Here is a 110,692-nt window from a genome sequence, read left to right as displayed (position 1 = left end):
TCCTCCCGCTCGACGGGAAAGAGCATGATCAGCGTGCGCAGCAGCGCATAGATGCCGACCTTGGTGAGGAGGCCCGCGAACAGCGCCGACACCACGATGCGCGGCGTATGGTAGGAGGCCGGCAGCCAGAAATTCACCGGAAAGGCCGCGGCCTTCATGCCGAAGGCGGTGAGGTAGAGCATGGCGAGCGTCATCAGCGGCAGCTCGGCGCGGCCCGCTGCCGCCTTCGCGGCGATGTCGGCCATGTTGAGCGTGCCGAAGATGCCGTAGAGATAGCCGGTCGTGATCAGGAACAGCGTCGTGGCGATGAGGTTGAGGAAGGCATACTTGATCGCGCCGTCGATCTGCCGCGGCTCCGAGCCGAGCGTGATGAGGCCGAAGGACGAGATCAGCAGCACCTCGAACCAGACATAGAGGTTGAAGATGTCGCCCGTCAGGAAGGCGCCGGAAACGCCGGCCATCAGCAGCAGCAGGAACGGATAGAAGCCGTAGCGCCGGCCGCTGCCGTCGATATCGGTCAGCGCGTGCACGGCGCCGGCAAGCGCCACGACGGCGCCCGCAAGCGCGAAGAGCACGCCCGTCAGGTCCGCCGTGAACGCGATGCCGAAGGGCGGCAGCCAGCGGCCCATGACCATGGTGACCGGGCCGTTCGCCGCGACATGGGCGAGCAGCAGCGCATCGAGCAGCACCAGTACGGCCAGCGCGGGAACCGCGAGGAAGCCCTGCAGGTGCAGCGACTTGCGGGCCATCAGGAGCACCGCGCCGGCCAGGATGCACCAGGCGGGCGGCAGCACGACCAGCCAGTCGGCGGTGGCGACCGGGGTCATGACGAGGGCTGCGGAAAGATCGGTCGGCGTGGCGGCCATTGGCGGGTCGGTTCCTGTCAGTAGCCGGTCGGCGGAAGGGGATCGTTTTCCGGCTCCGCCAGGCGCATCTCGTTGCCGTTGTCGGTGCCGAGGTCCTGGTAGGCGCGGTAGACGAGCACCAGCAGGAAGGCGAAGAAGGAGAAGGAAATGACGATCGCCGTCAGGATGAGCGCCTGCGGCAGCGGATTGGCGGTGAGCGCCTGCGGCACGTCATGGCCGGCCGGAATGATCGGCGGGACCTCGCGCAAGATGCGGCCATTGGTGAAGATGAGGAGGTTCACCGCATTGCCGAGCAGCACGACGCCGAGCAGAACGCGCACCAGGAACTTCGACAGCATCAGATAGACGGCGGCGGAAAAGAACAGGCCGATGAGGAGGACGAAGGGCACTTCCATCAGGCGTCCTCCTCCGCTTCCAGCGCCAGGGCGATCGAGGTGATCGCGCCCACCACCACGAGATAGACGCCGGTATCGAACAGCATGACGCTGGAAAGCGGGATCTCGACGCCGAGGATGACCGGATAGACCCAGAGCCCCGTCATGAAGGGCACGGCGAAAAAGATCGACATCAGGCCGGCAATCGCCGCGATGAAGAGGCCGAAGGCGGAGATCGTCATCGGATGGAACCACAGCGCCTTGCGCACGGCGGCAATGCCGTTGGCGATGCCGTAGATCGCGAAGGCCGAGACGGCGATCAGCCCGCCGATGAAACCGCCGCCCGGCTCGTTGTGGCCGCGCAGCAGCACGAAGAGCGAGAACAGCACCATGAGCGCGGTGAGGAACGGGGCGACGGTGCGGAAGATGAGCGTGTTCATGGGTGAAGCCCTTCAACGAAGGCGGCTGAGCAACAGAACGGCTGCTCATGAACGGAAAAGCATGCCCCCTGCCCCTTCTCCCCGCCTGCGGGGAGAAGGTCGCGGCAGCGGGATGAGGGGCAATGCCGGCCAATCGAACCCGGCGTCAAAAGGGTCCCAGCGCCCTGCCCGCCCCTCATCCGCCTGCCGGCACCTTCTCCCCGCAGGCGGGGAGAAGGGGGATGCGGCGACACCGTGCCACTGGCCGATCTTCCCCCTTGAGGGGACGATGGCCGGCAAGGCGAAGGGGGGTGGCTGCAAGCCCAGACCATCATGCCTTGCCTCCCGCCTTGCCCTTGCGGATGCGGATGATCGAGAGGATCGCCAGGCCCGTCACCATGACGACGGCGATCTCGCCCAGCGTGTCCGTGCCGCGGAAATCGACGATGATGACGTTCACGACATTGGCGCCATGCGCGATCGTCTTGGAATAGAGATTGAAGAAATCGGTGAGCGCCGTGTCGAAGCGGCCCTGCGTGACCTTCAGGAGATAGAGCGAGAAGCCGAGGCCGCAGGCGATGGCGATGACCGCATCCGGGACCTTCTCGCGCAAGGGACGGTGGTCGCGCGGCGTCAGCTTCAGCCGCGTCATGACGAGGGCGAGGATGACGACCGACAGCGTCTCGATCATGAACTGCGTGAAGGCGAGGTCCGGCGCGCCGAACAGCAGGAAGAGCATGGCGACGCAGAAGCCCTGGATGCCGAGCGCGACGATGGCCGTCAGGCGGTTGCTCGCCGTCAGCACCGCGCCGATGCCGAGGACGGCGAGCGCCATGACCGCCAGCTCGTGGAACGGCATGTCGGCCGGCCAGACCGGCAGGCGCGGCCATTCGCCATAGACGGCGGGCGGCACGAGCAGCGCCAGCGCGATCACCGCGAAGGTCGCCGTCATGTAGATTTCCATGCGGCCGGGCTGGACGCGGCGGTTGATCGCCGCGGCGGCGCGCACGAGGCCCGTCATCACCTGGTCGAAGCCGCGGTCCGGTCCCCAGCCAATATCCTCGACCAGCCGGTTCGCCGTCGCGCGCGCCTTGTCGATGAAGAGGAAGACGGCGGCACCGAAAACAATGGTGACGACGGACAGCGCCAGCGCGAGGCCGAGATGCGGCACGGCCGAAATGGTGACCGTCTCCGGCTTGCCGGCGATGGCGGAGGCGAGCGGCGACGTCAGCAGGGCATGGGCGACGGCGGAAAAGAGGCCGATGACAAGCCCCTTGACGGCGAGCAGCATGGGGCCGATCCACAGGAGGGCCGGCCCCTCATGCGCATGTTTCGGCGTCTCGACCGGCGCGCCGAGGAACGGTTTCAGCGCCACCGCGAAGGCGACGGCGAACATCAGCCCGTTGCCGATGACGGCCGCGGCGGTGAAGGCGATGGCGCGCAGGCTGCCGCCGGCAAGCGCCGCATAGATCTCCTCCTTGGCGAGGAAGCCGAAGAAGGGCGGCAGGCCGGCCATGGAGAGCGCGGCAAGCAGCGCGGCAAGGAAGGTGACGGGCATCGCCCGCTTGAGCCCGCCGAGCCTGGTGATGTCGCGCGTGCCCGTCTCGTGGTCGATGAGGCCGGCGACCATGAAGAGCGCGCCCTTGAAGAGCGAGTGGGCGACGAGATAGAGCGCGGCGGCGGCCACCGCGTGCTGCGAGCCGAAGCCGGTCAGCATCACGAGAAGGCCGAGCGAGGCGACCGTCGTATAGGCGAGCATCAGCTTCAGGTCCGTCTGGCGGATGGCGAGCACCGCGCCGACGAGCAGCGTCAGCCCGCCGAAGGCCGGCAGGATCGTCTCCCAGGCGGGCGTGTCGCCCATCACGGGATTGAGCCGCATCAGGAGGTAGACGCCGGCCTTCACCATGGTGGCCGAATGGAGATAGGCCGAGACGGGCGTCGGCGCCTCCATCGCGTTCGGCAGCCAGAAATGGAACGGGAACTGCGCCGACTTGGTGAAGGCGCCGCCGAGGATGAGGAAGAGCAGCGGCAGGTAGAACGGGCTTGCCCGCACCTCCGCGCCGAAGGACATCAGGAGCGACAGTTGCGTGACGTCGGTGACGTTCCACAGGAGCAGCAGGCCGGCCAGCAGGAAGAGCCCGCCGCCGCCGGTGACGACCAGCGCCTGCAGCGCGGCGCGGCGCGCGGCCTCGCGCGCATGGTCGAAGCCGATCAGCAGGAAGGAGGTGATCGAGGTCAGCTCCCAGAAGACGAAGAGCATCAGGAAGCTGTCGGAGGCGACGAGGCCGAGCATCGCGCCCATGAACATCAGGATGAAGGAGAAGAACCGCCCCTGGTGCGGATGTCCCTTCAGGTAGCCGCCGGCATAGAGCACGATGAGCGTGCCGATGCCGGAGATCAGGAGCAGGAAGGCGAGCGACAGGCCGTCGATCAGCCAGGAGAAGCTGACATTGTAGGACGGCACCCAGGCATAGCCGCCCGTGACGATCTCGCCGCGCGAGACCTCCGCATTGAAGCCGAGGAAGTGGAGGAAGATCGCGGCCGGCACCAGCGCCAGCGGCCAGGCCGCATGGTGACCGAGGAGCCGCGTGAGCGCGGGCGCGACCAGCGCGCCGAGAAACGGCAGACAGAAGGCAAGGAAGGTCAAGCCCATCGTGTCTGGTATCATCCCCTCTCCCTCGTGCGCGGGCTTCGCCCGTCGTGCCGTGTTTTTTTCAGATCGCCGGTTCTACGTCGCCAGAAGGAAAACCGCCACCCTCGAACGGCAAACCTGCGACGTTTTACCCACCTTCACGCGCATCGGGCGTGCGTACGGCAAGGTTCGGGAAATAGGTACGGTATCGCGCGGCATCGCGCGTGATCAGGGTCAGGCCCGCGACCGCGGCATGGGCGCCGATGAAGAAATCCGGAAGCACGCCCGTCCGGCTGCCGCCGGTCCTGCGGTAGGCCTGGAAGGCCTTTCCGGCAAGAAAAAGCGCCTGCCGCGGGATGGGCAGATGGTCCAGTTGCGCAAGCGCGATCATCGCATCGAGATCGGCAATATCCCGGTAGCGTACCGAAAGCTCGGCATAGACGACATCGTTGATCCCGAGAGGACCGAGCAGCGCGGCGGCTTCCAGCTCCGCCTGCGACCATGCGGCCCAGACCGGGTCTTCCGTCACGAGGTCGAGCAGGACGTTCGTATCGACCAGAAACATGGTCAATCGTCGCCGCGCGTCAGCGCCATGATCTCGTCCGTCGTCATCCCTTTGCCGGCCTGGCCCCGCAGGCGGGCGAACCGGCTTTCCGGCCGGGCGTCGTCCAGCGGCACCACGACAATGCTGCCGTCCCCGACCCGGCGGAACTCGACCCTGCTGCCGGGGCCGATGCCGAGAAAATCCCGCACGGCCTTGGGGATCGTCACCTGCCCCTTGCTCGTCACCGTCGTGCTCATGAGACCTCGGTAATACCTTGTTGAAAACTGGTATTACTCTACGCCACAAACCGCACGATTGCCAATCCCGCAATGGAACACAGCCGACGATTGTCTTGCCGCCACCGGCACCCTATCTATGCACCGACAGGAGGACGCGATGAGCGACACGAAGACATTGAAGGTCAACAAGACGAAGGACGAGTGGCGGGAGATCCTGACGCCGGAGCAGTTCCGCATCACACGCGAGCACGGCACGGAACGCGCCTTTTCCAGCCCCGACTTCGATCTCTCCAAGAAGGGCACCTATCACTGCATCTGCTGCGACAGGCCGCTCTACCGGTCGGAGGCGAAGTTCAATTCCGGCACCGGCTGGCCGAGCTTCTACGAGCCGATCGAAGCCGGCGCGGTGACGGACCATACCGACTATTCCTACGGCATGACGCGCACGGAGATCCGCTGCGCCGACTGCGACGCCCATCTCGGCCACGTCTTCCCGGACGGCCCGCCGCCGACGGGCCTGCGCTTCTGCATGAACGGCGTGGCGCTCAGCTTCGATCCGGATTGAGGCGCGCGGAAAGGCGGTCTCGGGCCGACCGGTCCTACCGCTTGGGGACCTTGAGCTCCATGCAGGTCAGGTCCAGCCAGCGGCCGAACTTGATGCCGACCTCGCTGAACCGGCCGACCACCCGGAAGCCGAGATTCTCGTGCAGCTTGATCGAGGCGGTGTTCTCCGCCTCGATGCCGGCGATCATCACATGGATGCCGTTGAAGCTCGCCCGGTCGATCAGCGCCTTGAGCAGGCGCTTGCCCGTGCCGCTGCCGCGGGCATCGCCGCGCACATAGACGGAATGCTCGACCGTGTGGCGGTAGCCGTCGAAGGCCCGCCAGTCGCCATAGGAAGCGTAACCGATCACCTGCTTGCCGCGCACGGCGACGAGCACCGGGAAGCCGCGCTCGCGGCGGGCGGAGAACCAGGCCCTGCGGTTGTCCAGGTCGACGACCGCCTCGTTCCAGATCGCCGTCGTGTTGGCGACGGCGTCGTTGTAGATCTCCATGATGCCGGGAAGATCCGCCTCCACGGCGTCGCGTATCGTGATGTCCATGGTTTCCCCCGGTTTTGCCTCGTGCCATACAGGAGGAGCAGGAAAGCTGTCCAGCCTGCTTTAGGCAAACTTGACGCGCAAAGGTTGCTGCAACAGTTTAAAAAACGCTGCTCAATTCCTTGAAACGGAATCGCTTCGCGATTTCGGCAGCGATTGCCGGGCGAAGAAACACCCCTCTTTGTCCGTTCCCCCGGGACGCCATCAACGAGGAGCCGATCGTGCAACGCTTTCTCCTTCTCCTTTTCCTCGCCCTCCCCGTCGCCGCCGTCGCGCAGGGCTGGGAGCCCTATGTCAACGCCCGCTTCGGCTTCACGATGGAGATCCCGCCCGGGTTCTCGCTCGTGCAGGAAGCCGGCAATGGCGACGGGCGGACCTATGCCAAGGGCGAAGCGAAACTCTCCGTCTGGGCGAACCACCTGGCGACCGGACCGTTCGAGGAGGAGGTCGCCGGCCGGCGCGAGACCTATCTGCAGGAGGGCTGGGACCTCAGCTATGACCGGCAGACGGCCGGTTGGGCGAGCCTTTCCGGCACGCTCGTCGATTCCATCCTCTATCACCGGATCATCGCGCTGTGCGAGGACGCCGCCGCCTCCTTCGTGCTGGAATATCCACAGTCGATGAAGGCGCAGATGTCGCCGCTCGTCGGGCGACTGGTGAAATCGCTGCGGCCGGCCGAAGGCTGCACGAGCGCGCAGGGCGCCGCCCCGCCGGCGCAATAGAGCAATTCCGGCGGTGCGGTCTTGCAGCGGAACACGCCGTCAGGCGCCCGAGACGACGCTGGTCAGCACCGCCGAATAATGCACGGCGGCCGCGGCGACGACGAAGCCGTGCCAGATGGCGTTCTGGAAGCGCAGCTTCTCCCAGACATGGAAGATGACGCCGACCGAATAGAGCACGCCGCCGGCGACGATCAGCGTCAGCGTGGCGGCGGAAAGATGCGTCGTCAGCGGCCCGGCGGCAAGGGCACCGCTCCAGCCCATGGCGAGATAGATGAGGATCGCCAGCCGGTCGTAGCGGCCGGGAAAGAGGAACTTCAGCGCGACGCCCCCCGCCGCCATCAGCCAGATGCCAACGAGCATGCCGGCCAGCAGCGGATCGTCGATGCCGCGCTGCAGGAAGGGCGTGTAGGTGGCGGCGATCAGCACGAAGATCGCCGCATGGTCGAAGCGGCGCAGGTGCCACTTGACCTTCGAGACCGGCCAGAGATTGTAGGCGAAGGACGTGGCGAGCGCGACGACGAGCCCGATGCCGTAGACCCAGGCGGCCGCCAGTTGTCCGCTCGTCGCCCAGACGGTGGCATAGAAGATCAGCGCCGTCACGCCGATCAGCGCGAAGACCACGCCGACGCCATGCACGATGCCGTCGGCGATCACCTCGACCCGATCATAGTTCCATTTGACGCCCTTGATCTCCACGACCGATCCTGCCTTGTCCTTTCGACCATGGTGGCGCGTTTGGAGGCAGGGGGCAAGGGTGTGCCCGGATCACAAAAGTTTGCCGTGTGAGACGGATCCTCGGGTCGAGCCCGCGGATCCCACCAACGGCGGGCGGCGCTTCATTGCTGCGCGATGCATTCCTCGCAGAGCGCGGCATGCGGCACGGCGGCGAGCCGGGCCTCGGAGATCGGCGCGCCGCACTTGGCGCAGAGCCCGAACGTGCCGGCGGCGATGCGGTCGAGCGCGGCGTCGATGGCGCCCAGTTCCTTGAGGCCGGTCGTGCCGAATTCCTCCAGCACCTCGTCGTTCTCCCGCTCGATGGCGCGGTCGGCGCTGTCGCCGCTCTTCAGCGTGTCGAGATCCTTCTCGATCTTGTTGAGGCGGCGGTAGAGCTCGCGCTTGCGGGTCTCCAGAATGTCCTTGTACTGCGCCAGGTCCGTCACGATACCGGTCTCCCTTCGTTGTCGATCATGCGCCGAAAATGGCATCGTACCCGAGAAACGACATTGATCGGAATCAAGTTTCCGAGCCGGCATCGTCAACACTGCATTGACAGTAAATCGCCGAAATCCCACCTTTCGTGAACGCCGCCGCTCCGCCATATTCCCTTCCGACAGAACGGTTTCCAGGGGAAACCGAGACAGGGATCAAACCATGACGGACCTCGACAGACGGACATTCCTCGGCGCCGCCGCCGCGGGCATCGCCGCCACCAGGGCCGGCCCCAGCCGCGCGGAGACCGCCCCGATGAACGATACGACCACCACGACCAGCCACGCCGTCGACATGCCGGCCTTCGTCGACCATTCGCACCTGACGGTGATCGACCTGCCGATGCTCTCGGCCTTCTACCAGCAGGTGATGGGCCTTTCGGTGCTCGAAAAGTCGGCCTCGGGCGAAACGCTCGGCGTTGCCGGCCGGCCGCTTCTGACGCTGACGACGGGCAGCAATGCCGCCCGCGCGCCGCGCAATGCGCCGGGCCTGTTCCACACCGCCTTCCTCGTGCCGGATCGCAGGGAGCTCGGCCGCTGGCTCGCCCATGTCGCGCACAACAACGTGCCGCTCACCGGCGCCTCCGACCACCTCGTCAGCGAGGCGATCTATCTCGACGACCCGGAGGGCAACGGCATCGAGGTCTATCGCGACCGCGACCGCTCCGAGTGGACCTATGTGCCTGATGGCACGGTGAAGATGGCGACGCACCGGCTCGACCTGCAGGCGCTCTACGACGAGGCGCCGAAGGACGGCTGGACCGGCCAGGAAAACGGCACCGCCATCGGCCACATCCACCTCCAGGTCTCCGACATCGCGGAAGCGGACGCCTTCTTCCGCGACGTGCTCGGCCTCGACATCATGGCGACCTATCCGGGCGCCAGCTTCTTCGCGACGGGGAAATACCACCACCATGTCGCCGCCAATGTCTGGAACTCGCACGGCCAGCCGAAGCGCCAGCCCGGCATGACCGGCCTTGCCGACTACACGATCCGCTTCAACGAACCGGCCAGGCTGGAAACGGCACTGGACAAGCTGGACGCATTGGCGATCCCCACGACGCGCAGCGGCGACACCGTCTCGCTCGTCGATCCCTGGGGCATCGGCCTCAGGCTCTCGGCCTGAAGGCCTTGCCAAGAAGCGGTGCGAGATAATACCCCCGCACCCTCAATCGTAGAGATAGTGCTCGGCCCAGTCCTCGCGCGGCACCATGTCGCCGATGCGGTACTTGAAGGCGTTGACCTCCAGCCGGTCGGCGCTCGCCTCGCATTTGTAGGAAAGGCGATACCATTCGCCGCCGCTGCGGAAGACGGCGCCCTTCGTCCTGATCGTCGTGCCGTCGAGCTTGGGATCGCCGAAGGCATAGGCGATCACCTTGTCCGGGCGGAAGCCGCCCTTGCCGCCGCTGATCTTGTCCATCGCCTCGATGTCGCAGCGCTGTTCCAGCCGCTCTTCCGGCGTCAGCTTCTGGAGCTGGCTGCGGACGCGGGCATCGATCGCCAGCGCGGGCGATGAACAGAGCGGCGCGAGCGCCAGGGTGCAAAGGGCGATGGAAAGCCCGCCTGCCTGTCGTTTCAACTGTCGGCCTCCTCTTCGTGGCGCCATTTCCGACACCTTAATTCGGGGTTAACGGGCAATATGTCGATTTCGCGACGGTGGCAACCCACCGCAGGTTTCACCCCACAGGGCGGAACTTCCGTACGCCTCGCGCGTTTCCGGCGCCAAAGAGGGGCTACATCATGCACGACATCTCTGGAAAACCGGCCGAACGGCGGCTCTTGCGGGGCAGCATCGACATCGAAAAGGACCTTTCGGAAGACGCGCCACGCCGCTACGCGCTCGACATCGCCGCCGCCTGGGCGGCGATCGGCATCTTCGCCATCATGGCGATGGCCGTCGTCTATCTCATGGCGCCGATCCTCATTCCGCTGTCGCTGGCGGTCGTCACCGGCCTCATCTTCGGCGTGGCGGCGGAAAAGCTCACCGAACTCGGCATTCCGCCGCTGCCGACGGCACTGCTTTTGGCCGGCGCCTTCGGGGCCGGCGTCTTCTTCATCGCCGGCCTGCTTGCCGAGCCGGTCACCCAGCTCGCCGCCAACGCGCCCGACCTGGTGCGCGGGGCCTATGACCGCATCACGCCGCTCTTCTCCCGTTTCGGCTGGCTGAGCATCAGCCCGCAGACCTTCGAGAGCGGCCAGATGTCGATGGAGAAGGTGCTGGAGAACACCGGCAGCATCCTCGGCATCCTCTCGGCCAGCCTTACCCCCGCCCTGCTGCAGGCCATGATCTTCTTCGCCGCGCTGGTGCTCTTCCTCTCCGCGCGGCTGAAGCTGCGCCAGATGCTCATCATGGCCTTTCCGCGCCGCGGCCAGCGGCTCGCCGCCATCCGCGTCATGAACGCCATCGACAGCGCGCTCGGCTATTATTTCGCCACCGCGGCGCTGGTCTACGGTGCGCTCGGCATCGTCACCGCCCTCATCACCTGGGGCGGCGGGCTGGCCATGCCCGTGCTGTGGGGGCTGTTCGCCTTCCTCTCCTCGTTCGTTCCCTTCCTCGGCGTGACGCTGATGACCATCGCGCTCGGCACCGCCGGCCTTCTCACGCACGAGACGCTGATGATGGGCCTCCTGCCGGCGCTCGCCTTCTTCCTCGTGCACCTCGCCATGGAAAACCTCGTCATGCCGGCCGTGATGGGCAAGCGGCTGGAGGTCAACGCCTTCATCATCTTCACCGCCATCATCTTCTGGACCTGGATGTGGGGCGCGGCCGGCGCCATGCTCGCCCTGCCCCTCTCCATCATCGGCATGACCATCGCCGACGAGCTGCGCCCCGCCAAGCGCAAGGCCCGCCGCAGCCTGCCCGGCTGACAAACCGCCGCCCCCTCGCCAGCCCGCTTGCGCATGAACATTATACATTATATGAAAATGTATAATGTTTTGGCGATGACTGGAAGGATACCCCGCGTGAGTACGACCAACCCGCCCGGCGGCGCCGGGACCATGCCGCCGCAGGCCATGGAAGCGCGGGCGGCGGAGGTCGCAGGCCTGCTGAAGACGCTCGCCCATCCGGCCCGGCTGATGCTGGTCTGCACCCTCATCGAGGGCGAGTTCTGCGTCGGCGACCTCGAACGGCGGCTCGGCATCCACCAGCCGACGCTCTCCCAGCAGCTCAACGTGCTGCGCGAGGCCGGCATCGTCGAGACGCGCCGCGAGGGCAAGCAGATCTTCTACCGCCTCACCGCCGAAAAGGCCGCAAGGCTCGTCGGCGCGCTCTACACGATCTTCTGCACGGACGGGGACAGCCCATGACCGCCTATCTTCCCGCCCTTCTCGGCGGCATGCTGATCGGCCTTGCCGCCGCGCTGCTGCTCGTCCTCAACGGCCGCGTCGCCGGCATCAGCGGTATTGTCGGCCGGCTCGCGGAGGGCAGCAATGTCGCCGTCAACGCCGCCTTCGTCGCCGGCCTCCTTCTCGGCCCCGTCCTCTACCGCGGCCTTGCCGGCGGCTGGCCGGCCGTCACCATTACCGCGCCGCTGCCGCTCATCGCCGCCGCCGGCCTCCTCGTCGGCTTCGGCACGCGCATGGGTTCCGGCTGCACCAGCGGCCACGGCGTCGTCGGCCTTGCCCGGCTTTCGCCGCGCTCCTTCGCCGCCGTCGCCAGCTTCCTCGTTGCCGGCGTGCTCGCCGTCGCGCTCCTGCGGAGTTCCGGCCTGTGACCCGCTTTCTCCCGCAAATCCTGTCGGCGCTCGCCTGCGGCGCGCTCTTCGGCCTCGGCCTTGCCCTTTCCGGCATGCTGGACCCGGCACGCGTGCAGGGCTTCCTCGACCTTGCCGGCGCCTGGGATCCAAGCCTTGCCTTCGTGCTCGGCGGCGCCGTCGCCGTCATGGCGCTCGGCCTCGTCCTTGTCCGCCGCCTGGCCCGCCCGGCCTTCGCCGAGGGCTTCCACCTGCCCGACACCCGCCCCGTCGACCGCAGACTGATCCTCGGCTCGGCGCTGTTCGGCCTCGGCTGGGGGCTTGGCGGCTTCTGCCCCGGCCCGGCGCTGGCCGCCCTTTCGCTCGGCCGGGCAGAACCTCTCGTCTTTGTTACCTGCATGGTGGCGGGCATGGTGCTGCACGACCGGCTTTTCGCCCGCCGCGCGGGCTGAGCGCTTGATGCGGGCCGCCGGGCTCTCTATCTCTCTGGTCCCGCCTACCGATTTGCCGGAGTGATCCCTTGCCCGTCTTCAAAAACCTGCCCGCCGCCCCCGTCGCCGCCAAGAAGCCGGTCTCCGATACCCGCCACGGCATCACCCGCACCGACGACTATGCCTGGTTCCGCGACGAGAACTGGCAGGCGATGTTCAAGGACCCCTCGATCCTGCAGCCGGAGATCCGCGCGCATCTGGAGGCGGAGAACGCCTACATGACGGCCGCGATGGCCGATACGGAGGCGCTGCAGAAGACGCTGTTTGCCGAGATGCGCGGCCGCATCAAGGAGGACGACAGCTCCGTGCCCATGAAGGACGGTCCCTTCGCCTACGGCACCGCCTATGTCACCGGCGGCGAGCAGCCGCGCTATTTCCGCGAGCCGCGCGAGGGCGGCGAACGGACCATCCTGCTCGACGGCGACAAGGAGGCGGCGGGCAAGGACTATTTCCGTCTGTCCGGCATCGACCATTCCACCGACCATTCGCTCGGCATCTGGGGCTATGACGACAGGGGCTCGGAATATTTCACGCTGAAGGTGCGCGACCTTGCGACCGGCGAGGACCGCAGCGACGAGCTCGCCAATACCGGCGGCGACGGCGTCTGGGCGCCGGATGCCAAGAGCTTCTTCTACACCGCGCTTGACGAGAACCACCGCCCGTCGAAGATCTTCCATCACATCCTCGGCGAGCGTCAGGAGAACGACCGCCTCGTCTACGAGGAGAAGGATGCCGGCTTCTTCATGTCGGTCGGCGGCTCGCTGATCGACGACTTCATCTATATCGACATCCACGACCACGAGACGAGCGAATACCGCCTGCTCTCCACCAAGGACCTTCTCGCCAACCCGGTCGTCGTCGCGCCGCGCCAGACCGGCCTCGAATATTCGATGACCGAGGGCGGCGACGTCTTCTACATCCTCACCAATGCCGACGGCGCCAAGGACTTCAAGATCATGCAGACGCCGGTGACGGCGCCGGGCCGGGAGAACTGGACGGAGGTCGTGCCGCACCGCCCGGGCACGCTGATCCTCAACCACATGGCGTTTGCCCGCCACCTCGTCTGGCTGGAGCGCCACGAGGGCCTGCCGCGCATCGTCGTGCGCGAGCGGGAAAGCGGCGAGGAACACGCCATCGCCTTTGCGGAGGAGGCCTATTCGCTCGGCCTTTCCGGCGCGGCGGAATACGACACCGACGTCATCCGCTTCTCCTACTCCTCGATGACGACGCCCTCGCAGCTCTTCGACTACGACATGGCGACGCGCGAGCGCACGCTCCTGAAGACGCAGGAAGTGCCCTCCGGCCACACGATCGACGACTACGTCACCCGCCGCGTCTTCGCGCCGGCCCCGGACGGCGAGAGCGTGCCGGTCACCCTGCTCTACCGGAAGGATACGCCGCTCGACGGTTCCGCGCCGTGCCTGCTCTACGGCTACGGCGCCTACGGCATCACCATCCCCGCCTCCTTCAACACCAATTGCCTGTCGCTGGTCGACCGCGGCTTCGTCTATGCCATCGCCCATATCCGCGGCGGCAAGGACAAGGGCTTTGCCTGGTACGAAAACGGCAAGATGGACAGAAAGACCAATACCTTCAAGGACTTCATCGCCGCCGCTGATTATCTGAATCAGGAGAAGTTCACGTCCTACGCGAAGATCGTCGCCGAGGGCGGCTCGGCCGGCGGCATGCTGATGGGTGCGGTCGCCAACATGGCGCCGGAAAAGTTCGGCGGCATCATCGCCGCCGTGCCCTTCGTCGACGTGCTCAACACCATGCTGGACGACACGCTGCCGCTGACCCCGCCGGAATGGCCGGAATGGGGCAACCCGATCGAGAGCAGGGATTTCTACCAGCTCATGGCAAGCTACTCGCCCTACGACAATGTGGAGGCGAAGCCCTATCCCGCCATCCTCGCGCTTTCCGGCCTCACCGACCCGCGCGTCACCTACTGGGAGCCCACCAAATGGGTGGCCCGGCTGCGCGAAAAGACGACCGGCTCCGAACCGATCCTCCTCAAGACCAACATGGGCGCCGGCCACGGCGGCGCCTCGGGCCGCTTCCAGCGCCTGGAGGAAATCGCCTTCGAATATGCCTTCGCGATCAAGGTGGCGGGGAAGATGTGATGGCGGTCCGGGAAAGGGCTTAGCCCCTCATCCCGCTGCCGCGACCTTCTCCCCGCAAGCGGGGAGAAGGAAGCAAGCCGTGAGGCTTTCCTGCATTCGACCATCTCCTCCTGGTGGGAAACCAGTGCAGCAAATCCCTTCTCCCCGCCTGCGGGCAGAAGGTGCCGGCAGGCGGATGAGGGGCGGTTGCAGCTTCGCCCCTACCGGAACGCCGCCACGCAGGCCTGCAGATCGCTCAGCATGGCGCTGGACCCTTTCAGGCTCGTGCGCACGTCGCCGATGCGGATGTGGTTGCCCCGCTTCAGCGCGTCGATCACCGAGCGATCGCGGCCGAGGTCGTAGGCGATCTCGCTGCGGCCGTAGGCCTTGCCCTTGATGTCGTAGCCCTCGCCGTCGTCGATCCAGTATCGCGCATCGCTCGTATAGTCGTCGCGGTAGTCGTAGGCCGTGTCCTGGAAGCCGAAGGTGACGTGGCCGTCGTCGTACCAGCGGAAGGCGGCGTGGCGCCCGCCCTCGCCGCGGCGCGTGGCGCGGCAGTTCAGGAAGCGGTCGCCGGAGAAGTCGGCGACGACCTCCCAGCCGCCGACCGTGCGCACGGCGCGGTAGGGGTCGGCGTCCTTGCCGTAGCCGTCGTCATGGCCGGAGGCGGCGGTTTCGCCATAGGCGTTCGTCTCGTGGCTCACGGCGCCGCCCGCCGCCGCATAGTCGTCCGCCTTCACACCCAGGGCGACATCACTGCTCCCCGCATGCTCGTCCTCCGGGAAGTCGCGCAGCGCGGCGCGGTACTTGTCGTAGAGGCCGAGGCGGCGCACGTCGACGAAGTCGAACTCGTAGTCCTCCAGCGCGCGCACGCTGTTGTCGCGCAGGCGCACGAGGCCGCGCACGCGCAGGCACCCGTCGCCGCATTCCACCTCGTCGACATATTCGCGGGCCCTGTCGTCCGGTGTCTTGATCGCGATGCCGAGGCTGTGGCGGCGTTCCTCGTTGATCGCGCGGAACATCAGGGATTGCGCGTAGCCGCGGCGATCCTCGTCGAAATAGTCGTAGATCGCGCGTTCCTCGCTGGGACTGAGATCGTCCCGGCTCGCGACATAGATGCGCCGCTCGGGGATGCTCGCCGCGGTGATGACGTTGCGCAGCCGCTCGTGCGAATAGACGGTCGTGAAGTAGGAGAGATAGTCGCAGCCTTCCGGCGGATACCAGAAGCGCACGTCGATCAGCACAAGCTGGCCGTCCTTGTAGACGTCGGAGAGCCGGCGGTCCTGCGCGTAATCGCCGAAGGTGATGCGCCCGCAGGGATCGCGCCGGTCGTTGGAGACCGTCAGATAGGGCATCTCGCCGCCATCCTCGTGGTCGCGGGAAAAGCGGCCGGCGAGAAGGTCGATCTTGCGCTTGGCGACATAGGCGAAGACGCCCTCGGGGTAGCGGCCGAGATAGCGGTCGTAGGCCTCGCGGTTGTCGGCGAGCGCGGCGAATTCGTAGAAGGCGATCTCGGCCTCGTCGACCTTGTCGTCCTTCGGGCTCAGGGCGAACTTGCCGTAGTCGGCATCGCTCTGCCAGGTCTCCTGCCGGCCCTTGCTGCGCTCCTTGACGATCTCGCCGACCTTGCGGAAGGCCTCCTCCAGCACGATGCCGGGAATGCTGATCGCATCGACGAAGGCCGAGGCGAAGGGGCTGATCGGCGTTCCCTCGTAGTCGTAGGCGGTGCCGGGCGCGGCGGCATAGGCATAGTGCACGCCCTCGGCGTCCTTCGGCTCGGCAAGCCCGTCCGGGATGTCGCGCAGCGTGAGGAACGGGTTTTCATGCGCCGCGTCGAAGAGCACGACCTTGAGGCCCTTGCCGAGCCCGCGCAGCGTCTTCGTGATCTCGGAGACGGGCAGCGAGCGGTTGCGCAGGCCCGTCACGGTGCGGCCGGAGGCATCGACCGGCAGCAGGAAATTGTCGCCGTTGATCTGCACCGCATAGCCGGAGAAATAGACGAAGAGCACCGGGTCCTCCGCCTTCTCCGCCAGCCGCGTGAAATTGTTGAGCGCGGAGAGCATGCCGAGATGGTCGGCATCGGTGACGCGCGTCACGTCGAACTCCACCCGCTCCAGCGCCTCGCCGACGAGGTCGATGTCGTTGAGCGGGTTCTCCAGCGGTTCGGCATCCTCGTATTCGGCATTGCCGATGAGGAGCGCGTAGCGTTCGGCGGCGATGGCGGCCGGCGCGGCGAGGAGAAGAAGACAGGCGGCAAGCGCCGCGATCCACCGATGGACATTCCGCTGCACGATACCCTCCCGAGACACGGTCCCGGCTCGCCGGCAACCGGACATTCGCTCACCCAATGCATGCCTGAAGAAGGGGACGGACGGCGCCGCCCGCTTATTCAGAAGGCCGTGAAATTCCATGCCGGCCGGCAACGGGCGTCAGGAGCCGGCGCAGGCCGCCGCCAGCGTGCTGATCGCCGCCTTCGACCCTGTGAGGGGGAAGGCGAGCGGCTCGAATGCCGTTGCCGGATAGGCGATCGTCAGCGCCCTGCCGGCCTTGAGGCGCTCGGCCAGCGGGCCGGTTATCGGGAATTCGCTGACCATCGCGCCGTCCATCGCCTCGTGATGCGCGGGCCGGTCGAAGGCCTCGCCATCGATGGAAAGGCGCAGCGGGCTGGAGAAGTCCCCGCCGTCGCCCGGCGGGAAATCCAGCGCCGCGGCAGCGAGGAACCGCAGGCTGAGCCGGCCTTCGGGGCCGCATTTCAGGAGGAGGTTGCTTTCCCGCGCCCCGGCCCCCACGCAGACCGAGGCCACCATGACCGGCCCCTCCTCCTCCTCGGAAATGCCGGCGCTCCAGGCGCCGCAGGTTTCCGCGAAGGCGACGGACGGCAACAGCAAAAGGACGGCGAGCGCACGCATCTGACAGGACCCCGACTGTTGAACCGGCATGGCTTTTCGCCGGACGCTAGCACCGCACCACGGGCCCGGCAAGCGAGCGCCCCGCCGCCGGCCCTTTCAATCCGGCCGCTTGTCGCTACCTATAGGGAGACGAGACGAGAACGCCGCAAGAGGATGCCATGAGCAACGCCACCAACCCGCAGCACGGCGACGACGGCAGGCCCGTTGCCTTCGACAACAGCTATGCGCGCCTGCCGGACGTCTTCTTCGCCCCGGTCGATCCGAGCCCGGTGGAGGCGCCGCGGCTCATCGCGTTCAACCGGGCGCTTGCCGGGGAGCTCGGCCTCGATGCGGATGCGCTGGAGCGGCACGGCGCGGGTTACTTCTCCGGCAACGTGCCGCTGCCCGGTTCGCTGCCGCTCGCCATGGCCTATGCCGGCCACCAGTTCGGCCAGTTCGTGCCGCAGCTCGGCGACGGGCGGGCGATCCTTCTCGGCGAGGTGATAGACCGCAACGGCCGGCGGCGCGACATCCAGCTGAAGGGCGCCGGCCAGACGCCCTATTCGCGCCGCGGCGACGGGCGGGCGGCGCTCGGGCCGGTGCTGCGCGAATATATCGTCAGCGAGGCCATGCATGCGCTCGGCATTCCGACGACGCGGGCGCTGGCGGCCGTCGCCACCGGCCAGCCGGTCTATCGCGACCGGGTGCTGCCGGGCGCCGTCTTCACCCGCGTCGCCGCCAGCCATGTCCGCGTCGGCACCTTCCAGTTCTTCGCCGCCCGCGGCGACACGGAGAACGTGCGCGTGCTCGCCGACCACGTCATCGACCGGCACTATCCGGCGCTGAAGGGCGCGGAGCAGCCCTATCTCGCGCTGCTGGACGCCGTCGCCGACCGGCAGGCCTCGCTCATCGCCCGATGGCTCGGCGTCGGCTTCATCCATGGCGTGATGAACACCGACAACATGACGATCTCGGGCGAGACGATCGATTTCGGCCCCTGCGCCTTCATGGACCGCTACGATCCGCGCACCGTCTATTCCTCCATCGACCGCAACGGGCGCTATGCCTTCGGCAACCAGCCGATGATCGGCCAGTGGAACATCGCGCGGCTCGCCGAGGCGCTGCTTGCCCTTCTTTGCGACGACCAGGACAAGGCGGTGGAGATGGCGAATGCGGCGGTCGGCCGCTTCATGGAGCGCTTCCAGGCGCATTGGAAGGCGGTGATCCGGGCGAAGATCGGCCTTGGCGCGGATGAGGAGGACGACGACCAGGGCCTGATCCGCGACCTGCTCGTGACGCTCTACGAGCAGAAGGCCGACTATACGCTCGCCTTCCGGCGCCTTGTCGACGCGGCCGAAGGCGATGCGGCGGACGACGCGCTGCAAGACCTCCTCGAAACGCCCGGCGCGCTCACGCCCTGGCTTGCCCTCTGGCGCGCCCGGCTGGCGCGGGAGGCCGTGACGCCGCAGGCGCGCGCAGCGGCGATGCGCCGCGTCAACCCCGCCTTCATCCCGCGCAACCACAAGGTCGAGGAGGCGCTGACGGCGGCGGTCGACCATGGCGATTTCTCGCTGTTTTCGGCGCTGACCGACGTGCTGGCGCGGCCCTACGAGGACCAGCCGGCCTTCGCCGCCTATGCCGTGCCGCCGAAGCCCGGCGAGGAGATCACCGCGACCTTCTGCGGGACGTGAGGGGCGGAGGAGGAAAGCCTTTCCGGACTTCTCCCTCCTTTGCAGGCAAGGTCACCACCTGGGGAACGTGCCCCTCACCCTAACCCTCTCCCCGCAAGCGGGGAGAGGGGACTTGCCCTACGAAGCGGTGATGATCGAGGAAGCCGGTACGGCATATCTCCTTCTCCCCGCTTGCGGGGAGAAGGTGGCCGGCAGGCCGGATGAGGGGCAAGCGCCTTCCAAGGCGGCCTCGCCTCCAAAAAACATGAGTAGAAAAGTATAATTTCCTTCTCCTCCTTTTCCGGCATTGAAGCGCCACGGTTCTGCCCTAATTTCTCCAGCGTCCCTCCTTGAGCCGGACGTCTTGTCGGCCTCCTCCCCGGCCGGCAGCACCAACGGAGATCCCCATGTTGCTCACGCTGACCGCCGCCCTCATCGCCATCATCGGATTGGTGCTGACGGGCGGAGGCGGGTGGCTGCTATCGCTCGGCGGCAGCCCCTATTATCTCGTCACCGGCCTCGCCTTCCTCGTCACGGCCGTGCTGCTCCTGCGCCGCTCCGGCGCGGCGCTCTGGCTTTACGCCCTCGTCATCCTCGGTTCGCTCGGCTGGGCGATCTGGGAGGTCGGTTTCGACTGGTGGCAGCTCGGCCCGCGCGGCGGCGTCATCGTGCTCATCGGCCTGTGGCTGATGCTGCCGGCCATCCGCCGTCCGCTCGGCTTTTCCAGCCCCACCGGCACGCCCTACCCGGCCTCGGCCCTGCCACTTGCCGTTGCCGTCCTCGTCTCCATCGGCGTTGCCGGCTTTGCGATGACGCAGGACCCGCACGACGTGGCCGGCAACCTGCCGACCGACGTCGTCAACGCCACCCCCGCCCTCGGCGGCAACGTGCCGGCCGGCGAATGGCACCAGTACGGCCGCACGCCATACGGCCAGCGCTATTCGCCGCTCGACCAGATCAACACGGACAATGTCGGCACGCTCAAGGTCGCCTGGCAATACCAGACCGGCGACGTGAAGCTGCCGGACGATGTCGGCGAGACCACCTACCAGGTGACGCCGCTCAAGATCGGCGACACGCTCTACATGTGCACGCCGCACAACTGGGCGATCGCGCTCGACGCGGCGACCGGCAAGGAGAAATGGAAATACGATTCCAACTCCGGCATGAACCCCGACCGCCAGCACCAGACCTGCCGCGGCGTGACCTACTATGCCGATCCGGCCGCGACCGCCGGCACGACCTGCGCCACCCGCGTCTACCTGCCGACCTCGGACGCCCGGCTGATCGCGCTCGACGCGGCCACCGGCGACGTCTGCACCGGCTTTGCCGAGAACGGCGTGCTGCAGCTCGAACAGGGCATGCCCTACAACCCGGCCGGCTACTACTATTCCACCTCGCCGCCCGTCATCACCGACGGCAAGATCATCATCGGCGGCGCGGTGAACGACAACTACTCGACCCAGTCGCAGTCGGGCGTCATCCGCGCCTTCGACGTCAATACCGGCGCCCTCGTCTGGAACTGGGATTCCGGCAATCCCGACGTCACGACGCCGCTGCCCGAGGGGCAGGTCTATACGGTCAACTCGCCGAATTCCTGGTCCGTCTTCAGCTATGACGACGCCCTCGGCCTCGTCTATATCCCGCTCGGCAACCGCGTGCCCGACCAGCTCGGCATGGGCCGCAGCGAGCATGTGGAGAAATACGCCTCCTCCATCGTCGCGCTCGACATCGGGACGGGCGCGGTGCGCTGGGTGCGCCAGACGGTGCACCACGACCTGTGGGACATGGACGTGCCGGCCCAGCCGGCGCTGATCGACATCACGAAGGACGGCGCGACCGTTCCCGCCCTCGTCGGCCCGACCAAGCAGGGCGACATCTACGTGCTCGACCGGCGCACCGGCGAGCCGATCATCCCCTTCGAGGAGGTGGCGGCGCCGACGGGCGCGATCCCGGAGGATTTCACCGCGCCGACCCAGCCGGTCTCCGGCCTCACCTTCATGCCGCCGCCGCTGCAGGAAAAGGACATGTGGGGCATCAGCATGTTCGACCAGCTCGCCTGCCGCATCGATTTCCTGTCGTTGAAATACGAGGGCCGCTACACGCCACCCTCGCTGCAGGGCACGCTCGTCTATCCCGGCAATTTCGGCACCTTCAACTGGGGCTCCGTCGCGGTCGATCCGGAGCGGCAGGTGATGTTCGGCATGCCGACCTACCTCGCCTTCACCTCCCGCCTCGTGCCGCGTGACCAGATCCCGCCGAAGGGCCAGGACGAGAAGGGCTCCGAACAGGGTCTCAACCGCAACGAGGGCGCGCCCTACGGCGTCTTCATGGGCCCGTTCCTCGGCCCGCTCGGCATTCCCTGCCAGGCGCCGCCATGGGGCTATGTCGCCGGCGCGAACCTTGCCACCGGCGAGATCGCCTACAAGCACAAGAACGGCACGGTCATGGACATGACGCCGCTGCCGCTGCCCTTCAAGGTCGGCGTGCCCGGCATCGGCGGCCCGATGATTACCAAGGGCGGCATCGCCTTCCTCGGCGCCGCCGTGGACGATTATCTGCGCGCCTACGACCTGACGAGCGGCCGCCAGCTCTGGGAAGCCCGCCTTCCCGCCGGCGGCCAGGCCACGCCGATGACCTACACCGTTGGCGACAAGCAGTACGTGCTGATCGTCGCCGGCGGCCACGGCTCGGTCGGCACCAAGCCGGGCGACTACGTCATCGCCTATACGCTGCCGTAGCGAAGCAGGGCAACCGCACAGGGGCCGGAGGGGGCTTTCGGAGGCGGTTGCCCTTCCATGCGGAGCGCACCAAAGGCGAGTCCCGGGGGCGCAAGTCTCGCAAAAGCTGTGACGGATAGGGTTCCCGAAAATCGTTTCAGGGAGCCCTCTTCATGAAGATCGACGGTAGCCTCTACACCGCCTACGCCTTCAGCAAGCCACGCGCGGCGAGCGAGGACAGCCTCTATAACGAGACCGGCGGCAACGGGGCGGGCGGCAACGCCTCGGCCCGCAACGTGCCGACCGTCGCCCCCACCACCTCCCTCTCCTCCAGCTTTGCCAACGCGCTCTGGCTGACCCAGGCGAAACTCGACAGAACGGAGGTCGAAGGCGACGGGCTCGTCGCCGAGTTCATGGAGCTTTCCAGGATGACGGCCGTGGAACGGCTGCGCAAGGAACTGCTGGAGACGATGGGCCTCACAGAGGAAAGCCTTGCGCAGCTTCCGCCGGAGACGCGGTCGGCGATCGAGGAGGAGATCCGCCGCGCCATCAAGGAACAGCTCGGCGTCGACGAGACCGCCGACGGGGCGGAAGGGCAAGCCGCCGGCGCCGGCCGGGAGGAAGCGGAGGGCTGACCACCTCCGCTTTCGTCCGTCTTTTTCTTGCGAGGCCCGATTGACAACGGGCGGAATTTCGAGAATATCGCGTCCATGATCACGAACGCACCCATCGCCGCGACGTATTTTTGGCTGTTCCGATAAGGAGCGGCTGTTCGATCATGTCAACAAGCCGCCATCAGGCGGCTTTGTTGTTTCTGGCACCTGATGGCACAAAACCCAGGAGCCCGAAATGCAGAATACCGTCATCAAACTCGACCCCGCCGCCCTCGAACGCCCGCCGATGCTGACCATCCGCGCCGCGCGCCGGGGCGACCTGCAGCAGATCCTCGACATGATCGCCCTGCATGCCGAATGCCACGGCGACACGGCGAAGGTTTCCGCCGCCGACCTCGACCGCGACCTCTTCGGCACCCATCCCTGGATCACCGCGCTCGTCGCCGAAGCCGGCGGCCGGCTGATCGGCTACGCCCTGCTGGTGCCGATGTACCGCGCGCTGGAAGGTCTGCGCGGCATGGAGCTGCACCAGATCTTCGTGCGCAAGGACCATCGCGGCCACGGCATCGGCCGCCACCTCGTCTCCCGCGCCCGCGAGCACGCCCGCATCGCCGGCTGCGGCTACCTCTCGGTGAGCGCGGCGACCGGCAATTTCGGCGCCCACCGCTTCTACGAGCAGATGAACTTCCGGGCTGGCCCGGTCACCGGGATGCGCTATGTCCAGTCCCTGGGCTGACAATACGCTGGGGGAGGACATCGACATGGCAAAGCGACTGGCCATCGTGCTGACCGAGGGTTACGCCGACTGGGAATGCGGGCTGCTGATGGCGACGGCGCGGGGCGACTGCGGGGCCGAGACCGTGGTCCTGACGCCCGGCGGCGCGGAGGTGACCTCGCTTGGCGGCGTCTCCATCCGATCCGCCGGCAGGGCGGAGGACGCCGCGCCCGGCGATTTCGACGTGCTGGTGCTGTGCGGCGGCACGATCTGGCAATCCGGCGAGGCGCCTGACCTTTCGGCTCCGGTCGCGCGCTTCGTTTCGGCGGGCAAGCCGGTCGCCGCGATCTGCGATGCGACACTGGCGCTCGGCCGCCTCGGCCTGCTCGACGACCGGGCGCATACCGGCAACTATCGCGGACAGTTGCCGCAGGTCGTGCCCGGCTATCGCGGGGCGGCGCTCTATCGCGACCAGCCGCAGGCCGTCAGCGACCGCGCCGTCATCACCGCCTCGGGCACGGCCCCCGTCTCCTTCACGCGGGAAATCCTCGACGCCATCGGCCTCGGCTCCGCCGACCTGTTCGACTATCTCGCGCTGTATGGCGACGAGCACCGCAAGGCGCCGGGCGTGACGGCATGATCGCCCCTCCTCCGTCATGCGCGGCGCCTTGAGCCGCGCATCCACGCTCCGGGTGAGGCCTGGATCCTCGGCTCAAGGCCGAGGATGACGACAGAGGGTGGGGCAAGGTGGGCTGACACTGCGGAACTGGGCATTGCCCCCGCACCCCGCCTCAATGCGCCGGGATCGCCTTCAGATAGGCCGCGATCGCCTCGCGGTCCTCCTTCGGCAGCAGCGCCATGTTCTTCTGCACCGGCACCATGGCGCCGCCGACGCTGTCGAATTCCGGCGTGAAGCCGGTTTCGAGATAGCTGGCGATGTCGCCCGCGCTCCAACTGCCGAAGCCGCCCTCGGCCGGCGTGATGTTGGGCACGCGCCCCTCGCCTTCCGGGTTCGGCCCGCCGGCCAGCCAGAGGTCCGTCTTGAGCCCGCCGAGGACGTCGCGCGGCGTGTGGCACTCGCCGCAATGGCCCGGCCCTTCCACGAGATACTGGCCGCGCCTGATGGTCTCGTCGGCGCTCGCAAGCGCCACCCGCGGTGCCTCGTCGAGATAGAGGAACTTCCAGCCGCCGAGCGCCAGGCGCATGTTGAACGGGAACGGCAGATCATGGCCGGGCGCGACATTGCCGCTCTTCGGCAGGGTCTTCAGGTAGCCGTAGAGGTCGGCGATGTCCTGCACCGTCATGCGCGCATAGGAAGCGTAAGGGAAGGACGGGTAGAGGTGCTCGCCGTCGCGGCCGGTGCCGCGCTTCATCGCGTCGCCGAACTGCGCCAGCGTCCAGGCGCCGATGCCGGCCGTCTCGTCGGGAGAGATGTTCGGCGCGTGGAAGGTGCCGAACGGGCTCTTCAGCGCAAGGCCGCCCGCCAGCACCAGCTTCTGGTCATCGGCCGCGCCCGGCGCGGCATGACAGCTCGTGCAGCCCCCGGCATGGAAGATGCGCTCGCCGTTCGCCAGGTCCGGCGCGCCCGCCGCGGCCCAGGTCTCGGCCGGCAGCCGCTCCGGCGCGGTGATGAAGAGGAAGGCGCCGGCGCCGATCGCGCCGAGCACGACGATCCCGCCGAGAAGCTTCTTGAGTGCCATGAGAATTCCCTCTCGCCAGCCGCGCGAGCCCCGTCATCGCGGCATCCGGAAAGCCCTGTTCTTCGGCATTCCCGGCCGAGGCGATTTCGCCCCGGCCGGGAATGCCACGGATCGCGGCCACGGCGGTGCGCCGAGGCGATCTGCATCGGTTTCGGTTGGAAGGGTCTACCGCGGTCACTTCTTGACGCGGTAGACCTCATGACAGCCTGCGCAATTGGGCCCGATCGTGCCGAGCGCAGCCCCGACCGCCGCCTGGTCCGCCGGCAGGCTGGCGAGCACCGTGTCGGCATCCGCGCCGAGCTTGGCGGCCTTGGCCTTGAAGTCGTCCATCGCCTCCCAGATCTTCGGGCTGGCTTCGGTCTCACTGCCCGCCTCCGAACCGGCCGGGAACTGGTCCGGGAAGGCCTTCGCCGCTTCGCTCATGGTGGTCAGGGACGCCTTGACGACGTCCGCATCATAGGGCTTTTCGCCTTTTGCGATGCCGGCAAGCGCGCCCATGGCCCCGCCGACCTTCTTCATTATCTCCTGGCGCACGACCTGCGGCTCGTCCGCCGCCACGACGGCCCCTGCGCCGATGACCGCAAGAGCGGCCGCGGCCGCCAAAGTCCTGAACTTCATCGGGTTCTCCCGGTTGCTGGCGGGCGGTTTCCTCCGCGCCGCCGGTTTACGATGCGCGGGCATCTTTGCATTTTGAACGATTCCAGACAGTAAAATCTTTTTGATGGCCCGCCATACAGCCGCATACCGGCCGTTCTTCACTCTTCCTTGACGCTTTGCGTGCAGACCAGAGGGATCGTCGAGGATTGGGCAGCGCCGGGTCAGCAATGCGTGCGTTCACAACCGCCTTTTGTGCCAATGTCAAAGCCATGGCGCCGTTCCATGGTGTCGTCATCGCCTATACCGCGGCGGTGCTTCTTATCGCAGCATCGCAGGGGGCGCTCGTTGCGGCATCCTACCAGCAATACCTGGCGAATTTCGGCCCCCTCTACTTCATCGGCCTGCCGCTGGTCACCACCATCACGCATGTGCTCCTGTGGTGCCTGCGATCGGACAGGCCCGGCCTGCGGACGATGGTTTCGGCCTTGCCCACCCTGTCGGGCAACATCGCCTCGGCCGTGGTGACGCTGGCGATGCTGATCCTGTTCATGGGATCGTTCACCACGTTCAAGACCCTCATGCCGGTTCTGATGGACGGGTTTCCCCATGACCGTGCGCAAGCCGATATCGATGCATGGCTTCATGGCGGCATGGATCCCGGGCCTGCCTTGCTGCAGGCTCTCGACTATCCGTTCCTCCTGAACATCCTGCAGTGGAATTACATGGTCGGCTGGATGGCCCTGGCCTTCATCCCGGCCTTCTTCATTGCTACCCGCAAGGATGCGAGCGCCATCCGGCTGCGCTACTTCCTGACCTTCGCCTCCGTATGGGTGGTGCTCGGCAGCCTGCTGGCCTGCCTGTTCCTTTCGGCCGGGCCCGTCTTCTATGCGGATGTCACCGGGGATGCCACGCGCTTCGGCGGCCAGATGCAGGTCCTGCTCGAGCGGATAGGACCGACACACCGGCCCTATCTCTGGCAAAGCTACGTGAACGGAACCATCGGGATCGGAACCGGCATTTCGGCCTTTCCAAGCGTCCATGTGGGCGTTGCGGCGATGAATGCGTTCCTGCTCTGGGACATCAACCGCAAGGCCGGCACCATCGGGTTTATCTATCTGGGCATCGTTGCCCTCAGCTCCGTCCTCTTCGGTTGGCACTATGCCATCGATGGCTACGTCTCCATCGTCGTCGTCGGGCTCCTGCATGTCGGCTTGAAACGGCTTTTTGCGAACCGCCTGCCGATGCCCGCCGCCGCCGCGATCACGTCTCCCAACCCCGCCACACCGTAACCACCGCGATCGCCACAAGCAGCACGCCGGCGGCGCGGCCAACGAGGCGCGTGGCGGCAGGGCTGCCGGTCAGCGCATCGCGGCTGCGGGCGGCGGCGAGCGCAAGGCCGCCATAGACGGCAAGCTGCGTCGCCCAGATCATGGCCAGCATGACGAGCGTCTGGCGCCACAGCGGGCCGAATTCCGGGCGCAGGAACTGCGGGAAGACGGCGAGCATGAAGAGATAGGCCTTCGGGTTCATCAGGCTCGTCAGCGCGCCCTGGCGAAAGCGGGCCACAAGGCCGCGCCGGTCGAGGCTGCCGACGGCATCGACGACGATCGAGGAGCGGAAGAGCTGCCAGCCGATGAAGGCGACATAGGCGGCGCCGAGGAGCAGCAGGCCGTTGAAGAGGCCCGGCGCGAAATGCAGCAGCATGCCGACGCCGAGCGCGGCATAGAGCGTGTGCACGAGGCCGCCCGCCATGATGCCGAAGGTCGCCGAGAGCCCCGCCCTGCGCCCGCCGGAGAGGGAACTCGCCAGCACGAAGACCATGTCCATGCCCGGCACGATGATGATGCCGGAGACGAGCAGGAAGAAGAGCCAGAGGTTTTCGCTGTAGGTCATGTCAGTTGTCCATTGCCGATATGCGCCCGGAAGCCCGCTGCCTCCTTGTGTTTCAAGCGCTTGAAGCGTGCTATAATGGAGACCAACTGACAGGGTTGTGTCAGTTGTGAGGGGAACGACCATGCGCAAGGCTTCGCGGCTGTTCGAGATCATCCAGATCCTGCGCCTCGCCCGCCACCCGATAACGGCGGCCGAGATCGCCGGGCGGCTGGAGGTGACGGTGCGCTCGATCTACCGCGACATCGCCGCCCTGCAGGCGATGCGCGTGCCGGTGGAGGGCGAGCGGGGCATCGGCTATATCCTGCGCCCCGGCTTCGACCTGCCGCCGCTGATGTTCTCGATCGAGGAGACCGAGGCCGTGGTGCTGGCGCTGGCGCTCCTGGAGCGAACCGGTGACGCGGAGCTGAAGGCCGCCGCCCGGCGGGTCGGCGACAAGATCGCCGGCGCCGTGCCGCCGCCGCTGCGCCAGACGCTCTCCGCCCGCGCCCTGCACGCCTGGGGCACGACGCCGCGCCAGCCCGAGGGCATCGACCTTGCCACGGTGCGCCGAGCGATCCGCGACGAGGAGACGCTGATGATCGACTACCGCGACGAATATGGCCGCGGCAGCGAGCGCACCATCCGCCCCATCGCCCTCATCTACTATTCCGAGACCGCCAATATCGTCGCCTGGTGCGAGCTGCGCGAAGCCATCCGCAATTTCCGCGCCGACCGGGTGGAGGCCTGCGAAACGACCGGCAGGCATTTCCGCGGCGAGGGCGACAGGCTGCGGCAGCTCTGGATTTCCGGCTGGGCGGAGAGCCGGCGGGATGCGGGGTGAGCGGGAACCTATGCGACCGCGCGCAAATCGAAATCGGCGTGGATGACGTCGAAGGGCACTTCGACCTTTCCGTCAGCGGTGCGCTCGATGATGCCCCATTCGGCGAGTGCCGTCACATCATCATGCACCCGCTTCACATCGCGGCCGAGCGCGCGCGCCAGCGCCCGGATGCTGCTCGGGCCGATCTTCTGCAAATGCTCGATCAATGCCCAGCGCTTCGGGCTGATCACGGAGAAAAGCTGCCCGGGCGAACTGAAGGTAAAGGTCGCGACCGGATCGGACGGCACCCCCGTCCGTGCTGCTTCGGCGGCACGCGCGAGGTTTTCGGACAGGACAGCGTCGGTATCGCTGCGGATCTGAATGCGGGCGCGCTTCATTCACGGCCTCCGTTTTGCAATCTCCGCCCGAAAATCCTCGAGCAGTGCGGCAATGGTGGAGAAGGCATAGGGACGCTCCTCCCCGTCGAGATGGCAATGATCGCCCTTGCCGCGCTCATTGTCGAAGCCGACGACACGCCGGCCGTTCCGCCCATAGAACAGGCGGTATTTGTAAAGATGGCTGCTTCCCGCAACGGGTTCGGGAACCCGCCAGAGCACGATCTCGATGATCGCGCCATCCGGCAGAACCGTTTTCGACCGCTCGAGAAGCACGGCATCCATGTTGGCATTTATGCCATCATCATGTCTTTTTGTCGACGAAAGAAAAAACCCGGCCGTTTCCAGCCGGGGTTTCCTGAACTCGAACGGGAAAAACGCCTTACTTCGTGGCGGCTTCGTAGCGCTCCAGGACGTAGTCCCAGTTGATCAGGCTGTCGACGAAGGCCTCGAGGTATTTCGGGCGGGCGTTGCGGTAGTCGATGTAGTAGGAGTGCTCCCAGACGTCGACGCCGAGGATCGGGCTTGCGCCGTGCACCAGCGGGTTCTCGCCGTTCGGGGTCTTGGAGATGGCGAGCTTGCCGTCCTTGACGGAGAGCCAGGCCCAGCCGGAGCCGAACTGCGTGGTACCGGCGGCGACGAAATCGGCCTTGAACTTGTCATAGCCGCCGAGATCGCTGTCGATCGCCTTTTGCAGGGCGCCCGGCAGGCTCTTGCCGCCGCCGCCCTTCTTCATCCACTTCCAGAAGTGCACGTGGTTGTAGTGCTGGCCGGCATTGTTGAAGAGGCCCTGGTTGGTGCCGTAGGACTTCTTGACGATCTCTTCCAGCGAGAGGTCCTGAAGGCCCGCTTCCTCGGCCAGCTTGTTGCCGTTGTCGACATAGGCCTTGTGGTGCTTGTCATGGTGATATTCGAGCGTTTCGCGCGACATGAAGGGCGCGAGCGCATCGTAATCGTAGGGAAGCGGCGGAAGTTCGAAAGCCATCGTGGTGTCTCCTCTTGGCGACGGAATTTTTTCAATGAAATCCGTGAGCGGAACATAGGAGCGGCAACCGGAAGAGGCAACCGCCCGGGTTCCAATTTTTCCTGACATGCGACAAAATCCTTCCCGTTTTCCATGTCGGATCAATGACAAATGGAACCGGATTCGATCTGAAACATTTTGTCCGACACCCCCGACACGGAGCCTGTCCATGCGTCTTCGCCTGCTTTGCGCCCTTCCGCTCCTGCTTGCCGCCCCGCTCGCCCATGCCTCCTCGCCCGATGCCTGGGAGGAATTCCGCGCCGATGTGGAGAAGAGTTGCCTGGCGAGCCTGCCGGAAGCGCTCGGCACGCCGAACGTCTTCGTCGAGCCGACGGGCACGCAGTCCTTCGGCCTTGCCGCGATCGAGGGGCTTTCACCGGAATCGAAGAGCCAGATCACCTATCTCTGCGTCTACGACAAGCAGAAGAAGACGGTGGAGGTCTCCCCGCCCATTGCGGCCGAATTCCTGCATGTGGTGCGCGAAAGCGAGCGCGAGGCGGCGGCGGCGGAACGGGCCAAGACGGGCGACAACAAGACGGTGGACGAGGCCGGGCAGGAATAGTCCGCCGTCAGATATTCCCGGCAAGGAAATCGATGAAGGCCCGGATGCGGGCCGCCAGGTGCTCGTGGCCGGCAAAGACGGCATGCACGACCTCGACCTCGCCGGGATTGTAGTCCTCCAGCAGCGGCACCAGCGTTCCGGCCGCAATGTCCTCCTCGACATGGAAGCGGCCGATGCGGCCGATGCCGAGGCCGTCGAGGCAGAGCTGGCGCAGGATGGCGCCGCTGGAGACCAGCATGTTGCCGGAGACCTCGCGCACCGCGACCGCCTTGCCGTCGCCGGACAGGAACGGCCAACCCTCCATGCTGCGGCGGAAGTTGAAGCGCAGGCAATTGTGGGCGACAAGCTCGTCCGGGTGCCGCGGCGTGCCGGCGCGGTCGAGATAGGCGGGCGCTGCGACGACGACCTCGCGGCTTTCCAGCAGCTTGCGCGCCTTCAGCGACGAATCGCGCAAGGGGCCGGAGCGGATGGCGACGTCGGCGCGCTCGCCGATCACGTCGATCACGCCGTCGGTCAGCGTCAGGTCCAGCTCGATTTCCGGATAGAGCGACAGGAAGGCCGGCGCCAGCGGCAGGATGTAGCGCTCGCCAAAGCCGACGGAGGCATTGACCCTCAGCGGCCCGCGCGGCACGACGCGCGCGCCCGCCGCCACGATGCGCTCCGTCTCGGCAATCTCGGCCAGGATGCGCCGCGCCCGGCCGAGATAGACCTCCCCTTCCGGCGTCAGCTCCAGCCGGCGCGTGGTGCGCACGAGAAGGCGCGCGCCCAGCCGGTCCTCGATGCGGGTGACGAGCTTGCTGACCGCCGAGGGCGACAGGCCGAGCTTGCGGCCGGCGGCCGAAAAGCTCTTCAGCTCCGCCGCCAGCACGAAGACATCCATTTCGCCGGCCCGGTTGTCCATGCGCCACCTTTGAATTCAATTCACATATTCTTATCCACTTGACCGGATTAACACGCAAGTGGCCCGGCGCCATATTCCGCGGCGAACCAGAAACGCAACCCAGCCAAGCCGTCCGCCTCAAGCCGGACGCGGGGATATGCCATGCCACTTGCCCTCTTCGCCCTGACGGTCGCCGCCTATGCGATCGGCACCACCGAATTCGTGATCGTCGGCCTGCTGCCGACCGTCGCGACAGATCTTGCCATCACCCTGCCGCTCGCCGGCCTCATCGTTTCCGTCTACGCGCTCGGCGTCACCTTCGGCGCGCCCGTGCTCACCGCCCTCACCGGCCGGCTCGGCCGCAAGCCGCTGCTCCTTTGCCTGATGGCGCTCTTCGTTGCCGGCAATGCGCTGGCGGCACTGGCGCCGGGCTACGGCGTGCTTCTGGCCGGCCGCGTGCTCTCGGCCTTCGCGCACGGCGTCTTCTTTTCCGTCGGCGCCACCATCGCGGCCGACCTCGTTTCGCCCGACCGGCGCGCCTCGGCCATCGCCATGATGTTCATGGGCCTCACTGTCGCCATCGTCACCGGCGTGCCGCTCGGCACCGTCATCGGCCAGAGTTTCGGCTGGCGCGCCACCTTCTGGGCCGTCGCCGGGCTCGGCCTTGTCGCCTTCGCCGCCATCGCCGTCCTGCTGCCGTCGAACCTGCGGCGGGAAAAGCCGGCGGGCCTTGTGGAGCAGGTGCGCGTGCTCGGCTCCGGCCGCCTCATCATCGTCTTCGCCATGACGGCGCTCGGCTATGGCGGCACCTTCGTGACCTTCACCTTCCTCTCGCCGCTGCTGCAGGAGGTCACCGGCCTTTCGGCGGGCACGGTCAGCCTCGTGCTCGTGCTCTATGGCGCGGCCATCGCCCTCGGCAACATCGTCGGCGGCAAGGTGGCGGACCGCGATCCGGTGAAGGCGCTCGTCGTGCTCTTCGCGCTACAGGCCGCCGTGCTGGTGCTCTTCACCTTCACGGCGCCCGCCCCGGCCTTCGCGCTCGTCACCCTCGCCGCGCTCGGCTTCCTGTCCTTCGCCAACGTGCCCGGCCTCCAGCTCTATGTCGTCGACATGGCGCGGCGCCATCGCCCGGCCGGCGTGGACGTCGCCTCGGCGCTCAACATCGCCGCCTTCAACCTCGGCATCGCGGCCGGCGCCTGGATCGGCGGGCTGGTCGTCGCCTCGCCGCTCGGCCTCGGCGCGACGCCCGCAGTCGGCGCCGTCCTCGTCGCCGCCGCGCTCGGCCTGACGCTTCTCAGCGGCGCCCTCGACCGGCGCGAGCGCGCCCGGCCGGGCGCCGCCTGCCAGCCGGCCTGAAACCCTTGCCCCCGCCGGGGCGTTACCAACCCATTCCCGGCAGTTCCGAACGCAAAACCGCCACGCAGATTTGCTGGAATTGCCTGCGCTCCGGCGGGCCATCAACCTGAAAGGAGAATTCCAATGAAAACCGTCAACGCCAATGGCGCCCACATCCCTGAGCTCGGCTTCGGCACCTTCCGCATGCCGGAACCCGAAGTCCTCGCCATCCTGCCGAAGGCACTCGCCGAGGGCTTCACCCATGTCGATACCGCCCAGATCTACGACAACGAGGCCGCCGTCGGCGCGGCCATCGAGAAATCCGGCATCGCGCGCGACAGCCTCTTCCTCACCACCAAGGTCTGGGTCGACAATTACGGCCGGGACAGGTTCGCCGCCTCGGTGGAGGAGAGCCTGAAGAAACTGGGGACCGACCATGTCGACCTCCTGCTCCTGCACTGGCCGAACGAGGCGGTGCCGCTGGAGGCGCAGATCGGCGAACTCAACGCCGTGCGCGAGCGCGGCCTTGCCAGGAATATCGGCGTCAGCAACTTCAACAGTGCCCTGATGGCCGAGGCCGTGCGCCTCAGCACGGCGCCGCTCGCCACCAACCAGGTCGAATACCATCCCTATCTCGACCAGATGAAGGTGCTGGAAGCGGCCGAGACCTACGGCATGGCGCTCACCGCCTATTACGCGATGGCCGACGGCAAGGTGCCGAACGATCCGGTGCTGAAGGAGATCGGCGCGGCGCATGGGAAATCGGCGGCGCAGGTCGTGCTGCGCTGGCTGATCCAGCAGCCCGACGTCGTGGCGCTCACCAAGACGGCGACCGAAAGCCGGATTGCCGAGAACCTCGCCGTGTTCGACTTCGTGCTGTCACCGGACGAGATGATGCGCATCCACCGGCTCGCCCGCCCGGACGGCCGCATCGTCAGCCCCGACGGCCTCGCCCCGGCCTGGGACCGCGCCGCCTGACATTGTCCAGGCCCCTCCCGCGGGCAACCGCGGGAGGCAGGAACAACCTGATGCAGCGATGATCCGACCGATCCGTGTTGCAGACCGTATGCGGCCATCTCGAGTACAATCTAAAATTTCATCAAGTTGCACAAATGTAACTTATACTTGCAATTTCTTCAGGAAACATTACGCTCCGAACGCTGCCACCAAGGCGCGGGATGGAGGAAAAAATGTCGATTACCTTGAATGAGGCAATGAAGAGCCGTTTCGCCATAAAGGTATACGGGCTCGAAATTTCGGACGGAGACGCAGTTGTAAAGGCACTGGGCGTGGAGACGGTGAAAGCCCCCGTACTCGCGATGGTGTATTCCTTTTCCATGGGGCAATTTTGCCGGAGGCTGACGATCCCGATGCCTCTCCTGCTTGTGGGCCCCGGCAAGATCGTCTCCAAGGACGACGATTGCGCGAACAGGCTTGAAAACGAGAAGGTCTGGAGCCTGTCGCCGGACGACAGCATCACGGCCCTTTCGATTGAAGAGGGCAAAGCATCCGAGATCCTCGATGAAATCAGCACCAGGGGCGTCGACGGGGGATTGAATATCGAAAATCCGCGTTTCGAGAACGGAAGGCTTTGCGCGACGATCCATGCCTGGGCGAAGATCGAGATATTTGGCGCGAAAGTGGGTTTTAACGAGCGGGTTCCGCTCTGCATCCCCCTGCAGGGGTGCTATCCGATCTGGTCGATAGAAATTGCGAAAATCGAAGCCTGTTTCCGCGCGCCGTCCGAGCTTTGCGTGCGGCTTTGCGTGGGCAAATGGGGGATCGAGAAGTGCTGGGATGCCTGCGTCCACATCCCCTTGGTCGCGAGCCAGGCCGCGTCGCTTCCGGAAGCCGCATGCGGCTGCAAACACTAGATCCTTACGCAAGCCTGCTGCGATAGACGCCCGGGACGGCCAGAGCCGAGCGAGTGCGAATGCGCCCGCTCGGCAACCGCCCGGGCGCGGCTTGCCTGCCCGCGCCTCATCATGCACCCGGTTCGCCCGCCCCTTCCCAAACAGGGTCCCGATCCGATATGGAGGGTGCGCGCCCGGTGCGGCGCCGGGAGCCCTTCATGCAGTCCTCATCCTCAACCGTCTTCTCGCCGGACTGGCCGGCCATTGCCGCCGTCATTCTCGGCGTCACCGCCTTTTCCGTGGCGCAGGGGCTCACCTATCCGCTGATCTCGCTGACGCTGGAGGCGCGCGGCTTCTCCCCGGCGCTGATCGGCGTCAACGCGCTCGCCTTCGCCGCCGGCCTTGCCGCCTCGACGCTGCTCCTCGGCAGCCTGACGGCGCGCTGGCGGGCCGACCGGCTGATCATCGCCAGCCTCGTCGGCTGCTCGCTGTGCCTTGCCACCTTCGCGGCGTCGTCCTCCTTCGCCGTCTGGTTCGTCGCCCGCTTCCTGCTCGGCTTCTTCGCCAGCCTCATCTTCATGCTGGGCGAGGCCTGGCTCAACGCCGCCTGCCCGGACCGGCTGCGCGGCCGGGTCTCCGGCATCTACGGCGCCGGCATGTGCGCCGGCTTTGCCGCCGGGCCGCTCGCCATTCCGCTCCTCGGCAGCGAGGGCGGGCTCGGTTTCGCACTGACCGCCGTCTACCTCGCCATCGTCGCCTTTGCGACCGCCATGCTGATGTTCTCGACCAGGACGGTGCCGGAGCCCTCCTCCACGGGCGACGTCTTCCGCTTCTTCAAGGCCGCGCCGCTGCTCGTCGGCATGGTCTTCGTCTTCGGTTTCGCCGATATCGCGGCCATCTCGGCCATGCCGGTCTATTTCGTGAAGATGGGGCATACGGAGGCCTTCGCGGCGATCAGCGTGACCGTGCTGGCCCTGCCGACGGCGATCGCCCAGCCCTTCATCGGCCTCCTGCTCGACAAGCTGCCGCGCGAGCGCGTCGCCCTTGCGGCCGTCAGCACCGCGGCGGCGAGCTATCTCGCCCTGCCGTCGATGCAGTCGGAAATCGCCATCCTCTCGGTCTTCGCGCTGATGGGCACGGCCACCTTCTCGCTCTATACCTGCGCGCTGACCATGCTCGGCGAGCGCTACAGCAGCGCCATGCTGGTGGCCGGTTCGGCCGCCTTCGCGCTCGCCTATGCGGCCGGCAGCGGCGCGGGCTCGGCCCTGACGGGCGCGATCATGGAGGCCGGCGGGCCGAAGGCCGGGCCGCTCTCCGTCGGCATCGGGCTGACGGTCTTCACCGCGGCGCTGATGATCGCGCGGCGGCGGTAGGGTGGCCTGCAGGGCCGCTTTGTCTGTGCTTATCGCCTGTGGAAGGAAACCGTCGCCCCATTCCCTTCTCCCCGCGGGGGAGAAGGAGAGAGGCTTGCTCCCAAGGCAAATTTTCCGGCCGGGAGTGCTGCACGGCAAGGCCCTTGTGTGGAGGAGGCTTCACCGCATAGGCGACGGCCGCGCCGCCCGATCAGACGAACTGGCTGAGACCCGGTACGGAGGCGACGACTTCGTCGACCACCTCGGCACCGGCATGCTCGCGGGCGACCGCCATGGTTTCCCTGGCAAGGCCGGTGATCTCGCCCATGCCGAGACCCTGGCTCATCAGCTGCTGGCCGAGGCCCATGACGCCGCCGCCGCCGATCGCGCTCATCAGCCCGCCGAGCAGGCCTTCGCCCGCGCCTTCGCCATTATACTTGGCGACCAGTTCGGAGGCGCCCGGAATGGCCTCGATCATGCGGGCGACCGGGCCGTCGGCGGCCTCGCGCTGCAGGAAGCCGAGCATCATGCCGATGGCCTTTTCCGCCAGGGCGGCATCGATACCGACGGCATCGGCAACGCGGGTGACGAGTTCGTTCATGGAAAACCCTCCGAAAGGAATTGACGTTAACGTCAAGGTAAATGAAATCTCCGGCAAACTCAAGCCGGCCGCGCGAGGCTTTCATGGCCGGTTGGCCGCCCCTTGAAAGCGTGTTGTTCCCGTGCCGGACTATCCTTATAACCTGCCTGAGACGATTCAATGAAAACCTGCCCGGCGCGGCGATCCGCCCGCCGGCAGCGATCGGGTCAGAACGGCGCCAGGGAGTTTCAACGTGACGGAATCCATTCTTCAGGACGGAAAACTCTATATCGGCACCAGCCGCAAGCCGGACGATACCAACAACAAGCCGGAATATCTGGAGCTGAAGTTCGGCAACCGCCACGGCCTCGTGACGGGGGCCACCGGCACAGGCAAGACGGTGACGCTGCAGATCCTCGCCGAGGGCTTTTCCAATGCCGGCGTGCCGGTCTTCTGCGCCGACGTGAAGGGCGACCTCTCGGGCATCGGCGCCATCGGCGAGGCCAAGGATTTCCTGCAGAAGCGCGCCGACCAGATCGGCCTTGCGCCTTACGAATTCCAGCAGTTCCCGGTGATCTTCTGGGACCTCTACGGCGAGAAGGGCCATCGCGTCCGCACCACCATTTCCGAGATGGGGCCGCTCTTGCTCTCGCGCCTGATGAACGCGACGGACGCGCAGGAAGGCGTCATCAACATCGCCTTCAAGATCGCCGACCAGGGCGGCCTGCCGCTGCTCGACCTGAAGGATTTCCAGGCGCTGCTCAACTATATGGGCGAGAACGCCTCGACGCTCTCCAGCCAGTTCGGCTTCATCTCCAAGGCCTCGGTCGGCTCGATCCAGCGCGAGCTGCTGATCCTCGAACAGCAGGGCGCCGAGCAGTTCTTCGGCGAGCCGGCGCTGAAGATCTCCGACATCATGCGCACGACCAATGACGGGCGCGGCGCGATCTCGGTGCTCGCCGCCGACAAGCTGATGATGAACCCGCGCCTCTACGGCACGTTCCTGCTCTGGATGCTCTCGGAACTGTTCGAGGTGCTGCCGGAAGTGGGCGATCCCGACAAGCCGAAGCTCGTCTTCTTCTTCGACGAGGCGCATCTTCTGTTCAACGACGCGCCGAAGGTGCTCACCGAGCGTGTCGAGCAGGTCGTGCGCCTCATCCGCTCCAAGGGCGTCGGCGTCTATTTCGTCACGCAGAACCCGCTCGACGTGCCGGAAACGGTGCTCGCCCAGCTCGGCAACCGCGTGCAGCACGCGCTGCGCGCCTATACGCCGCGCGAGCAGAAGGCGGTGAAGACCGCCGCCGACACCTTCCGGCCGAACCCGGACTTCAACTGCGCCGAGGTCATCACCCAGCTCGGCACCGGCGAGGCGCTCGTCTCGACGCTCGAAGGCAAGGGCGCGCCCTCCATGGTGGAGCGCACGCTGGTCCGCCCGCCGGCCTCGCGCCTCGGCCCGGTCACCGAGGCCGAACGCAGGGAGATCATGAATGTCAGCCCCGTCGCGGGTCTCTATGACGAGGATTTCGACCGCGAATCCGCCTACGAGATCCTGACCGCGCGCGCCAAGAAGGCCGCCGAGGCGGCGCAGAAACAGGCGGAGGCCCAGGAGGCGAGCCCGCAATCCTCCGGCGGCAGCCGCTGGACCCTGCCCGGCTTCGGCGACGACGAACCCGCCGCCCAGCCCGCCCCCAAGCAGCCGAAAGCCCGCTCCGGCTACCAGCGCGAGACCGTGGCGGAAGCCGCGATGAAGTCCGTCGCCCGCACCGTCGCCTCCTCGCTCGGCCGGGCGCTGGTGCGCGGCATCCTGGGGAGCTTGCGGCGGTAGAGGGCGTTGCGGGCGGGGCGGCCCCTCATCCGGCTGCCGCCACCTTCTCCCCGCAAGCGGGGAGAAGGGATTTGTGGCAAGGTCCCGTCTTGTTTCCGCCGGTCCCTCTTGCAGGAAACCGGATCGGCATCCCCTTCTCCCCGCTTGCGGGGAGAAGGTGGCGGCAGCCGGATGAGGGGCCATTCGCCCCGCTTGCCAAACCCCGCAAGCCGATGGTATCCCTTCCCCGTTCGCAACACGTAACAGAGGGCTGCGCGTGAAGACCGACTTCCTGCCGAACCGCACGCATGGTCCTGATCTTGCCCTGCAGATGCGTTTGCAGGGCTGATCGGAACGAACACACTCTTCTTCTGGTCCGCCTTACCGGCGGGTGCGGCTTCAGCCGCATCCATCTTTCCTGAGTCATTTCGCGTGATCGACGGCCGATGCCGCGCCGCGGGGCTCCGAAGACCAGAGATCGTTCCATGTCGCTCATCACTATCCGCGCCCTCGGCGTCACCCTTTCCACCCCGCTTTTCGCCAATCTCAACCTCTCCGTCGCCGCCGGCGACCGGATCGGCCTCGTGGCGGCCAACGGGCGGGGGAAATCCACCCTGCTCAAATGCATCACCGGCGCATTCGAGCCGACGACGGGCGAGATCTTTCGCGCCCGCGGCCTCACCGTCGGGCATATGGAGCAGGACCTTCCCGCCGGCCTTGAGGCGCTCACCTTCCGCGAGGCGGTGCTCGGCGCGCTTTCTTTCGAACAGCAGGACAGCGAAAGCTGGCGGGCCGATGTGACGCTGGAGGAGCTGGAGGTGCCCGAGGCGCTGCGCGAGCGGCCGCTCGGCCAGCTCAGCGGCGGCTGGCAGCGCATCGCGCTGATCGCCCGCGTGCGTGTCGGCGAGCCAGACGTGCTGCTGCTCGACGAGCCGACCAACCATCTCGACCTTTCGAAGATCGCCCGGCTGGAGGGGTGGCTCGCGAGCCTGCCGCGCGACATGCCGGTCGTCATCTCCAGCCACGACCGCGCCTTCCTCGACGCCGTGACCAACCGCACGCTGTTCCTGCGCCCCGAGCGATCGCAGCTCTTCGCGCTGCCCTATTCGCGCGCCCGCGCGGCGCTCGACGCGGCGGACGCGGCCGAGGAGCGGCGCTTCGAGAAGGACATGAAGGCGGCCCAGCAACTGCGCCAGCAGGCGGCAAAGCTCAACAATATCGGCATCAATTCCGGCAGCGACCTCCTGGTGGTCAAGACCAGGCAGCTCAAGGAACGGGCCGAACGGATCGAGGACGCCGCGTGGCCCGCCCATCAGGAGCGCCCGGCCGGCGCCATCCGCCTTGCCAACCGCGGCACCCATGCCAAGGTGCTGGTGACGCTGGAGGACGCCGCCGTCAGGACGCCCGACGGCACGCTCCTCTTCCGCACCGGCCGGAAATTCATCTGCCAGGGCGACCGCATCGTGCTGCTCGGCCTCAACGGGACCGGCAAGACGCGCCTCGTCCGGCTGCTGCGCGACGCGATCGCGGCAGCGGGCGCCGGCCATGAGGGCATCAAGGCGACACCCTCGCTGGTGCTCGGCTATGGCGACCAGGCGCTGTCGGACCTTTCGGACGCCGAGACGCCGCACGGCACGATCATCCACCGCTTCGACATCGGCGACCAGCGGGCGCGCAGCCTCCTGGCGGGCGCCGGGCTTTCCATCGAGATGCAGGGGCGGCCGGTGGGGCAGCTCTCCGGCGGGCAGAAGGCGCGGCTCGGCATGCTGGTGCTGCGGCTGACCAACCCGAACGTCTACCTGCTCGACGAGCCGACCAACCATCTCGACATCGAGGGCCAGGAGGCGCTGGAGCGGGAGCTGACGGCAAACGAGGCGAGCTGCCTCATCGTCTCGCACGACCGCGCCTTCGTGCGGGCGGTGGCCAACCGCTTCTGGCTGATCGAGAAGCGCCGGCTCATCGAGGTGGACGGGCCCGAGGCCTTCTTCGCCGAGGCGGCCTTGCCGGGGTGAGCCGTCCGCTGACTGCCGGGCATCCCCTTGAGAACAAGACTATCGCTTGTGAAAGGAACCCGTCGCCTCCTCCCCTTCTCCCCCGCGGGGAGAAGGGGAGAACGGCACCGGCGAACTCCATATGCGATCGCCCGCCTCGCCCGGAAATGGCGGCCGTCAGCCGATGCGCGGGTCGCCGCGAAAATCCTCGCGGGAAAAGCCGATCCGGCGCGCCGGGTGATCGCACAGCGCCTGCACGCCGAGCGGCGAGAGGCGGATGCGCCAGGTCTGACGCTCCACCGGCCTTGGCGCGGCAAAGGCGGAGGCGGTGAGGAGCGCCATGTTGGCGCCGCCGGCCGGATCGCGCACCGAGCGGTAGATTATGGCGGCAAGGCCGGCCGCCCGCGCGCCGTCGGCCAGCGATTGGCAGGCGGCGTAGTCGGTCGGGTGCGTCCAGAGGGCGGCGTCCCGGTCGAGCGGCGGGACGGTGAGGTCGATCGCCGCGCCGGTGTCGATGAGGGCGGAAAAGGCGGTGTAGTCGGCGGCATTGGCCGGGAGCGGCGTTGCGGGCGATTCGGCGAAGAACAGCAGCCGGTAGAAGGCCATTTCGCAAAGCGCCGTCTCGACGGAAAGCCCGGCATAGTAGACGCCGAGCGTGCGCCCGGCGCGGCGGAAGCGCGAGCCGTGCGGATAGACCGCACCGTAGCGGAAGGGGGTGGCGAGCAGATAGTCGAGGCCGGCGCATTCCGGCGGCAGCACCGGCTTGCTCTCCTCCAGAAGCTCCTCCAGCAGCGCCTGCTCGTCCAGCGTATCGACGAGCTTCAGCGTCGAGACGCGGTGCTGCGCCTCGACGAAACGCCAGACGGGCCCCGAAAAGGACCGCGCCTCAGACGAGAGCGCGGCGGGCGTCCAGATAGGCAAGGACATCGACAAGGCCGGAAATGGAGACGATGCGATCGACGGGGCGCGCGCCGAGCACGCTGTTGTCCGCCGTCATCCAGGCGCGGGCGACACCCTCGTCGCCGCCGGTGATGGCATCGAGCGAGCGGAAGAGGCGCACGAGCAGCACCGCCAGCTCGAACGGCTTGGTGCCGCGCTCCAGGAGCACGTCCTGCCGCTTCAGCCGCGACACGGTCGCCTCCGAGACCCCGATGACCGCCGAGAGGATGCGCGCCGTCAGCCCCAGCCGCTCCGCCGCCGTGACGGCCGCCTTGGTGAGCACGGCGCCTTCGGCATTGGCATTGATGACGGGCTTGCGCTGCATGGCACGATCTCCTTTCAGGAGAAAGAATATAGCAAATCTTTTTCTTAAGACAAGGGGTGATCATCTCGGGCCGGGACGGCCGAGGTTGGCGGGCAGCCGGGGCGGGCTGTCCTCGCGCATGACAAAAGGCCCGGAGGCTGGGGCTCCGGGCCTTTCGCTCAAAGGTCTGTGCCGGGGACGCTTACTTGCAGACCTTGATCGTCTTGAAGATCACATTGCCGTAGTAGTCGTAGGCCTTGACCTTCTTGATGAAGCAGTGCGGCTTGTAGCCGTAGCTGTAGTAGCCGGCCTGCGAGGGGGCGGCAAAGGAGACGGCGGCGATGGCGGCGGAAACGATGATCTTGCGCATGGGGTCTCTCCTGATCTCTTGTTGGGGATGAGCCTCTCTCATCCGGTGATCAGAAGGTCTCACATCCCCTCGCCCCGCGCTGTTCCGGATGGAACAGGAAAAGGCCGCCCGGAGCTTTTTCCGGACGGCCTTGTTTTTCGATCGGCGGGGACCGGTCAGGCGACGGTGGTCTTGACGTCGAGATTGCCGCGGGTGGCGTGGCTGTAGGGGCAGACGACGTGGGCCTTCTTGACGAGGTCCTCGACCACGGCCTTGTCGACGCCGGGCACGGAGACTTCGAGCGAGGCTTCGAGGCCGAAGCCGCCGCCATCCTCGCGCGGGCCGATGCCGACGGTCGCCGTGACCTTGGCGTCATCGGGGATCTTCACCTTCTCCTTGCCGGCGACGAATTTCAGCGCGCCGAGGAAGCAGGCCGAATAGCCGACGGCAAACAGCTTTTCCGGGTTGGCGCCGGCCGCGCCGTCGCCGCCGAGTTCCTTCGGCACGGTGAGCGTGACGTCGACGGTGCCGTCCTCGGTTGCGCCATGGCCGGCGCGGCCGCCGGTTGCGGATGCCTTGGTTCTGTAGAGAATGGGCATGGACTGTCTCCTTCCTGGTTTCGTTGGTGATGGAACCTAGATAGCGCAAAATTAGATTGCGCGCAATATGATTTTGCAAATTGCAATTTCGGCCATTTGTGCGACAATGCCAGCATGACCGACAAACGTGACGAAGCTGAGACGGACGACATTCCGGCGGGCATGCTGGCGCTGGACCAGCAGCTCTGTTTCGCCGTCTATTCCGCCGCCCATGCGCTGAACCGCACCTACAAGCCCCTGCTCGATCCCTACGGCCTCACCTATCCGCAATATATCGTGCTGATGACGCTGTGGGAGGAGGACGGGCGCACGGTGAAGGGGCTCGGCACGACGCTGGGCCTCGATTCCGGCACGCTCTCCCCTCTCCTCAAGCGGCTGGAGGCGGCCGGCTACATCCACCGCGCCCGCGACAGGAGCGACGAACGGCAGGTCCTCGTCACCCTCACCGACAAGGGCCATGCGATGAGGCGCGAGGCGGTGGGCATCCGCCTGCAGATCGGCAAGGCGACCGGCTGCTCGATCGAGACCCTGCAGGCCCTGACCGCCGATCTGCAGGCCCTCACCGGACGGCTCGACAGCGGCACGACGCGGGACGACGACACCTGAAAAGGTGGATTTTACCGTATCCTCCCCTTACGGCACCTGTTCGCGATTCAACCTTCGCGCTAGAGTGCGCGCGGCGGTCGAACCGCGAAGGGGGCATTCTTGGTTTCTGCATGGTCCTGGCAAAGGGCGAACGTCGCGGCGAGCCTCTGGTGCATCGCCGTGGGCCTCGCCATGATGGCGCTCTGGCTGGCCGAGCCCGCCGGCCTTGCGGCGCGCCATCCCTGGCTGTTCGGCATGAAGTTCAATGCGGCGCTCGCCTTCGTCGTCATCGGCACGGCGCTCGGCCTTGCCGCGCGCGGCCACAAGCGCCTGCCGGCGCTGATGACGGTGCCGGTCTTCCTCTACGGCGCGCTCGCGCTGTCCCAGCATCTCTTCGGCATCGATGCCGGCATCGACACGTTGCTGCACAGGCCCTTCGTCGACATCGGCACCAGCCTGCCGGGGCGGATCGCTCCCAACACGGCGCTCTGCCTGATGCTCGTCAGCCTGGCGCTGGCGCTGCGCGCGCACAGCGGCAGGAGCGGCATGCTGCAGGTGGCGCTCGGCTTCATCGCCTTCATCATCGCCGCCGCCGCCCTGATCGGCTATGCGATCGCGCTGGATTTCGCCCATGACTGGATCCGCTTCACGCGCATGTCCTTCCAGAGCGCAAGCTGTTTCGTCGCGGTCAGCATCGCGCTCATCTTCGCCGGGACGGAGACGGCCGGTTATCAACGGGTGACGCTTGCCGGCATGCTCGGCCTTGCCACCTACCTCCTGCTGCTCGCGATGAGCTATTACGAGCTGGGGCGCTACGAAGCCTCGTTCGGCATCACCTTCTCGCGGGACGGCGCGAACGCCCGCTCGACGCTCTCCTCGCTGGTGCTGATCTCCGGCGCGCTCTATGGCGGCCTCGTCGCCCATCTCTACGTCTCGTCCCGCCGCGCGCGGCGCATGGCGGCGGATCTCGCCGAAAGCCGCGCCCGGCTCACCGCCATCATCGACAATGCCGTGGACGGCGTCATCACCATCGACGACCGCGGCATCATCCTGTCGGCCAATGCCGCCTGCAGGCGCATCTTCGGCTTTTCGCCGGAGGAGATGACGGGGCGCAACGTCAACATGCTGATGCCGGAGCCCTATCACAGCGAGCACGACCGCTACATTTCCAACTACAACCACAGCGGCGAGGCGAAGATCATCGGCATCGGCCGCGAGGTGGAGGGCCGGCGCAAGGACGGCACCGTCTTCCCGCTCGACCTTGCCGTCGCCAAGCTGGAGCTCGACGGCACGGTCATCTACAGCGGCGTCGTGCGCGACATTTCCGAGCGCAAGGCGAGCGAACAGGCGCTGATCGAGGCCAATGCCGAGCTGGAGGAATTCGCCTACCGCACCTCGCACGACCTGCGCTCGCCGATCGCCTCCTCGCTCGGCCTGCTCACCATCTCCAAGGACATGCTGGCGGACGGCGAGCTTACCGCGCTCGGCCAGACGCTGGGGCGCATGGAGCAGAATTTCCGCCGGCTCGACCACCTCATCCAGAACATCATCACCATCACCCGCAACCGGCTGATGGAGGAGGAGGAGCGGCCGATCGCGCTGCGGACGCTCGTTTCCGAAGCGATCGACGCGCTGTCGCATCTGGAGGATTCCAAGCGGATCCGCATCGAAAATCATGTGCCGGCGGAATTGACAATCGTCAGCAAGCCGTCGAAATTCCAGGTCATCGTCGGCAACATGCTCTCCAACGCGGTCAAATATCACGACCCGAAGGAAGCCGAGCCGGCGATCGACATCCGCGCCTTCCGCTATGCCGGCAAGCTGCGGCTGTCGGTGGAAGACAACGGCCTGGGCGTTCCGCCCGCAAGCCGCCATTTGTTGTTCAAGATGTTCAAACGGCTGCACCCGAACCGGTCCTTCGGCAGCGGGCTCGGCCTCTACATATTGAGAAAGAGCGCGGAAGCCCTCGGCGGCACGGCGCTCTATGAAGCTAGAGATAAGGGCAGCCGGTTCATCATAGAACTGCCCGACGGGGACCGAGCATGAATATCCAATCGATCCTGGTCGTCGACGACGACGAGAACGACCAGTTCATCTGTGAATACACCATCCGCAAATACGATCCGTCGATCCGCATCCTGAAGGCGTTCGACGGTTCGGAGGCGCTCGACATCCTGCACCGCGAGACGCCCGACGCCATCATCCTCGACATCAACATGCCCGTGATGAACGGCTTCGAGTTCCTCGACCGCTATGCCGAGGAGTTCGAGGTGCACGCCCCCGTCGTCGCCATGCTGACCAGCTCCCATCTCGGCAAGGACCGCGAGCGGGCGATGCAGTACAGCTTCGTGAAGAGCTATTTCGAAAAACCCCTGCAGGCCGATCACCTGCGCATCATGGCGGAACTGCTCGACGAATAGTCGTGAGGCGCGGTGATGGCATCCGGCGCCCCCTCTGGCCTGCGCGGCGCTCCCCCACAGGGGACAGGGCCATCGCGTATGGAATGAAACCGTTGCCCCCATCCCCTTCTCCCCCGCGGGGAGAAGGTGCCGGCAGGCGGATGAGGGGGATGGCGAAGGCGCAAAGGCTCTATCCGAGCCACCCCCTCATCCGACCCTTCGGGCCACCTTCTCCCCGCGGGGGAGAAGGGAAGAACGGGACCGTTGAACCCCATATGCGATGGCCCTGTCCCCTGTGGGGGAGCGCCGCGCAGGCCAGAGGAGAGCCGCGGAGGAAGCGCCGCAACCACCACACTCCCCTACAATTTAGCCCCCCCTCCCGCTTTCCCCCTCCCTTTCGGAAAATCCTTCGCCATAGTGGCCGCATGTCCACGATTCGCCCCCTGATTCCCCTCCTCGTCACCGCTGGCATCCTGATCGGAGGAAACGGGCTGCAGGGCACGTTCATCGCGCTGCGCGCCTCGCAGGAGGGGTTCTCCACCGCGGTGATCGGCTTCGTCGGCGCGGGCTATTCCATCGGCTTTGCCATCGGCTGCATCTATGTGACGCGGGTCCTGCGCGCCATCGGGCATATCCGCACCTTCTCCGCCATGGCGGCCATCGCCTCGGCCTCGGCGATCGCCATGGTGCTGATCATCGACCCGATCTTCTGGTTCGCCATGCGGCTCGTCGCCGGCATCTGCTTCGCCAGCCTGTTCGCCACCGTCGAGAGCTGGCTGAACGCCGCCGTCACCAATGCCAACCGGGCGCGCACCCTCTCCGTCTACCGCGTCGTCGACCTCGGCTCGGTCACGGCGGCGCAGTATCTCATCCCCGGCATCGGCATCGGCGGCTTCGAGCTCTTCGCCATCGTCGCCATGGCGCTGTCGCTGTCGCTGGTGCCGATCTCGCTCGCCGACCGCTCCAGCCCGACGGTGCCGGAGGCGATCCGCTTCGACGTGAAGAAGCTCTGGAACATCTCGCCGCTGGCGACCGTCGGCTGCATCGTCGTCGGCCTCACCAATGCCGCCTTCCGCAATCTCGGGCCGATCTATGCCCATGACATCGGCCTCTCGGTAACGGCGATCGCCAGCTTCATGAGCGCCGGCATCGTCGGCGGCGTGGTGCTGCAATATCCGCTCGGCCTCTATTCCGACCGGCTCGACCGGCGGCTGATCATCCTCGTGGCCACGCTCGGCTCGGCGCTCGCCGCGCTCTACCTCGCCTTCTTCGCCGGCGGCGACGAGGTGAGGAACCTCGTCGGCATCTTCGTCTTCGGCGCCTTCGCCATGCCGCTCTATTCGCTCTGCTCGGCCCATGCCAACGACCATGCGGGCGAAGGCGAACATGCGCTGGTCTCCGCCGGCATGCTGTTCTTCTGGTCCTGCGGGGCGATCATCGGCCCGCTCTTCGCCTCGGTGCTGCTGCAGTTCTTCGGCCCGCAGGCGCTTTTCCTCTACACCGCCGTCATCCTCGTCGCCTTCATGGCCTATACGGCGCTGCGCATGAGCGCCCGTCCCGCCGTGCCCGCCGGGAAACGGCGCAGCCGCTTCCGCAACCTCCTGCGCACCTCCTTCTTCTTCAACAAGCTCGCCGACAAGGACCGCAACGGCGATCCGTGAGCCTGCGGCAATCTGGTCGGGCGGGGCTTATTGCTGAGCCATGTGCTCAGGTTTAGAAGCAAGGGGACGCACCGGAGGGACCGCCATGCTGACACGCCGCACGCTGATGAAGGGCGCACTCGTCGCCGGGGCCTATGCCGGCGGCGTCGGCCTTGCGGGGCGCTTTGGCGGGCTGGCGAAGGCCGAAGCGGCGGCAACGCTCGTAGCCCGCCCCGGCGAGGCGATGATCACCGACAAGGGCCCGACAAAGGGCGTCATGACCTATGGCGACGCCGAGATCCCGCCGGTGCTGCGCATGCGGCGCGGCGAGGCTTTTGCGCTGCGCCTCGACAACAGGCTCGACGAGCCGACGACGATCCACTGGCACGGGCTTCGCATCGACAACAGGATGGACGGCGTGCCCTTCCTGACGCAGCCCTATGTCTATGGCGGCGACGGGTTCGACTATGCCTTCACCCCGCCCGATGCTGGCACCTTCTGGTATCACCCCCATTGCAACACGCTCACCCAGATCGGCCGCGGCCTCGCCGGCCTCGTCGTCGTGGAGGACCCGGCGGATCCCGTCTTCGACGCCGAGATCGTGCTCAACCTGCGCGACTGGCGGCTCGGCGGCGACGGCCAGTTCATCGCCCAGTTCAAGCCGCGCGACGCCGCCCGCGCCGGCACCTTCGGCACGGTGCGCACCGCCAACTGGCGGCAATCGCCGCAATATGACGCGCCGGCCGGCGGCCTCGTGCGCCTGCGCCTTGCCGCAACCGACGTCACCCGCATCCTCGCCCTCCAGATGGAGGGCGCCGAAGCCACGGTCATCGCCCTCGACGGCAACCCGGCGGCGACGCGCTTTGCGCTCGACCACCTGATGATCGGCCCCGGCCAGCGGCTCGACCTCGTGCTGCGCATGCCCGACACGGAGGGCGCCGTCGCGGCGCTGAAGGACCTGCGCGGCACGAAGCCGGCGACGCTCGCCACCTTCCGCGCTACCGGCGCCTCGCTGAAGCGCGATGCGCGCGACCTGCCGCCGCTTGCGCGAAATCCCCTGCCCGAGCCGGACCTTGCCGCCGCCACAGAAATCCCCTTCATCCTCAGCGCCTCGGCGGAGGAGCGGCCGAAGGACGGCATCTGCGGCTCGCTCGGCTACAATTTCTGGGCCATCAACAAGGTGCCGTGGGCAGACGACACGGGCGACCCGACCGCCCCGCTCGCCGAAATGAAGGCGGGCAAAACCTACATCTTCAACGTCGAGAACCCGACGCCGCAGGTCCACCCCCTCCACCTGCACGGCCTCGTCTTCCGGCCGATGAACTCCAACAAGCAGGCGATCCGCCCGCATTTCTCCGACACCTACCTCATCCTGCCGGACGAAAAGGTACAACTCGCCCTCGTCGCCGACAATCCGGGCGACTGGGTGTTCCATTGCCACATCATCGAGCACCAGAAGACCGGCATGACGAGCTATGTGCGGGTCGTCTAGAGGCGGCCGCGCGGTCTTGCCGTGCGGCTCGTGGATCCTCGGGTCAAGCCCGAGGATGACGCAAGAAGAGACACAGGACGAACATAAGGAACGGTGCAGCATGCCGTGCCGTTTGACGGGCTAGAAAACTTTGCCTCCCCCGTCATCCTCGGGCTTGACCCGAGGATCCAAGCCGCGGGTGGGGCGTGGATGCTCGGGTCAAGCCCGAGCATGACGGAGGAGAGTGCGTGCCCTGCCTTTGCCATATCCCTCCCGCTCAAGTTTTCGATTGTGGCAAAACCGTGGACCGTCTAAAGCTGCCCGATCAAAAAACCAGAAAGTCCGCCCGAGCCATCATGCAGATCATCGAGACCACCGCAGCCCTTGCCGAAGCCTGTGAGACACTCGCCCGTTCCGAGTATCTGACCATCGACACGGAGTTCCTGCGGGAAACCACCTTCTGGCCGGAACTCTGCCTGATCCAGCTCGCAGGCCCCGAGACCGAGGTGATCGTCGATCCGCTCGCCAAGGGCCTCGACCTTGCCCCCTTCTTCGCCCTGATGGCGAACCCGGCGGTGCTGAAGGTATTCCATGCCGCCCGGCAGGACATCGAGATCATCGTCAACCGCGGCGACCTCATCCCGCATCCGATCTTCGACACGCAGGTCGCCGCCATGGTCTGCGGCTTCGGCGACAGCGTCTCCTACGACCAGCTCGTGCAGAAGATCAAGGGCGTGCACATCGACAAGTCCTCGCGCTTCACCGACTGGAGCCGCCGGCCGCTCACCGAAAAGCAGCTCGAATATGCGCTGGCCGACGTGACGCACCTGCGCGACGTCTATCTCGCGCTCAAGGAGAAGCTGGAAGCCGCCGGCCGCTCGCTGTGGCTGACCGAGGAAATGGCGGTCCTGGAAGCGCGCGAGACCTACGACCTGCATCCGGACGACGCCTGGCGGCGGCTGAAGATGCGCGTCAAGAAGCCGATCGAGCTGGCCGTGCTGCAGAAGGTCGCGGCCTGGCGCGAGCGGGAGGCGCGCGGCCGCAACGTGCCGCGCTCGCGCATCCTCAAGGACGACACGATCTACGAGATCGCCCAGCAGCAGCCGGCCGATGCCGAGGCGCTGGCGCGCCTGCGCACCATTCCCAAGGGCTGGGAGCGCTCGCAATCCGGCGCAGCCCTGCTGGAGGCGATCAACGAGGCGCTCGCCATTCCGAAGGCCGACCTGCCGCGCCTGCCCCGCCAGGCCCATGTGCCGGAGGGCGCCGCGGCCGCCAGCGAGATGCTGAAGGTGCTCCTGAAGATCGTCTCGGAGAAGGAAGGCGTCGCCGCCAAGATCATCGCCAACAGCGACGATCTGGAAAAGATCGCCGTCGACGGCGAGGCGGCCGATGTCGCCGCGCTCTCCGGCTGGCGCCGCGAGCTCTTCGGCGAAACGGCCCTCAACCTCATCGGCGGCAAGGTGGCGCTGCGCTTCGTCGACAGGAAGATCGAGGCGGTCGCGCTTTAATCAGGCGTGCAGCTTCGCCCCCTTGGTGATGCGGTCGACCGTCTTCCTGTCGGCATGCAGCGCGATGCCGACGACCTTGGCGTCATCGGGCCCGAATTCGGCGAAGACGGCGCGGTTGGCCGCGTCATGGCCGGTCGCGAACATCTCCTCGATATAGACGGAGGCCGGGACGTCGCGCTCGAGGGCGCGGGCATGGATCTTCGACAGCGTCGCGCCGTCCGTCGAAAGCACGATGACCGGCTGGACGCTCAGCGCATTGTAGACATTGCCGGCCGCATCGCGATAAGCTTCGCCGATCAGCTCCGGTTTCCGGCCGATGATGCCGTCGGACAGGAAGGCGGTCACGTTCAGCTTCTGCCAGACCTCCAGGTCCTCGCGCAGGACGATGGCGAACTTGGTATCGAACATGCAGGTATACTCCCGGGAAAAGGCTGCGGACCATTCCGCGGCCAATGCGATAGCAGGCGCGGTCGAGGGCCCGCTTGAACGTTCGTGCACCGAAAGGGACCGCATCGTCGTGGCGCCGGAACTCGCCGGCATCGAGCGCATCGAGGCACGCTTCCACGGCAAGGGCTTCGAGCCGCACCGGCACGACACCTATGCGCTCGGCGTCACCATGGCCGGCATCCAGACCTTCTCCTATCGCGGCGAGACCCGCTTCAGCCCGCCCGGCAACGTGATCGTGCTGCATCCCGACGAGATGCACGACGGCGGCGCCGCCACCGAGGACGGCCTCACCTACCGCATGATCTACATCCCGCCGGAGCGCTTCCTGCCGGCGACCGCCGCGCGCGGGCGCACGCTGCCCTTCGTCGCCGCGCCCGTCCTCGACGATCCCAGGCTGGCAGGCCTGCTGCTGGACGCCATCGGCAGCATGGATGCGGCGATCGAGCCGCTGAAGCTCGACGAGCTGGTGGGGGAGATCGCCGCCGCCCTGCTCGACCATGCGGGCGCGCCGCAGGCGGGAATGGGCCGGCTCGCCCATGCCGAGGTGCGCCGGGCCTGCGATTTCCTCAGGGAAAACCTCTCCCGGCAGGTCAGCTCGGCCGACCTCGAAGAGGTGACGGGGCTCGACCGCTTCGCGCTTTCCCGGCAGTTCCGCCAGCTTCTCGGCACCAGCCCGCACCGCTACCTCGTCATGCGCCGGCTGGAGCGGGCCAAAACCCTGATCGCGGCGGGGGAGCGCATCGCGGAAGCCGCCGTCGCCAGCGGCTTTGCCGACCAGGCGCATCTCAACCGCCATTTCAAGAAGGCGCTCGGGATGACGCCCGGGCGCTTCGCGGTGCTCGCCGTCTAATCCCCAAATCCCTCAGCCCCGTCATGAAAGCGACAAGCAACTGTCAAGCGGCGGTCATGTGCGCCGCCTATCAACGGCCTCGCTTTGCCAACCCGATGGGGACATTCATGACCAAACATCTTTTCACCACCGCCGCTCTTACGGTTCTGCTGGCGACCGCCGCCCAGGCCGACGACAAGGAATTTCCGGCCACGCTGAAGGCCCATGCGATCCTGCCGGCGAACACGATCATCGCCGCCCCGGCCGACGCCGCCGCCTACCTGAAGACGTCGGGCAAGTTCACCACCGCCGACCGCAAGCGCACCGAGGCGCTCGGCACCGTCATGGGCAAGGACGGCGTGCGCGAGACCGGGCTGGCGCTGCCCTTCGACGGCCAGCCGATGCAGGGTTTCTCCGGCATCAAGACCATGGAGGACGGCTCGTTCTGGACGCTTTCCGACAACGGCTTCGGCAACAAGCTGAACTCCACCGACGCCATGCTGATGATCCACAATGTGCGCTTCGACTGGGACAAGGGCACGATGGAGCCGGTCAGGACCGTCTTCCTCTCCGACCCGGACCGGAAGGCGCCCTTCCCGATCGTCATGGAAGGCGCGGAGACGCGCTACCTGACCGGCGGTGACTTCGACGTCGAATCCATCCAGCCGGTCGAGGACGGCTTCTGGATCGGCGAGGAGTTCGGCCCCTACATCCTGAAATTCGACCGCGACGGCAAGCTCACCGACGTCATCGCCACCGAGGTGGACGGCAAGCCGGTCACCTCGCCGGACAACCCGACGCTCGCCGTGCAGGCCGATCCCTCCAAGAAGATGCCGGCCTTCAACCTCAAGCGCTCCGGCGGCTATGAGGGCCTGGCGCTCTCGAAGGACGGCACCAAGCTCTACGGCCTCTTGGAAGGCCCGCTCTGGGTCGACAGCGAGAGCGTCGAGCAGGCGGACGGCCATCCGGCGCTGCGCATCATCGAGCTCGACACCGCCTCCAAGGCCTGGACGGGCCGAAGCTGGCTCTACCCGCTCGCCGAGGGCGGCGAGGCGATCGGCGACTTCAACATGCTGGACGAGACGACCGCGCTGGTGATCGAGCGCGACAACGGCGCCGGCACCGCCGACAAGGCCTGCGCCGACGCCAAGGACGCAAAGCCCGACTGCTTCGCCACCGCCTCGAAGGTCAAGCGCATCTACAAGATCGCCATGACCGACGAGAATGCCGGCAAGGCCGTGCGCAAGATCGGCTATATCGATCTCCTGAAGATCGCCGACCCCGACAACCGGAAGCGCCAGGGCGGCGGCGACGGCTTCTACGACATGCCGTTCGTGACGATCGAGAACGTCGACCGCGTCGACGAGACCCACATCATCGTCGGCAACGACAACAACCTGCCCTTCTCCGCCGGCCGCGCGCTGGACAAGGCCGACGACAATGAGTTCGTGCTCCTTGAGGTCGGCGAGCTGCTGAAGGCCGAGTGATCGGTGACGGTTGGGCGTGAGAGACGGCAGCGGCTGCGGGCGCTGCCGTTTTGGTTTTGGCGGCATTGCTCTTTGGGTGTCTGCCTTCCCCGTCGTCATCCTCGGGCTTGACCCGAGGATGACGGAGGAGAAGTGAACGGACTTGATAGCGGCTTATGGTGGCGGGTCGTCAAGACGGCTTGCACGGATATGAGGCCGGCGCCGTCTCCACCCTAACTTGGATCGACCAGCTGCAGGATGAGCTGGTGCACGTTGCCGCCGTCGCTCAGCTCGACCTGGTCGAAATCGCGGCTGCGGGCGCGCTGGGCCTGGGAAAGCTCGCCGAGCTTGGCCTGGAGCTGCGGGCGGATCTTCTGGCAGTCGGGGTCGTTCTCGACCGTCATGCCGACGCTTGCCGCCTCGATCTCCTTCACCATGTCCTTGATGAAGTCGCCATGCACCTTCTCATGCGCGGTCACGCCGGCGAGGAAGGTGTCCCAGCGGCTTTTCAGCGGCTCGGAGAGCTTGGTCTTCAGCTTGGGCAGCGTGTAGGTGATGATCAGCTTCGGCTTGTTGACCGTGATGGTGCAGGCATTGCCCTGGCGCTCGTATTTGCGCGTCCAGGTGAGCTTGAAGCCGGTATGGGCGATGACGCGGGCGACGCCGAGCTTCGGACCGCGGGCGCCGATCGACTGGTAGATTTCGAGGCCCGTCGAACCTGCGACGCTGTAGGGCTCGACACGCTCGACCGCCTGCCAGTCCTGCGCCGCCGCGCTTCCGGCAAGGAACAGGGCTGCGAGAAGGAGCGCGGCTCTCATCCCGGGCCTCACAGGAACCGGAAGGCGAGTTTCTTGCCCGTCAGCCTGGTAAGCTGCTGGAGGCGGCCGTCGAGCCGTTCGCCGGCAAGTTCGGCAAAATCGGCGGGCACGACGAATTCGAGATCGGTATCCGGCGCACTAGATTTGCGGATGGAAAGATGCGGCACGACACCGGGCATCGAGGCCGAGAACGGATAGACGACGCGCAGCAGCGCACCGACAAGTTTTGCCAGCTCGCGCAACCGGGGTGTGGCGATGCCGGCCAGCGAACTGCTGACGGCGTCGTCGTTGAGGCCTTCGAAGCGGTAGTAGTTGGTGAGCGCGATGAAGGCGCGGCCGGGATGGGTGATGCCGATGAAGGTGCCGTGGGCGATGAGGTTCAGTGCCTGCAGGCCGCGGTAATCGGGATGGGCGCGCCAGCTTATGTCGGCCAGAAGGCAGGCGGCCTCGCGGTAGCGACGCTCCTCCTCCGTCTCGGTGATGCCGAAGAGCGGCATCATGCGGCCGGTCCATTCGGCAAGCTCGCGCGCATGCTCGGGCGAGCGGGCGCGCAGGATGGCGAGTTCGCCGGCGGCGGCAATCAGCGGGTCGCGCGCCTTTTCCCGGTCGGGCAGAAGCGAATAGAGATAGCCTTCGCGCACGCCCTGGGCGGAGAAGAAGATCCGCGAGGGCTTCATGATGGCGATCGTCTCCTGCAGCGCGACGGCGCCGAAGGGAAGCAGGTTGCGGCGGCCCTTGGAGATCGCCGCATAGGCGGGATCCTTCTGGTCCTTGGCCGTCACGATGTCCGTCAGGAAATCCATGGCGTCGGAGAAGCCGAGCTCGTAGCCCTGGATCATGTGCAGCGGGTAGTTCTGCACCTCCATGTGCAGCGCCCCGATGGCGCGCCAGGTGCCGCCGACGGCGTAGAAGGCGCGGCCGGCGCCGTTCTTCAGGAGGTTTGCGGTGCGCAGGTATTTTCGCGCGACGATGCGGGCCTGGGCGGGCGAACCGCCGGAGGCTTCCGACAGGCGGATGCCGCCGAGCGGCAGCGTGATGCCGCGGCTGATCACGGCGCCCGTCACGTCGATCAGCTCCAGCGAGCCGCCGCCGAGGTCGCCGACGATGCCGTCCGTATCGTGAAAGCCGCTGACGACGCCGAGCGCGGAGAAATAGGCTTCCTCCTCACCGGTCAGCACGCGGACCTTCTGGCCGAGGATCATTTCCGCCTGGTGGATGAAATCGGGGCCGTTCTCCGCCTCGCGCGCGGCGGCGGTCGCCAGCGCGAACATGGTGGAGGCACGGGCCTGCCGGGAGAGCGCCTTGAAACGATGAAGGGCGGAGAGCGCCCGCTCGACGCTTGCCGGGTCCATGCGGCCGGTCTTGGCAAGCCCCTTGCCGAGGCCGCACATGACCTTCTCGTTGAACAGGATGGCCGGCGAACGGTTCATGCCCTCGTAGATAACGAGGCGAATCGAGTTCGAACCGATATCCACGACTGACACCGGGGCAATTCCAGGCAAACGCCCCTGGGCTTCAGACTCAACCATGCATATCCAGTTTACTTCTTCCGGCGGCCTTGCCAGCCCGCGATCGCCTTCGGTGCGCTGGACTTCAGGGCTTCGCCCCGGCCGGACAAGCTGGGGTTGGTCATGAAGTAGTGCTGAGCGTTGAACGGCTCGGTACCGGGCTGCACTTCCATGCGCCGGGACGTTCCGTCCGCAAGGATCTCGTAGCTCTGCTGGTTATCGATGAGATTGCCCAGCATGATCTGCGAGAGAACCTGCTCATGCACCGTCCGGTTGATCAAAGGCACCAGTGTCTCGACTCGCCGGTCCAGGTTGCGCGGCATCATGTCCGCGGAGCTTATATAGACCAGCGCCTTGTCGGAGGGAAGCCCGTGGCCGTTGCCAAAGCAGAAGATGCGGGAATGTTCGAGGAAGCGGCCGACGATGGATTTGACATGGATATTGTCGGAAAGGCCGGGGACCTGCGGGCGCAGGCAGCAGATGCCGCGCACGACGAGGTCGACCTCCACGCCCGCCTGGCTGGCACGGTAGAGCGCGTCGATGATATCAGGGTCGACCAGCGAGTTCATCTTCATCCAGATCGCCGCCGGCGCGCCGTTCTTGGCATGGGCGATCTCCTCCTCGATGTGGCGGAGAATGCGCGGGCGCAGCGTATAGGGCGAGAAGGCGAGCTTCATGCCGGCTTCGGGCTCGCCGTAACCCGTGATGAAGTTGAAGATGTTCGCCATGTCGCTGGCGATCGTCGGGTTGCAGGTGAAGAAGGAAAGGTCCGTGTAGATCTTCGCCGTGACCGGGTGGTAGTTGCCGGTGCCGAGGTGGCAATAGGTCCGCAGCTTGCCCTCTTCGCGGCGCACCACCATCGACATCTTGGCATGGGTCTTCAGTTCGATGAAGCCGAAGACGACCTGCACGCCGGCGCGTTCGAGGTCGCGCGCCCAGCGGATGTTCGCCTCCTCGTCGAAGCGGGCCTTGAGTTCCACCAGCGCCGTCACCGACTTGCCGGCCTCGGCCGCGTCGATCAGCGCACGCACGATCGGGCTGTCGTTGGAGGTGCGGTAGAGCGTCTGCTTTATCGCCAGAACGTCAGGATCGCGCGCAGCCTGGAGAAGGAACTGGACCACCACGTCGAAGCTTTCGTAGGGGTGGTGGACGACCATGTCCTTTTCGCGGATGGCGGCGAAACAGTCTCCGGCGTGCTCGCGGACGCGTTCGGGAAATCGGGCATTGTAGGGCTCGAACCGAAGATCGTCGCGCGGCGCCTTGGCGATTTCCGACAGCGTGTTGAGGGCGAGAAGGCCGGGCAGGACGGCGACGCGGTTGTCCGGCACGCCGAGTTCGCCGACGACGAAGCGGCGCAGCGATTCGGGCATTTCCGAATCGGTCTCGATGCGGATCACCGAACCGCGGCGGCGGCGCTTCAGCGCCGTCTCGAAGAAGCGCACGAGGTCTTCGGCCTCTTCCTCCACTTCGATATCGCTGTCGCGGATGATGCGGAAGGTGCCCGAGCCGCGCACGATATAGCCGGGGAAGAGCTTTCCGATGAAGAGGCCGACGGCATCCTCCAGCGTGATGTAGCGGATCGCGCCCTTGGCGTCGGGCAGGCGGATGAAACGGTCGAGCGCCACCGGCAGGCGCAGCAGCGCCGTCATCGGCTCCTTGCCGGTCGTGCTTTCGAGCTGCAGGCCGATCGAGAAGCCGAGATTGGGGATGAACGGGAACGGATGCGCCGGATCGATGGAGAGCGGCGTCAGGACCGGGAAGATCGACTGGATGAATTCCTGCTGCAGCCAGACCTTGTCGTCGCTGGTGAGCGCCGTCGGGCGGACGATCAGGATATCCTCCTTGGCGAGATACTGCTGGAGCACGGCGAGCGAGGCCTGCTGCTCCATCTGGAGATTGTCGATCTCCTTGAGGATGCCGTCGAGCTGCTCGGCCGAGGTCTTGCCGTCGGGGCTGCGGATGCCGACGCCCTGGCGCACCTGGCCCTCGAGGCCGGCGACGCGCACCATGAAGAATTCGTCGAGGTTGCCGGCCGAAATGGACAGGAAACGCACGCGCTCCAGGAGCGGATGGGCGGTGTTCAGCGTCTCCTCGAGCACGCGGCGATTGAACTGCAGCCAGGAGAATTCGCGGTTGATGAAGCGTTCGGGGCTTGCCATCAGGGCCGCGACATCGACGCTCGCCCCTTCCGGCGACGGCACCTGCTCGACGGGCTTTTCCTGCGCATGTTCCGAAGTCGCTGTATCCATTGGAGAGTCCGCCCCACTTTGCCGCCGGATCGGCCGCATGCTTTCCACGCGGCCCGGACGGAAACCGATTTCCACTTTTCCCCGAACCGCTTAGCGCAGTTTGACGACGGAACTGTGACAGTCAATCCGGGGTCGGTGGAATTCGCCGAGCAATCGCCGGGTGTTCCTCCTGGCAGGCAGGCCATCCCGCCCTGCGGACAAGGCGATCACCTGTGGTGGAATATAGGCGATAGCCCTTGGGGGATCACCGGATGCCGGCTTGAAATCTCCGGCTCACTCCTCGCCGCCGACCATGTCGCCGAGCACTTCCTGCGCCAGCATGCGGGTGATCCGGCTGCCGCGGGCGAGCGCCAGCCGGTCGAGGCGCTCGACCAGCGTCTGGGCGGCCTCCAGCGAGCGCTCCATGCGCGCGACGATATAGGCGACGAGCCTTTCGTCGACGAAGAGCTGGCGGTCGGCGAAGAGCTTTATGATGACCTGCGAGAGCAGTTCGTCGTCCGGCTCGCCGATCTCCACCACCGTGGCGGCCTTCAGGCGCGAGCGCAGGTCCGCCAGTTCGACCGGCCAGGACATCGGCCAGAGCCGGCTGGTGATCAGCAGCGTGTGGCCGTGCTGGCGCACATTGTTGATGATGTGGAAGAGCGTGCGGTCGTCGAAACCGGCACGGTCGGCGTCCTCGATGAGCACGGGCCCGCGCTCGGCGGCCGCCTCGGCGCCCCTGCCCGCCTTCGCCACGATGGCCTCGGCCCCCGCCTTCTCGCGCCAGATGGCGGCAAGGTGCGATTTTCCCGAGCCGACGGGGCCCGCGATGACGACGACGGGCGACGGCCAGTGCGGCCAGGCGTCGATCATCGCCACGGCGGCATTGACCGGCTCGGCGACCAGAAGGTCGTCACGCCCCGTCGCGGGGTCGTGCCCGAAGGCCAGCGGCAACTGTTCGGCGGTCTTGCGCGATGTCATGGTGCTACTCGGATACTATGGACTGCCCGTTATTCTTCCGGCGTGCTCTCTTCGAGCAGGATGGGCTTGCTCGCCCCGTAATAAAGGTCGCTGTCAAGGTAACGCTGGAGGCCGAAGCGGACAAGCACGCCGACGGCGGCGGCGGCCGGCACGGCGACCAGCAGGCCGACGAAGCCGAAGAGCGCGCCGAAGGCGACGAGCGCGAACATCAGCCAGACCGGATGCAGGCCGACGCGCGAGCCGACGAGCTTGGGCTGCAGGATGTTGCCCTCGACGAACTGGCCGGCGAAGAAGATGGCGGCGATGAGGACGACCATCCAGTAATCCGGCCAGAACTGCACGACGGCGACGCCGACCGCCAGCACCAGGCCGACCAGCGAGCCGACATAGGGGATGAAGCTGATGAGGCCGGCGAAGAGGCCGATCAGCAGGCCGAAATTGAGGCCGGCGAAGGACAGCCCGACGCCGTAGAACAGGCCGAGGATGATGCAGATGGAGCCCTGCCCGCGCACGAAGCCGGCAATCGCCGCGTCCATTTCGCTCGCGATCCGGCGCACGTTGGCGACATGGTCGCGCGGCACCCAGCTATCCACCTTGGCGATCATGCGGTCCCAGTCGAGCAGCAGATAGAAGGCGACGACGGGCGTGATGACGAGCAGCGAGACGATGTTGACCAGCGCCATGCCGGAGTTCCAAAGCTGCTTGAACACCGTGCCGAGGAAGCCCGCGCCTTCGGCGAGGATGGAGGAGAAGCTCTGCTTGATCGTGCCCATCTGGCTGCTGATCCAGGTGGGCAGCAGGTCGGGATTGAAGCTCGCCACCAGCTCCTGCAACTGGGTGACGTAGCCCGGCAGCTTCTGCAGAAAATCCGCCGCCTGCGTGGCGAGCAGCGGGATGACGATCATCAGCGACAGCGCGAAGAGGATGACGAAGGCGATGAGGATGACCACCGTCGCCATCAGGCGGCTGAGGCCCCAGCGCTCCAGCCGGTCGGCGACCGGATCGAGGAAATAGGCGAGCGCCATGCCGGCGATGAAGGGCAGCAGGATGTCGCTGAACACCAGGAGGAAGATGAGGAAGAAGCCGAGCGCGATGAGCCAGAAGACCACCTGCCGCTTCAGTCCCGCGCCGCTGATATGGGCTGCCATCGCGCTCTTTCCTCGTGTTTCGCCGTATTGCATGAGGAGATAGGATGCGGGGATGAGAAAGGTCAAGGCTCGGCGGGGCGGTGGGGGAAACGCCGTTCTCCGTGGATTTGCCCCTCATCCGGCCTGCCGGCCACCTTCTCCCCGCAAGCGGGGCGAAGGAAACGGGCCGCGCCGTTTTCCCCTATTTCCACATCATGCGGGGGCACGTCCCCTCACCCTGGCCCTTTCCCCGCCTGCGGGGAGAGGGCCAGGGTGAGGGGCAGGCAGCGCCGCCATCCCCGCAAACCGGTGAAAAAATCCCCGCATTCCCGGCATTCCGCTTGCACTTCATCCCCCGCCATGCCAATCGGGCGCGACAAGCCCCAAGCAGGCCTCCAGAGGCCTCAAGCCGGAGACGAGAGCCATGAGCCAGTCGGGAAAGAACGGTCTGACCTATAGCGATGCGGGCGTCGACATCGACGCGGGCAACCTGATGGTCGAGAAGATCAAGCCGGCCGTGCGCTCGACGCGCCGCCCGGGCGCGGACGGCGAGATCGGCGGCTTCGGCGGGCTGTTCGACCTGAAGGCCGCCGGCTTCACCGATCCGGTGCTCGTTGCCGCCAATGACGGCGTCGGCACCAAGCTGAAGATCGCCATCGACGCGAACCGCCACGACACGGTCGGCATCGACCTCGTCGCCATGTGCGTCAACGACCTCGTGGTGCAGGGCGCCGAACCCCTCTTCTTCCTCGACTATTTCGCCACCGGCAAGCTCGACCCCGACCAGGGCGCGACGATCGTCGAAGGCATCGCCGAAGGCTGCCGCCAGGCCGGCTGCGCGCTCATCGGCGGCGAGACGGCGGAAATGCCGGGCATGTATTCGCATGGCGACTATGACCTTGCCGGCTTTGCCGTCGGCGCCGCCGAGCGCGGCAGGCTGCTGCCCTCGGGCGATATCGCCGAGGGCGACGTCATCCTCGGCCTTGCCTCCTCGGGCGTGCATTCCAACGGCTATTCGCTGGTGCGCAAGATCGTGACGCTCTCGGGCTTCGCCTGGGACGCGCCCGCGCCGTTCGACGCCGAAAAGAGCCTCGGCGAGGCGCTGCTGACGCCGACGAAGATCTATGTGAAGCCGCTGCTGAAGGCGATCCGCGAGACCGGCTCGATCAAGGCGCTGGCGCATATCACCGGTGGCGGCTTTCCGGAGAACATTCCGCGCGTGCTGCCGAAGCATCTCGCCGCCGAGATCGACCTTGCCGCCGTCAAGGCGCCGGCCGTCTTCTCCTGGCTCGCCGGGACGGGCGGCGTCGCCGCCACGGAAATGCTGCGCACCTTCAACTGCGGCGTCGGCATGATCGCCGTCGTTCCGGCCGACAAGGCCGACGAGGTCGCCGCCGTGCTTTCCCGCGAAGGTGAAACCGTCTTCCGCCTCGGCCGCATGGTCGCGCGCGAAGAGGGCGTGGCCGGCACGATCTACAAGGGCACGCTCGCCCTATGAGCGGATCGCGCAAGCGCGTCGTCGCCTTCATCTCCGGCGGCGGCTCCAACATGCTGGCCCTGGCGAAGGCCGCGGCGGACCCGGATTTTCCGGCGGAGATCGTCGCCGTCTTCTCCGACAAGGCGGGGGCCGGCGGGCTGGCCAGGGCGGAAGCGCTCGGCATTGCGACCCGCACCTTCCTGCGCAAGGATTTCACCAGCAAGGACGCCCATGAGGCGGCCATCATCGAGGCGCTCGACGCGCTCTCGCCCGACCTCATCTGCCTTGCCGGCTACATGCGCCTGATCTCCGGCGCCTTCGTCAGCCGCTATGAGGGCCGCATCCTCAACATCCACCCGTCCCTCCTGCCGCTCTTCCCCGGCCTTAACACGCACCAGCGCGCCATCGACGCGGGCATGCGCATCGCCGGCTGCACGGTGCATTTCGTGACCGAGGGCATGGATGAAGGTCCGGCCATCGTGCAGGCCGCGGTTCCCGTCCTGCCAGACGATACGGCGGGCACGCTGGCCGCGCGCGTGCTGACGGTCGAGCACCGCAGCTATCCGCTGGCCCTGCGGCTCGTTGCCGAAGGCAAGGTGCGCATGGAGGGCGGCAAGGCCGTCGCCACCGGCGACCTGCCGCGAATCGACGGCGCCCACCTGATCTCGCCGGCGGCGGATTAGACCCGACCTGTAAAGGCCCGCAAACCTCTCCTCCGTCATGGTCGGGCCTGACCCGACCATCCACGCACGGGGTGCGGCGGTGGATCCTCGGGTCAAGCCCGAGGATGACGTTGGTGGGTGGGGTGAAGGTCTGCCCGAAGGCGCGGGCAGGCGAAGGCGTTAACCGCCGCCAGCAGGATCAGGTACGCGCCGTCGATCCGCGCAGGTCGCCGGTGGCGACGGCCGTCTCCCGCCAACCTCTCTTCCGCAAACCTCTCCTTTATGGCCGGGCCTGGCCCGACCATCCACGCGCGGGGTGCTGCGGTGGATCCTCGGGTCAAGCCCGAGGATGACGAAAGAGAGGTTTGCGGAAGACAGGTTGGCGGGAGACGGCTTGCGCTCAGATCACCAGGATCGGCGCCTTGCCCTTCACGCGATCGTAGAGATCGATGACATCCTGGTTCAGCATGCGCACGCAGCCGGAGGACACGGCCTTGCCGATGGACTTCCATTCCGGCGAGCCGTGCAGGCGGTAGAGCGTGTCCTCGCCGTTCTGGAAGATGTAGAGCGCGCGCGCGCCGAGCGGGTTGTTGAGGCCGCCGGGCATGCCGCCATTGGCGGCGGAATATTTGACGAGCTCCGGCTGGCGCGCCACCATCTCGTCCGGCGGCGTCCATTTCGGCCAGGCCTGCTTCCACTGGATGACGCCGCGGCCCGACCAGGAAAAGCCCTGCCGGCCGATGCCGACGCCGTAGCGCATGGCGCGGCCGTTCGGCAGGATGAGGTAGAGGAAGCGGTTGCCCGTGTCGACGATGATCGTGCCCGGCCGCTCGCCGAACGGGCTTTCGACCTCCTGGCGATAGTAGCGCGCGTCGATCTGCTGGTAGGGCACCGCCGGCACCTGATAGCCGCCGTCGGACACCGGGCCGTAGATCGAGGCGTAATAGGACGATTCCGGCAGAAGCCCGCTCGGCGACCGGCCGCCGAGGCCATCGCTGCGCGCGCCGTCGATATATTCCGGCCGGCCCTCCAGCGCGGGATTGCGGAAATAGGGCCGGGTCTCGTAGCGGAACCGGTCCGTGTTCATCGAGGAGGTGCAGCCGGCCAGGCCGCTTGCCATAGCAAGCCCGGTAAACTGCAGGAAGCGGCGGCGGGAGAGCGCGGTGTCGGTCATGGAGATCGTCAAAATCCGTTATGCGGAAACGTAGAATGGGGCGAGAGGCTGAATCACTAACTAACGAGCGGCAAATTAGGTCCATAACCCTGCCGCAATTGTGGCAATTGCGGCTGGCCTCAGGCTTGCGCGACGGCTTTTCACCGTCCTGTCACCGCCGGGCCACTTTGTGAACGCTGTGTCAATCGCCGGGAGAATTGCCGTTTTCGCGCGCGCGGATTATCCCGGACGGTAACTTCAACCGAAACGGGGATAGCGCGATGCTCGTCAATGGCAAATGGACGGAAGACTGGCAGCCTGTCCAGGCGAAGGATGCCAAGGGCGGCTTCGTGCGGCAGGTTTCGAGCTTCCGCAACTGGGTGACGCCCGACGGCAGCGCCGGCCCGACGGGCGAAGGCGGCTTTGCGGCCGAGGCCGGGCGCTACCAGCTCTATGTCGCGCTGATCTGCCCCTGGGCCTCGCGCACGCTGATCGCCCGCCGGCTGAAGAAGCTCGACGGCGTGATCTCCGTCTCGGTCGTCGAGCCGGCGCTGACCGACCAGGGCTGGCGCTTCGGCGACTATCCGGGCGCAAACCGCGACGACCTCAACGGCGCGACCTACATGCACGAGCTCTACACCCGCGCCGCACCCACCTTCACCGGCCGCGCCACCGTGCCGGTGCTCTGGGACAAAGCGCTGAAGACGATCGTCAACAACGAATCCGCCGACATCATACGCATGCTGAACAGCGGCTTCGGCGCGCTGGCGGACGAGAGCGTCGACCTCTATCCCGAGGCCCTGCGCGGCGAGATCGACGCGCTCAACGAGCGCATCTATCCCGCGCTCAACAACGGCGTCTACCGCGCCGGCTTCGCCACCACGCAGGTCGCCTACGAGGAGGCCTTCCATGGCGTCTTCGCCATGCTGGACGAACTGGAGGCGCGCCTTGCCGCCGGCGGGCCGTTCCTCACCGGCGGGGCCTTCACCGAGGCCGACATCCGCCTCTTCGTCACCCTCATCCGCTTCGACGCCGCCTATCACGGCCTCTTCAAGTGCAACCGCCGGCAGCTTGCCGACTATGCGGCGCTCTCGGCCTATACGAAGCGCGTGCTCGACTTGCCGGGCGTGCGCGAGACGGTCAGCATCGACCATATCAAGCACGGCTATTATTCGATCAGGTCGCTGAACCCGAACGGCATCGTGCCGCTCGGACCGGACCTTTCGGCGCTGGGGCTTTGAGCGGCAACCGCTACCCTACCCTTCCTTCGCTTCCACCATCGCCATCAGCGTCTCCAGCCGGTCGGCGTCGGCGGGCAGCTTGTCCTGCCTCAGGCGGGCGATGCGGGGGAAGCGCATGGCGACGCCGGATTTGTGGCGGGTGGAGCGGTTGATGCCCTCGAAGGCGACCTCCAGCACGAAGCCGTAGCCGGGTTCGGCCCTGACGGCGCGCACGGGGCCGAAACGGTCGGTCGTATTGTTGCGCACATAGCGGTCGAGCACTTCGAGCTCGGCATCGGTGAAGCCGAAATAGGCCTTTCCGACGGGCACCAGCAGGGGACCGTCCGGGCCGTCGGTCCACACGCCGAAGGTGAAGTCGGAATAGTAGCTCGAGCGCTTGCCGTGGCCGCGCTGGGCATACATCATGACGGCGTCGATGTTGAAGGGATCGCGCTTCCACTTGAACCACGGGCCCTTCATGCGGCCGGCCTGGTAGGGGCTGTCCAGCCGCTTGATCATCACCCCCTCGATGACCGGATCGGGCGGATCGCGGCGGATCGTCTCCAGCTCGGCCCAGGAGCCGAAGGGCACCAGCGGCGACAGGTCGAAACGATCGTGCGGCGCCTTCTCGATCATTTCGCCGAGGCGGGCGCGGCGATCGGAAAAGCTCTGCGGGCGGACATCCGCCTCGCCCTCGAAGAGCACGTCATAGGCGCGCACGAAGGCGGGATAGTCCTCCAGCATGCGCGGGGTGACGGTCTTGCGGTTGAGGCGCTGCTGGAGATCGGAGAAGGTGCGCGTCGGGCTGTTCATGCGCGCCGTGCCGCCGACGAGCAGCTCGCCGTCAACCACCCCCTCGAAGCTGATCGCCTCCAGCACATCCGGAAAGGCCGCGGAGATGTCGTCGCCGGAGCGGGAATAGAGGCGGCGCGTGCTGCCGGCCGCCGACAGTTGCACGCGAATGCCGTCCCACTTCCATTCGGCGGCGAAATCGGCCGGGTCGAGCGCGTCGAGATCCCCCTCGCCCACCGGATTGGCGAGCATGACGGAATGGAAGATGGCGGGTGTGGCGAGCACCGGGCGGTCCGCCCGGCCCTCCAGCCAGGCGAAGAGCGGTTCGTAGGGCGGCGACAGCCCGTGCCACAGCGTCTCGATCTCGGTGACGTCCCTGCCGGAGAAATCGGCGAGCGCCTGCTTGGCAAGGCGCGCGGAAACGCCGATGCGCAGGCCGCCGGTCGCAAGCTTGAGGAAGGCGAAGCGGGCGGAGGGATCGAGCCGGTCGAGGAGATCGCGCACCGCGCCGCGCACCTCCGTGCGGCCGAGCGCGTTCATGCGGGAAACGACGGCGCCGAGCCGGGGCTGCGCTTCATCCGGCACGCGCTCCTTGCGCTCCTCGTCCCAGACGAGCGCGATGGTTTCCGCGAGATCGCCGACATAATCGTAGGAATAGCGGAACAGCACCTCGTCCATGCGCTCCAGCACGAGCTCGCGCAGCAGCGCCGGCTTGACGCTCTTCAAGTCCAGCGTGCCGGCAATGGCGGCAAGGCCGTAGCCGCGGTCGGGATCGGGCGTGTCGCGGAAATAATCGGCGAGCAGCGTCAGCTTGCCGTTGCGCGAGGGGGTGAGGACGAGGCGGTCGAGCAGCGTGGCGAAGGCTCTCATGGGGTGTGCCTTCCGCCTGCGTGCGATGGGCCCGTGGTTGGGGCGTACGCTGCGGCACCCCCCTCTGCCCTGCCGGGCATCTCCCCCTCAAGGGGGGAGATCGGCAAGAAGCAGGAACCTTGCTCGATCAGCAGCGCCAGCGATAGGCGAAACGTTGCTCCATCCAATCTCCCCCCTTGAGGGGGAGATGGCCGGCAGGGCAGAGGGGGGTGTTGCAGCCCCGAAGACGGAGCCGGCGAAGGACAAGCAGGCTGCATCCTCAATCCCCCTCATCCTCATAGCCCACGAGATGCAGCGGCCTGGCCGGGATGCCGGCGAGTTCGCACCAGCGCACCAGCGCCTCCTCGCGGCCATGCGTCACCCAGACCTCGCGCGGCGCGAGCTCGCGGATCGTCCCGGTCAGTTCCGGCCAGTCGCAATGGTCGGAGATGACGAGCGGCAGCTCGACGCCGCCCTGCTTGGCACGCTGGCGCACCATCATCCAGCCGGAGGCGAAGGCGACGAGCGGTTCGTTGAAGCGGCGCGCCCAGCGGTCGGCGAAGGCCGAGGGCGGGCCGACGACGACGGCGCCGCGGAAATCGGCGGGGCTGCTTCTCTCCGTCGTGGCGGGGCGCAGGTCGCCGAGTGCAATGCCGCGGCTGACATAATAGTCGCAGAGACGGGCGAGCGAGCCGTGGATGTAGATCGGCGCATCATAGCCGCAATCGCGCAGCAGGCGGATGACGCGCTGCGCCTTGCCGAGCGAATAGGCGCCGAGCAGATGGCTGCGCTCCGGGAACTGGCGGAGCGAGGTCAGCAGCTTGCCCATCTCGCCCTTCGGCTCGGGATGATGGAAGACCGGCAGGCCGAAGGTCGCCTCGGTGATGAAGATGTCGCAGGGCACCGGCTCGTAGGGGGTTGCGGTCGGGTCGGCGCCGCGCTTGTAGTCGCCGGAGGCGACGATGGTGAGGCCCGCCTTCTCCACCGCGATCTGCGCCGAGCCGAGCACATGGCCGGCGGGATGGAAGGAGACGGTGACGCCGGAAAGATCGATGCGCTCGCCGAAGGCGGCCGCCTGCATCGCGCCGCAGAAATCCGCGCCGTAGCGGATGGCCATGATGTCGAGCGTCTCGCGCGTCGCCAGCACCGCGCCGTGCCCGGCCCTTGCATGGTCGGAATGGCCATGGGTGATCAGCGCCCTTGCCACGGGACGGACAGGATCGATGTAGAAATCGCCGGCAGGGCAATAGAGGCCGGCGGGCGCCGGATGGAGGAGCTGGTCGGGCTTCATGCGGGGGAAGATAGAGGGTTTTGTGCGCGGTGCCAGTGGCAGCCGTCGGCGGCGTGCCGTGCGGGTGGCAACTGTGTTCATGCGAAGTGAGTTTTGTCGCGCTGCATTGCATTTAGGATTGTGAGGAGCTTCCTTGCGACGGCGATGATGCCGGCCTTTGCCGATCCTGTCCTGGCCGAGACGGCTTGATGGAAGGCACGCAGGCGCGCTGAGGCCTTGATGGCGCCGAGGGCCGCCATGTAGAGGGCCTTTCGCACGCGTGGCCTGCCGCCCTTGATACGGCGTCGGCCGGATCTCTTGCCGGAATCGTCATTGAAGGGAGCAAGGCCCGCAAGGCTTGCCGCCGCCTTGGGCGAGAGGGCGCCGAGTTCGGGCATATGGGCCAGCAGGGTCAAGGCCGTCACCTTGCCGACGCCGGGGGCGGAGGTGAGGCGATGGGCGTGTTCGGTGAGGGCCTGGCTCTTCATGTGGTCGTCGATCTCGGCCTGGATCGAGGCGATCTTCTCGCCGAGGATGGCGATCATGGTCTCGATGTCGGCGCGGATGGCGGGATCGAAGGCATCGCAAAGATGCCTGCGCTCGGTTGCGCGGGCATCGACGAGCTGATCCCGGCGGCGGGCAAGGGCCGCCAGCCGCTCGCGGACCGGGCAAGGCGGCGCCTCGGCCGTCAGGCCGAACATGGCGCCCATCTCGCAAAGCGAGCGGGCATCGATGCGATCGGTCTTGGCCAGCCGTCCCCGCGCTTCGGCAAAGCGCCGGGCCGTCTTCGGGTTGACGCGGGCAAAGGCGATGCCGGCCTGCGAAAGACACAGGCGCAACAGCCGGTCGCAATGGCCTGTCGCCCCGAAGACGACCAGGTCGGTGGCCGGGTCGAGACGGTGCGCGAAGGTCGACAGCGCCGCTTCGTCATTGGGGATGCGGCAGAACCTGGCCGTTCGCGGATCGAAGATGTCGATCATGTCCTTGCCGATGTCGCAGCCGATGAAGGTATGGTGTATCGTCATGGCGCCTGCTCCTGTGTGCGGGGTCTGTGGCGACAGCCCCGTGCAACTGTTCAGGTTGATGGGCGAAGCGGGAAGGGACCAAGCCACGTCGCGGCCTGCCGTCACAAACGGCGGCCTGGATCCTCTCGGCCTCCTTCCCGCAACCATCTTACATCAGCGCAAACACACAGGATCCTCGGGTCGAGCCCGAGGATGACGCAAGAAGGGGAGTGAAGGCGAACCGACGCGACGGCTCCCTTGCCGCACCGGTCAATGCGCTTGGAAGCCCCTCCTCCCCACCGTCATCCTCGGGCTCGACCCGAGGATCCACCCGCACGGCACGCTTTAAACGGGGGCTGCCGCGCCGGGCGTCCGCTCAGGCGATCGCCAGCATGCCGGCGCGCAGCGCGGCCATGTCGACGGCGGCGAGCTGGCGGTCGATCTTCTCGTGCGTCTCCTTCCAGACCGGGAAGGCCCGCGTCAGCAGGCGGCGCCCCTCGACCGTCAGGCGCAGGAGCCGGCCGCGCCGGTCGCGCGGGTCGGCCTCGACGGCGACGAGGCCGCGGCGTTCCAGCGGCTTCAGCGCGGCCGTCAGCGTCGTGCGATCCATGGCGAGCACGGTGGCGACCGGGCCCATCGGCGGCGGCTCCGGGCGGTTCAGCGCCATCAGCAGCGAGAACTGGCCGTTGGTGAGGCCGAGGGGACGCAGCGCATCGTCGAAACGCCGGGCGAGCGCCCGCGCCGCGCGCTGCGCATGCAGGCACAGGCAGGTGTCGCGCACGAAGAGGGTCGTCTCATAGGGAATCAAGGGTTCATCGCTCATGCCCCTTACTGTTGATATCAACATAGTATTGTCAAGAGCGGAAAGGCCCGGACGGCAAGGATTATTAGAGATTGGGAATGCAGAGGATCGCCTGGAGGGCGCGGGCGTCGATGGGGCGGGAGAGATAATAGCCCTGGATCTCGTCGCAGCCGGCCTCGCGCAGGAAGTCGATCTGCTCGCGCGTCTCCACGCCCTCGGCGATCACCCGAAGCTGCAGCGTATGGGCCAGCGAGATGACGGCGCGGGCAATGGCCGCGTCGTCGCCGTCGTCCGGCAGGTCCTGCACGAAGGAGCGGTCGATCTTGAGGCGGCCGACGGGGAAGCGCTTCAGCGAGGCAAGGCTGGAATAGCCGGTGCCGAAATCGTCGATGGCAAGGTGCACGCCGAGCTTTTCGAGGCGATGCATGGTCTCCACCGCCTGCTGCACATCCTGCATGATCAGGCTTTCGGTCAGCTCCAGTTCCAGATAGCGCGCCTCCAGCCCGCTTTCGGCAAGGGCGGCGGCGACGCGCTCGACCCAGTCCTTCTCCTGGAACTGGCGGGCCGAGACATTGACGCTGACGACGATGGGCGGCAGGCCGCTCTCCTGCCAGGCCTTGTTCTGCCGGCAGGCGGCGCGCAGCGTCCAGTCGCCGATCGGGCCGATCAGGCCGGTTTCCTCGGCAAGCGGGATGAAATCGCCCGGGCCGATCAGCCCGCGCTCGGGATGGCGCCAGCGGATCAGCGCCTCGACGGCGAAGATGCGCCCGGTCGCAAGGTCCATCTGCGGCTGGTACTGCAGGAAGAGCTCGCCCTGGGCGAGCGCGCGGCGCAGTTCCTCCTGGCGCTCCAGCTTCTCATGCGCCCGGTTGGCCAGCTCGGCGGTGAAGACCTGCATGGCATCGCGGCCGATCTCCTTGGCGCGGTACATGGCGGCATCCGCGCGGGCCATCAGCTCGGTCGCGTTGCGGCCGTGCTCGGGATAGGCGGCGACGCCCATGCTGCAGGTGATCTGGAACGAGCGGCCCTCGATGACAACGGGCTCGGCGACCGCCTCGCGCACGGCGCGCAGCCGGTCCTCCACGCTCTCGCCCTTGCGCATCGCGCCGTTGATGAGCACGACGAACTCGTCGCCGCCGAGGCGCACGATGCTGTCGCTCGCCCGCACGCAATTCTGCATGCGCGCCGCGACGATCTTCAGCAGTTCGTCGCCGGCATGGTGGCCGAGGCTGTCATTGACCAGCTTGAAATTGTCGAGATCGAGGAAGGCGAGCGTCATGCCGCCGCCGCACTCGTCCGCCGCCTCGATGGCCGAGGCGACGCGCTCGTCGAGCATGCTGCGGTTCGGCAGGCCCGTCAGCGTGTCGTGATGGGCCATGAACTGGATGCTGTCTTCCGCCTCCTTGCGCTCGATGGCGATGCCGGCAATGTGGGTCGCCATGCCGACGAGCTTCATGCATTCGGCCGTCGGTTCGCCGGCGCTCTTGGCATAGAGGGCGAAGGAGCCGAGAACCTTGCCCTGGTAGGAGCGGATCGGCGAGGACCAGCAGGCGCGGAAGCCGTAGGGCGCAACGAGCGCCTTGAAATCCTCCCAGAGCGGGTCGGTCTGGATGTCGGAGACGATGACCGGCTCGCCCCGCCACATCGCGGTGCCGCAGGAGCCGACCTTCGGGCCGATCTCGACGCCGTCGATCAGCGCGCTATAGGCGGGATCGAGACTGGGCGCGGCGCCGCTCAGCATGCGCTTGCCGTCGGGCGCGAGCATCAGGATGGAGCCGAGGACGTCGGGCACATGCGCCTCGATCAGGAGGATCAGCGAGGAGAAGACCTCGACCAGCGGCGCGCCGAGCGCGATCATCTTCAGAAGATGCGCCTGGCCGACATGCAGGCTCTCGGAGCGCTTGCGCTCGGTGATGTCGCGCGCGATGCCGACGAGGCCGATCACCTCGCCCTCGCCATTGCGCACCGGCAGTTTCGAGGTGAGCAGCCATTTGAGCCGGCCGGCGGAATCGCGGATCAGTTCCTCCATGTCGAGCATGGCCCGGCCGGTGCGGATGATCTCCTGCTCGGTCTCGAAGAAGCCGCGCGCGACATGTTCGGGATGGATGTCGAAGTCGGAGAGGCCTTCCAGGCTCTCCAGCCCCTCGCGGCGGTTGTCGTTGACGATCGCCCGGTTGGCGACGACGAAGCGGCTGTTCCTGTCCTTGAAGTAGAGGTAGTCCGGCACCTCGTCGATCATGGCCTCGAGCCAGATCGTGCGCTCGCTCTGCGCGGAGGCGAGCGGGAAGAGCCGCGCCGCCTCGCTGATAAGGCGCTGGCTGGCGGAGATCAATCGTGCCGTCGGGTCGGCCTCGTCATTGCCAAGGTGAGACAGTTTCGTCGACATGAATCCCTGCAAGTCCCAAGCGCAAGGAAAGACAATGCCGGCCGCCTCCCCTCTCGGAAGACCCGACCATACACCTGGAGTCGTTATCCAACCCTAAAGGAAACCGGCGAAATGCTGTCAATGCGGGCCTTCCAGCCCCCTTGCGGCAACCCTGGCGCGCAGCAGCCCGGCCGTGCCGTTTCGGCACAACAACACCTGGCACGGTTCCTGCTCCTTCACCGGCAAGGAGCTTTCATGGTTAGCAGACGGTTATTTCTCTCGGGCCTCGGTCTCGGCGCGGCCGGCATCGCCGCCCCGGCGCTTGCCCGCACGCAGCGGCTGCCGGTCGTCGACGTCGATCTTCGGGGCAGCATCGACGCCTCGGCGCACGGCATCCGCCCCGGCGCGGGCGACCGCAAGAGCAAGGCCTTCGCCAAGCTGCTGAAGGAGGCGGCGGCGAAGAACACGCCGGTCTTCCTGCCGCCGGGCGATTATACCGTCTCCAACATCACGCTGCCCGACAACACGCGCCTTACCGGCGTGCCGGGCGCCACCCGCATCGTCTATGGCGGCGACGGGCACCTCTTCGCCGCCGACGGCGCGGGGCGGATCGAGCTTGCCAATCTCGTCATCGACGGGGCGAACCGCTGGCTCGGCGATACGGTCGACGGCCTTGTGCATTTCAGCAACGTCGCCAATGTGACGATCGAGAACTGCGAGATCCAGGGCTCCTCCAAGACGGCCGTCAGCCTGCAGCGCTGCGGCGGGCGCATCGAGCGCAGCCGGCTTTCGGGCGCCGCCGAATATGCGCTCTATGCCGTCGAAAGCCGCGACCTGTCGGTCACCGGCAACCACGTCTTCGACTGCGGCAATGGCGGCATCCTCATCCACCGCTGGGAAAAGGGCCACGACGGCACGATCGTCTCGGGCAACCGCATCGCCCGCATTTCCGCCACCCATGGCGGCACCGGCCAATACGGCAACGGCATCAACATCTTCCGCGCCGACGCGGTGATGATCAGCAACAACCACATTTCCGGCTGCGCCTTTTCCGCCATCCGCGCCAATGCCGGCTCGAACGTGCAGATATCGGGCAATACCTGCCTCGACAGCGGCGAGACGGCGATCTACTCGGAATTCGGCTTCGAGGGCGCCCTCGTCAACGGCAACCTCGTCGACGGCGCGGCCAACGGCATCCTCATCGTCAATTTCGACGAGGGCGGGCGGCTTGCGAGCGTCACCGGCAACGTGGTGCGCAACCTCCGGCTCGAAGGCCCCTATATCCACGACGGCGCGGGCTTCGGCTTCGGCATCGCGGTGGAGGCCGATACGGTCGTCTCGGGCAACACGGTGGAGAATGCCCCGAAATGGGGGCTGATGCTCGGCTGGGGGCCCTATATGCGCGGCCTCGTCGTCAGCGGCAACCTGGTGCGCCGCAGCCCGGTCGGCTGCGCCGTGACCGTGGTGGAGGAGGCAGGCTCGGCCCTCATCTCCGGCAACATCTTCGAGGAGACCCCGAACGGCGCCATTGCCGGCTACCGCTGGAACGAGCGCACCACCGGGGACCTCGCGAGGGAAGGCCCGACCTTCGCGCATCTGACGATCGAACGGAACCGGACGGGCTGAGCCCGTCCCGCGACGCGTCTCTTCTTCTTGCCCGAACGGAGAGGCGCCATGGTGGATGAGGGGGCAACTGCCGCATCGCCCCCTCATCCGCTCCTCCCGCCGTCTCAGCCGCCGTGGCTGCCATGGTCGGCGGCGCCTTCGCCCGACCTGGCGCCCGGCTTGGCGGCCTCGATCCTGAAATCCACGTCGATCTTGCCGGCCTTCTCGAAGGTCAGCGTCGCCTTGAACTTCTCGCCTTCCGTGAAGGGGTGCTTGATGCGCATGAACATGACGTGCAGACCGCCGGACTTCAGCTCGACCTTGGCGCCGGCCGGAATCTCGATGCCGTCCGGCAGTTGGCGCATCTTCATCACGTCGTTCTCGACGGCCATTTCGTGCAGTTGCACGTCGTCGGACACGTCCGGTGCGGCAATGGAGACGAGGCGGTCGGCCTCGGCGCCCTTGTTGGTGATGGTCATGAAGCCGCCGCCGACCGGCTGGCCGGGCAGCGTCGCCCGGGAGGCCGGGTGGTGGATCTCCAGGTTGCCGAGAGTGAAGTCGTGGGCGAAGGCGGCCGAGGCCGAGAGCGCCAGGGCGACGAAGGAGGCGAGGATGCGTTTCATGGAAAAAATCCTTTCTGGCTTTGCGTTCAGGAAAAGATGCGCCGCAGCGGCGGCACGAGGCGGATGACGAACTGGTCGAGGAGGATCATGGCGAGGATGGTGAGGCCCGTCAGCGGAAAGAGCACGCCGAAGACGGCGGCGATCGCCCACAGGCCGACATAGATGCGCCCCTCGCGCGGGCCGGGCGGCACGCCGATGCGGCCCTTCGGCCGGCGCTTCCACCACATGACGACGGCCGACAGGCTCATGGCGATGACGACGAGGCAGGTGGAAAGCATCAGAAGCTGGTTGAAGAGCCCCCATTCCTGCCCCTTGTGCACGTTGATGCCCCATTCGATCAGTTTGCCCGTCGCCGGATAGTCGGCATAGGCGGTGTCGACGAGGCGCTCGCCGGTATACTGGTCGATATGCAGCGTGCGCTCGTACTGGAGGTCGGCCGGATAGATCGCCGCCGTGTAGACGCCGGTCTCGCCTGCGGGCGGCGAAAGATCGTAGCCGGGCAGCATGCCGGCGGCATTGGCGATCGTCACGGCATTGTCGAGGCCGATGGGCGGCAGCGCCGCCTGCCCCTCGCCCGGCGGCGTCGATGCCGGCACCGGCGCATTCTCCATCAGCCAGGCGGTCTTCGGCAGGACATCCGTGGTGACCAGCATGGAATGCGGCACCTGGTCCCACAGCTCGGCCGGATAGCCCATGCCGTTCGCCGTGAGATAGCCGTTGACCTTGCTGCCCCAGAAGCCGGTCCACAACAGGCCGCTGAAGGCCAGGAACAGGATGAGCACGCTGGCGAAGATGCCGGTGACGGCATGAAGATCGCGCCAGAAGACGCGCCGGGCCGGCGTGCCGCGCACGCTGACGACCCCGCCCGTCTGGCTGCGCGGCCACCAGAGATAGATGCCGGTGAGCACGAGCACGACGGCAAAGCCGGCGACGACCTCGATGATGCGCTCCCAGGAGGTGCCGAAATAGTCGAGGCTGTGCAGGTCCTCGACGACCTGGTTGAACTCCTCCTTGGCGCCGACCGTGTCGAGCACGGCGCCGTCATAGGGATCGACGAAGATCAGAACCTTGCCGGCCCCGGTGGAGACCGTCACGCGGGCCGAGCGGTCCGCGCCGGCCGGCGTGCGGTAGGAGGAAAGCGTCGCGCCCGGCACGGCGGCGACGGCCTTCTCCACGATGGCCGAGGGCGGCAGCTCCGCGCCGCCGACCGTGACATAGTTGCGGTGGCGGAAGAGGCTGGCGTCGATCTCGTCGTTGAAGAGATAGAGCCCGCCGGTGACGGCAAGGCTGATCATGAAGGGCACGGCGAGCAGGCCGGCAAAGAAGTGCCATCGCCAGATGGCGCGGTAGAGGCGCTGTGCGAGCGCGGAGGGTTCGGCGGCGGCAACGGCCGGCGCATCGGAAATCACGGACATGAAAGGGTCCTGTCAGGCTGGATCTTCGGCACACGGCGGCGAACCGGCGTGCGGGCGCAACAATCAGGCGGACAGGACGGGAGGCGCGCGGGGCGGCGCGCCGGGGCGCTCGCGCCGCGGGCGCAGCGCCTCCTCGACGAGGGGGAGCGCGGCAAGGCGTCGGAAGGCGAGCACGGCGCCATCGAGATCGGCCGGTTCCGGCATCAGCATGGCGCCGGCGATGCGGCAGGCCTCGCACTTCACCGGCCCGACATGCTTGGCCTTGCCGCCCACCATGTCGTTGAGGCAGATGTCCGGCAGGGTGCCGTCTGGAAGCACATACTGGGTGAGTTCCAGCGCGGTCGGCGCGGTGGCCGAGGCCGGCTGGTGGGCGAAACCGACGAACAGCAGGGCGACCGCGCAGAGAATGCGCAGGCAGGCGGCCCAGCGTGTCATGCGTCGTGTCATCGGTCGTCCTCATCCGCGATCCGCGCGGACCCTTCGCCCTTAGCCCCGGACCGGCGGAAGGTCAATGCGACAAAGCAGGCCCGGGATCATCACGACAATTCATCGATCGATCAGGCCGGCGCCCTACCGCTTCCCCGAACCGCCGCCTATGGTGCCGGCAAGGCCCGTGCAGTCTCGCCCTCCATTTAGCCGGGGGATTGCGCCAGCTCTTTGTTCTGACGCAAGCCCGCGCCAGCCGGGCGTCCCAGGGAGGATCCATGCTCGCCATCTACGGCGTCTACCGCTCGCGCGCCTCGCGCAACTACTGGCTTGCCGGCGAACTCGGCCTGCCCTTTGCCAGCGTGCCGGTCATCCAGGCCCGCCGTCTCGACGATCCGCTGGCGGCCGATGCGCCGCTCAACACCCGCTCGCCGGATTTCCTCGCCGTCAACCCGACCGGCCTCATCCCCTGCATCGACGACGGCGGCTTCGTGATGACGGAATCGCTGGCAATCAACCTCTACCTCGCCCGCAAGCACGGCGGCCCGCTCGCCGGCCGGACGGTGACGGAAGAGGCCGGGATGCTGCAATGGACGATGTGGGCGGCGACGGAGGTGGAACCGCATGCGGTGAAGATCATCCAGACGCTCGACGCCAAGGCCGCCGAGAGCGAGCAGGGCCGCCTTGCCATCCGCACCGCCGCCACGGCGCTGAACACGCGCTTCCAGCGGCTCGACGCCCATCTTGCCGCCACCGGCCACGTCGTCGGCGACCGCTTCACCGTCGCCGACCTCAACCTCGCGGAGGTCTTCCGCTATGCGATGAGCCAGCCGCAGCTCTTCGACGCGGCGCCGAACGTCAAGGCCTGGCTGGCGGCCTGCCAGGCGCGGCCGGCCTTCACGGCGATGATGGCGGCGCGGCTTTCCGAGCCGGAATGACCGCGCCGGCAAAGCCGTCCTCGTCCTCGGCCAGCGCCGCGCGCAGCCAGCGCTTGAACAGCGAGACCTTGCGCGGCTCCGGCACACCCGGCGCCGTCACGAAATAATAGCCCATGCCGGTCTCCACCCGGATGGGGAACGGCGCGACGAGCCGCCCCTCCTTCAAGGCCCAGGAGGCGAGCACCGGATAGGCGAGCAGCACCCCCTGCCCCGCCAGGGCCGCATCGAGGCAGAGCGAGGCATCGGAAAAAACATGCCGCGCCTTGGGCGCCGGCACGGCGAAACCGGCGAGCTTCAGCCAGCGCTCCCAGGTGAAGGCGTCGTTGCCGTCGACCACGGCCGGCTGCTCGGACAGGTCCTGCGGCGTCCTGATCCCCGCCGCCAGCGCCGGCGCGCAGACCGGGAAGACGACCTGCGGCACCAGGAATTCCGCCGCCACATCCGGCCAGGTGCCGGGGCCGACGCGGATGCACAGGTCGACATCGGAACGCGCCAGGTCGACCAGCGTCGTCGTCGCCTCGATGCGCAGGCTGATATCGGGATGGGCGGCGGCGAAGCGGTCGATGCGGTGGATGAGCCAGCGCGAGGCGAAGATCGGCGCGACGGAGATCGTCAGGATCGCATCGTCGCGGCGCTGCGTGGTGGCGACGGCCTCGGACAACTGGCCGAAGCCCGCCGAGAGCCGCGCGAGGAAGGGCGTGCCGAAGGCCGTCTGCCGCAGGCCCCGCGCGGTGCGCTCGAAGATCGCCCGGCCGAGCTGGTCCTCCGCCTTGATGACCTGCTGGCTCACTGCGCCGACCGTCACGCCGAGCTCCTCCGCCGCCGCCTGCAGCGAGCCGAGCCGGCCCACCGCCTCCAGCGCGCGCAGGCCGTTGAGATGCACGAGGTTGAGGTTCCTCATATAGTTTTTCTATACCGCCATCCTGAACTACTCGATTGTCGAAACGGCCTTGCAGCGCGATTATCAGCCATCACTCATGGTAACCAACCGCAAGGAGAAGGCAATGTTCAAGATTTTCTCCAGAGTGGCCGAAGCGCTGCGCGCCGAGGCCGACGCTGCGGACACGCCCGTCTGGCTGCGCGATCCGCTGGCCCATCCCGCGATCGAGACGATGGATTCGCGCGCGCTCGGCGACCTGCCCTTCGGGCTCTTCCGCACCCCGGCGCTCCGGGCCGGGAGCGGCCCCCGGCCGCTCTGATCCCCTCATCCGCCTGCCGACACCGTCTCCCCGCGCAAGCGGGGCGAAGGAACGGATGGGAACGTCCGGACAATACGGCACCGTTTCGGGAAAACGGCGCGGCACTCCCCTTCTCCCCGCTTGCGGGGAGAAGGTCGCGGCAGCGGGATGAGGGGCCGTTCACGCCGCGACGGGCCTGATCAGGCCGCAAACGCATCCGTGACGCGGACGTCGCCGACATGGATGCCGTTCCAGTTGGACATGGAGCGGTTGGCCTCGGCCATCAGGGCGGCGTGGAGCTCGGGTTCGTCGGCGAAGAAGCGGGCGAGCGTGGCGGCGACCATGCTTTCGGCGGCGCGGGTCGTGCCGTCCTCGCATTTGAGGGCGATGGCGATGCCCTTTTCCGGGATGGCGGCGCAGAAGACGCCCTCGGCACCGGTCTTGGCGAAGATGCGGCCGGGGGCCGTCTTCATCAGCCGCGTGCAGGCGCGCCTGGTGCCGGCGACGTAGAAGGGCTCGGCCATGCAGGCCTCGATCAGGCGGCGGGCGGCCTTCGCGCGCTCGGGGCCAAGGCCGGTGCCGGTCGCCATCCTGGCAAATCCGTGCGCGAGGCTCTTCAGCGGCACGGCATAGGTGGGGATCGAGCAGCCGTCGACGCCGCAATTGTCGGTGGCGAGCGCGGCGCCCGTCAGGCTCTCCATGACGCCGCGGATCTCCGCCTGGACGGGGTGCTCGTAGCGCACATAGCCCTTGAGGTCCTTGCCGGTGTGGCAGGCGGCGCAGACGAAGCCGGCATGTTTGCCCGAGCAGTTGTTGTGCAGCGCGGTCGGCCGCTCGAGGCCGCGCGCCTGGCTGACGAGCACCGGCTGCTCGAAGGACCAGTGGGCGCCGCATTCCAGCACGCTCTCGTCAACGCCGGCGGCGGCCAGCATGGCGCCGGCAAGGCTTGCATGTTCCGGCTCGCCGCTGTGCGAGGAACAGGCGAGCGCCAGTTCCCGGTTGCCGAAGCCATAGGCATCCGCCGCGCCGCTTTCGACGAGCGGCAGGCCCTGCATGGCCTTGCAGGCCGAACGCGGGAAGATGCCGGCCTCGATCTCCCCTTGCGAAAACACCACCTTGCCATCGCCGTCGACCGCGACGACCATGCCGCGATGGCGGCTTTCGACGAGATTGCCGCGGGTGACCTCGACAAGGACGGGGTTTGCCATGTTCATGCCCTCAAATTTCCGGTTTCCGGTGCGGTATTATCCGAAAACCTCACCCCGCACACGCGATTTCGGAGGCGCCGCGCATGAAACTGTTGAGGAACGTCCTCGTCCTCTTCCTCGTGATCTACCTCATGCCGGCGCTCGCCTCGGCGGGTTACTGGTACATCAGGGACCGGCCGCAGAGCTGGCGGGAGGCGAACTGGCAATCCGCCGGCATCCTGCCCAGGGCCGAAGACACGCCGCAGGCGACGATCCACGTCTTCTCCGCCGCGACGGGCGGCCTGAAGGGCGCGGTGGCGAGCCATGCCTGGATCGTCACCAAGGCGGCGAACGGGAGCTACAACCGCTACGACAAGGTCGGCTGGGGCACGCCGGTGCGCAAGAACGGCTATGCGCCGGATGCCTTCTGGTATTCCAACACGCCGCGCGTGGTGGTCAGCGTCAGCGGCGAGGAGGCGGCGCGGCTGATCCCGAAGATCGAGACGGCCATCGCCGCCTATCCCTATTCCAAGCCGGGCGGCTACCGCATCTGGCCGGGGCCGAATTCCAACACCTTCGTCGCCCATGTTCTGCGCTCGGTGCCGGAGCTCGGCGTGGTGCTGCCGCCGGATGCGGTGGGCCGCGACTACCTGCCGGAAGGAAGGATCTTCGCGATCGATCCCGACGGCTGGGACGTGCATGCGACGCTCTACGGCCTCGTCGGCATCTCGGCGGGGCTGCGCTCCGGGCTGGAGCTGCACATCATGGGCCTCGTCGCCGGCGTGGATTTCTATCGGCCGGCGATCAAGATCCCCGCCATCGGGCGCATCGGCGTGTAGCGTTCCACCGCGGATGCATACCGCTCCTCCGTCGCGCTCGGGCCCGGCCCGAGCAGGACGGAAGAGCCGGAGGCGTGCTTTCGCCGCAAGCCTTCTGACAGATGATCCACCGCGAACCCGCAATGCGCACAAGGTCGAGATCGCGTCGGGCCTCGCCCGCACTCACCTTACAGCAAGGGCATGCGCATGGCGCGCCGTCTGGGCGCAGTTTCGGGCCTTCGCGGCCGCATTTTGAGTGAAAAGTCACGGCTTGAACTCCGTTTTGCGCCATGCCACGTCTGTTTCCACCGCATTCTGCATCAAGGCCCGTTTCCATGTCCGAGAGCATCGTATCGTCCAAGGAAACCGTGCCGCGGCTTTCCAGCCTGTTCTCCCGCGCCTATCTGTTCGGCACGCTGATGCTCGGCGGCGGCATCATGCTGCATGCGGTGGAGACCTATATCACCGCCACGCTGATGCCCTCGATCGTGCGCGATATCGGCGGCCTGCCGCTCTTCGCCTGGGCGACGACGATCTATGTCGCGGCCTCCGTGCTCGGCTCCACCTTCGTGGCCGTGCGGCCGGAAAGGGTGACGCTCAACCATTGCTACAGGGCCGGCGCGCTGCTCTTCGGCATCGGCAGCCTCGTCTGCGCCATCGCGCCCAGCATGGAGACGGTGCTTATCGGCCGGGCGATCCAGGGGCTCGGTGCGGGCTTCCTGGTGGCGCTCGGCTATGCCTTCATCCGCCATGTCTACCCCGAACCGCTGTGGAGCACGGCCTCGACGCTCTATGCCGCCGCCTGGGGCATCGCCACCTTCCTCGGCCCGACGATCGGCGGGATCTTCGCGGCCGGCAGCGCCTGGCGCGAGGCCTTCGCGCTGCTCGTGCCGCTGTCGGTGCTGATGGCCGCTTCCGCGCCGAAGCTGCTGCCGCCGGGTGACGGCGAGCGCGTGACGACGAAGACGCCCTTCCTGCAGATCGTGCTGCTCGTCGCCGCCGTGGTGGTGCTGTCCTTCGCCAGTTCCGTCACGGCGCCCCTGCTGCGCGGCGCCTTCGCGGCCGCCGCCGTGCTTGCGATGCTGGCGACGGTGGCGATCGAGCGCCGCGCCGAGGGACGGCTATTGCCGGCGGGCACGATCAGCCTCGGCTCGCCGCTTGCCCGGGTCTATCTCATCATGCTGATGCTGCTGGTGACGATCTGCTCGGATATCTACATCCCCTATTTCCTGCAGGTGCTGCATGGCGTGAGCCCGCTCGTCTCCGGCTATCTCGTGGCGCTCCTGGCGCTCGGCTGGACGGTCGCGGCCTTCGCCACCGCCGGCCTCAAGGGGCGGCGCGCCAATCGGGTGATCGTCGCCGGCGCGCTGATGGAGGCGCTGGCGACCGCCCTCCTCGTCGTCACGCTCGCCCGGCACAATCCGGCAAGCGGCCTCGTGCTGCTCGCGGTCGCCACCCTCTTCATCTTCCTCATGGGGTTCGGCATCGGCATGGGCTGGGCGCATCTCGTCACCCATGTGCTGCATCTTGCGCCGGCCGGCGAGACGGACAAGGCCTCGGCGGCGATCACCACCATGCAGGCGCTCGGAGCGGCCTTCGGGGCGGCGCTTGCCGGCATCATCGTCAACTCGACCGGGCTGGTAAGCCCCGGCGGGATCGAGGGGGCGCTGACGGCGGCGCGCTGGCTCTATGCGCTGCTGGCCCTGCCGGCGGCGCTGGCGATCCTCCTTGCCCTGCGCCTTCCGGCCGGAAAGGGCGACCCGGCGGGTTAAGGATCTGTTAAGGGAAACCGAGGGTCTTCGTTGCGACCCCGCCGTCTTCTGCCACAAACAACGGCAATCGCCCGCTGCGAACCCCGGCGATTCGGTCTTGAGAAGGAAACGGCTGGTGAAACGCAACGACGGGCACAGGTGGCCGGACGGGAGCGGCATGACGCATGTCGATGCGATCCTGCCGCTTGCGCTCATCCGGGACCGGGCGACAACCGATCTCGTCCTTTCCGGGCTCGACGCATCCGGCGTCGCCTTCGCGCTGTTCTCGCCGGAGGATGAACTGTCCTATGCCTCCGCCGCCTTCCGCGCGCTTTTCGACGTGCAGCCCGGCGCCCGCACCTTCGCCGACATCATGCGCCATTGCCATGCGAGCGGCGTCGGCCCGAAGATGAGCGGGCCGATCGATGCCTTCCTGGACATGGCCCATGCCAAGCGGCGCAGCCGCCCGCAGCGCGCCTTCGAGATCGACATCGGCGACGACCGCTGGTTCCTGGTGAACGAGACGCTGCTGGCCGACGGCTGGCTGTGGAGCGTCTTCACCGACATCACCATGCTCAAATCCAACGAGCGCATGCTGCAGATCGCGCGCGACGCCGCGCAGCTTGCCGCCGATACGGCCCCGCTGACAGGCCTCCTCAACCGCCGCGCGGCGATGGCGCGGCTGGATGCGGAAATGCGCATCGCCTTCCGCGACGGCACGCGGCTTTCGCTCGCGCTCATCGACCTCGATCATTTCAAGGCGATCAACGATCGCTACGGCCATGCCAGGGGCGATGCGGTGCTCCGGCATTTCGCCGCCGCCGGGCGGCGGCAATTGCGCGGCGGCGATATCTTCGCCCGGATCGGCGGGGAGGAATTCCTCATGCTGCTGCCGGGGGCCGGCCTTCGCGAGGCGATGCATGCCCTGGAGCGCCTTCGCCGCCAGGTGGCACGGGCGGAAGACCGCGCCGGCCCCGGCTGCGCCTACACCATGTCGGCGGGGGTCGCGGAATATTGCGGCAATGGGGTGGAGGACCTGTTCGAGCGGGCCGACCGCGCGCTCTACAGCGCCAAGCGCCTCGGCCGCGACCGCATCGAGCAGGCACCCTGAGTCCTCATTCGAAGGTCAGCATGATCTTCCCGATGTGATCGCCGTGCTCCATCATGCGATGGCCCGCCGCCGCCTCGCCGAAAGGCATGACGGCGTGGATGACGGGGGCGATGCGCCCCTCCTCCAGCAGCGGCCAGGCGTTCTCCAGCAGCGCGTCGCGGATCTCCTGCTTTTCCGCCGCCGTGCGCGGGCGCATGGCCGAGCCCATCAGGTGCAGGCGCTTCTGCAGGATCGGCGCAAGGCTGACCTTCTCCGCGAAGGTGCCGCCGAGGAAGGCGATGATCGACAGGCGCCCGTCGCGGGCGAGCGACTTCAGGTTCCGCTCGAAATAGGCCGCGCCGATCATGTCGAGGATGACGTCGACGCCGGCCCGGCCGGTCTCCTCGGCGATGACGGCGCGGAAGTCCTCGCTGCGGTAGTTGATCGCGCGGCTGGCGCCGAGATCGAGGCAGGCGGCACATTTCTCCGCCGTGCCCGCCGTGGTGAAGACGCGCGCGCCGAAGGCGCTGGCGAGCTGGATCGCCGTCGTGCCGATGCCGCTGGTGCCGCCGTGGATCAGCACGCTCTCGCCGGGCTTGAGGCCCGCCATCATGAAAAGGTTCGCCCAGACAGTGAAGAAGGTTTCCGGCAGGGCCGCCGCCTGCACTGCGTCGAAGCCTTTCGGAAACGGCAGCGCCTGGCCGGCCGGCACCGCGCAATATTGCGCATAGCCGCCGCCATTGGCCAGCGCACAGACCCTGTCGCCGAGCGCATAACCCGTGACGTCGTCGCCGAGCGCCACCACCTCGCCGGCGATTTCGAGGCCGAGGATGGGGCTGGCATCGGGCGGCGGCGGATAGTCGCCCTTGCGCTGGAGCACGTCCGGCCGGTTGATGCCGGCGGCCGCGACGCGCACGAGGATCTCGCCGTTCTTCGGCTGCGGCGTGCGGCCTTCCATCACCACGAGATTGTCGGGGCCGCCATGCTCGCTGAGCCCGACATAGGCCATGGATGGGGGAAGTGACATGGGCGTATCTCCCGGCAGGTGTGAGGTGGCGCTGTCTTGCGGCGATTCTAGCCGAAAGCGCGACTCTTTTGAATCGCCTGCGACCGTTTGCGCGACAGAAACGTCGATGGCTTTCGGCTCGAAGGGCCCGCCCCCTCCGTGTCAATGCAGGCCGGCCTGCGGCCCCGCATCCGCGCATCCCGTGGACAGGACGAGCCCCGCGTCGCTGCCCTTGGCATCCGCCTTCAGGCCGGCGATGCGGCTGCTGATCAGCCCCGCCTCGCCGATGACCTCCCCTTCCGGCAGGACGAGAACGACGGCCGAGCAGCGCATCAGCGGGAAGGTCGTTTCCTGGCCGGCGCGGTCGCGGCCGCGGATCTCCCCGGCCAACTGGTCCTCCGGCGAATAGAGCAGGCGCACCTCGCGGGCGAAATCGGCCAAAAGGCGCTCCAGCATCGTCCGCACCGCCTCCACGGAACGGCCGGAAATGCCGGCGAAGAAATCGTCGCCCCCGACATGGCCGATGAAGACGTCCTCGCCGACGAAGTCCCGGCGCATCAGCGAGGCGAAGAGCGAGAGCGCGAGGTCGCCCTTGTGGAAGCCGTAATGATCGTTGAACGGCTTGAAGTTGTCGAAATCGAAATAGCACAGGCACCGGGTCTGGTCGCCGTCGAGCGCCTTGTCCTGCAGGTAGTCGCGGACCGAACGGTTGCCGGGAAGGCCGGTCAAGGGGTTCTGGTCCTCCGCCGTCTTCAGCCGCTTCTCGTTGATGATCTTCAAAAGCGAGGAGGCCGACAGGATGCCGGCATAGCGCAGGTTCTCCGTCATGATCACGCATTCATTGCCGCCCATGCCGGTGAAGACGTCGAGCAACTGCTCGGCGGGCGTGTCGAGATCGGCGATCGGCGCCATGGTGACGAAATGCGACAGGCTCTTCTGGTAGAGCTTGTTCTTCAGGAGATCGCGGCCGAACGGGTGATAGGAGAGTTCCTTGACGTGATATTCGTGCAAGATGCCGCGCGGCTCGTCATTGGCATTCAGCACCGGGAAGAAGGTGCGCTTGGGATCGCGCCGGAAGAATTCGAAGACCGATTCCAGGCTCTCGTTCTCGCGCAGCACCGCGACCTGCTCGATCTCGCGGCGGATGAGGATGCTGTCGAGCGTGCGGGAGGAGCGGCGGCGCCCGCCGGCGCGCGCGACCTGCGCATAGACCGGGCCCAGCGCGGAAAAATCCGTGACGGGGCGCGAGACGAACCAGCCCTGCACGAGATCGCAGCCGGCATCGCGGCAGGCGATGAACTCCGCCTCGCTCTCCACCCCTTCCGCGATGACGCGGATGCCCAGCACATGGGCGGCGTTGACGGTGTTGCGCACGAGGTGGCGCTTGCGGGCATCCGCCTCCATGCCCGAGATGAAATGACGGTCGATCTTGAGATAGTCGACCGGGTGGTCGCAGAGCAGCTTCAGGCCGTTGTGGCCGACGCCGAAATCGTCGATGGCGAGCTTGAAGCCGGCAAGGCGCAGTTTCCGCACAAGGAGGGCGAATTCCGGCAAGGTGTCGTTGTCGAAGCGCTCGGAGATCTCGAAGCAGATCGAGGAGGCCGGGATGCCGGCGCGGGCAAGATGCCCGGCAAGGCGCTCGACGAGATCGGCGCCTTCCGGCACCAGGCGGGAATCGAGGTTGACGAAGAGCGTGCGCGAGCGGAAATCCGGCAGCGCGGCGAAGGCGGCGATGGCGCGGCTGTTGACCATGTGCTCCAGCGCCAGCAACTGCCCTGCCTCGTGCGCCCGGTCGATAAGGTCGAGCGGCGAGCGGAAGCCGAGGCGATCGAAGCCGCGCATCAGCGACTCGTAGCCGAAGACCGCGCCCGTGGCGGCCTCGACGATCGGCTGGAAGGCCGTTTCGATCACCAGCTTGGCGAGCGTGACGATCTCGCCATCTCCGAAGCGGCGAAGGGCAAGCAATTCGGCGGCGGACATGCGCGGCTCCGAGACATGGACATTGCCGCGAAGTTTCTCCGCCGAGACCTGAAAAAACCGTTTCCGTACTGTGACAGTTCGATGAAATCTCAATGACTACAAGGAGTTGAAAAAGACTTCCCTCATATAGGCAGCGCCAGCAGCAAGGCACCGCCGCCGATCATCAGAACGGCCAGCCAATGGGCCGTGGAAAGCTGCTCGCCGAGGAACAGGACGGCGAAGACGGCGACCAGAACGACGGAGAGCTTGTCGACCGGCGCGACCTGGGCCGCCTTGCCGATCTGCAGTGCGCGGAAGTAGCAAAGCCAGGAGGCGCCGGTCGCAAGGCCCGAGAGAACGAGGAAAATCCAGCTTCTCGCCGGCACGGAGGCCGGCGCCTGCCAGTTGCCGGCCAGCGTCAGCATGAGGGCGAGCGCCAGGAGGATGACGACCGTGCGCACGAAGGTGGCAAAGTCGGAATTGACCTCCGTGATGCCGATCTTGGCGAAGATCGCCGTCAGCGCGGCAAAGACGGCCGAGCCGAGCGCCCAGACCTGCCAGGACGTCAGGAACGCTTTCACACTGCACCTCCTGCGAGCATAAGGCGCGAAACTGCAAGTCCCGCCGCCACGGCGAGCAGCGAAAAAATCACCGACGCGCCGATATAAAGCGCCGCCAGGCCCGCCTCGCCGCGCTCCCAGAGCAGCGCCGCATCGAGCGAGAAGGCGGAAAAGGTGGTGAAACCGCCAAGGATGCCCGTCGTCAGGAACAGCCGCATTTCCTGCGGCAGGTGGCCGCGGAAGGCGAAGGCGCCGGCGATGAGCCCCATCAGCAGGCAGCCGAACACGTTGATGAGAAGCGTGCCGGCGGGAAAGGCCGTGCCGAGCAGCCGGGCGGCCAGCACGTTCACCCCATGGCGCCCGGCACCGCCGATGCCCGCGCCGAGAAAGACGATCAGATAGTTCATGTCCGTTGCCCTCACAATCCGTTGGTGCGACCTCCGGACAACAAAAAACCGCCCTCGGGCGGTCGCAGAACACGCTCCCGCCGTCGACGGCCATCGCTGGCCGGTCTTGGCAGGAGCTATCAGCCGGTCACACGGCAGTTGTCGGGGAGCTCCATCCCCATCCCACGCGGTTTTTCTAGGCGCTGCCGCCGCGCCTGTCAAACGCCGCCCCGCCGGCATCCGGCGGAGCGGCGGCAATGAAGCCTACGTTCGCAGCGCCAGGCCGAAGGCGATCAGCGCCCAGCCCTGCATGGCAAGGTCGAAGGCGAGGAAGAGGCCGAGCAGCCAGAGACTGTTGACCGGCCAGCCGAGGAGGAAGACGAGGCCCGCGAGCGCCGTGACGATGCCGCCCGCAAGCAGCCAGCCCCAGCCTTTTTCCGGCCGGACGCGCATGGCCGCGAAGATGCGGAAGAGCCCCGCGACGAGGAGCGCTGCGGCCATCAGCAGGGTGAGCACGGCCGAGGTCAGCACCGGGTTGACGAAGGCGAGCACGCCGGCGGCAAGATAGAGCAGCGCGCTCAGCGCCCAGGCGATCGTCTCCCGCCAGGCTTTCACCTGGAAGGCGTGGGCCAGATGCACCGCCCCGCCGACGATCATCAGCATGCCGACATAATAGACCGAGGCGACCGTCGCCCAGAAGAGATTGGCCGCGGCGATGCCGCCGAAGACGAGCAGGACGACGCCGAGGGCGACGAACCAGCCCCATTTGGCGCGCACGTCCGCAAGAGGGTTCATTCCGGGAGACAGGACCATGGTGCACCTCGAAAAAAGAATGAAAACAAAGGCAGGCTAGCATGGAACGCCCCCTCTTCGCGACGGCCAATCGACGCAGCGCGCGCCGCGAAGATTTTTATTGATTGATCACTCAATTAAAAATACGCTTGCGGAAAACCAGGGAAACGCCATGCCGAAAGTTGGAATGGAGCCGGTGCGCCGCAAGGCGCTGGTGGACGCGACGCTCAGGGCGGTCGGCGACCATGGCTCGCTGGCCGTCACCATGTCGGAGATCGCCCGCCATGCCGGTGTCTCCCCGGCGCTTGCCCATCACTATTTCGGCTCCAAGGAACAGCTCGTCATCGAGACGATCCGCAGCCTCCTGCGCCAGTTGCGCGCCGATGTGGTGGCGGCGCTGGCGGCGGCGACGACGCCGCGTGAACGCCTTTCGGCGGTCATCCGCGTGAATTTCCAGGCGCACCAGTTCGCACCCGAGACGGTCGCGGCCTGGCTTGCCTTCTACACCGAGGCGCAGCGCTCCGAGGCGGTGCGCCGCCTCCTCGTCGTCTATGCGCGGCGGCTGAACTCCAACCTGCTGTCGAGCCTCAAGCCGCTCTGCCCGGCCGGGACCGCCGGGGAGATCGCCGACGGGGCGGCGGCGATGATCGACGGGCTCTATCTGCGGCAGGGCCTGAAATCGGCGCCCGTCAGCATCGAATCCTCGATCGCGCTGACGGAGAGTTACGTGCAGGCGCAACTGGCGGCGGCGGGTGCGGCCGGCGCCGTCGCAGGATCGCCCCCGCCCGCCGCAGGGCGGCGGCCTCCCGCCACCGCGCCGAGGTAGAACCGTCCAAAGCTTCGTTTCCCCCTTCAAGGATCCGCCCGTGACTGCCAGCAAGCCCAACATCCTGATCGTCATGGTCGACCAGCTCAACGGGAAACTCTTCCCGGACGGGCCGGCCGACTTCCTGCATGCGCCGCACATGAAGGCGCTCGCCGCGCGCTCGGCGCGATTCCGCAACAACTACACCTCCTCGCCGCTCTGCGCGCCCGCCCGCGCCTCCTTCATGGCCGGGCAACTGCCGAGCCGCACGCGGGTCTACGACAATGCCGCCGAATACATTTCCTCGATCCCGACCTTCGCGCATCACCTGCGCCGCGCCGGCTACTACACGGCGCTGTCGGGCAAGATGCACTTCGTCGGGCCGGACCAGCTCCACGGTTTCGAGGAGCGGCTGACGACGGACATCTATCCCGCCGATTTCGGCTGGACGCCGGATTACCGCAAGCCGGGCGAGCGCATCGACTGGTGGTATCACAACATGGGGTCCGTGACGGGCGCGGGCGTCGCCGAAATCACCAACCAGATGGAATATGACGACGAGGTCGCCTTCCTCGCGGGTCAGAAGCTCTACCAGCTCTCGCGCGAGAACGACGACGCGGCGCGGCGCCCGTGGTGCCTCACCGTCTCCTTCACCCATCCGCACGACCCCTATGTGGCGCGGCGGAAGTTCTGGGACCTCTACGAGGACTGCGAGCACCTTCTGCCCGAGGTCGGCATGCTGGAGAGCCAAGATCCGCACTCCGCCCGCATCCTGCATTCCTGCGACTACGCCAAGTTCGCCATCAGCGGCGAGGACGTGCGCCGCTCGCGCCAGGCCTATTTCGCCAACATCTCCTATCTCGACGAGAAGGTCGGCGACCTCGTCGACACGCTCAAGCGCACCCGCATGCTGGACGACACGCTGATCCTCTTCTGCTCGGACCATGGCGACATGCTCGGCGAGCGCGGCCTGTGGTTCAAGATGAACTTCTTCGAGGGTTCGGCCCGCGTGCCGCTGATGATATCAGGCCCGGGCGTCACCCCCGGCCTGCATCTCGCACCGACGTCGAACCTCGACGTGACGCCGACGCTCTGCGACCTCGCCGGCATCTCCATGGAAGAGGTGATGCCCTGGACGGACGGCGAAAGCCTGCTGCCCGTCATCAACGGCGCGGAGCGGACGGCGCCGGTGCTGATGGAATATGCGGCCGAGGCCTCCTATGCGCCGCTCGTCGGCATTCGCGAGGGCAAGTGGAAATACATCCATTGCGAACTCGATCCGGAGCAGCTTTACGATCTGGAGGCAGATCCGCTCGAACTCACCAACCTTGCGGCCTCGGACGATCCTGTCATCAAGGCGACGCTGGAAGGCTTCCGGCAGATGCGCGAGGCGCGCTGGGACATGGCTGCCTTCGACGCGAGCGTGCGCGAGAGCCAGGCGCGGCGCTGGGTGGTCTACGAGGCGCTGCGCAACGGGGCCTATTATCCCTGGGACCACCAGCCGCTGCAGAAGGCCTCCGAGCGCTACATGCGCAACCACATGAACCTCGACAATCTGGAAGAATCCAAACGCTATCCGCGGGGAGAATAAGATGAAAGCCCAACCGAAAGCCTCGCACTTCATCGACGGCGACTATGTGGAAGACGCCGCCGGCACGCCCTTCGACAGCATCTACCCCGCCACCGGCGAGGTGATCGCGCGCCTCCACGCCGCAACGCCCGCCATCGTCGAAAAGGCCATCGCCTCGGCCAAGCGCGCCCAGAAGGAATGGGCGGCGATGAGCCCCACGGCGCGCGGCCGCATCCTGAAGCGGGCGGCCGAGATCATGCGCGAGAGGAACCGCGAGCTTTCCGAGCTGGAGACGCTCGACACGGGCAAGCCGATCCAGGAGACCATCGTCGCCGATCCGACCTCGGGCGCCGACGCCTTCGAATTCTTCGGCGGCATCGCGGCCGCCGGCCTCAACGGCGACTATATCCCGCTCGGCCAGGATTTCGCCTTCACCAAGCGCGTGCCGCTCGGCGTGTGCGTCGGCATCGGCGCGTGGAACTATCCGCAGCAGATCGCCTGCTGGAAGGGCGCGCCGGCGCTCGTCTGCGGCAACGCCATGGTCTTCAAGCCCTCGGAGAACACGCCTCTCGGCGCGCTGAAGATCGCGGAGATCCTCGTGGAGGCCGGCCTGCCGAAGGGGCTCTACAACGTCATCCAGGGCGACCGGTCGACCGGCCCGCTGCTCGTCAACCATCCCGATGTCGCCAAGGTCTCGCTGACCGGCTCCGTGCCGACGGGCAGACAAGTGGCGGGCGCCGCCGCCGCCGACCTCAAGCACGTCACGATGGAGCTCGGCGGCAAGTCGCCGCTGATCGTCTTCGACGACGCCGACCTCGAAAGCGCCATCGGCGGGGCGATGCTCGGCAACTTCTATTCGACCGGGCAGGTCTGCTCGAACGGCACGCGCGTCTTCGTGCAGAAGGGCATCAAGGACAGGTTCCTGTCGCGCCTGAAGGAGCGGACGGAAAGGATCGTCATCGGCGACCCGATGGACGAGGCGACGCAGCTCGGCCCGATGGTCTCCAGGGCCCAGCGCGACAAGGTTCTCGACTATATCGAGAAGGGCAAGGCGGAGGGCGCGACGCTTCTGACCGGCGGCGGCATTCCGAACGACGTGTCGGGCGAAGGCACCTACATCCAGCCGACCGTCTTTGCCGACGTCACCGACGACATGACCATCGCCCGCGAAGAGATCTTCGGCCCCGTCATGTGCGTGCTCGACTTCGACGGCGAGGACGAGGTGATCGCCCGCGGCAACGCCACCGAATTCGGCCTGTCCGGCGGCGTCTTCACGGCGGACATCACCCGCGCCCACCGCGTCGTCGACCAGCTCGAAGCCGGCACGCTCTGGATCAACACCTACAACCTCTGCCCCGTGGAAATCCCCTTCGGCGGCTCCAAGCAATCCGGCTTCGGCCGCGAAAACTCGCTGGCCGCGCTGGAGCACTATTCCGAGCTGAAGACGGTCTATGTCTCGATGGGCAAGGTCGAGGCGCCGTATTGATTTGATGGTGAATGCCCCTCATCCGCCTGCCGGCACCTTCTCCCCGCCTGCGGGGAGAAGGTGCCGGCAGGCGGATGAGGGGCAAACCCCACCCAGGGAAAGAAACGGTCATGCAGAACGCAGACTACATCATCATCGGTTCCGGCTCCGCCGGATCGGCGCTCGCCTATCGCCTCTCGGAGGACGGCAGGCATACGGTCATGGTGCTGGAATATGGCGGGTCGGATATCGGGCCGTTCATCCAGATGCCGGCCGCGCTCGCCTGGCCGATGAGCATGAAGCGCTACAACTGGGGCTATCTCTCCGAGCCCGAGCCGAACCTCAACAATCGCAGAATCACGGCGCCGCGTGGAAAAGTGATCGGCGGGTCGTCCTCCATCAACGGCCTCGTCTATGTGCGCGGCCATGCCGAAGACTTCAACCGCTGGGAGGAACTCGGCGCGCAGGGCTGGGCCTATGCGGACGTGCTGCCCTACTACAAGCGCATGGAGACCTCGCATGGCGGGGAAACCGGCTGGCGCGGCACCGATGGGCCGCTGCATGTGCGGCGCGGGCCGGTGACCAACCCGCTCTTCCACGCCTTCATCCAGGCCGGGCAGCAGGCGGGTTTCGAGCTGACGGACGATTACAATGGCTCCAAGCAGGAAGGCTTCGGCCTGATGGAGCAGACGATCCACAACGGCCGGCGCTGGTCGGCGGCGAACGCCTATCTGCGCCCCGCCATGAAGCGGCCGAACGTCTCGCTCGTACGCTGCTTCGCGCGGAAGATCGTCATCGAGAACGGCCGGGCCGTCGGCGTCGAGATCGAGCGGGGCGGCAGGATCGAGGTGGTGAAGGCGAACCGCGAGGTCATCGTCTCCGCCTCCTCCTTCAACTCGCCGAAGCTCCTGATGCTCTCCGGCATCGGTCCGGGGCAGCACCTGAAGGACATGGGGATCGAGGTGAAGGTCGACCGGCCGGGCGTCGGCGCCAACCTGCAGGACCACATGGAGTTCTACTTCCAGCAGATCTCGACGAAGCCCGTCTCGCTCTATTCCTGGCTGCCGTGGTTCTGGCAGGGGGTGGCGGGCGCGCAGTGGCTTGTCTCCAAGGGCGGGCTCGGCGCCTCCAACCAGTTCGAGGCCTGCGCCTTCCTGCGCTCGGGACCGGGGCTGAGGCAGCCGGACATCCAGTACCACTTCCTGCCCGTCGCGATCTCCTATGACGGCCGGGCGGCGGCCAAGAGCCACGGTTTCCAGGTGCATGTCGGCTACAACCTGTCGAAGTCGCGCGGCAACGTGACACTGCGCTCGGCCGATCCGATGGCCGATCCCGTCATCCGCTTCAACTACATGAGCCATGAGGAGGACTGGGTGAAGTTCCGCCATTGCGTGCGCCTCACCCGCGAGATCTTCGGCCAGAAGGCCTTCGACGAGTTCCGCGGGCCGGAAATCCAGCCGGGCGCCGCCGTCGAGACGGACGACCAGATCGACGCCTTCCTGCGCGAGCACCTGGAAAGCGCCTACCATCCCTGCGGCACCTGCCGCATGGGCGCGGCCAGCGACCCGATGGCGGTCGTCGATCCCCAGACCCGCGTCATCGGCGTCGAGGCCCTGCGCGTCGCCGACTCGTCGATCTTCCCGCACGTGACCTACGGCAACCTCAACGCGCCGTCGATCATGACCGGCGAGAAGGCGGCCGACCACATCCTGGGCAGGCAGCCCCTCGCCCGCTCCAACCAGGAACCGTGGACGAACCCGCGCGCGGCGATCAGCGACCGCTGAAAAGTTTGGAACCTTGACGGCTGCACGGAATTGAGGCGGGCATTCGCCTCAAAGGGGGACCCTGTGGCAACGTACAAAAAGGTTTCGCATCGTCATATCCGCAAGGAGACCGACCTCGTCGTCACGCTGATCGAGGGCATCGGCGGTCCTTGCGCCTTCATCACCGATCCGGCGCAGGGCCGCGACACGATCCCCATCCCCGTGGAGGAGGCGCTCGCCGGCGCAAGGCAGGTGATCGCCGGCGAGCCCAGGCCGCGCGACATCGTCATCGTCGATGAGGACGACCTGTGGGACGAGCGCTGGGGCACGCTCGCGCCGCATCCCGAACGAAACGTCAGATGAAGGCGATCCAGCGCCCCGCCAGCAGCGCGCCGAGCCAGATAACCATCGAAAGCAGCGCCTGCATGCGCAAGGCGGGCGGCGCGCTGTCCGTCGCCATCGCCGCCTGCCAGGCGCCACGCGCATGCAGGACAAGCGCATTGACGATGCCGAGGGCGACGAGCGCGACCTTGACGAGGAAGGCGGGGTTCGCCGCATATTCCTGCGCCCGCACGGAAAAGAGGCAGAGGCCGGTCGCGAGCGCGGCGACGACGCCGATCGCCGCCGTGCGCGAAAGCAGCGGGCCGACGGCGGCGATCGGCGCGGCGCGGACGAGGCCGGCGAGCCGCAGGTCGAGCGGCAGGATGGCCCCGACGATGAGGCCGATCGCCAGGATATGGGCGGCGTTGACGACGAGATAGAGCGTGCCGGACGCCTTCAGCGCGGCGGCGACCGGCGTCGTCGAGAGCCAGGCAAGCGCCTCCATCCCCGCCCCGTCAATTCGTCTCGATGCGCTCGGGATAGATGTCGAAGACGTTTCCGGCGACGGTGATGCGCACGGCCTTCATGCGCTTCTCGTTCTGATCGAGCGAGCGGTTGCCGAGAACGACGATCGTGTCGCCCGGCTTGGCCGAGCCCTCGACGAAGCCGGACCGCTGCGTCTGGCGCGGATTGCCGAGCTCGATGTTCCACACGCCGTCCGACGCCGTCTCGACCTCCAGCGAAGGGTGCGGCGGCGCGATCGAGACGGTGCGGATCGTGCCGGTGAGTTCGGTCTGCTCTTCCTCGGCCCAGGTCCAGCCGTGATGCGCGAAGGCGGCGAAAGCGGTCATCGACGCGGCGGCGGCGAGGACGGTCATCCGTATTGTTGCGGCCTGCATGGCGTTCTCCTCTGTCTCTTCTGCCCCGACAGATAGGATACGCGCCCGCGCCGGCGAGGCCGTTCAAGGATAGTTGAACGGCACGCCCAAATGAAAAGGCCGGGCAATCGCCCGGCCTTCCTGTCTGCTTCCGACCGGAGGGTCAGAAGAAGAAGAAATCGTTGGCGTGCAGGTCCGCCTTGTCGATGCCTTCGAGCTTGATGGTGTTCTTGCCGTATTCGATGATGAGATCGCCGGACTTTTCCGTGGCGTGCGAGAGCACGTCGTTGAAATTCTTCAGCACCGACTTGTCGAGGCGGATCACGTCACCCTTGGCGCTGCCGGCCTGGAAGTCGGTGATCGTGTCGTTGCCCTGGCCCTTCTTGAAGATGAACACGTCGTTGCCGGCGCCGCCGGTCAGCTTGTCGTTGCCGGCCCCGCCGTCGAGCGTGTCGTTGCCGGTCCCGCCCGAAAGCTTGTCGTTTCCGGCATCGCCGTAGAGCTTGTCATTGCCCGCGCCGCCGGAAATCGTGTCGTTGCCGCCGCCGCCCTTCAGCGTGTCGTTGCCGTTGTTGCCGGAGATCTTGTCGGCCTTGCCGAAGCCGGTGAACGTGTCGTTGCCGGTGCTTCCCGAAAACTCGATGGCGTTGGCCTTGAGGAGTTTCTGGAGGCTGGTCGTCGCGCCGCCATCGGTGTTCTTGCCGCCCATGATGTCGCTCAGGATCTTGCTGGCAAGGGTCTTGTCCGTCACGTTGAGGCCGGTGATGTCGATGTCGGAAACCGACTTGAAGCGGGAGCCGACGAGCTCGACCTTGTTGCCGAAGGTGACGGCGTTCAGCGAGCCGCTGATCTTGTGGGTCGCAAGGTCGTATTCCCACTTCGCCTTGCCGGAGGTCAGCACGACGCCGAAGTCCTTGACATTGGTGCTGGCATATTGCGTGCCGCTCATGGCCATCGGGTCGGTGCTGTTGAAGGAGCCGTAGCCGTCGCGAAGATAGGTCTTGTCGAAGCTGGCAAGGTAAGCGCCGAAATTGATACCCTTGCCATCCTTGTTCGCATCCTTGACCGCAATCTTGATCGCCATTTCTCGTTCCTTTCTGACAGGCGCCCGCGCGCCCTGATACTTGAATTCAATACTCAGCTATTAAATCTGATTTTTGGTGTCAAGTTTTTTTGAGCGCCCCTGCGCGCTCATCCAAGACGGCAGGATTTCTGCCCGTGGCGCGAGTTGGAGAGATATTTGCTCCCGTGCCGACATTTCCGAAATCCGTTTTGCTGTCTCGCGCCGGACAAGGCTGCGATAATCCGGCAACTTCTCGCAAAGGCATGAAATGGAATGACTGCTCTCACCGGAAACGGGACCGCGCAGGCCCTGAATGACAAACTCGCCGAACTCGACCTCGCCGGCCGGCTGGCGCTGGTGGCCGGGCTTGGCGGGCGTTCCGTCTTCACCACCAGCCTCGGCATCGAGGACCAGGTGATCACGGCGGCCATCGGCACGGAGCGCCTCGGCATCGACGTCGTGACGCTGGAGACCGGCCGTCTCTTCCAGGAGACCGTCGACCTCATCGGCGAGACCGAGGACCAGTACGGCATCACCATCACGCGCTATCATCCTCGCCAGGAGGATATCGACGCCTATGCCGCGCAATATGGCCTCAACGGCTTTTATGAAAGCGTCGAGGCGCGCCACGCCTGTTGTGGCGTGCGCAAGCTGAAGCCGCTTGCGCGCGCGCTCGAAGGGGCATCCTTCTGGATCACCGGCCTGCGCCGCGGCCAGTCCGGCAACCGCGCCGACACGCCGTTCGCGGAGTTCGACGCCGAGCGGAACCTGATCAAGATCAATCCGCTGGCCGACTGGGACATCGAGCGCATCAAGGCCTATGTCGCCGACAATGCGGTTCCGGTGAACCCGATGCACCGGCGCGGCTATCCCTCGATCGGCTGCGAGCCCTGTACGCGCGCCATCAAGCCCGGCGAGCCCGAGCGCGCCGGCCGCTGGTGGTGGGAGAACGACGAGAAACGCGAATGCGGCCTGCATGTGCCGGAATCGGCGATCCCCTCCCTCGAATCGAGCGCCCTTTAAAGTTCACCCGCCCCGAGGGGCGCAGTACTCCGGAGTTACCCCTTTCATGTCCGATATCCGTCCCGAAGCGGAAGCGAAGCACAGTGCAACGCAGAAGCCGCCGCTCGATCCGCATCTGAAGGCGCTGGAAAACGAGGCGATCCACATCTTCCGCGAGGTCGCCGCCGAATTCGAGCGGCCGGTCATGCTCTATTCGATCGGCAAGGATTCTTCCGTCCTGCTGCATCTCGCGCGCAAGGCCTTCTATCCCGGCCGCGTGCCCTTCCCGCTGCTGCACGTCAACACGGGCTGGAAGTTCGCCGAGATGATCGCCTTCCGCGACAAGGTCGTGAAGGACTACGATCTCGACCTGATCGAGCACATCAACCCGCGCGGCGCGGCGGAGAACGTCACGCCCTTCACGCACGGCTCGGCGCTCTATACCGACATCATGAAGACCGAGGCGCTGCGCCAGGCGCTCGACGCCGGCAAGTTCGACGCGGCCTTCGGCGGCGCGCGGCGCGACGAGGAAGCCTCGCGCGCCAAGGAGCGCATCTACTCCTTCCGCACGCCGGACCACCGCTGGGACCCGCGCAACCAGCGCCCGGAGCTGTGGAACATCTACAACGGCATGATCCGCAACGGCGAGAGCGTGCGCGCCTTCCCGCTGTCCAACTGGACCGAGGTCGACATCTGGCGCTACATCCAGGCCGAGGACATCCCGATCGTGCCGCTCTATTTCGCGGAAAAACGCCCCTATGTGGAGCGCGACGGCATGATGATCCTCGCCGAGGACCCGCGGCTCGAACTGCTTCCCGGCGAAGTGAAGCAGGAAGGCGTCATCCGCTTCCGCACGCTCGGCTGCTTCCCGCTGACCGGCGCCATCCGCTCCAACGCCACGACGCTCGACGACATCATCGCCGAGCTGGAGACGGCCACCGTCTCCGAACGCCAGGGCCGCGCGATCGACCGCGACCAGTCCGGCTCCATGGAAAAGAAGAAACGCGAAGGGTATTTCTGAGATGACCGTTTCCGCCACTGCAACCGCCGAGGTATTTTCCTTGGAAGAAACGGCCCCTGAACACGCCCGCGCCATCCGCGATTCCCGCCCGCTTCGCCTCATCACCTGCGGCTCGGTCGACGACGGCAAGTCGACGCTGATCGGCCGCCTGCTCTGGGACACCAAGGCCGTCAAGGAAGACCAGGCCGCGACCCTCCACCGCGACAGCGGCAAGCAGAACGATCTCGGCCTGCCCGATTTCGCCCTCCTTCTCGACGGCCTGCAGGCCGAGCGCGAACAGGGCATCACCATCGACGTCGCCTATCGCTACTTCTCGACGGACCGCCGCTCCTTCATCGTCGCCGACACGCCCGGCCACGAGCAGTATACCCGCAACATGGCGACCGGCGCCTCGACGGCGGACCTTGCCGTGCTCCTGGTCGATGCCCGCGCCGGCATTCTCGAACAGACGCGCCGCCACGCCACCATCGCCTCGCTGATGGGCATCCGCCAGTTCGTGCTCGCGGTCAACAAGATCGACCTGACGAACTACGACCGCGCCGGCTTCGAGCAGATCACGCACGACTTCAAGGAGTTCGCCCTGACGCTCGGCGTCAAGCAGATCGTCGCCATCCCGATGTCGGCGCTGAAGGGGGAGAATGTCGTCTATGACGGGCGCGCCGCCATGCCCTGGTATGACGGCCCGACGCTGGTCGAGACGCTGGAGAAGGCCACCACCCGCTCCAACCAGACGGTCGGCTTCCGCCTGCCGGTGCAGCGCGTCTCGCGCCCCGGCGAGAGCTTCCGCGGATATCAGGGCACCGTCGCCGGCGGCTCGGTGAAGCCGGGCGACAGCGTCGTCATCCTGCCCTCGGGCATGGTGGCGAATGTCAGCAAGATCGTCACCTTCGACCTCGTGCGCAACGCCGCCGTCGCGGGCGATGCGATCACGCTGGTGCTCGACCGCCAGGTGGACGTGGCGCGCGGCGACATGATCGTTGCCATCGACAGCCAGCCGATGACCGGCCGCGGCTTCGACGCCCAGCTCGTCGCCCTCCAGCCGGACGGCATCGAGCCCGGAAAGCGCTACTGGCTGAAAAGCGGCTCGCGCCGCCAGCGCGTCAGCGTCGAGCCGGTGAGCCAGCTCGACCTGAAAAGCTCCAAGTGGAGCGCCACGGACAAGCTCGGCATGAACGCCATCGGCAAGGTGCACCTCACCTTCGACGAGCAGGCGATCTTCGACAGCTACGAGCAGAACCGCACGACCGGTGCCTTCATCCTGATCGATCCCGACACCAACAACACGGTGGCCGGCGGCATGATCACCGGCCGCCGCTCGGAAATCGGCGGCATCCACAAGGACGACCAGCGCGTGCTGCTCTCCCTGCCGGCCGACCTCGCCGAAAAGATCATGGCGACCGAACTCTTCGCCAACCGCCGCCAGGACGTGGACGTGCGCCACACCAGCGCGGGCCGGGCAGCGGAAATCCTCGCCGATCTCGACGAGTGATCGCGGGCATTTTCGCAGGGCAGACGAAAGGGGCCGAACGGCCCCTTTTGCTTGCCAGTCCCTACGACCTCCCTTTCGTCATGGTCAGGCCTGACCCGACCATCCACGCTTCGGGCGCGGCTTTGGATCCTCGGCTCAAGGCCGAGGATGACGTCGGTGGGTGGGGAAAGGGTTTGCCGGATCCTTGAAAAGGGCCGAGAGTCCTCTTTTCCTCGCCGGCCCTCTTTTTCATGCTCGTTCATGCTCGCCGGCTTTATGCTCGCCGGCAAGACCGCTACGCCTTTCCTCCGTCATGGTCGGGCTTGACCCGACCATCCACGCTTCGGGCATGGCTTTGGATCCTCGGCTCAAGGCCGAGGATGACGTCGGTGGGTGGGCAGCGTTTGCCGACATGCAAGCAGACATACAAAAGGGGCCGCGGAGGCCCCTTTTACATCTGTCGCCTCGCCTCCCCGCTCAGAAGAAGAAGTACCAGAGCAGGAGAACGACGAAGAGCGGAACGCCCATCAGCCAGAGGATCAAAGCCCGAGCCATCGAAATTTCCTTTCCCAAACCGTTGTGTCGATCGGGAAATGGCCGGGGCGCCAAATTGTTCCATCAGCAGTTGGTGAAAGGCCGCCTCACCGCTCGCGGAACGCCTTGGCGAAATAGTCGGCGAGCGGCTTGACCAGATATTCCAGCGGCGAGCGCTCGGAGGTCTGGATGAAGGTCTCGACGGGCATGCCGGGCATGACATGCTTGTCGCCGAGCTTGATCATCTCGCCGGCATCCGGCTTGATCTCGGCCTTGTAGTAGGTGGCGCCGGTGCGCTGGTCGGCGAGCACGTCGGCGGCGACCTTGGTCACATGGCCGAAGATTTCCGGCGTCGAGCGGTGGTCGAAGGCGGCGAAGCGGATATGCGCCATCTGGCCGACATGGACCTGGTCGATCTGCGTCGGCGGGATCTGCGTGGTGATGACGAGGTCCTGCTCCTGCGGGATGATGTAGAGCAGCGGATCGGCCGGGCGGATGACCGAGCGCAGCGCATGGACCTGCATGCCGAGCACGACGCCGGCCATCGGCGCGGTGATGTCCATGCGGCTCAGCGTCTCCAGCTTGGCGTTGCGGTTCTCCTTGAGCTCGGCGACCTTCGCCTCGATCTCGCGCAGCGCCGTCGTCGCCTCCTCGCGCACCGTCGAATGGATGTTGAGGATGGCGATCTCGATCTCGGCGACGCGGCCGGCATTTTCCGCGATGTTGGCGCGGGCCTGGCTGATCGTGCCGAGGATTTCCGCCTCCTCGCGCTGCAGCGCCAGCACGCGGCTGGCATTGGTCAGCGACTGGGCGAGCAGCTTGTTCTGGGCCTCCAGTTCCTTGCCGATCAGGCCGAGCTGGGTTTCCAGCGCCTTGATGCGGCTTTCCAGGCCCTCGTTCTGCTTGGCGATCTGCGCCTTCTTCTCCTGGAGCTGGGCGACCTGCTTGCCGCGCGTTTCGGCGCGCGCCGCCATCAGCCGCTTCTGGCCGGCGACGATCTCGGCCGCTCCCGGGTCGGTGGCGACGGCTTTCAGCAGTTCGGGATCGAAGCTGATCTCGGCCGTCTCGTCCTGCTCGGCCTGGAGGCGTGCGGCGGTGCCGAGCAGGCTGAAGAGCTGGCCCTCGATGACGGCGAGCTCGGAGCGGTCGAAGGTGTCGTCGAGACGCATCAGCACATCGCCCGCCTTCACCGTGTCGCCCTCCTTGACGCGGATCTGGCCGACCACGCCGCCCGTCAGGTGCTGCACGATCTGGCGGTTGCTGGCGACCTCGATGATGCCGCCGGCGACGACCGCGCCGTTGATGCGCGTCAGCGCCGCCCAGGCGCCCATGCCGCCGAGCAGCACGAAGACCGTCGCATAGCCGGCGATCGCATAGCCCCGGCTGGTCCACTTCTTGTCCTTGGCGCCCGTTTCCCGAACCATGGCTCTAAACCCTTACTTGTTGCTGCCGCCCGTGCCGGCGACGACCTGCGTGTGGTTGCGCAGATGCGCGCGCAGCACGTCGTCGCGCGGGCCGAAGGCCAGGCGCTGGCCGTTTTCCATGATGAGGATGAGCTCGCATTCCTCGATCGCCGCCGGGCGGTGCGCCATGATGACGACGGACTTGCCCTCCGCCTTCAGGTTGCGGATGGCAAGGTTGAGCGCCATCGAGCCCTCGGCGTCGAGGTTGGAGTTCGGCTCGTCGAGCACGATCAGCACCGGATCGCCATAGAGCGCGCGGGCAAGGCCGACGCGCTGCTTCTGGCCGCCGGACAGCCGCCCGCCCATGGCCGGCAGCTTCGTGTCGTAGCCGTCCGGCAGGCGCAGGATCATGTCGTGCGCGCCGGCCTTCCTGGCCGCTTCCACCACCTTCACCGGGTCGGGATCGAGCGCCATGCGGGCGATGTTCTCCGCCACCGTGCCCTCGAACAGCACGACATCCTGCGGCAGGTAGCCGACATGTTCGGCAAGGCCGTCCGTGCCGTACTGCTCCAGCGAGGCGCCGTCGAGGCGCACCTTGCCGGCCGCCGGCGGCCATATGCCCGTCAGCACGCGGGCGAGCGTCGACTTGCCGGAAGCGCTCTGGCCGATGACGCCGAGCGCCTGGCCGGGATGCAGCTCCAGATTCAGCATGCGCAGCGTGGCGACCTGTTCGCCGGGCGGCACGACCGTGACCTGCTCGACCTCCAGGATCGCGCGGGGCTTCGGCAGCGCGGTGCGGGGATCCTCCTCCGGCACGCGCGACAGCAGCTGGGCGAGGTTGCGCCAGCCCTGCCCGGCGCGCTGGATGAGCGACCACTGGCCGATCGCGCCCTCGATGGGCGCCAGCGCCCGGCCGATGATGATGGAGCTGGCGATCATCGCGCCGGCGGTGATCTCGTTCTGCAGCACCAGATAGGCGCCGAGCGCCAGGATCGCCGACTGCAGGAAGACGCGGAAGGTCTTCGAGCTGATCGAATAGAAGCCGTTGCTGTCGGAATAGCGGATATTGGCCTCGAGCGCCTTGTCGCGCAAAAGCTGCCAGCGGCCGGCGACGGCGCGGCGCATGCCAAGCGCGCGCACCGTGTCGCTCTCCTTCTGCAGCGTCTGGGTCATCTCGTCGCTGAGCCGGCCGGCGATCATCGCCCGCTCCTGATCTTCCTTCGTGCCGTTCTGGTTGAGCCAGGTGAGCCCGACGAGGATGAGGCCGCCGACGATGCCGAGCACGCCCATCCAGGGATGGAAGGTGAAGATGACGAAGAGGAAGAAGGGCGTCCACGGAATGTCGAAGACCGTGAAGAGCGCGGGCGAGGACAGCACCTTCTGGATCGCGTCGAGATCGCGCATGCCGGTGACGGTGGAGATGCCCTGGGCATGCAGGTTCGTGCGGTCGAGCACGGCGTTGAAGACGCGCTTGTCGAAGCGGGCCTGGAAGCGGGCGCCGATGCGCGCGGCGACGCGGCTGCGGATATGGTCGAGCACGCCCATGACGAAATAGAGGCCGATGATGAGGCCGGTCAGCGCCACCAGCGTCGCCTCCGAGCGGGAGGAGAGCACCCGGTCGTAGATCTGCAGCATGAAGAGCGGCCCGGTCAGCACGAGCAGGTTCACGAAGAAGCTGAAGAGCCCTATGGCGAGAAAGCCCGCGGCGCTCGATTTCAGCGCCGTCCTGAGTTCCTCTACACCGGCCTTGCCCGATGGAAGCATGACAATGTCTCTTTAAAGATCGACGCCGGAAGCCGGCCGATGGGACGACCGTCATCCGGGCGGCGAAGGGCCACTCGACCGCTCCGCCGCGACCGGCCGGATGCGGGGGCCGCCCGCATGGCTGCGCGCGTCCTCGTTTGAAGACGGTATAGGGCCCGATTTATTCACAAATCAACAGAATTCCGACGAAGCGATCAAAACATAACCCAAACGGTCATGTTTTCTTGTCGCACGTCGGCGCTTCCTGCCCGTCGCTTTTGATCTCGATCTTGGCGAGAATGAAGAGCACGATGAAACACGCACCGGTCGCGACGGCTGCGACGAACCAGTAGCCGAGGCCGATCGAAAGCCCGACGGCGCCGGCAAGCCACATGCCCGCCCCCGTCGTCAGCCCCTTCACCTCGCCGCGCGAGAAGACGATCATGCCCGCGGCGAGGAACGCCACGCCCGACGTGACCGCCTCGATGACGCGCAGCGGATCGATGCGCACCTGCTCGTCGGAAAAGTCCGCCATGTGCACGCTCTCGATGGACAGGATGGCGAAGACGCAGGCCGCGAGCGCGACGAGGATATGGGTGCGCAGCCCCGCCGCATGGGCGCGGTATTCCCGTTCCGCCCCGATCACCGCCCCGAGCAGGATCGCGCCCGTCATGCGGGCGAGGAGCACGGGATAGGGCACCGCGGTGCGTGGAAAGAGGTCGGCGATGATCTGTTCCATGGCGCGCAAACGCGAAAACCACACACCGGTTCCCGCCGCCCCCCCGAAAACAAAAATCGCCCGGCTTTCCGGCACTTTCCCCAACAGCACGATTTTTTTTGATATTTTGCGCTTGTCGAAACGAAAAGCCTGTTCTATAGAGGCGCCGCTGGTCACGGAGTGTAGCGCAGTCTGGTAGCGCACCACGTTCGGGACGTGGGGGTCGAGTGTTCGAATCACTCCACTCCGACCAGCTCGAACCCCTGAAATTCAGGCGGCTCTGACATTCTCCCGAAAAGCCTCATAAAAATCACGGCAACGAATACGGCAATGAATGGCTACTTCATTCGCCCTGCCCTCCCTGTTGTGAAAGCTTCTCCGACACCAGCCTGATGGTCTGGGTGGTGATGGCCGTAAGTTTTCTCAAGCGTCTCCAGGGTCATCCCCAGATAGCCAGATGCCTCCCATTTGTCGGTGGCTGCCTGCATGAGCCATGTGGCCGCCGTGTGCCGCAAAGTGTGACGGACGACGCCCTCGGCGCCCTCACCCAACACCTCGTCGACTAGGTTGCGGAAGGCTCGCTTGGGATCTGCTGGCTTGCCGTTGTACTCGACGACATACTTAGCGCCCTTCGCATGCCACCGCCTCATATGGGCAAGCAGACGAGCAGGAAGGCGGATCGGCGGTGCACGCTTTTTCGAGGCCACCATTTCGCCTTCCCACGCCCTGTAGAAGACACCGGCCTCCAGATCGATGTAAGGCCGGCCCTCTTCCTTCACGAACGACGCCTGCCATATCCGCGATGAGCGACTGCCGGTATAGACTGCCGCAAGAGCGAATCGCGCGATGTGGACGGTCGGCCTCCTCTTGTTCGGGGCGCCACGGAATCTTCCACGCTTGCGATAGGCGGCCCAGATCAGCTTGGCGAGGGTCGCCCGATCGAGATGCTTCACCCTCCCCTTGGCCTTCGGCGGCAGGGTGACCGTTACAGACTGGCGGGTGACGTTGTCGGCAATGGCCTGACGGCACGCCGCGCGGAGATCCTCCAGTTCACGCCGGGAGCCGTTCTGATTTCCGCGGCGCCTAACATACTCGGCACAGGTGCCGCTCGTGATGTCGTCGAGTGTCTTGTCGCCCCAGAATGCCATAAGGTTCTCGGCTCGCGCCGCGAGTTCCTTTGGACGGGTCGCGATGTCCTTCTTCAAGGAAAGATAGTGCGCCAGCACCTCGGCGATCGTCACTTCGGATGCCGCTCGGTTGCGCTTCGGAGCCTCGGCAAGAAACTGCCTCCCGATATGTTCCGCTAGCGCTTTCTCAGCTCCTGCACGATCATGCTGACTGCAGCCTGTGCGGAACTGCTTCCCCCCGTCGAGGATGAGCCAGACCGCCTCTCGGTCCTTGTCGGCCGGGCGGAGCCACAATCTGGCTGGTTTGCGGGCACGCGACATTGCTCCTTCATCTCCTCTATCGATCGCATCGTCGTGAAATCCTTGCCAGCAATCCTCATAAGCACGAGGCGACCACGCGCGGCCTCCTTTCGGAGACCGCTTACAGTCATTCCGCCGTGCGGAAACGCGACAGGGAGGATGTCAGCCAGCCTGACCGGTGCGTCAGGCTGAATGTTGTCGTTGGCGGGGGTGAGGTGCAGCATTGCCCCTCATCGTTCCAACGACGTGAACTTCTCGAACGCCTGCGCGTGAAGGTTTGCGCACGCCATCATGACGGCAAGGTAGTATTCCGAGTTTGTTAGCCCGTTATACGCGTCATTGCTCTCGATCATCTGCTGCAAGTACGCTTGGTCATTCTCGGGGTTCAAAAGCGCCGAAACATTTTCAACGATTACGCCGGAAATCTGGTTGATGCGCATTGTGTCATTCGCGAGCTGTGCCATGTCTTCACCTCCTAATGCATCAAGCCAGACGACGGCTCGGAATCGGCAGAAGCGGCCCCGCCGGTCGGCTCGCCCCAGACCAAGTCTGTCTGGGCCATGTCCTCATCGACGTGCCTGGAGGTATAGGGCGACATCTCGACATCCGACTGAATAGCCGGCTGCTCTTCGGTTACCGCCTCGCTCTCCTTCTCGAAAGCGCGCAGCAGCTTTGCCGTGCTGCTATAAACGCCTGCCGCATTCATGAACGCAGCATTGACGGCACGTCCAATTTGTAGGCCGATCTCGGAAATCGTGACGACTTCGGCTTCGCTGTACCCTTCACGATCGAGCCGGTCGACCGTCTCAACGTAGATCGTCTTGTTGCGGAAAGCGCCTGCGGCGGCGAGCTCCCTACCCTTCTCAGCAAGGCCCGCGATCGAGCGCACGTCGATCATCCCTATAGCCGATACCGCCGGCTCTGCTTCTGCGATGGCCTTCGCGAAGGCATCAACAAGCTTATCGCGATCAATCTGAATCATATCGGTCAATTTCTTCTCCTCTTTGCTGTTAGCGCGTCCGCCGCTTGATGCGAGCGGGTTACACGTGGTGCCGTTACGCAGAACGCTTGCTGGCAACACGCGCCATATCTTCGACTGAAGGGTATTCCCGAAGGGCGCGGACAATGGCGACCGCGACCTCATCGACGGTTTCAGGAAGGAAGCTAAATCCGATCGACGCCAGAACTCCGCTCCTTGCCTCGCTGAGGCCGTCGTAGTGCGGATTATCGACGTCGGTTTCCATATCCTCGATAACTGCAAATGCATCGCTTGTGCCGCTCTGGCCGGAGAGAGCTTTCAGGCGCGCCACGGCGTCAGCATTCCTGGGGTCTTCTTGGTGGCGCTCCGCCTTGCGCGCACGCCATTCTGCGGTCTTGTCGAGTTGAAAGGAAAGTTCGTTGGTCAATGTCTTCTCCTCATAGGTGACGCGCCCGTCTTTGGATTGAATGCGTATCAACACTGTTACTCTCGATTCAATCGATGGTCAAGCTATCGAAACTAAAAATATCGATACTGGAGCTTTCGATAAATTGACACGTTTCGGTGATGTCGCTATAGAAGCGCGATACAACCAACACAGGAGATAGGGACTTGGCGAAACCAGGCGAACTGGCGGAATTGATTTCGCGGCGTTTCAGGCTGGAAGTAGCAACCGTTCGTCAGCAAGCCCGCGAACTTCGTGACCACGGCCTTATGAGCAAGGAAAAGGCCGGACGTGGCGCGGGATCGATGACCGCGCGAGACGCGGCGCACCTTTTGGTGGCGGCTGCGGTCACTACTTCGGTCAAAAAAAGCGTCGAATGCGTGCGTCAGTATCAATCGTGCCGCGTGACCGACTGGCGTGGCCACCGAAAGACATGGACCTTAGCGTTCCTACCGTGCGTAGAAATAAACATCCTGCCGGACGACCACAGTATCGTTGACGTTATTGAAGCGGCACTAGTTTCATTTTCTAAAGGTGATTGGGCTGATGAGCATAACCCGTTCGAAATGGAACGACGCGATATGGGAAAACCGGAAATGAGGTTTTATCTTTCTGGTCCGGTTGTTTCCGCATCATCTAATATTACATTGTTTAAATATGATAGAGCAGGACATATATCTCATGATGCTGAACAAGAATCTCACTACTATGGCGATCCAGATGAGAAAAAGATTGACTATATATTTCATGCAGTCTTTACGCACGTTACATTGATTGAAATAGCCAATATTCTCCGCGCCTAAACTCGGTTTTCTGCGGCTGGCTTTCCACGTCTGCAATAGGCGGCCAGCGCGCGTCGCATGTGGGGGACGTGGTATCGCGCTGGCCTGTGGTGACTGCGAATAGAAAAGCCGCGCGTCACCAAGCGAGGAGCAGCAACGCGCGGCACCTTCCTGATCGGACATGACGACGGTCGGGAAGGAAATGGAGCCCTTGGCGAGATTCGAACTCGCATCATCCGTTACCGCTGTCGGGGTAGAAGTCCCGCGCGGATACAAGGGCGAAATGGTTAGGAGGCGGGATAAACCGCGTATTCGGCGCGTTCGATCCAAGCATATGCGCGGTCGCCCGCACGGTGTTCCTGGGCTCACTCGTCGACGGCTTCCTTCGCGTGCTCGAAGCTGAGCGCGACACCAAGGCAACCGACCTGACCGTTGAGGCACGTCATCATCACGAATCTCGGCTGGGTCATGGCTGTTTCTCCGTCGGAAACTTCACGCCATCCGCAATCACCGGCACGTACTCCGGTGTGATCGTCATGGCCAACTCGCCGTCTTTGTAGAGGTCCAGGCCAAGCCCGTGTTCATTGTGCTTCGCCAGATAGCTCTCACGGCCGACGAAGACGGTGGAGCCTTCGGGATACCAATCGCGCCAGTTCATGCCATCATCTCCCTGTAGATTTCGCCCGTACGGACGGTCTTGTAGGTCAGCCAGTCCATCGCACCGCGACCGGTGTTGCATTCGCTGCAAGCCAGCGCGAGGTTGTCGGGAGCGTTTGTCCCGCCATCGGCCTTGCGGCGCAGGTGCTCGATCGTTTCGCTCGAAGGATGTGGCTTTTTGTCCTTGTGTGGCGGCCCCATCTGGCGAGCGCAGTAGCAGCACATCCCGCCCTGCGCTTCGCGGAGGCGGCGGCGTACCCTCATGAACTTTGCCATCAGGCTGCCTCCTCTCCGCACAACATCCCGAACCCCTGCTCGATCAGACCGTCGTGGTCGGCGATGCCGCGTTCGGAAGGATCTTCCTCGCGCTCGTCGTCCTCGAGGTCTGGATCGCCGTCAGCGGCATCCAGGAGGGCGATCAGCACGTCGATGGCGCGCTCGATCTTGTGGCGCTGGATGTTCATGCTGCTTCCCCCTCAATGTCCAGACCGACCAGCGCTCGGTACATAGTGACCGTCTCCTCGCTGCTCGCTTCGACCTTCGTGATCCGCAGCGCCTCCAGCGTGGCGACCTTGATGCGCAGGAGATGAGGATTTCCGTCATAGCATATGACGTCGGCGGCATCGCCGCGGATGCCCAGGATCATCAGGGGCCACTTGCGGCCGCCCTCCTTCTCGAAGTCAACCACATCGCCGGGCTGAAACTTCGGCGGGTTCTGCTGGCGAAGGTGCCGCCGAAAAGCGGCGATGGTCGTGGGGTTGTTGCTTAGGGCGGTGGCTTGGGGCTGCGTCATGTTGAGTTGCTCCGTTGCGATCTTCCAATCTTGGTGATAGGAATATCTCAAGAAGGACACATGTCAATAGGTTAATATCATAGTGATAGAAAAATATCATATTACGGGGCGACAGGTTTCAGCAGCCCGGGCGCTAGCCGGAATTTCGCAAGCCGATCTTGCGAAGGCCGCCAACATCTCGTTGCCGACACTCAGACGCATGGAGGCATCCACCGGGCCGATGTCAGGTATGCCGAACAATGTCGCCGCGGTAGTGCAGGCACTATTGGATTTCGGGATATTGTTCATCCCCTCGAACGGCAACGGCTGCGGAGTACGCCTGCGGGATCGGCAGGGTTAGATCCTGGATCCGAATGAACGCAGGCGCGTAGGTGGCAGCGCGTATCGCTACGAAGGGGCGCGCCGCTTGAGGGATGTCAGATTTGAAATCAAGCACAAAGCCGTCGCCGGTCGGCGTGGATGCAGATTTTGAACAGTTCAACGAGACGGGGGCGTTCAAACTCGGCCGTCGCGTCAACGAAGAATTGTTCCTTCTCCTCAATTTCCTCAATGGAGGCTGCTGGCGTTACCACAATCTCTTCTTCAATCTCGTTTAGGGTAATCGCGAGATGGCTTCCTACTACGTCTGATACTTCATGCATCAGTTCTAGTACGCGCCTTCGCTGCTCGATCAACGCTTGCACGGGAATGAAATTTGGGACGATAAAGCTGTCTGACATTTGACCTTTCCTTCTATTGAGGCCGAACGAAGTCGGCCGGTTAAAACCAGTGTCGTCGCTCTCTCCTCAATAGTGGTGGTATGCCTGCGGTTCGGTATGCCGCGCAGTGTTTATAGCGCCAAGGGGCTTCGCATGTCAAGAAAAAGACCTCGCAAGCCACTGATTTTCTTGACAAATTTGTAAATGTATATTATGGCAGGCCCCTCGCCGCGGAAAAATCGACCCAATGTTTTCAAAGGCTTGCCGGCGCTAAAACATTGAAATCATTCGGCACCGATCCGTGCTAACCCCTTGATTTCCAACCATCCAATTTTGGATTGCCCCCATTCTCGTGCCCCTCGACAACCCCGCCGCATGGTGACAGAGTTCACGCACCACGACGATTTAGCCATGCCCGCCAAACCCATCCTCATATACCGCCTAACGCCTGCTCAGATCGAAGAGACCCAACCAAGCACCTGCGTTCCCGCACGATCGTTGCGCGACCGGGCCGCCCGATCCCGGTATCCAGCGCCCCTGGAACAAATTCGTATGCTTTTCATTCTTGGTGCTCAATCACAGCAAAGGGAGCCCCACCATGAAAACGCTGGCTGATATTTTCGAGCACACCCTGCAGGACGTCTACTACGCGGAAAACGCCATCACGAAGGCGCTGCCGAAGGTGGCAAAGGCTGCCAAGAGCGCCGAGCTCAAGAAGGCGGCTGAGGAACATCTTGCGGAAACCAAAGAGCAGATCAAAAAGCTGGACCAGGTCTTCAAGTCGATCGGCAAGAAGGCCTCCGGCGAGAAGTGCGACGCCATCGAGGGTCTGATCAAGGAAGCCGATGGCCTGATGGAAGAGGCAGAAGGCACCGCGCTGGATGCCGGCCTGCTCGCTGCCTGCCAGGCTGTGGAGCACTATGAGATCGCACGTTACGGTTCGCTCCGCGAATGGGCCAAGGATCTCGGCCACGACGAAGCGCACAAGCTTCTGAGCGAGATCCTTGACCAGGAGAAGGCGACCAACAACAAGCTGACGAACCTAGCCGTGACGGCGATCAATAAGACCACGGCGGCAAAGAAAGCCGCGTAGTCATCCCCTGCCGCCGACCGTCCCGTGATAGCCGCTCGCCCCAGCAACAGGGCGGGCGGTTTTCTTGGGAGCAATGGCAGGGTATACAAGGTGGTTATGCGGTTCACATGCGCCTATCGGTCAAGCCTTCATGGTTTTTCGCCCACCCTTCAGCCTGAAGTACTTGCATTGTCGGGACGCGCCACCGTCGGCACACCGAGTAATCCACGATCGGTATATGTGAGCGCGTTGAATAAGCGATCCAAGCTTCACGCTCCCATCGGCGATTAATGTTCACGATGCAAAGACCGTAGGCACGGTCTCACTTCGCACGCATCACAAATGTCCCGCTCGCGCCGGAGTATTTAGTTAGTCTTCCGGCCTGCAGCCATGTTCTGCGAGCGCCGCCTCCGCGCCGATTCTGACACGTCCGGTCCCGATGGCGTCAATGGTTTCTGCTAGCACTCTAATACAATCATCGGATAGTCGCACCGCGCAGTGACCTTCAGATCGAATCATCTTTTCAATCGTTCTTGCGAGCAAACTTGCGATCTCGACTTTGCACCGGTTCATTGTAGAGCTCCCTTCGATATGAGGAAAGCATAACCATTTCGCGTAATCCAGACTCCCGTTTACATAAGCGCCGAGATTTTAGAAGTGATGGAAATTTTGACAACCTCGCCCCGCAATGGCATTTTCGCGTACTAACGCGATTTAGCCATGCCTGCCAAACCCATCCTGATATACCGCCTGACGCCCGCCCAGATCGACCTCGTCGATCGCTTGGCGACCAGCGACGGAATCGTCATGGACGGGCTCTCCTACCAGGATCTGGTCGCATTCCAGGAACTGGAGAAGCTGGGCTTCGCTGACATGCGCGTCGAGCCCCGAAAGAAGATCAGGATCGTCATCACCGATCAGGGCGCCAAGTTGCGTGCGGCCGGCTATATCTCGAAGAAACCCGTCGTCCGCCTCACGGCACCCCAAGTCCAAGCCTTGCGCTTCCTTGCGGTGCGGGTGCGGCATTTCAACGACATCCCTGCCGAGATGAAGGATGTGGTCCGCCGCCTTCGGCTGCGTGGCTGGGCGACCATGGAGCAGGATGCAGAGGGGCGGTTCTGGACCGCGCTGACGACGGAGGGATGGGAGATTGTGGATCTGCTGGACTAGGGTCGCTGCGCCGCGCACCGGTACCGCACTGAATTTATTCACGAACCGTACCGATTTCGCTGATCCCGGCCTTCACATACACCCAATTTCTATATTCTATAGCGGCGGGCTCTGAAGGCCCTCCCAGTGGCATGAGCCAATGTGCCACTCGAATTGCCCCGCTTCGGCGGGGCTTTTTTTGTGTCAACCTCGAACGCCCAGTGGGTCGTCGGTAGGGTAGCAAAGAACCAGCACCTGGCGTCGCCTCAGGCGCCGTCCGATTTTCCCCAGCCCAGCTTACGGCACAGCTCCTCACCCGCGCCTATCGCTTCCTTCTGGGTCTTGAAGGGGCCGGCCAGATAGTGCGACTTACCGCGGAATTCGACTAGGACGCCCTTATTCAGCACGTCATAGACAATGTGCATTCCAATCTCATACTTCATCAAATCACCTCCTGCCCTCCATACGGCCGGCAGCATGATCGAATCAAATCAATCAGCTCGTTAACCCCAAGAATTGAGGTTAATCAGGAAGCGGGTGACCACCCCTCCCGGTTCCACCTTGACTCCCACTCGAATGAGAACAAAATAGGAACATAGTCCGCCGAGCGGACGCAATTCCTATGAGGTTCCCCATGTCGACCAAA

Annotated in this window: 113 protein-coding genes, 2 tRNA genes and 1 riboswitch (1 of these 116 cut by a window edge); of the genes, 52 read left to right on the top strand and 63 right to left on the bottom strand. The window is 66.1% G+C overall.

Annotation, left to right across the window (positions count from 1 at the left end):
- The 6 genes from EV665_RS03715 to EV665_RS03690 form a co-directional block, all read right to left on the bottom strand.
- Nucleotides 1-866: the 5' portion of a Na+/H+ antiporter subunit D gene (locus EV665_RS03715; RefSeq protein ID WP_133033143.1), read on the bottom strand. 676 nt of this gene lie to the left of the window's left edge; 866 of the gene's 1,542 nt are visible here — the first part of the coding sequence; the start codon lies at nt 864-866; its stop codon lies beyond the left edge, outside the window.
- Between the two features lie 17 nt (nt 867-883).
- The gene (locus EV665_RS03710) at nt 884-1,261 is read right to left on the bottom strand and encodes a Na+/H+ antiporter subunit C (protein WP_133033142.1); all 378 of its coding nucleotides are present in this window, start codon (nt 1,259-1,261) and stop codon (nt 884-886) included.
- Entirely contained in the window at nt 1,261-1,680 is a 420-nt protein-coding gene (locus tag EV665_RS03705) for a Na(+)/H(+) antiporter subunit B (RefSeq protein WP_064329481.1), read from the bottom strand. Before EV665_RS03705 ends, EV665_RS03710 begins: the two co-directional genes overlap by 1 nt.
- A 310-nt stretch (nt 1,681-1,990) precedes the next feature.
- The gene (locus EV665_RS03700) at nt 1,991-4,327 is read right to left on the bottom strand and encodes a putative monovalent cation/H+ antiporter subunit A (RefSeq protein WP_245507639.1); all 2,337 of its coding nucleotides are present in this window, start codon (nt 4,325-4,327) and stop codon (nt 1,991-1,993) included.
- A 112-nt stretch (nt 4,328-4,439) separates the two neighbouring features.
- Nucleotides 4,440-4,856 (bottom strand): type II toxin-antitoxin system VapC family toxin, encoded by a 417-nt coding sequence (locus EV665_RS03695; protein ID WP_133033141.1) that lies wholly within the window; start codon nt 4,854-4,856, stop codon nt 4,440-4,442.
- Between the two features lie 2 nt (nt 4,857-4,858).
- Complete coding sequence (locus EV665_RS03690) at nt 4,859-5,092, bottom strand: AbrB/MazE/SpoVT family DNA-binding domain-containing protein (RefSeq protein WP_064329478.1); 234 nt, start codon at nt 5,090-5,092, stop codon at nt 4,859-4,861.
- Nucleotides 5,093-5,231: 139 nt separating this feature from the next.
- Between EV665_RS03690 and msrB the strand changes: the two genes are divergently transcribed.
- On the top strand, nt 5,232-5,639 hold the full coding sequence (gene msrB / locus EV665_RS03685; protein WP_064329477.1) for a peptide-methionine (R)-S-oxide reductase MsrB: 408 nt from the start codon (nt 5,232-5,234) through the stop codon (nt 5,637-5,639).
- 34 nt (nt 5,640-5,673) lie between these two features.
- Here the strand turns inward: msrB and EV665_RS03680 are convergent, their stop codons facing one another.
- A complete protein-coding gene (locus tag EV665_RS03680) occupies nt 5,674-6,177 on the bottom strand; it encodes a GNAT family N-acetyltransferase (protein ID WP_064329476.1) in 504 nt (167 codons plus the stop codon).
- Nucleotides 6,178-6,395: 218 nt separating this feature from the next.
- On the opposite strand from EV665_RS03680, the gene EV665_RS03675 reads away from it, so the two are divergent.
- Nucleotides 6,396-6,896, top strand: a complete 501-nt coding sequence (locus EV665_RS03675; RefSeq protein WP_133033140.1) for a hypothetical protein — start codon at nt 6,396-6,398, stop codon at nt 6,894-6,896.
- Between the two features lie 39 nt (nt 6,897-6,935).
- Here EV665_RS03675 and trhA read toward each other — a convergent pair whose 3' ends face one another.
- Both trhA and EV665_RS03665 read right to left on the bottom strand, forming a co-directional pair.
- Nucleotides 6,936-7,592 (bottom strand): PAQR family membrane homeostasis protein TrhA, encoded by a 657-nt coding sequence (trhA, locus tag EV665_RS03670; protein WP_064329475.1) that lies wholly within the window; start codon nt 7,590-7,592, stop codon nt 6,936-6,938.
- 140 nt (nt 7,593-7,732) lie between these two features.
- The gene (locus EV665_RS03665) at nt 7,733-8,056 is read right to left on the bottom strand and encodes a TraR/DksA family transcriptional regulator (RefSeq protein ID WP_064329474.1); all 324 of its coding nucleotides are present in this window, start codon (nt 8,054-8,056) and stop codon (nt 7,733-7,735) included.
- Nucleotides 8,057-8,360: 304 nt separating this feature from the next.
- On the opposite strand from EV665_RS03665, the gene EV665_RS03660 reads away from it, so the two are divergent.
- On the top strand, nt 8,361-9,230 hold the full coding sequence (locus EV665_RS03660) for a VOC family protein (RefSeq protein ID WP_245507646.1): 870 nt from the start codon (nt 8,361-8,363) through the stop codon (nt 9,228-9,230).
- A 42-nt stretch (nt 9,231-9,272) separates the two neighbouring features.
- Here the strand turns inward: EV665_RS03660 and EV665_RS03655 are convergent, their stop codons facing one another.
- Nucleotides 9,273-9,683: a DUF930 domain-containing protein gene (locus EV665_RS03655; protein ID WP_380687374.1), complete on the bottom strand. Its 411-nt coding sequence runs from the start codon at nt 9,681-9,683 to the stop codon at nt 9,273-9,275.
- A 161-nt stretch (nt 9,684-9,844) separates the two neighbouring features.
- On the opposite strand from EV665_RS03655, the gene EV665_RS03650 reads away from it, so the two are divergent.
- The 5 genes from EV665_RS03650 (at nt 9,845) to EV665_RS03630 (ending at nt 14,413) form a co-directional block, all read left to right on the top strand.
- Nucleotides 9,845-10,972 carry an AI-2E family transporter gene (locus tag EV665_RS03650; protein ID WP_133033136.1) on the top strand — a complete coding sequence of 376 codons (1,128 nt, stop codon included), beginning with the start codon at nt 9,845-9,847 and terminating at the stop codon, nt 10,970-10,972.
- Between the two features lie 132 nt (nt 10,973-11,104).
- Nucleotides 11,105-11,413: a sulfite-sensing transcriptional repressor BigR gene (bigR, locus tag EV665_RS03645; protein ID WP_064332454.1), complete on the top strand. Its 309-nt coding sequence runs from the start codon at nt 11,105-11,107 to the stop codon at nt 11,411-11,413.
- Nucleotides 11,410-11,820 carry a YeeE/YedE family protein gene (locus EV665_RS03640; protein ID WP_064329472.1) on the top strand — a complete coding sequence of 137 codons (411 nt, stop codon included), beginning with the start codon at nt 11,410-11,412 and terminating at the stop codon, nt 11,818-11,820. Before bigR ends, EV665_RS03640 begins: the two co-directional genes overlap by 4 nt.
- Nucleotides 11,817-12,251, top strand: coding sequence for a DUF6691 family protein (locus tag EV665_RS03635; RefSeq protein WP_133033135.1), 435 nt, complete (start codon nt 11,817-11,819; stop codon nt 12,249-12,251). The genes EV665_RS03640 and EV665_RS03635 overlap by 4 nt, the downstream gene beginning before the upstream one ends.
- A gap of 68 nt (nt 12,252-12,319) precedes the next feature.
- The gene (locus EV665_RS03630; protein WP_133033134.1) at nt 12,320-14,413 is read left to right on the top strand and encodes a S9 family peptidase; all 2,094 of its coding nucleotides are present in this window, start codon (nt 12,320-12,322) and stop codon (nt 14,411-14,413) included.
- Between the two features lie 200 nt (nt 14,414-14,613).
- On the opposite strand, the gene EV665_RS03625 is transcribed toward EV665_RS03630, so the two are convergent.
- Nucleotides 14,614-16,683, bottom strand: a complete 2,070-nt coding sequence (locus EV665_RS03625) for a caspase family protein (RefSeq protein WP_162852963.1) — start codon at nt 16,681-16,683, stop codon at nt 14,614-14,616.
- A 138-nt stretch (nt 16,684-16,821) separates the two neighbouring features.
- Nucleotides 16,822-17,301 carry a hypothetical protein gene (locus EV665_RS03620; protein ID WP_064329468.1) on the bottom strand — a complete coding sequence of 160 codons (480 nt, stop codon included), beginning with the start codon at nt 17,299-17,301 and terminating at the stop codon, nt 16,822-16,824.
- Nucleotides 17,302-17,459: 158 nt separating this feature from the next.
- Here EV665_RS03620 and EV665_RS03615 point away from each other — a divergent pair, with 158 nt between their 5' ends.
- From EV665_RS03615 to EV665_RS03595, 5 genes are all read left to right on the top strand, one after another.
- Nucleotides 17,460-18,971 (top strand): protein adenylyltransferase SelO, encoded by a 1,512-nt coding sequence (locus EV665_RS03615; protein WP_133033132.1) that lies wholly within the window; start codon nt 17,460-17,462, stop codon nt 18,969-18,971.
- Nucleotides 18,972-19,357: 386 nt separating this feature from the next.
- Nucleotides 19,358-21,691, top strand: coding sequence for a glucose/quinate/shikimate family membrane-bound PQQ-dependent dehydrogenase (locus EV665_RS03610; protein ID WP_133033131.1), 2,334 nt, complete (start codon nt 19,358-19,360; stop codon nt 21,689-21,691).
- Nucleotides 21,692-21,843: 152 nt separating this feature from the next.
- A complete protein-coding gene (locus EV665_RS03605; RefSeq protein WP_133033130.1) occupies nt 21,844-22,305 on the top strand; it encodes a hypothetical protein in 462 nt (153 codons plus the stop codon).
- Nucleotides 22,306-22,519: 214 nt separating this feature from the next.
- Nucleotides 22,520-23,020: a GNAT family N-acetyltransferase gene (locus EV665_RS03600; protein ID WP_133033129.1), complete on the top strand. Its 501-nt coding sequence runs from the start codon at nt 22,520-22,522 to the stop codon at nt 23,018-23,020.
- A gap of 25 nt (nt 23,021-23,045) precedes the next feature.
- Nucleotides 23,046-23,639, top strand: a complete 594-nt coding sequence (locus EV665_RS03595) for a DJ-1/PfpI family protein (RefSeq protein WP_133033128.1) — start codon at nt 23,046-23,048, stop codon at nt 23,637-23,639.
- A gap of 151 nt (nt 23,640-23,790) precedes the next feature.
- Here EV665_RS03595 and EV665_RS03590 read toward each other — a convergent pair whose 3' ends face one another.
- Nucleotides 23,791-24,705, bottom strand: coding sequence for a cytochrome c (locus EV665_RS03590; protein ID WP_425376489.1), 915 nt, complete (start codon nt 24,703-24,705; stop codon nt 23,791-23,793).
- 168 nt (nt 24,706-24,873) lie between these two features.
- Nucleotides 24,874-25,317 carry a c-type cytochrome gene (locus EV665_RS03585; RefSeq protein WP_064329461.1) on the bottom strand — a complete coding sequence of 148 codons (444 nt, stop codon included), beginning with the start codon at nt 25,315-25,317 and terminating at the stop codon, nt 24,874-24,876.
- Between the two features lie 248 nt (nt 25,318-25,565).
- Between EV665_RS03585 and EV665_RS03580 the strand changes: the two genes are divergently transcribed.
- Entirely contained in the window at nt 25,566-26,585 is a 1,020-nt protein-coding gene (locus EV665_RS03580) for a phosphatase PAP2 family protein (protein ID WP_162852962.1), read from the top strand.
- Here EV665_RS03580 and EV665_RS03575 read toward each other — a convergent pair.
- Nucleotides 26,557-27,189: a LysE family translocator gene (locus EV665_RS03575; protein ID WP_133033125.1), complete on the bottom strand. Its 633-nt coding sequence runs from the start codon at nt 27,187-27,189 to the stop codon at nt 26,557-26,559. The two genes, EV665_RS03580 and EV665_RS03575, sit on opposite strands and share 29 nt — an antisense overlap.
- 121 nt (nt 27,190-27,310) lie before the next feature.
- On the opposite strand from EV665_RS03575, the gene EV665_RS03570 reads away from it, so the two are divergent.
- A complete protein-coding gene (locus EV665_RS03570; protein WP_133033124.1) occupies nt 27,311-28,009 on the top strand; it encodes a helix-turn-helix transcriptional regulator in 699 nt (232 codons plus the stop codon).
- Nucleotides 28,010-28,017: 8 nt separating this feature from the next.
- Here EV665_RS03570 and EV665_RS03565 read toward each other — a convergent pair whose 3' ends face one another.
- The 3 genes from EV665_RS03565 to EV665_RS03555 all read right to left on the bottom strand — a co-directional run bounded on the left by EV665_RS03565 (nt 28,018) and on the right by EV665_RS03555 (nt 29,368).
- Nucleotides 28,018-28,386 carry an HVO_A0114 family putative DNA-binding protein gene (locus EV665_RS03565; protein ID WP_133033123.1) on the bottom strand — a complete coding sequence of 123 codons (369 nt, stop codon included), beginning with the start codon at nt 28,384-28,386 and terminating at the stop codon, nt 28,018-28,020.
- A complete protein-coding gene (locus EV665_RS03560) occupies nt 28,387-28,668 on the bottom strand; it encodes a toxin-antitoxin system TumE family protein (RefSeq protein WP_133033122.1) in 282 nt (93 codons plus the stop codon).
- Between the two features lie 97 nt (nt 28,669-28,765).
- Complete coding sequence (locus tag EV665_RS03555) at nt 28,766-29,368, bottom strand: superoxide dismutase (RefSeq protein ID WP_064329455.1); 603 nt, start codon at nt 29,366-29,368, stop codon at nt 28,766-28,768.
- A 208-nt stretch (nt 29,369-29,576) separates the two neighbouring features.
- Between EV665_RS03555 and EV665_RS03550 the strand changes: the two genes are divergently transcribed.
- Entirely contained in the window at nt 29,577-29,969 is a 393-nt protein-coding gene (locus EV665_RS03550; RefSeq protein WP_133033121.1) for a hypothetical protein, read from the top strand.
- Nucleotides 29,970-29,976: 7 nt separating this feature from the next.
- On the opposite strand, the gene EV665_RS03545 is transcribed toward EV665_RS03550, so the two are convergent.
- Complete coding sequence (locus tag EV665_RS03545; protein WP_133033120.1) at nt 29,977-30,870, bottom strand: LysR family transcriptional regulator; 894 nt, start codon at nt 30,868-30,870, stop codon at nt 29,977-29,979.
- Nucleotides 30,871-31,011: 141 nt separating this feature from the next.
- On the opposite strand from EV665_RS03545, the gene EV665_RS03540 reads away from it, so the two are divergent.
- From EV665_RS03540 to EV665_RS03525, 4 genes are all read left to right on the top strand, one after another.
- Nucleotides 31,012-32,205, top strand: coding sequence for an MFS transporter (locus EV665_RS03540; RefSeq protein ID WP_133033119.1), 1,194 nt, complete (start codon nt 31,012-31,014; stop codon nt 32,203-32,205).
- 123 nt (nt 32,206-32,328) lie between these two features.
- The gene (locus EV665_RS03535; RefSeq protein ID WP_133033118.1) at nt 32,329-33,162 is read left to right on the top strand and encodes an aldo/keto reductase; all 834 of its coding nucleotides are present in this window, start codon (nt 32,329-32,331) and stop codon (nt 33,160-33,162) included.
- Between the two features lie 212 nt (nt 33,163-33,374).
- Nucleotides 33,375-34,058: a hypothetical protein gene (locus tag EV665_RS03530; RefSeq protein ID WP_133033117.1), complete on the top strand. Its 684-nt coding sequence runs from the start codon at nt 33,375-33,377 to the stop codon at nt 34,056-34,058.
- A 197-nt stretch (nt 34,059-34,255) separates the two neighbouring features.
- Nucleotides 34,256-35,410 carry an MFS transporter gene (locus EV665_RS03525; RefSeq protein ID WP_064332453.1) on the top strand — a complete coding sequence of 385 codons (1,155 nt, stop codon included), beginning with the start codon at nt 34,256-34,258 and terminating at the stop codon, nt 35,408-35,410.
- 190 nt (nt 35,411-35,600) lie between these two features.
- Here the strand turns inward: EV665_RS03525 and EV665_RS03520 are convergent, their stop codons facing one another.
- Nucleotides 35,601-35,990: a hypothetical protein gene (locus tag EV665_RS03520; protein WP_064329449.1), complete on the bottom strand. Its 390-nt coding sequence runs from the start codon at nt 35,988-35,990 to the stop codon at nt 35,601-35,603.
- 244 nt (nt 35,991-36,234) lie between these two features.
- Here EV665_RS03520 and EV665_RS03515 point away from each other — a divergent pair, with 244 nt between their 5' ends.
- Together EV665_RS03515 and EV665_RS03510 are read left to right on the top strand one after the other, a co-directional pair.
- Nucleotides 36,235-37,794, top strand: a complete 1,560-nt coding sequence (locus tag EV665_RS03515; RefSeq protein ID WP_133033419.1) for a helicase HerA-like C-terminal domain-containing protein — start codon at nt 36,235-36,237, stop codon at nt 37,792-37,794.
- Nucleotides 37,795-38,258: 464 nt separating this feature from the next.
- Complete coding sequence (locus EV665_RS03510; RefSeq protein ID WP_133033116.1) at nt 38,259-39,785, top strand: ABC-F family ATP-binding cassette domain-containing protein; 1,527 nt, start codon at nt 38,259-38,261, stop codon at nt 39,783-39,785.
- A gap of 156 nt (nt 39,786-39,941) precedes the next feature.
- Here the strand turns inward: EV665_RS03510 and EV665_RS03505 are convergent, their stop codons facing one another.
- The 4 genes from EV665_RS03505 to EV665_RS03495 all read right to left on the bottom strand — a co-directional run bounded on the left by EV665_RS03505 (nt 39,942) and on the right by EV665_RS03495 (nt 41,955).
- Nucleotides 39,942-40,691, bottom strand: a complete 750-nt coding sequence (locus EV665_RS03505) for an RES family NAD+ phosphorylase (protein WP_133033115.1) — start codon at nt 40,689-40,691, stop codon at nt 39,942-39,944.
- On the bottom strand, nt 40,651-41,028 hold the full coding sequence (locus EV665_RS03500) for an MbcA/ParS/Xre antitoxin family protein (protein ID WP_133033114.1): 378 nt from the start codon (nt 41,026-41,028) through the stop codon (nt 40,651-40,653). The genes EV665_RS03505 and EV665_RS03500 overlap by 41 nt, the downstream gene beginning before the upstream one ends.
- A gap of 181 nt (nt 41,029-41,209) precedes the next feature.
- Nucleotides 41,210-41,377, bottom strand: coding sequence for a hypothetical protein (locus EV665_RS32205; RefSeq protein ID WP_162852961.1), 168 nt, complete (start codon nt 41,375-41,377; stop codon nt 41,210-41,212).
- A gap of 155 nt (nt 41,378-41,532) precedes the next feature.
- Nucleotides 41,533-41,955: an organic hydroperoxide resistance protein gene (locus tag EV665_RS03495; RefSeq protein WP_064329445.1), complete on the bottom strand. Its 423-nt coding sequence runs from the start codon at nt 41,953-41,955 to the stop codon at nt 41,533-41,535.
- Nucleotides 41,956-42,069: 114 nt separating this feature from the next.
- Here EV665_RS03495 and EV665_RS03490 point away from each other — a divergent pair, with 114 nt between their 5' ends.
- From EV665_RS03490 to rnd, 6 genes are all read left to right on the top strand, one after another.
- Nucleotides 42,070-42,561: a MarR family winged helix-turn-helix transcriptional regulator gene (locus EV665_RS03490; protein ID WP_064329444.1), complete on the top strand. Its 492-nt coding sequence runs from the start codon at nt 42,070-42,072 to the stop codon at nt 42,559-42,561.
- A 99-nt stretch (nt 42,562-42,660) separates the two neighbouring features.
- Entirely contained in the window at nt 42,661-44,586 is a 1,926-nt protein-coding gene (locus EV665_RS03485) for a sensor histidine kinase (protein WP_133033113.1), read from the top strand.
- A complete protein-coding gene (locus EV665_RS03480) occupies nt 44,583-44,960 on the top strand; it encodes a response regulator (protein ID WP_064329442.1) in 378 nt (125 codons plus the stop codon). The genes EV665_RS03485 and EV665_RS03480 overlap by 4 nt, the downstream gene beginning before the upstream one ends.
- A 404-nt stretch (nt 44,961-45,364) precedes the next feature.
- Entirely contained in the window at nt 45,365-46,600 is a 1,236-nt protein-coding gene (locus tag EV665_RS03475; RefSeq protein WP_064329441.1) for an MFS transporter, read from the top strand.
- A gap of 85 nt (nt 46,601-46,685) precedes the next feature.
- A complete protein-coding gene (locus EV665_RS03470; protein ID WP_133033112.1) occupies nt 46,686-48,071 on the top strand; it encodes a multicopper oxidase family protein in 1,386 nt (461 codons plus the stop codon).
- 341 nt (nt 48,072-48,412) lie between these two features.
- Complete coding sequence (rnd, locus tag EV665_RS03465; protein ID WP_064332451.1) at nt 48,413-49,558, top strand: ribonuclease D; 1,146 nt, start codon at nt 48,413-48,415, stop codon at nt 49,556-49,558.
- Here rnd and EV665_RS03460 read toward each other — a convergent pair whose 3' ends face one another.
- Nucleotides 49,559-49,966: a DUF2000 family protein gene (locus EV665_RS03460; protein ID WP_133033111.1), complete on the bottom strand. Its 408-nt coding sequence runs from the start codon at nt 49,964-49,966 to the stop codon at nt 49,559-49,561. It lies immediately after the preceding gene.
- On the opposite strand from EV665_RS03460, the gene EV665_RS03455 reads away from it, so the two are divergent.
- Together EV665_RS03455 and EV665_RS03450 are read left to right on the top strand one after the other, a co-directional pair.
- Nucleotides 49,965-50,855: an AraC family transcriptional regulator gene (locus tag EV665_RS03455; protein ID WP_133033110.1), complete on the top strand. Its 891-nt coding sequence runs from the start codon at nt 49,965-49,967 to the stop codon at nt 50,853-50,855. The two genes, EV665_RS03460 and EV665_RS03455, sit on opposite strands and share 2 nt — an antisense overlap.
- A 107-nt stretch (nt 50,856-50,962) precedes the next feature.
- Nucleotides 50,963-52,321, top strand: a complete 1,359-nt coding sequence (locus EV665_RS03450) for an esterase-like activity of phytase family protein (protein ID WP_133033109.1) — start codon at nt 50,963-50,965, stop codon at nt 52,319-52,321.
- Between the two features lie 212 nt (nt 52,322-52,533).
- Here the strand turns inward: EV665_RS03450 and EV665_RS03445 are convergent, their stop codons facing one another.
- The 5 genes from EV665_RS03445 to EV665_RS03425 all read right to left on the bottom strand — a co-directional run bounded on the left by EV665_RS03445 (nt 52,534) and on the right by EV665_RS03425 (nt 59,016).
- Nucleotides 52,534-53,118, bottom strand: coding sequence for a DUF922 domain-containing Zn-dependent protease (locus EV665_RS03445; protein ID WP_133033108.1), 585 nt, complete (start codon nt 53,116-53,118; stop codon nt 52,534-52,536).
- 8 nt (nt 53,119-53,126) lie between these two features.
- Nucleotides 53,127-54,647, bottom strand: a complete 1,521-nt coding sequence (gene ppx, locus EV665_RS03440; RefSeq protein WP_133033107.1) for an exopolyphosphatase — start codon at nt 54,645-54,647, stop codon at nt 53,127-53,129.
- Between the two features lie 11 nt (nt 54,648-54,658).
- Entirely contained in the window at nt 54,659-56,875 is a 2,217-nt protein-coding gene (locus tag EV665_RS03435) for an RNA degradosome polyphosphate kinase (protein WP_133033106.1), read from the bottom strand.
- A gap of 273 nt (nt 56,876-57,148) precedes the next feature.
- Nucleotides 57,149-57,835, bottom strand: a complete 687-nt coding sequence (gene hdaA / locus EV665_RS03430; protein WP_133033105.1) for a DnaA regulatory inactivator HdaA — start codon at nt 57,833-57,835, stop codon at nt 57,149-57,151.
- 29 nt (nt 57,836-57,864) lie between these two features.
- A complete protein-coding gene (locus EV665_RS03425) occupies nt 57,865-59,016 on the bottom strand; it encodes an AI-2E family transporter (RefSeq protein ID WP_371328600.1) in 1,152 nt (383 codons plus the stop codon).
- 370 nt (nt 59,017-59,386) lie between these two features.
- On the opposite strand from EV665_RS03425, the gene purM reads away from it, so the two are divergent.
- Together purM and purN are read left to right on the top strand one after the other, a co-directional pair.
- The gene (gene purM, locus EV665_RS03420) at nt 59,387-60,460 is read left to right on the top strand and encodes a phosphoribosylformylglycinamidine cyclo-ligase (protein WP_133033104.1); all 1,074 of its coding nucleotides are present in this window, start codon (nt 59,387-59,389) and stop codon (nt 60,458-60,460) included.
- Entirely contained in the window at nt 60,457-61,122 is a 666-nt protein-coding gene (purN, locus tag EV665_RS03415; RefSeq protein WP_133033103.1) for a phosphoribosylglycinamide formyltransferase, read from the top strand. The genes purM and purN overlap by 4 nt, the downstream gene beginning before the upstream one ends.
- Before the next feature lie 379 nt (nt 61,123-61,501).
- On the opposite strand, the gene EV665_RS03410 is transcribed toward purN, so the two are convergent.
- Nucleotides 61,502-62,275: a L,D-transpeptidase gene (locus EV665_RS03410; protein ID WP_162852960.1), complete on the bottom strand. Its 774-nt coding sequence runs from the start codon at nt 62,273-62,275 to the stop codon at nt 61,502-61,504.
- 260 nt (nt 62,276-62,535) lie between these two features.
- Between EV665_RS03410 and EV665_RS03405 the strand changes: the two genes are divergently transcribed.
- Nucleotides 62,536-63,495 (top strand): glutathione S-transferase family protein, encoded by a 960-nt coding sequence (locus EV665_RS03405; RefSeq protein WP_133033102.1) that lies wholly within the window; start codon nt 62,536-62,538, stop codon nt 63,493-63,495.
- 15 nt (nt 63,496-63,510) lie between these two features.
- On the opposite strand, the gene EV665_RS03400 is transcribed toward EV665_RS03405, so the two are convergent.
- The 5 genes from EV665_RS03400 to EV665_RS03375 all read right to left on the bottom strand — a co-directional run bounded on the left by EV665_RS03400 (nt 63,511) and on the right by EV665_RS03375 (nt 70,577).
- Complete coding sequence (locus EV665_RS03400) at nt 63,511-65,136, bottom strand: cisplatin damage response ATP-dependent DNA ligase (protein ID WP_133033101.1); 1,626 nt, start codon at nt 65,134-65,136, stop codon at nt 63,511-63,513.
- A gap of 259 nt (nt 65,137-65,395) precedes the next feature.
- A complete protein-coding gene (locus EV665_RS03390; RefSeq protein WP_064329428.1) occupies nt 65,396-66,406 on the bottom strand; it encodes a ligase-associated DNA damage response exonuclease in 1,011 nt (336 codons plus the stop codon).
- Between the two features lie 77 nt (nt 66,407-66,483).
- Complete coding sequence (locus EV665_RS03385) at nt 66,484-67,410, bottom strand: IS110 family RNA-guided transposase (protein ID WP_162852959.1); 927 nt, start codon at nt 67,408-67,410, stop codon at nt 66,484-66,486.
- Nucleotides 67,411-67,765: 355 nt separating this feature from the next.
- Nucleotides 67,766-68,212, bottom strand: a complete 447-nt coding sequence (locus tag EV665_RS03380) for a MarR family winged helix-turn-helix transcriptional regulator (RefSeq protein WP_064329427.1) — start codon at nt 68,210-68,212, stop codon at nt 67,766-67,768.
- A gap of 64 nt (nt 68,213-68,276) precedes the next feature.
- Nucleotides 68,277-70,577, bottom strand: coding sequence for an EAL domain-containing protein (locus EV665_RS03375; protein ID WP_064329426.1), 2,301 nt, complete (start codon nt 70,575-70,577; stop codon nt 68,277-68,279).
- Between the two features lie 234 nt (nt 70,578-70,811).
- On the opposite strand from EV665_RS03375, the gene EV665_RS03370 reads away from it, so the two are divergent.
- On the top strand, nt 70,812-72,182 hold the full coding sequence (locus EV665_RS03370; protein WP_133033099.1) for a TIGR03808 family TAT-translocated repetitive protein: 1,371 nt from the start codon (nt 70,812-70,814) through the stop codon (nt 72,180-72,182).
- Nucleotides 72,183-72,286: 104 nt separating this feature from the next.
- Here EV665_RS03370 and EV665_RS03365 read toward each other — a convergent pair whose 3' ends face one another.
- From EV665_RS03365 to EV665_RS32200, 3 genes are all read right to left on the bottom strand, one after another.
- A complete protein-coding gene (locus EV665_RS03365; RefSeq protein WP_133033098.1) occupies nt 72,287-72,784 on the bottom strand; it encodes a copper chaperone PCu(A)C in 498 nt (165 codons plus the stop codon).
- A 26-nt stretch (nt 72,785-72,810) separates the two neighbouring features.
- Nucleotides 72,811-74,190 (bottom strand): PepSY-associated TM helix domain-containing protein, encoded by a 1,380-nt coding sequence (locus EV665_RS03360; RefSeq protein ID WP_380687412.1) that lies wholly within the window; start codon nt 74,188-74,190, stop codon nt 72,811-72,813.
- A gap of 72 nt (nt 74,191-74,262) precedes the next feature.
- Nucleotides 74,263-74,646, bottom strand: a complete 384-nt coding sequence (locus EV665_RS32200) for a hypothetical protein (RefSeq protein ID WP_162852958.1) — start codon at nt 74,644-74,646, stop codon at nt 74,263-74,265.
- A 257-nt stretch (nt 74,647-74,903) separates the two neighbouring features.
- Between EV665_RS32200 and EV665_RS03350 the strand changes: the two genes are divergently transcribed.
- Nucleotides 74,904-75,563: a glutathione S-transferase family protein gene (locus EV665_RS03350; RefSeq protein WP_133033095.1), complete on the top strand. Its 660-nt coding sequence runs from the start codon at nt 74,904-74,906 to the stop codon at nt 75,561-75,563.
- Here the strand turns inward: EV665_RS03350 and EV665_RS03345 are convergent.
- Nucleotides 75,523-76,464 carry a LysR substrate-binding domain-containing protein gene (locus EV665_RS03345; protein ID WP_133033094.1) on the bottom strand — a complete coding sequence of 314 codons (942 nt, stop codon included), beginning with the start codon at nt 76,462-76,464 and terminating at the stop codon, nt 75,523-75,525. The two genes, EV665_RS03350 and EV665_RS03345, sit on opposite strands and share 41 nt — an antisense overlap.
- A gap of 103 nt (nt 76,465-76,567) precedes the next feature.
- Between EV665_RS03345 and EV665_RS03340 the strand changes: the two genes are divergently transcribed.
- Nucleotides 76,568-76,762, top strand: a complete 195-nt coding sequence (locus tag EV665_RS03340; RefSeq protein WP_064329419.1) for a hypothetical protein — start codon at nt 76,568-76,570, stop codon at nt 76,760-76,762.
- A gap of 179 nt (nt 76,763-76,941) precedes the next feature.
- On the opposite strand, the gene EV665_RS03335 is transcribed toward EV665_RS03340, so the two are convergent.
- On the bottom strand, nt 76,942-77,949 hold the full coding sequence (locus EV665_RS03335; protein ID WP_133033093.1) for an asparaginase: 1,008 nt from the start codon (nt 77,947-77,949) through the stop codon (nt 76,942-76,944).
- Between the two features lie 83 nt (nt 77,950-78,032).
- On the opposite strand from EV665_RS03335, the gene EV665_RS03330 reads away from it, so the two are divergent.
- The 3 genes from EV665_RS03330 to EV665_RS03320 all read left to right on the top strand — a co-directional run bounded on the left by EV665_RS03330 (nt 78,033) and on the right by EV665_RS03320 (nt 81,608).
- Nucleotides 78,033-78,767 (top strand): DUF3750 domain-containing protein, encoded by a 735-nt coding sequence (locus EV665_RS03330; RefSeq protein ID WP_133033092.1) that lies wholly within the window; start codon nt 78,033-78,035, stop codon nt 78,765-78,767.
- A 314-nt stretch (nt 78,768-79,081) separates the two neighbouring features.
- Complete coding sequence (locus tag EV665_RS03325; protein WP_210234601.1) at nt 79,082-80,518, top strand: MFS transporter; 1,437 nt, start codon at nt 79,082-79,084, stop codon at nt 80,516-80,518.
- Between the two features lie 115 nt (nt 80,519-80,633).
- Nucleotides 80,634-81,608, top strand: a complete 975-nt coding sequence (locus tag EV665_RS03320) for a GGDEF domain-containing protein (protein WP_162852957.1) — start codon at nt 80,634-80,636, stop codon at nt 81,606-81,608.
- A gap of 4 nt (nt 81,609-81,612) precedes the next feature.
- Here EV665_RS03320 and EV665_RS03315 read toward each other — a convergent pair whose 3' ends face one another.
- From EV665_RS03315 to EV665_RS03295, 5 genes are all read right to left on the bottom strand, one after another.
- Nucleotides 81,613-82,614 (bottom strand): NAD(P)H-quinone oxidoreductase, encoded by a 1,002-nt coding sequence (locus EV665_RS03315; RefSeq protein WP_133033090.1) that lies wholly within the window; start codon nt 82,612-82,614, stop codon nt 81,613-81,615.
- Nucleotides 82,615-82,755: 141 nt separating this feature from the next.
- Entirely contained in the window at nt 82,756-84,573 is a 1,818-nt protein-coding gene (locus EV665_RS03310) for a bifunctional diguanylate cyclase/phosphodiesterase (protein ID WP_133033089.1), read from the bottom strand.
- Nucleotides 84,574-84,695: 122 nt separating this feature from the next.
- Nucleotides 84,696-85,133, bottom strand: a complete 438-nt coding sequence (locus EV665_RS03305; protein WP_133033088.1) for an EamA family transporter — start codon at nt 85,131-85,133, stop codon at nt 84,696-84,698.
- A complete protein-coding gene (crcB, locus tag EV665_RS03300; protein ID WP_133033087.1) occupies nt 85,130-85,519 on the bottom strand; it encodes a fluoride efflux transporter CrcB in 390 nt (129 codons plus the stop codon). The genes EV665_RS03305 and crcB overlap by 4 nt, the downstream gene beginning before the upstream one ends.
- 103 nt (nt 85,520-85,622) lie before the next feature.
- Nucleotides 85,623-85,687: riboswitch (Fluoride riboswitch) on the bottom strand.
- A gap of 75 nt (nt 85,688-85,762) precedes the next feature.
- On the bottom strand, nt 85,763-86,311 hold the full coding sequence (locus tag EV665_RS03295) for an HdeD family acid-resistance protein (RefSeq protein ID WP_064329412.1): 549 nt from the start codon (nt 86,309-86,311) through the stop codon (nt 85,763-85,765).
- Between the two features lie 151 nt (nt 86,312-86,462).
- Between EV665_RS03295 and betI the strand changes: the two genes are divergently transcribed.
- From betI to EV665_RS03270, 5 genes are all read left to right on the top strand, one after another.
- Nucleotides 86,463-87,116: a transcriptional regulator BetI gene (betI, locus tag EV665_RS03290; RefSeq protein ID WP_084437779.1), complete on the top strand. Its 654-nt coding sequence runs from the start codon at nt 86,463-86,465 to the stop codon at nt 87,114-87,116.
- Nucleotides 87,117-87,156: 40 nt separating this feature from the next.
- On the top strand, nt 87,157-88,686 hold the full coding sequence (gene betC / locus EV665_RS03285) for a choline-sulfatase (protein ID WP_133033086.1): 1,530 nt from the start codon (nt 87,157-87,159) through the stop codon (nt 88,684-88,686).
- Nucleotide 88,687: 1 nt separating this feature from the next.
- Nucleotides 88,688-90,151, top strand: a complete 1,464-nt coding sequence (gene betB, locus EV665_RS03280; RefSeq protein ID WP_133033085.1) for a betaine-aldehyde dehydrogenase — start codon at nt 88,688-88,690, stop codon at nt 90,149-90,151.
- 110 nt (nt 90,152-90,261) lie between these two features.
- Nucleotides 90,262-91,914, top strand: a complete 1,653-nt coding sequence (gene betA / locus EV665_RS03275; RefSeq protein WP_064329410.1) for a choline dehydrogenase — start codon at nt 90,262-90,264, stop codon at nt 91,912-91,914.
- Nucleotides 91,915-91,977: 63 nt separating this feature from the next.
- Nucleotides 91,978-92,256, top strand: coding sequence for a hypothetical protein (locus tag EV665_RS03270; protein WP_064329409.1), 279 nt, complete (start codon nt 91,978-91,980; stop codon nt 92,254-92,256).
- On the opposite strand, the gene EV665_RS03265 is transcribed toward EV665_RS03270, so the two are convergent.
- From EV665_RS03265 to EV665_RS33050, 3 genes are all read right to left on the bottom strand, one after another.
- Entirely contained in the window at nt 92,249-92,719 is a 471-nt protein-coding gene (locus tag EV665_RS03265) for a DUF6644 family protein (protein WP_133033084.1), read from the bottom strand. The genes EV665_RS03270 and EV665_RS03265 overlap by 8 nt on opposite strands.
- 10 nt (nt 92,720-92,729) lie before the next feature.
- Nucleotides 92,730-93,092, bottom strand: a complete 363-nt coding sequence (locus tag EV665_RS03260; protein WP_084437777.1) for a DUF6152 family protein — start codon at nt 93,090-93,092, stop codon at nt 92,730-92,732.
- Between the two features lie 163 nt (nt 93,093-93,255).
- A complete protein-coding gene (locus EV665_RS33050) occupies nt 93,256-94,176 on the bottom strand; it encodes a calcium-binding protein (RefSeq protein ID WP_133033083.1) in 921 nt (306 codons plus the stop codon).
- Between the two features lie 252 nt (nt 94,177-94,428).
- Between EV665_RS33050 and EV665_RS03250 the strand changes: the two genes are divergently transcribed.
- The 3 genes from EV665_RS03250 to cysN are packed head-to-tail and all read left to right on the top strand — an operon-like array spanning nt 94,429 to nt 97,667.
- Nucleotides 94,429-95,178 carry a phosphoadenylyl-sulfate reductase gene (locus EV665_RS03250; protein ID WP_133033082.1) on the top strand — a complete coding sequence of 250 codons (750 nt, stop codon included), beginning with the start codon at nt 94,429-94,431 and terminating at the stop codon, nt 95,176-95,178.
- Nucleotides 95,179-95,224: 46 nt separating this feature from the next.
- Complete coding sequence (gene cysD, locus EV665_RS03245) at nt 95,225-96,178, top strand: sulfate adenylyltransferase subunit CysD (RefSeq protein ID WP_064329404.1); 954 nt, start codon at nt 95,225-95,227, stop codon at nt 96,176-96,178.
- A 1-nt stretch (nt 96,179) separates the two neighbouring features.
- On the top strand, nt 96,180-97,667 hold the full coding sequence (gene cysN / locus EV665_RS03240) for a sulfate adenylyltransferase subunit CysN (RefSeq protein WP_064329403.1): 1,488 nt from the start codon (nt 96,180-96,182) through the stop codon (nt 97,665-97,667).
- 620 nt (nt 97,668-98,287) lie between these two features.
- On the opposite strand, the gene EV665_RS03235 is transcribed toward cysN, so the two are convergent.
- The 3 genes from EV665_RS03235 to EV665_RS03225 form a co-directional block, all read right to left on the bottom strand.
- The gene (locus EV665_RS03235) at nt 98,288-99,604 is read right to left on the bottom strand and encodes an HlyD family type I secretion periplasmic adaptor subunit (protein ID WP_064329402.1); all 1,317 of its coding nucleotides are present in this window, start codon (nt 99,602-99,604) and stop codon (nt 98,288-98,290) included.
- Nucleotides 99,605-99,616: 12 nt separating this feature from the next.
- Nucleotides 99,617-101,347 (bottom strand): type I secretion system permease/ATPase, encoded by a 1,731-nt coding sequence (locus tag EV665_RS03230; protein WP_064329401.1) that lies wholly within the window; start codon nt 101,345-101,347, stop codon nt 99,617-99,619.
- Between the two features lie 214 nt (nt 101,348-101,561).
- Nucleotides 101,562-102,065: an MgtC/SapB family protein gene (locus EV665_RS03225; RefSeq protein WP_133033081.1), complete on the bottom strand. Its 504-nt coding sequence runs from the start codon at nt 102,063-102,065 to the stop codon at nt 101,562-101,564.
- A gap of 155 nt (nt 102,066-102,220) precedes the next feature.
- Between EV665_RS03225 and EV665_RS03220 the strand changes: the two genes are divergently transcribed.
- Nucleotides 102,221-102,297, top strand: a tRNA-Pro gene (locus EV665_RS03220).
- An 85-nt stretch (nt 102,298-102,382) separates the two neighbouring features.
- Here the strand turns inward: EV665_RS03220 and EV665_RS03215 are convergent.
- The 4 genes from EV665_RS03215 to EV665_RS03200 all read right to left on the bottom strand — a co-directional run bounded on the left by EV665_RS03215 (nt 102,383) and on the right by EV665_RS03200 (nt 104,877).
- Nucleotides 102,383-103,492 carry a site-specific integrase gene (locus EV665_RS03215; RefSeq protein WP_133033080.1) on the bottom strand — a complete coding sequence of 370 codons (1,110 nt, stop codon included), beginning with the start codon at nt 103,490-103,492 and terminating at the stop codon, nt 102,383-102,385.
- A 209-nt stretch (nt 103,493-103,701) separates the two neighbouring features.
- Entirely contained in the window at nt 103,702-103,935 is a 234-nt protein-coding gene (locus EV665_RS03210; RefSeq protein WP_133033079.1) for a hypothetical protein, read from the bottom strand.
- Nucleotides 103,936-103,946: 11 nt separating this feature from the next.
- Nucleotides 103,947-104,462 (bottom strand): hypothetical protein, encoded by a 516-nt coding sequence (locus tag EV665_RS03205; protein WP_133033078.1) that lies wholly within the window; start codon nt 104,460-104,462, stop codon nt 103,947-103,949.
- Between the two features lie 64 nt (nt 104,463-104,526).
- On the bottom strand, nt 104,527-104,877 hold the full coding sequence (locus EV665_RS03200; RefSeq protein WP_133033077.1) for a hypothetical protein: 351 nt from the start codon (nt 104,875-104,877) through the stop codon (nt 104,527-104,529).
- A 185-nt stretch (nt 104,878-105,062) separates the two neighbouring features.
- Here EV665_RS03200 and EV665_RS03195 point away from each other — a divergent pair, with 185 nt between their 5' ends.
- Nucleotides 105,063-105,698, top strand: a complete 636-nt coding sequence (locus EV665_RS03195) for a hypothetical protein (protein ID WP_133033076.1) — start codon at nt 105,063-105,065, stop codon at nt 105,696-105,698.
- 182 nt (nt 105,699-105,880) lie between these two features.
- Here EV665_RS03195 and EV665_RS32195 read toward each other — a convergent pair.
- The 5 genes from EV665_RS32195 to EV665_RS03175 all read right to left on the bottom strand — a co-directional run bounded on the left by EV665_RS32195 (nt 105,881) and on the right by EV665_RS03175 (nt 107,127).
- Nucleotides 105,881-105,957: transfer RNA gene (locus EV665_RS32195), tRNA-OTHER, on the bottom strand.
- Nucleotides 105,958-106,143: 186 nt separating this feature from the next.
- Entirely contained in the window at nt 106,144-106,335 is a 192-nt protein-coding gene (locus EV665_RS03190; protein WP_133033075.1) for a hypothetical protein, read from the bottom strand.
- Nucleotides 106,332-106,610, bottom strand: a complete 279-nt coding sequence (locus tag EV665_RS03185) for an HNH endonuclease (protein ID WP_133033074.1) — start codon at nt 106,608-106,610, stop codon at nt 106,332-106,334. Before EV665_RS03185 ends, EV665_RS03190 begins: the two co-directional genes overlap by 4 nt.
- Nucleotides 106,610-106,798 carry a hypothetical protein gene (locus tag EV665_RS03180; protein WP_133033073.1) on the bottom strand — a complete coding sequence of 63 codons (189 nt, stop codon included), beginning with the start codon at nt 106,796-106,798 and terminating at the stop codon, nt 106,610-106,612. Before EV665_RS03180 ends, EV665_RS03185 begins: the two co-directional genes overlap by 1 nt.
- Nucleotides 106,795-107,127 carry a hypothetical protein gene (locus EV665_RS03175; protein ID WP_133033072.1) on the bottom strand — a complete coding sequence of 111 codons (333 nt, stop codon included), beginning with the start codon at nt 107,125-107,127 and terminating at the stop codon, nt 106,795-106,797. The genes EV665_RS03180 and EV665_RS03175 overlap by 4 nt, the downstream gene beginning before the upstream one ends.
- A gap of 82 nt (nt 107,128-107,209) precedes the next feature.
- On the opposite strand from EV665_RS03175, the gene EV665_RS03170 reads away from it, so the two are divergent.
- Nucleotides 107,210-107,467 carry a helix-turn-helix domain-containing protein gene (locus EV665_RS03170; protein ID WP_133033071.1) on the top strand — a complete coding sequence of 86 codons (258 nt, stop codon included), beginning with the start codon at nt 107,210-107,212 and terminating at the stop codon, nt 107,465-107,467.
- Nucleotides 107,468-107,555: 88 nt separating this feature from the next.
- On the opposite strand, the gene EV665_RS03165 is transcribed toward EV665_RS03170, so the two are convergent.
- Nucleotides 107,556-107,846, bottom strand: a complete 291-nt coding sequence (locus tag EV665_RS03165; protein ID WP_133033070.1) for a hypothetical protein — start codon at nt 107,844-107,846, stop codon at nt 107,556-107,558.
- Between the two features lie 577 nt (nt 107,847-108,423).
- Between EV665_RS03165 and EV665_RS03160 the strand changes: the two genes are divergently transcribed.
- Complete coding sequence (locus tag EV665_RS03160; protein WP_133033069.1) at nt 108,424-108,918, top strand: YciE/YciF ferroxidase family protein; 495 nt, start codon at nt 108,424-108,426, stop codon at nt 108,916-108,918.
- Between the two features lie 699 nt (nt 108,919-109,617).
- A complete protein-coding gene (locus EV665_RS03155) occupies nt 109,618-110,067 on the top strand; it encodes a hypothetical protein (protein ID WP_133033068.1) in 450 nt (149 codons plus the stop codon).
- A gap of 245 nt (nt 110,068-110,312) precedes the next feature.
- Here EV665_RS03155 and EV665_RS32190 read toward each other — a convergent pair whose 3' ends face one another.
- Nucleotides 110,313-110,489, bottom strand: a complete 177-nt coding sequence (locus EV665_RS32190) for a hypothetical protein (RefSeq protein WP_162852956.1) — start codon at nt 110,487-110,489, stop codon at nt 110,313-110,315.
- Nucleotides 110,490-110,692 lie beyond the last annotated feature (203 nt).

The sequence above is a fragment of the Shinella granuli genome, assembly GCF_004341885.1.
In the GTDB taxonomy this organism is placed as follows: Bacteria; Pseudomonadota; Alphaproteobacteria; order Rhizobiales; family Rhizobiaceae; genus Shinella; species Shinella granuli.
The sequence above is the reverse complement of the archived record's forward strand: the minus strand, read 5'-3'. Positions and strand labels throughout refer to the sequence as shown.

Excerpts from the sequence above, each read along its gene's own strand:
- EV665_RS03710 (WP_133033142.1), bottom strand. The coding sequence starts at position 1,261 with ATGGAAGTGCCCTTCGTCCTCCTCATCGGCCTGTTCTTTTCCGCCGCC.
- EV665_RS03705 (WP_064329481.1), bottom strand. The coding sequence starts at position 1,680 with ATGAACACGCTCATCTTCCGCACCGTCGCCCCGTTCCTCACCGCGCTC.
- EV665_RS03700 (WP_245507639.1), bottom strand. The coding sequence starts at position 4,327 with ATGATACCAGACACGATGGGCTTGACCTTCCTTGCCTTCTGTCTGCCG.
- EV665_RS03695 (WP_133033141.1), bottom strand. The coding sequence starts at position 4,856 with ATGTTTCTGGTCGATACGAACGTCCTGCTCGACCTCGTGACGGAAGAC.
- EV665_RS03690 (WP_064329478.1), bottom strand. The coding sequence starts at position 5,092 with ATGAGCACGACGGTGACGAGCAAGGGGCAGGTGACGATCCCCAAGGCC.
- msrB (WP_064329477.1), top strand. The coding sequence starts at position 5,232 with ATGAGCGACACGAAGACATTGAAGGTCAACAAGACGAAGGACGAGTGG.
- EV665_RS03680 (WP_064329476.1), bottom strand. The coding sequence starts at position 6,177 with ATGGACATCACGATACGCGACGCCGTGGAGGCGGATCTTCCCGGCATC.
- EV665_RS03660 (WP_245507646.1), top strand. The coding sequence starts at position 8,361 with ATGAACGATACGACCACCACGACCAGCCACGCCGTCGACATGCCGGCC.
- EV665_RS03650 (WP_133033136.1), top strand. The coding sequence starts at position 9,845 with ATGCACGACATCTCTGGAAAACCGGCCGAACGGCGGCTCTTGCGGGGC.
- bigR (WP_064332454.1), top strand. The coding sequence starts at position 11,105 with ATGCCGCCGCAGGCCATGGAAGCGCGGGCGGCGGAGGTCGCAGGCCTG.
- EV665_RS03640 (WP_064329472.1), top strand. The coding sequence starts at position 11,410 with ATGACCGCCTATCTTCCCGCCCTTCTCGGCGGCATGCTGATCGGCCTT.
- EV665_RS03620 (WP_064329468.1), bottom strand. The coding sequence starts at position 17,301 with ATGCGTGCGCTCGCCGTCCTTTTGCTGTTGCCGTCCGTCGCCTTCGCG.
- EV665_RS03615 (WP_133033132.1), top strand. The coding sequence starts at position 17,460 with ATGAGCAACGCCACCAACCCGCAGCACGGCGACGACGGCAGGCCCGTT.
- EV665_RS03610 (WP_133033131.1), top strand. The coding sequence starts at position 19,358 with ATGTTGCTCACGCTGACCGCCGCCCTCATCGCCATCATCGGATTGGTG.
- EV665_RS03605 (WP_133033130.1), top strand. The coding sequence starts at position 21,844 with ATGAAGATCGACGGTAGCCTCTACACCGCCTACGCCTTCAGCAAGCCA.
- EV665_RS03600 (WP_133033129.1), top strand. The coding sequence starts at position 22,520 with ATGCAGAATACCGTCATCAAACTCGACCCCGCCGCCCTCGAACGCCCG.
- EV665_RS03595 (WP_133033128.1), top strand. The coding sequence starts at position 23,046 with ATGGCAAAGCGACTGGCCATCGTGCTGACCGAGGGTTACGCCGACTGG.
- EV665_RS03585 (WP_064329461.1), bottom strand. The coding sequence starts at position 25,317 with ATGAAGTTCAGGACTTTGGCGGCCGCGGCCGCTCTTGCGGTCATCGGC.
- EV665_RS03580 (WP_162852962.1), top strand. The coding sequence starts at position 25,566 with ATGGCGCCGTTCCATGGTGTCGTCATCGCCTATACCGCGGCGGTGCTT.
- EV665_RS03575 (WP_133033125.1), bottom strand. The coding sequence starts at position 27,189 with ATGACCTACAGCGAAAACCTCTGGCTCTTCTTCCTGCTCGTCTCCGGC.
- EV665_RS03570 (WP_133033124.1), top strand. The coding sequence starts at position 27,311 with ATGCGCAAGGCTTCGCGGCTGTTCGAGATCATCCAGATCCTGCGCCTC.
- EV665_RS03565 (WP_133033123.1), bottom strand. The coding sequence starts at position 28,386 with ATGAAGCGCGCCCGCATTCAGATCCGCAGCGATACCGACGCTGTCCTG.
- EV665_RS03560 (WP_133033122.1), bottom strand. The coding sequence starts at position 28,668 with ATGGATGCCGTGCTTCTCGAGCGGTCGAAAACGGTTCTGCCGGATGGC.
- EV665_RS03555 (WP_064329455.1), bottom strand. The coding sequence starts at position 29,368 with ATGGCTTTCGAACTTCCGCCGCTTCCCTACGATTACGATGCGCTCGCG.
- EV665_RS03550 (WP_133033121.1), top strand. The coding sequence starts at position 29,577 with ATGCGTCTTCGCCTGCTTTGCGCCCTTCCGCTCCTGCTTGCCGCCCCG.
- EV665_RS03545 (WP_133033120.1), bottom strand. The coding sequence starts at position 30,870 with ATGGACAACCGGGCCGGCGAAATGGATGTCTTCGTGCTGGCGGCGGAG.
- EV665_RS03540 (WP_133033119.1), top strand. The coding sequence starts at position 31,012 with ATGCCACTTGCCCTCTTCGCCCTGACGGTCGCCGCCTATGCGATCGGC.
- EV665_RS03535 (WP_133033118.1), top strand. The coding sequence starts at position 32,329 with ATGAAAACCGTCAACGCCAATGGCGCCCACATCCCTGAGCTCGGCTTC.
- EV665_RS03530 (WP_133033117.1), top strand. The coding sequence starts at position 33,375 with ATGTCGATTACCTTGAATGAGGCAATGAAGAGCCGTTTCGCCATAAAG.
- EV665_RS03525 (WP_064332453.1), top strand. The coding sequence starts at position 34,256 with ATGCAGTCCTCATCCTCAACCGTCTTCTCGCCGGACTGGCCGGCCATT.
- EV665_RS03520 (WP_064329449.1), bottom strand. The coding sequence starts at position 35,990 with ATGAACGAACTCGTCACCCGCGTTGCCGATGCCGTCGGTATCGATGCC.
- EV665_RS03510 (WP_133033116.1), top strand. The coding sequence starts at position 38,259 with ATGTCGCTCATCACTATCCGCGCCCTCGGCGTCACCCTTTCCACCCCG.
- EV665_RS03505 (WP_133033115.1), bottom strand. The coding sequence starts at position 40,691 with ATGTCCTTGCCTATCTGGACGCCCGCCGCGCTCTCGTCTGAGGCGCGG.
- EV665_RS03500 (WP_133033114.1), bottom strand. The coding sequence starts at position 41,028 with ATGCAGCGCAAGCCCGTCATCAATGCCAATGCCGAAGGCGCCGTGCTC.
- EV665_RS32205 (WP_162852961.1), bottom strand. The coding sequence starts at position 41,377 with ATGCGCAAGATCATCGTTTCCGCCGCCATCGCCGCCGTCTCCTTTGCC.
- EV665_RS03495 (WP_064329445.1), bottom strand. The coding sequence starts at position 41,955 with ATGCCCATTCTCTACAGAACCAAGGCATCCGCAACCGGCGGCCGCGCC.
- EV665_RS03490 (WP_064329444.1), top strand. The coding sequence starts at position 42,070 with ATGACCGACAAACGTGACGAAGCTGAGACGGACGACATTCCGGCGGGC.
- EV665_RS03480 (WP_064329442.1), top strand. The coding sequence starts at position 44,583 with ATGAATATCCAATCGATCCTGGTCGTCGACGACGACGAGAACGACCAG.
- EV665_RS03475 (WP_064329441.1), top strand. The coding sequence starts at position 45,365 with ATGTCCACGATTCGCCCCCTGATTCCCCTCCTCGTCACCGCTGGCATC.
- EV665_RS03470 (WP_133033112.1), top strand. The coding sequence starts at position 46,686 with ATGCTGACACGCCGCACGCTGATGAAGGGCGCACTCGTCGCCGGGGCC.
- EV665_RS03455 (WP_133033110.1), top strand. The coding sequence starts at position 49,965 with ATGCAGGTATACTCCCGGGAAAAGGCTGCGGACCATTCCGCGGCCAAT.
- EV665_RS03460 (WP_133033111.1), bottom strand. The coding sequence starts at position 49,966 with ATGTTCGATACCAAGTTCGCCATCGTCCTGCGCGAGGACCTGGAGGTC.
- EV665_RS03450 (WP_133033109.1), top strand. The coding sequence starts at position 50,963 with ATGACCAAACATCTTTTCACCACCGCCGCTCTTACGGTTCTGCTGGCG.
- EV665_RS03445 (WP_133033108.1), bottom strand. The coding sequence starts at position 53,118 with ATGAGAGCCGCGCTCCTTCTCGCAGCCCTGTTCCTTGCCGGAAGCGCG.
- ppx (WP_133033107.1), bottom strand. The coding sequence starts at position 54,647 with ATGGTTGAGTCTGAAGCCCAGGGGCGTTTGCCTGGAATTGCCCCGGTG.
- EV665_RS03435 (WP_133033106.1), bottom strand. The coding sequence starts at position 56,875 with ATGGATACAGCGACTTCGGAACATGCGCAGGAAAAGCCCGTCGAGCAG.
- hdaA (WP_133033105.1), bottom strand. The coding sequence starts at position 57,835 with ATGACATCGCGCAAGACCGCCGAACAGTTGCCGCTGGCCTTCGGGCAC.
- EV665_RS03425 (WP_371328600.1), bottom strand. The coding sequence starts at position 59,016 with ATGCAATACGGCGAAACACGAGGAAAGAGCGCGATGGCAGCCCATATC.
- purM (WP_133033104.1), top strand. The coding sequence starts at position 59,387 with ATGAGCCAGTCGGGAAAGAACGGTCTGACCTATAGCGATGCGGGCGTC.
- purN (WP_133033103.1), top strand. The coding sequence starts at position 60,457 with ATGAGCGGATCGCGCAAGCGCGTCGTCGCCTTCATCTCCGGCGGCGGC.
- EV665_RS03410 (WP_162852960.1), bottom strand. The coding sequence starts at position 62,275 with ATGACCGACACCGCGCTCTCCCGCCGCCGCTTCCTGCAGTTTACCGGG.
- EV665_RS03405 (WP_133033102.1), top strand. The coding sequence starts at position 62,536 with ATGCTCGTCAATGGCAAATGGACGGAAGACTGGCAGCCTGTCCAGGCG.
- EV665_RS03400 (WP_133033101.1), bottom strand. The coding sequence starts at position 65,136 with ATGAGAGCCTTCGCCACGCTGCTCGACCGCCTCGTCCTCACCCCCTCG.
- EV665_RS03390 (WP_064329428.1), bottom strand. The coding sequence starts at position 66,406 with ATGAAGCCCGACCAGCTCCTCCATCCGGCGCCCGCCGGCCTCTATTGC.
- EV665_RS03385 (WP_162852959.1), bottom strand. The coding sequence starts at position 67,410 with ATGACGATACACCATACCTTCATCGGCTGCGACATCGGCAAGGACATG.
- EV665_RS03380 (WP_064329427.1), bottom strand. The coding sequence starts at position 68,212 with ATGAGCGATGAACCCTTGATTCCCTATGAGACGACCCTCTTCGTGCGC.
- EV665_RS03375 (WP_064329426.1), bottom strand. The coding sequence starts at position 70,577 with ATGTCGACGAAACTGTCTCACCTTGGCAATGACGAGGCCGACCCGACG.
- EV665_RS03370 (WP_133033099.1), top strand. The coding sequence starts at position 70,812 with ATGGTTAGCAGACGGTTATTTCTCTCGGGCCTCGGTCTCGGCGCGGCC.
- EV665_RS03365 (WP_133033098.1), bottom strand. The coding sequence starts at position 72,784 with ATGAAACGCATCCTCGCCTCCTTCGTCGCCCTGGCGCTCTCGGCCTCG.
- EV665_RS32200 (WP_162852958.1), bottom strand. The coding sequence starts at position 74,646 with ATGACACGACGCATGACACGCTGGGCCGCCTGCCTGCGCATTCTCTGC.
- EV665_RS03350 (WP_133033095.1), top strand. The coding sequence starts at position 74,904 with ATGCTCGCCATCTACGGCGTCTACCGCTCGCGCGCCTCGCGCAACTAC.
- EV665_RS03345 (WP_133033094.1), bottom strand. The coding sequence starts at position 76,464 with ATGAGGAACCTCAACCTCGTGCATCTCAACGGCCTGCGCGCGCTGGAG.
- EV665_RS03340 (WP_064329419.1), top strand. The coding sequence starts at position 76,568 with ATGTTCAAGATTTTCTCCAGAGTGGCCGAAGCGCTGCGCGCCGAGGCC.
- EV665_RS03335 (WP_133033093.1), bottom strand. The coding sequence starts at position 77,949 with ATGGCAAACCCCGTCCTTGTCGAGGTCACCCGCGGCAATCTCGTCGAA.
- EV665_RS03330 (WP_133033092.1), top strand. The coding sequence starts at position 78,033 with ATGAAACTGTTGAGGAACGTCCTCGTCCTCTTCCTCGTGATCTACCTC.
- EV665_RS03325 (WP_210234601.1), top strand. The coding sequence starts at position 79,082 with ATGTCCGAGAGCATCGTATCGTCCAAGGAAACCGTGCCGCGGCTTTCC.
- EV665_RS03315 (WP_133033090.1), bottom strand. The coding sequence starts at position 82,614 with ATGTCACTTCCCCCATCCATGGCCTATGTCGGGCTCAGCGAGCATGGC.
- EV665_RS03310 (WP_133033089.1), bottom strand. The coding sequence starts at position 84,573 with ATGTCCGCCGCCGAATTGCTTGCCCTTCGCCGCTTCGGAGATGGCGAG.
- crcB (WP_133033087.1), bottom strand. The coding sequence starts at position 85,519 with ATGAACTATCTGATCGTCTTTCTCGGCGCGGGCATCGGCGGTGCCGGG.
- EV665_RS03295 (WP_064329412.1), bottom strand. The coding sequence starts at position 86,311 with ATGGTCCTGTCTCCCGGAATGAACCCTCTTGCGGACGTGCGCGCCAAA.
- betI (WP_084437779.1), top strand. The coding sequence starts at position 86,463 with ATGCCGAAAGTTGGAATGGAGCCGGTGCGCCGCAAGGCGCTGGTGGAC.
- betB (WP_133033085.1), top strand. The coding sequence starts at position 88,688 with ATGAAAGCCCAACCGAAAGCCTCGCACTTCATCGACGGCGACTATGTG.
- betA (WP_064329410.1), top strand. The coding sequence starts at position 90,262 with ATGCAGAACGCAGACTACATCATCATCGGTTCCGGCTCCGCCGGATCG.
- EV665_RS03265 (WP_133033084.1), bottom strand. The coding sequence starts at position 92,719 with ATGGAGGCGCTTGCCTGGCTCTCGACGACGCCGGTCGCCGCCGCGCTG.
- EV665_RS03260 (WP_084437777.1), bottom strand. The coding sequence starts at position 93,092 with ATGACCGTCCTCGCCGCCGCCGCGTCGATGACCGCTTTCGCCGCCTTC.
- EV665_RS33050 (WP_133033083.1), bottom strand. The coding sequence starts at position 94,176 with ATGGCGATCAAGATTGCGGTCAAGGATGCGAACAAGGATGGCAAGGGT.
- EV665_RS03250 (WP_133033082.1), top strand. The coding sequence starts at position 94,429 with ATGACTGCTCTCACCGGAAACGGGACCGCGCAGGCCCTGAATGACAAA.
- cysD (WP_064329404.1), top strand. The coding sequence starts at position 95,225 with ATGTCCGATATCCGTCCCGAAGCGGAAGCGAAGCACAGTGCAACGCAG.
- cysN (WP_064329403.1), top strand. The coding sequence starts at position 96,180 with ATGACCGTTTCCGCCACTGCAACCGCCGAGGTATTTTCCTTGGAAGAA.
- EV665_RS03235 (WP_064329402.1), bottom strand. The coding sequence starts at position 99,604 with ATGGTTCGGGAAACGGGCGCCAAGGACAAGAAGTGGACCAGCCGGGGC.
- EV665_RS03230 (WP_064329401.1), bottom strand. The coding sequence starts at position 101,347 with ATGCTTCCATCGGGCAAGGCCGGTGTAGAGGAACTCAGGACGGCGCTG.
- EV665_RS03225 (WP_133033081.1), bottom strand. The coding sequence starts at position 102,065 with ATGGAACAGATCATCGCCGACCTCTTTCCACGCACCGCGGTGCCCTAT.
- EV665_RS03215 (WP_133033080.1), bottom strand. The coding sequence starts at position 103,492 with ATGTCGCGTGCCCGCAAACCAGCCAGATTGTGGCTCCGCCCGGCCGAC.
- EV665_RS03210 (WP_133033079.1), bottom strand. The coding sequence starts at position 103,935 with ATGGCACAGCTCGCGAATGACACAATGCGCATCAACCAGATTTCCGGC.
- EV665_RS03190 (WP_133033075.1), bottom strand. The coding sequence starts at position 106,335 with ATGAACTGGCGCGATTGGTATCCCGAAGGCTCCACCGTCTTCGTCGGC.
- EV665_RS03185 (WP_133033074.1), bottom strand. The coding sequence starts at position 106,610 with ATGGCAAAGTTCATGAGGGTACGCCGCCGCCTCCGCGAAGCGCAGGGC.
- EV665_RS03180 (WP_133033073.1), bottom strand. The coding sequence starts at position 106,798 with ATGAACATCCAGCGCCACAAGATCGAGCGCGCCATCGACGTGCTGATC.
- EV665_RS03175 (WP_133033072.1), bottom strand. The coding sequence starts at position 107,127 with ATGACGCAGCCCCAAGCCACCGCCCTAAGCAACAACCCCACGACCATC.
- EV665_RS03165 (WP_133033070.1), bottom strand. The coding sequence starts at position 107,846 with ATGTCAGACAGCTTTATCGTCCCAAATTTCATTCCCGTGCAAGCGTTG.
- EV665_RS03160 (WP_133033069.1), top strand. The coding sequence starts at position 108,424 with ATGAAAACGCTGGCTGATATTTTCGAGCACACCCTGCAGGACGTCTAC.
- EV665_RS03155 (WP_133033068.1), top strand. The coding sequence starts at position 109,618 with ATGCCTGCCAAACCCATCCTGATATACCGCCTGACGCCCGCCCAGATC.
- EV665_RS32190 (WP_162852956.1), bottom strand. The coding sequence starts at position 110,489 with ATGAAGTATGAGATTGGAATGCACATTGTCTATGACGTGCTGAATAAG.